The organism is Chryseobacterium sp. CS2K3 (genome assembly GCF_059515185.1).
Genome location: NZ_JCAKRW010000005.1, coordinates 1 through 115,343 on the forward strand (window position 1 = coordinate 1; position 115,343 = coordinate 115,343).

Genomic DNA, 115,343 nt, shown 5'->3' on the forward strand with positions numbered 1-115,343 from the left:
GGATAACAATGGAAACAGACTCCATTCTTCGAAAGTAGGAACTACTGTAAGAATAAAGATTGTTGCAAAGGAGATGAAAGACAAAAAAGTGAAGGTGAAAATATGGGAGGAAGATAATATCAAGTGGACCAATGATATGATTTTTGAGAAAGATTGTGTCTTAATTGGTGACAATAATTACCTCAATAATGTACAACTTACAAAGAAGATGTTTGATAAAGCGAAAGATAATGACAGCGATAGTGCAAAACAGGATTATTTTATAGAAGTGATTCATAATGATACGTCTGTAACTTCTGCGGTGATGCCAGTGAGTGCAGATGCTGAGCCAACAGAGGTAGAAAATGGGAATAGTGCAGCGATGGTGAAAGAACCGAAGCAAGGGAAAACTCTTTCTAGTTGTATTTGTAAAGAACAATACAAAGACTTGATTTGGGGAGGAAAAGTCAGCTGTGAATTTAGAAAAAAAGTAGTTGAGATTGCAAAAGAATTATGGCTAAATGATTATAAAAATATGTCTAATAATTTAATGGCAATAATTGCTTTAGAAACAAATAAAACATTTGATCCAAAAACTTCAAATAAAAATGGGTATTTTGGATTAATAGGTTTTGGTGCACCAGTCATTGAGGATTTTCAAAGAACTTTGGATAAATCAATCACAAAACAAAAAATACTAGCCTGTACAGCTGTTGAACAACTTTATTATGTAAAGGAAAGATTTAAATTTGTTCAAAAACATCTTATGAATAATGGAAAAGGAGGTATACTCACTGATTTTACAGATCTCTATCTTGCCGTTTTGTATCCTGCAAAATCAGGTTTGTTACGCGGAGAAGATGTTAAATATAAAGTAATTTTCGATGCATCAAAAGGGAAAAAGTATGAATTAGAATACAGACAAAATCCTTCTTTTATGAAAGAGGAAAATGAATTTGAAACAAAACAAAAAGTAACTTTTACTAGAAATGGGAAGGAGGTAACAGAAGTACTTAGAGGATTTAGTGATTTAAGTAAAGCCAAGACGTACCGTTGGGAAGTTACTGAACAGATTGAAAAGTTTAAAAAGGAGGGAGATTCATATAAAGTAACTACTTTTTCTTGTAATAAGGAAAATAGTGATAATAAAGAAATTGAAAAAAAATCTGACTGGCATAATCCTGTTGATGACCCTCAATTATGTTTGTATACACAAAACGGAAATTATCGTCCTAGATATAATGTATTTGGTAAAGTAAGAAAGGAAAGAACAAAGTTGAATCATCAGGGGATTGACTTTTTAGCATTACCAGGTTCAAATGCTTATGCCTGTGTAGATGCTTATGTTGAATTTATTGAAGAACAAACAGGCTATGGAAATGTCATTTGTTTAAAAGTTAAAGACAAAGAAGCTTTTTTAAAAAGGAAAAGAAATTTTAATTTAGTATATTCATCTGAAGGAGAGATGTTGGAAGGACCTGGATTTAAATATAATGGTGATTTTTATTTATTTTATGCACATCTTCAAAAAATAAATATTCCTAGAGATACTAAAGAGGTAAAATGTGGTATTGTAATTGGCCTCATTGGAACTAGTGGTTATGGGTCAACACATGACCCCCATCTACATTTTGAAATAAGGAGTGAAGCTAGAGCATCAGGTTTGAATAGTCGATGCCATCCAGGAATATTTGTATACTATAAAGGAGAAAATGATATGTCACAAAGTGAAAAAGATTATCATAAAACAATTGCGAAAAAAGCTTGGGATTAAAAAATATTAATATGGTGAATAAGTGTTTATTATTAGTAGTCGCTTTTTTTCTTGTTATTGCATGTAAGAAAAATATAAGTAAAAGTGAGACATCAGAACAGAAGACAAGAATCGAAAAGAGTGACGATGTCTACACTTCATTAAAATTAAACTGTATAGACAATGATGGTATAATAGAGTCATGCCAATATAACAATGAATTAAAAGTAAAAATAGATTATAACTCAAATCCTAATAAAATAAATTTTGAAATCAATAAGCAGAATTTTATTTATAACACAGGATTTATTTTTGAGGGAGTGGGCTCTAATATGTTTCTATATCAAAAGAACTCAGAAAAAATATTGATAGTAGACTATGGATATGAATATTCGTCTAAATTATTAGTATTTCAAATAGAAAATAATAATGTTTTTTTTGTTGAAGAACTAGAGTTTGAGACTCCGGACAGTAAATATTATTATCAGATTGAAACGGACTCTCAATATATGTATATAACTCTAAATAGTGAGAAAAAAGAAATAAAAAGAATAAACATTAACTATATCAATAAAAAAGTACTTGAAAAGATAGACAAACAAAACATAGAATTTATATCTGAATGGAAAGGAGTTTATAATTATTGCGTTCCAAATGTAAGAACCGACACAATTAAATCTGTGACTTGCCATGAAATTATTGTAATGGATGATAAAGCTACTGTAGATGCAAATGATGCTTATTGCACTGGTACATATAAAATGTCAGGAAATAAACATGAATTAGAATTAAAATATGATGGGAATGAGAATGAATGCAAAGATCATTTTTTTAAAATGAAAAAAGTAAATGGTAAAATTCTAGTTTATGATACTGCCAATCCAAATATTGCGAATGAAACTACTAAAGAATAGTATCATAAACAACCGTCAAGTATGAAATATTTAATTTGTTTATTAATCATTACTTTTTCAATATTTAGTTGTCAAAAAAATAGTCAGAAAGAAGGTCTTCAATCAACTGAAATAATCTCAAACACTAATGAAAAATTAATAGATGGTATTACTATTGATAATACAATTTTTCAAAAAAATGAAATCGACCTCAAAAAATATCAATACAATAATCAGTATATTGAAGATATAAAAATTAAAGATTTATTAGACAAAAATTATAGGACTGAGTTTATAAAATTTTTAAAAGAGACAAAAACTGAAGATGATGAATTTAAATCAACATTAGTCTCTCAATTATTGATTATCAGAATGATTCAATTGTCAGATGTAAATGCATTTTACATCTTATCTGAACTTTCTAAAGATAATGATGTAGCCTATAATGGCGTTGAATTATATGGTGAGAAACTTACAAAATTTTTTATAGAGAACCCATTATTTTTTATACAACAGGGAGCCAAATATCATGAAACGACCTTATTAAATTCAATTTTTCCACAATTAGACGAATTTCTTGTAAAACAGTCTTTTTTTAAGGATAATTTGGGTGATATTGATTTAAAGAATGGGCAATTATTTCTCTTCCCAGATAAAGAAAAAGAATTTAGCGAGTCTTTTAAAAGAAAAATATCTAAATTTAGTACTGAAGAGTGTATTTTTTCGCCAAGTTTATACACTGCATGGCAAAACAAAACAATAAATTTCATAGATATCAGTCCACTTTTTGGTGAAGAACTACTGATAAAGCTTAATGTATTTGAAAGAAATTATTTTAACCAAAATATTCAAAACACATTAAAAGGATATATAATTAATTCCGAAAAAACAGCCATCCAGTCTTCATACATCATAATTGACCCAGATGGCTATACCAATTTAAGAAAAGATAAAAATACTTCATCAGAGGTTCTACAAAAAGTAATATCGGGAGAACATATTGAGGTTTTGGATAATACCGGAGATTGGTTTTTTGTAAAAACTAAGGAAGGAAAAGAAGGATATATTCATAAAAGCAGGATAAAATCAAAGTAATGTATTAGTAAGAAACTATCAGTTATTAAATATTCAGTCAGCTTATTAATTGTTTTTTTTCAATATTTAGCTGCCAAAAAAATAATCAGAAAGAAATTAATCAATCATCGGAAAAACTCCCTTTGGGCTACTGATTGCAAATCAGAAAAGTATTAGTATTGAATTTAATATTAATAATGCTCAGTTTTCCATACCTAATCGATTTGCTGAATATTAAAAATGAAAAATATTATAATTCTATATTTATTATTTTCTGTTATCTTATCCTGTAAGGGACAAGATAAAAATGAAGATAGGAACATCAGCGTAACAACCTATCTTGCAAAATGTGAAGGACAATACTCTACTGGGAAAAAATTAAATAAAAAAGATAAAGCATGGTCTCTCAATAGAGATGATGTGGATAAAATTATGAGTCTAGCTACATCTATTACTGTAGATGAATGGCACTTTTCATACCCAATTACACCCTGTAATATTGCTGTAAACAATTATTTATATAAAGGAAAAAAATATGACTTACAAATTAATGGGGGATCATATATATCCCTCTTTGATGGTAAAACAACAATACTTTTAGGTTGTGACTTACCAGAATGTAAAAAATATTTTTTAAAGCCAAAAGAAATTATGGAAGAAGATAAAACATCTCTTTCAAATAATGGTTCAAAGGAGCTTGGACAAACTAAAAGTTATAAAGTAACCTTTAATAAAAATAATTATCAGGATATCATTATTGTAGAAAAAATAGCTGAAGGCTATAATATTGAAGCAAAATCTAATAATAAATCTTTTTTTTACAAAAACTTTGTTTGTGATTCTGTAGAAATAGAAACGAAAACTAAAAATAAGCAAGCCTTCAATTTAATCTTAAGTTTTACTGATCAATATCAAAATGTATTCAGAAAAGTTGTCATTCCAATTTTTTTCAAAAATAATGATCTTTATCTTGAAAAAATATTTATTGCAACCTTGGGAACGAGTGCAAAAACTGGGGAGGAAGAATGGATGAAAAAAGAAATTTCTAAAAAAATCCCTCTTAAACAGTTTGATTTAAATGAAATTATATCAGAATAATAAAACAGATGTGATTAATTCAAAAAATGCAAACAAATAGAATCATTTTCTTAAACATCTTTATAGTGCTATTGATAGGATGTAAAAGAGAAACAAATGCACAAAATAGGGATATCCTAGATACAGCCAAAACTAAAAAAATTGAGGTATCTAAAACGAATTATTTAGAAAGTCTTCAATACAAATCGTTTGTCGTGAGTTGTGGTGGAGGTTGTTTTTATTAAAAGTAAACGCTTTATTAATCAGAATTGGTTAGAGCTTATAAGAGAATAAAATTGGGTTAACAATACAGCATTAAAATAAAGTAATAAAATCTTTAATCAGTTTATTAATTTGTGTCTTTTCAATATTTAGTTGTCAAAATAAAAAAGCAATCTTCTAATAATTAGAAGATTGCTTGTACTCAATGTAGACCCACAGGGATTCGAACCCCAGATGACTGAACCAAAATCAGTAGTGTTACCGCTACACCATGGGTCTGTTTTGATGCTGCAAAACTAGAAAAATTATTTGAACTACAAAAATCAAAATTAAAAAATTATTAACATTATTGCCTATAAATAGCCTTATGTATTGATATACAAATAATTATTTTTTATGAAAAATTTTTCAAAATAGAGGAGATTTTTAAAACTAAATAATAAAACCCTATCTTTGCAAAAAATTGGGCTCCAAAAGTTGGAGTAACCCATTAATAACTTATCCTGAGCAAAGCAAAAGGATTATTAAACATTTTTTATGTCAAATATTGTCGCAATCGTTGGACGTCCCAACGTAGGAAAATCTACGCTTTTTAACCGTTTATTAGAAAGAAGAGAGGCTATTGTAGATTCTACAGCCGGTGTTACCAGAGACCGTCACTACGGAAAATCTGATTGGAATGGAGTAGACTTTACGGTAATTGATACCGGAGGATATGATGTAGGTACAGATGATATCTTTGAAGAAGAGATTCGTAAGCAGGTACAATTAGCAGTGGATGAAGCAACTTCCATTATCTTTATGATGAATGTGGAGGAAGGACTTACAGATACTGACCACGAAATTTACAGACTTCTTAGAAGATCAAACAAACCAATCTATATTGTAATTAATAAAGTAGATTCGTCTAAGGAAGAGCTTCCTGCAACAGAGTTCTACCAATTGGGAATCGATAAATATTATACTCTTTCTTCTGCAACAGGTTCAGGAACAGGAGATTTATTAGATGATATCGTTAAAGATTTCCCAACAACAGAATATAAAGATCCTTTCGAAGGATTACCTAAAATTACCATTGCTGGTCGTCCAAACGTAGGAAAGTCTACAATGACCAATGCCTTATTGGATGTTGAAAGAAACATTGTAACAGATATTGCCGGAACAACAAGAGATAGTATCCAAACCTTATATAACAAATTCGGACATGAATTTGTATTGGTAGATACAGCCGGAATGAGAAGAAAGTCTAAAGTAAATGAAGACCTTGAATTCTATTCCGTAATGAGATCTATCCGTTCTATTGAATATTCTGACGTTGTCATCATCATGGTAGATGCTACTCAGGGATGGGAATCTCAGGATATGAATATCTTCGGTTTAGCGCAGAAAAACAGAAAAGGGATTGTTATCCTTGTAAACAAATGGGATTTGATCGAAGATAAAGAAACCAATACAATGCGTGACTTTGAAAAATCGATTAAAGACAAAATTGGTCAGTTCCAGGATATTCCAATTCTATTCGTTTCAGCTTTAACGAAGCAAAGAATTCTGAAAGCTGTAGAAATGGCAATGAAAGTGTATGAAGATCGTAAAAAGAAGATCAAAACTTCAAAACTTAATGAAGTAATGCTTCCTATTTTTGAAAATACACCGCCGCCTGCATTAAAAGGAAAATATATCAAAATTAAATATTGTGTTCAGCTTCCTACACCTTCACCGCAGTTTGTATTCTTCTGCAATCTACCGCAGTATGTGAAAGAACCTTATAAGAGATTTACTGAAAACCAATTGAGAAAACAATTCGGGTTTACCGGAGTTCCTATCGAAGTATATTTCAGACAAAAATAAAAACAACTTTTAAGAAAATCTGGTGAGGTAAATTCCTTACCAGATTTTTTATAGACCTACCTTATTCCCCGGACATGAATCTGCAAATTCATTTTTTAGTTGTAATTTTGTAGAATCAACGTCGATTAACTGTAATTAAAAACCTAAAATTTTCATGCTTACTATTTTATCGCAAAATTTTTCCCTAGTTAACGAATGGATTAATGAACTTCGAAATGTTCAGGTTCAGCATGATCGGATGAGATTCCGACGAAATATGGAGAGAATCGGAGAAATTGCTGCCTTTGAGATCAGTAAAGGATTGGAAGTAAGAGAAGTTGAAATTCAGACTCCTTTAGATACCATTAAAAGCACGGAAATAGCAGTACAGCCCGTTATTACAACCATTTTAAGAGCTGGAGTTCCTTTATTTGAAGGGATTCTGAATTATCTTGACAGAGCAGATTGTGGGTTTGTAGCAGCATACAGAAAACATGATGCCAACGATTATTTTTCCATCAAACAAGACTATCTGACTTGTCCCAATATCGAAGGAAGACCTTTAATCGTTGCAGATCCAATGCTTGCCACAGGAGCTTCCCTGATTGAAGCGATCAAAGATCTTTTAACAAACGGAAATCCTACCCAGCTTCATATTGTAGCAGCAATTGCTTCAAGACAAGGAGTTGAAACTGTTCAGAATGCATATCCGGACGCTCACATTTGGGTAGGAGCTATTGATGAAGACCTAACTTCAAAAGGATATATTACTCCAGGATTAGGTGACGCAGGAGATCTGAGCTACGGAGAAAAACTTCAGAGATAATATGCTAGGAAAGGTTCCAGAAATCTTTTATTAAGCTAAACAATAAATTAGGTCGTACTTTATCCATGGCATGTTTGGTGTCCGGAAGTACGACCAATTTTGCATTCGGAAGTGTCCTGTAAACATCAGTGCTTTCCTCAATAGTTACCATATGATCCCGATCTCCCACCATAATCTGAACGGGAATATTAATCGTTGCAAGATTGTTTCTCAAAGGTGGATTTTTTCCCAGATTAACCATTAAATCCGCAATAGCAGGAAGGAGTTGTTTCCATTTTGTGCCATGCTGTTTCTCTAAAAGTTGAGCATATTGTGGGATTTTTTCAAGAATCGTATCAGGATTAAGCATTTTACTTTCTTTAATAGCCTGTTCTTCTGTCCACTCAAATTTTGTTCCTAAAGTTATAATTGAGTTGACATTTTCAGAATGCTTCATGGCGTAGCAAAGTGCAACATAACCACCCATGCTGTGTCCCAAAATATATACATCTTTAAGATCATTCTCCGCACAATATTCTGCCAATTCCTGAGTGTATTTTTCTATACTGAGTCCATCCAAAGGAATTTCCACTTGTCCATGCCCTGAAAATAACGGTGTATGAATGGTGAAATAAGATGAAAGCATTTCCAGATAAGGTTTGAATATATCTGAATGACCCAAAGCTCCATGTAATAAGATCAGATTGAGCATAGTTTATTTGTTTTTCGGAAAATTAAACAAAAGAATTGAAACAAGAAAGAAAATAAGTCACTTAAAATTGATAATTTACTGTCATCTTACACCTTGGATTCCCTAAACGTCCACCGCCATCACTAATACACTCACTTTATTATCTCCGGCATTCAGGATTTCCCAGGCAATAGAAGAAACCGTGTTTCCTGTCGTGAAAACATCGTCAATCAGAAGAATGTGCTTTCCGGTAACAGGCTTGGTTAGTGAAAAAGTATTGACTGTATCTATACGATGTTGTTTATCCTTTAAAGCCTGTGCCTTGGAATAATTATTCCGTTGAATTATCTGATGATCAAAAGGTGTTTCATAAAACTTTGACAAAGTTTCTGTATACATATGAAGTTGATTGTAACCCCTTTCTCGCAGTTTTTTAGGATGAAGGGGAACACTTACCATAAGATCTGGTTTCTGATCTTTGAAATCAAGTCTTTCTGTTGTCCATTCTGCCAGAATTTTACCAGTTATTTCTCTGTTTCTGTACTTTAATTCGTGGATGATTTTCCGACTTAAACTTTCTTCTTCAAACTGAATTAATGCATAAGCGTTCTCCACAGGAAAAAGAAGTTTACATTTCTCCTTCATCGGATTATTTTCAGAATAATCATAATGCATAAAATTGATTTGAGTGAAACATACATTACAAACCAAAAGCTCAGCCTCAATAATTCTGTTGCATTGAAGGCATCGGTTGGGAAAAAGAAGATCCAATATCATGAATGTGTTTTTACTAAGATATAAAATTGTTTCATATTATTGTCACTCAGTAATTCAATAACCCATTCATTCAGATATTCATACTTAAAATTCTTTCCTGATTTTCTCTATAGCACTCTTCATGCTAAGATTAAAATGTTCCTTTTCCAATCGTACCGGAGGAGCCTGTCTTACTTCACAATCTGGGATGCTGCAGGATTCACAGGTTACGCCTACATTGATGGTTTTTAATGTAGGTGATTTTATAAATCCAATCTTTTTAATGGTTTGAGGGTTCAAAAGAATCCCCAGGCAGTAACTTCTGTTACTTCCGTCAGAAAAAGGATTTCTTTGTGAGGTAGAAATGACCAGGTAACTTATTCCCTGATCTTTATAATGCGAGATTTGAGCATCGGTAAGCGTTTCATTCTCCTTTAAATAATGCAGGTTTTTCACAGCTATCCATCTGCGGCAATAATGTTCATTAGTAGCATTTGCATGCGGTGCCTGTTGATGGTTCAGATGAAGTTCCTTTAAAATTTGGATTTTATCAGAATCTTTCTTTTTAACAAGGCATAGATAGAATAGATCTTTAATGCCCATTTCTGCAGAAAGAATATTTGTCAGACGATAATAAAATGTTTCCGGTGAATTGGTAAAACTGTTGATTAGCTGTTCAAAACTTTTAGGCTCCCAGGTGTTTTCCTGGAAGAACTCTAAAGCTTTCTCAATTGCAGTATCTTTTGAGATTAATAAAGCACCGGCAAAATAAGACGCATAAAAATTATTCAGGATTTCTTCAAAGCTTCCGAAATCAAGCCATGAATAGGTTGTGGGACGGTTTTTTAATTCCAGAACTTTGAATCCTATTTCTTTTGCGAGAATAAATGTTTTCTGATCTTTTTCAAGCTTCTTATTCAGTAATAATAATTTTTTCTCAGGAATAAATAAAGAACGCAGATTATCCAGTGTTCCGTACTTTTCAAAATCTTCAGATTGAATCCTGTAACCGAACTTCTCCGTAAGAATGCTTTCAAGAATATCAGATTTTAAGTTCTTGTCAATTTGTAAATGATTTTCTTCAATAAATTGCTTAACCTTTTCCTCAATTTCCGGGAAATAATTATCATATAATTCCTGAAATGATCTTAATACAGCAAAGTAAAACCTCTCCTTTCCCAGGTTGTAATTCTGCGAAATTTCTATCAATGCATTGATAAAAGCAGTTACCTTTTTGGGAGCATCACTAATGATACTAATAAGATTATTTTTATTGATTCCGAATAATTCCAACGGAACTTCCTTAAAGAAATCAGACTGAAGTATTTCATTAAAAGGAGCAAGGCTTTTATCCAGTTTTGTAGAAACCAGATCATCAAAAGTACAATTCAGTGCCTCAGAAAGCTGAATGATTTTATCATGTTTCGGATATTTTTTGCCGTTTTCAATTTCATTGAGATAAGATTTTGATAATCCAGTCTTTACAGCAAGGTCTTGTAGAGACCAGTTTTTCTTTTGTCTCTGTTGTTTCAATTTTAGCCCGAAAACCGTTTTGATAAAGTCGCTTTCTGAATTCATTACTCAAATATAAATATTTAGATGCGATTATACGCATAATAATTTTTAAATAAATTTAGCGAACGTTCGCTATTTGTGAAAATTTTTATTTATGTTTGTAATATCAAATCTCAAAATCAGTATGTTATGGAAACTAAGACTCAATTAAGAATTACGACTCAAAAGCAGTTTGAAGAAATTTTTACTTCCGATTTGATAGATTTTCTGATTGCCCTTCACCAGAATTTCAATCAGAAAAGAACAGAACTTTTAGAAGAAAGGAAAAAGATTCAGAAAGAGTTTGATCATGGAATTCTTCCGGCATTTTTAAAAGAAACCGAAGAAATCAGAAAAGGAAATTGGGTGTGTGCTCCATTACCGGAAGATTTGTTAGACAGAAGAGTAGAAATTACAGGTCCCGTAGACAGAAAAATGATTATTAATGCGCTTAATTCCGGTGCGTTAACCTTCATGGCAGATTTTGAAGACAGTACAGCGCCTACCTGGGAAAATTGTATGGAAGGGCAGATTAATCTTACCGATGCCATTAACAGGGCGATAGATTTTGTAAACGAACAGGGAAAAGCTTATAAGCTGAATGAGAAAACAGCTGTTCTGCTTGTTCGTCCCAGAGGATTACATCTTCCTGAAAAACATATTAAGATTAATGATGAAGAGACATCAGGTTCATTAATCGATTTCGGAATTTACTTTTTCAGAAACGCAAAAAAACTATTGGAAAAAGGAAGCGGACCGTATTTTTATCTTCCAAAACTTGAACATTATAAAGAAGCCGCTTGGTGGAATGAAGTATTTGTTTTTGCTCAGGATTACCTTGAAATTCCCCAGGGAACCATTAAAGCAACTGTTTTGATAGAAACTATTACAGCGTCATTTCAGATCGATGAAATTTTATACCAATTGAAAGAACACAGCGCAGGCTTGAATTGCGGAAGATGGGATTATATTTTCTCATACATTAAAAAATTCAGAAATCTGCCGGAATTTATAGTTCCCGATAGAGATCAGGTGACCATGACTTCACCTTTCATGAGTGCATATTCCAAAAGGGTAATCGAAGGCTGTCATAAAAGAAATGTACACGCCATGGGTGGAATGGCTGCACAAATTCCGGTAAAGAATGATGATGAAGCTAATAATATCGCTTTTGAAAAAGTAAGAAGTGATAAGGAAAGAGAAGTGAAAAACGGTCATGACGGAACTTGGGTGGCACATCCGGCATTAGTTTCGGTGGCTAAAGATATTTTTGATCAATATATGCCTTCAAAAAATCAGATCGATAAAAAATTTGAATATCATATCGAGGAAAAAGACCTGCTGGAAATTCCAAAAGGAGAGATTACAGAAAAAGGAGTCCGTAAAAATATCAATGTTGGAATTTTATATCTTGAAAGCTGGCTGATGGGAGTAGGGGCAGCAGCCATTTATAATCTGATGGAAGATGCCGCCACCGCAGAAATATCAAGAACCCAGATCTGGCAATGGCTTAAAAATGAAGCGGTACTAAGTGATGACAGAACATTGTCCAGAAGCATGATTCTGCAATGGGAAAGTGAGGAAATGGACAATATTGAAAAATATATAGGTGAAGCCCGTTTCAAAAGCGGAAAGTTCAACCTTGCCAAAGAGCTTTTCAATGAATTGATATTCTCAGAAAATTTTGAAGAATTTCTCACTCTTAAGGCATATCCTTTTATTTAGAGAGAGTATAGAATAAAGAAACTCACAATATCAAAAACGATTTTTTTTAACCTAAACATTGAAGTTTATTATCAATGGTGATCTGTCATGCAGTATTAGAATTGACAATGATCCCGAATACTAATCAAACAAAATCCAAATATTATGAAAACAAGACAAGAACAAATCCAGGCTGTAGAGCAAGATTGGCTGACAAATCCACGTTGGAATGGCGTAAAAAGACCTTACACCGCGGAAGAAGTTTTGAAACTTCGCGGATCTTATAAAATAGATTATACGATTGCCACGGAAATGGCTAAAAAATTCTGGGATAAATTAAATAACCAGGATTTTGTAGCAGGGCTTGGAGCATTAACGGGTAATCAGGCTGTACAGGAAGTAGATGCAGGTTTAGAAGCCATCTATCTTTCCGGCTGGCAGGTAGCAGCTGATGCTAACCTTTCAGGGGAAATGTATCCTGATCAATCATTATATCCGGCGAACTCTGTTCCTTCTGTGGTAAAAAAAATCAATAATGCTTTACTAAGAGCAGATCAGGTACAATCTGTAAGCGGAGGTGGTAATAAAGAATATCTGGTTCCTATCATTGCGGATGCTGAAGCAGGTTTTGGAGGAAACCTCAATGCTTTTGAACTGATGAAACAGATGATTGAAGCAGGAGCTGCAGGGGTACATTTTGAAGATCAGCTTTCTTCAGCAAAGAAATGTGGTCATTTAGGTGGAAAAGTATTGGTTCCTACACAAGAAGCTGTTAATAAGTTAATTGCAGCCCGACTTGCAGCTGACGTTTTGGGCGTTCCAACGCTTATTATAGCAAGAACCGATGCCGATGCAGCAGATTTATTGACTTCAGATATTGATGACAGAGATAAAAAGTTCGTAACTGGAGAAAGAACTTCCGAAGGGTTTTATGTAGTGAAAAACGGGGTAGAACAAGGGATCGACAGAGGTTTGTCTTATGCACCTTACGCAGATCTGATCTGGATGGAAACGTCAAATCCGGACTTAGAGCAGGCAAGAAAATTTGCAGAAGGAATTCATGCTAAGTTTCCGGGCAAGATGCTTGCATACAATTGTTCACCATCGTTCAACTGGGCAGCAAAGCTGAGCGTTGAAGAAATGTCTACTTTCCGGGAAGAACTGGCAAAAATGGGGTACAAATTCCAATTTATTACATTGGCAGGATTCCATGCTTTGAATACGGCAATGTTTGAATTGGCATTAGCTTATAAAGAAAGAGGAATGGCTGGATATTCTGAACTTCAGGAAAGAGAGTTTGCGTTACAACAGAAAGGATTCAGAGCCGTAAAACACCAGTCTTTTGTAGGAACAGGATATTTTGATGAGGTACAAAATGTTGTTACCAATGGTTCTTCAGCTACCGTAGCAATGAAAGATTCTACAGAAACAGCTCAGTTTCATTAATCATTTTCTATATTTTTTGATGTAAACCTTCTCATTTCGGGAAGGTTTTTATTTGAAATCGATAAAATCGTTATTATTTTTAATGATTTATAACTATTTTTTAAGTGATAATAATTAAATCAAAAATTACATTTATATTTGGAACCGGAAAAAACAAAAGTTTTTTGAATAAAAGAGATAACAATGAAATTAATTAAATTATTTTTTATTGCAGCAGGATTGACACTAACGGCAAATGTTGCAAACGCTCAGCAGAAGATTGGAAATGTAAATACAGAAGACATTTTTGCAAGTTTAAATGAAGTGAAAACAGCAGGTGCTACTATTGATAATCTGACTAAAACAAAACAGGGTGAAATTGAAAAGCTGATCACTGAATATCAGACTAAACTTAAGGCTGCTCAGGATAAAGAAAAAACATTAACTGAAGCGAATAAAGAAGCGGTAACTAAAGAACTTATGGCAGCTCAGACTGAACTGCAAACACTTGGGAAGAAAATTGAAGACGCCAGAGCTCTAGCAGCAAAAGAAATTTCTACGAAACAAGGTGAATTAATTACTCCAATTCAGGAGAAAGTAAAAGCTGCGATTTCAGCGGTGGCTAAAGAAAGAAACTTAAGTTATGTATTTGATGTTTCAGCACAGGAAGCAAACAACCTTGTATATACAGATGGAAGTGAAGATATTACAGCTCAGGTAAAAACAAAATTAGGAGCTTCTGCGGCAGCTACTAAACCAGCAGCTAAGAAATAATAAGCGAAATATAATAAACAATATACACGGAATCAGATCAATATCTGGTTCCGTTTTTTTATTATTTTATGCTTAAATGACTCATTTTATTTGTATTTAAGTCATAAATTTGAGTAAACATTTACGCGAGATGAATTTAATGCATGAAAAGCAAATCAGAGTTACAGAAGAACATATTGATCAAAATAACCATGTCAATAACGTGCAGTATGTGCATTGGGTGGAGGAAGTTGCCGCTGAACATTGGGATCTTTTAAAGCAAAATACAGAGTATGTAAATGATGCATGGATGCTTTTGGATCATCATATTCAATATAAAAAACAGGTGTATCTCGATGATGTTATTACGGTGAAAACGTATCCGCAAATTCCAGAAGGGGCAAAACAGCCAAGAAAAGTCGAATTTTATTGTAATAATGAACTTGTAGTGGACTCAAGTACACTGTGGGTTTTATTTAATACTGAAACAAAAAAATTAAAACGGTTGGAAAGAAACTGGTTGGACAAATTAGGATTGACACTCTGATAATAAGTATTTTTAAAGATATCCAATACAGATTATTAAAAGTAGATCCGTTAAAAACTATACATGAAAAAAACACTTCTTTTATTTCTATTTCCGCTTTTACTGTTATCCTGTAAAACAAAAAATCTGAATAATGAATTTTCGGTAGTTGATTTGGCAACTACACAAATTTCCAATTTCTCCGATATCAAAAAAAAGTATTAAAAAGCATAAAGTTTTAATAAAAATAAGTCATAGCTCTTACAATCAAGAATTATGACTTATTTTTATTTCCTCATTAACCATAAAAAATTAATAAAAACGATCCATGAAAAAAGCACTTTTTATACTTATTCCTTTATCCTTTATAGGATGTAATTCTACAAGAAAAATATCAGACTCCGAACGGCAAAAAATTATTTCAGACCTTGATTATATTGCAAAAATAGATCAGGAATACGCAGGAATTCCTTCTGAAGAAATGACCAGAAAATATGGAAAAGATAAAGTATGGAAAATCTTCGAAGCCAAAAGAGATAGTGTAGGAAAAGAGAATCAGAGCAAAATAAAAAAAATGTATGCTCAATATGGATTTCTAGGATTTAAGCAGGTAGGAAAAGAAAATACAACCAAGTTCTGGATCTCTGTTCAGCATGCTGACGACGATGTAGCGTTTCAAAAAGAAATTCTCAAGGTCCTGAAAAAAGAAATAGAAAAAAATAATGCTCACAAAAATGAATATGCATTATTGGAAGACAGAGTGGCAATTAATTCTAACCAAAAACAAAGATTTGGTACACAAGTAACATATAATGAAACAGGACAGGCTGTTCCCAAAAATGGATTGACCGACAGCTTGCATATTGAACAACTGAGAGCAGAATATGGTTTACCCACTTTTAAAGAATATTATAATTTCATGACGACTGCACATTTTGAAATGAATAAAGAACTGTTTCTAAAAAAAGGAATTACTGAACCAAAACTCTATCAATAAAAATAGAATATCTAAACTTTTGTTTTTCAATGACATTTATAAATGTTTAAAACCTTATGTAATATAATAAGGAAAACAGCTGTCTTATTAGAAGATAGTAACTAACGCACCATGAAAAAATCAGTTTTCGTAGCATTTTTTGTAAATGTTTCATTCTTGGGCTACAGCCAGACCGCCGAACAGTTAAAAACAATCGATCAATATGTAAAAAAGGTCATTCAAATCAATGAGATTCCGGGAATGGCGGTAGGAATTGTAAAAAATAATCAAGTGACATTCCAACAATATTATGGAAGAGAAAATATGGAAAGCAACAAGAAAGTTGATGCTAATTCTATGTTCAGAGTATATTCCAATACAAAACTGATGTCAAATGTTGGACTTTTTAAACTCATTGAAGACGGAAAGCTTTCATTAGAGGACAAAGTTTCAAAATATGTTGATAATTTACCGAAAGACTGGCAAAATCTTCAGGTAAAACATCTTCTGTCACATTCTTCAGGAGTTCCGGATGTTGTAGATTTTAAGGATATTCAGGTAAATGCTTCCAATTCAGAAGTTCTGGATAGGTTAGGAAAAGAGAAAATGGAATTTGAAACCGGAGATCATTACAGGTATAATCAGACCAACTATCTGCTGATCACCATGATCATTGAAAAAATAACGGGAAAACCTTATGAAGATTATATCATTGAAAACCAGTTTCCGGATTCTAAAAATCAGGTAATGTTTTCTTCCAATTCTGTAGAGAAAATTCCAAACAGGGTACAGAAGTATAATTATAATGAAAAAACAAAGCAATACGAAAAATCAACTGCTGTTGATGGGGTGAGAGCGCATTCTTCTAACGGACTGGCAATTACTCTTCCCGCTTTTTTGCAATGGAGTATTCATTTCTGTAAAAATGATTTCCTGAAACCGGAAACCAAAACAATGATGTGGAAACCGTTTGAGTATAAAAATAACGGTTGGGAATTCGGGCATGGTTGGGAAATTACAGACTCCAACAAGATAAGATCCTATGGTTTTTCTGGTGGAAATGTAAGTGCATACAGCATTTTTCCTACCAATGATATGTCTATTGTCATCATGTATAACGGGAATAAGGGGTTTCCCGTCATGTACCAGATGATGAATCATATTGCCGGAATTATGGATAAAAAACTCATGGATCCATATATGCTTACAGAAGAGATTACCATTGCGGAACCATTTACCAATCCCAATCTTAAAAAACAGATCTACGGATACAGAACTGAAAATGATAAGATAATTTTTTCTTATCAATATCCTAAAGATCAAAGTACAGAATTTGTTAAAAGCATTTCAGTAGCAGGATCATTTAATAATTGGAATATGAATGACCCTTCTTACCAGATGGCTCTCCAAAAAAACAATATTTTTGAAGTTGCTGTTCCAAAATCTACTTTTGAAAAAGGAAAAAATTACAGCTTTAAATTTGTTATGAATAATACCGGATGGTTAACAATACCTTACAATGCAGCGAATACAGACGGAACCTCAGATAATAATCTCACCTTGAAAATTGATTAAGACTTTACTTGAAAATCATTGTAATAGAAACAGTCTTTTCTTTGTTAAGCGGTTTTATCATATCTTTGCAATATGATACGAATTACAAAAATTTTTACATTCGAAACAGCCCACGTACTTTACAATTATGATGGGAAATGTAAAAATATGCATGGACATTCCTATAAGCTGTTCGTAACAGTGAAAGGAAAACCGATTAATGATATTGAAAACCCTAAAAATGGGATGGTAGTTGATTTCGGAGATATCAAAAGTATCGTAAAATCTGAAATTGTAGACGTTTGGGATCATGCCGTTCTGGTAAATGCCCTGTCGCCACATAAAGAATTAGGAGATGATCTTGAGCAGAAAGGTCATAAAGTAATTTATTGCAGCTTCCAGCCTACCTGCGAAAATATGTTGTATGCCATTGCCGCAAAAATAAAAGCAAAACTTCCTGAAGGAATTTCCCTTGCTTATCTTAAACTTCATGAGACAGAAAATTCTTATGGAGAATGGTTTGCAGAAGACAATCAATAATTTTTATCCCATAAAATTCTCAAGGTGTTAAAAACAACAATTAATTTAGAACCTGGAAAAAAAGTGTATTTTGCTTCAGATCAACATTTTGGCGCTCCTACACCAAAGGAAAGCCGTGTGCGTGAAGAACGATTTATACGCTGGATGGATGAGATTAAAGAAGATGCGCAGGTTTTGTTTTTAATGGGTGATCTTTTTGACTTCTGGCATGAATGGAAGCATGTAATTCCCAAAGGATATGTACGTGTTTTAGGGAAAATCGCAGAGCTGAAAGATCGTGGAATACATATTTATTTCTTTGTGGGAAACCATGATCTCTGGATGAAAGATTATCTTGAGGATGAGATAGGCTGTACCGTTTTTTATCAGAAGCAATATTTTGAAATGGGCGGAAAACAGTTTTTACTCGCTCATGGAGACGGGCTTGGACCAGGTGATAAAGGATATAAAAGAATGAAAAAAGTATTCACCAATCCAATAGCACAATGGTTCTTTAAATGGCTTCACCCCGATATTGCAATGAAAATTGCATTGTACATGTCTCAGAAAAACAAAATGATTTCAGGAGAAGAAGACAAAGCATTTTTAGGAGAAGATAAAGAATTTCTTATTATTTATTCAAAAGAAAAGCTGAAGACTCAGAAAATTGATTATTTCGTCTATGGACACAGACATTTACCCATGGTTCTGGATTTAGGACAAAATTCAAAGTATATTAATCTGGGAGACTGGATCTCCTATTTCACATACGGCGTTTTTGAAAAAGATTTTGAGCTGAAAGTTTTTGAAAAATAAACAAAAAAATTACCCCTAAAGAGAGGTAATTTGCGAACAGGTCGAAACCCATTCTTGTTTTTAATCCATATTCCAAATAAATAGTTGCAAGAATTTTACCAAAGTATCATTTTGGTATTAAAAAATTATTAAATAAAATATTTTTATTCATAACCGCTTTGTATTAAAGCAGCAGAACATCATTATGGAACTTAAGAATATATTCAACATACAGACAGAGCAGGATTTCCTGAATGCATCATTGAAAACATTTCGTTATCAGTATGAAAATGTTGAGATATACAGGAAGTTCGTTGACTTTTTAAATATCAATCCTGATGAGGTTGATAGCTTGGTGAAAATTCCTTTTTTACCCATAGAAATGTTTAAAAATCATCAGATGCTGGATAAAAATGTGACGACAGATCTTTTCTTTCAGAGTTCAGGAACTACACAGATGAATCTGTCAAAGCATTTCATAGCAGATCCCGCCTTATATGAGGAAAGTATTTATAAAAGCTTTGAACAGTTTATCGGGAAACCTGAAGACTTTATTTTTCTGGGTCTACTGCCAAGCTATCTGGAAAGACAAAATTCATCTCTGATTTACATGGTAGATTACCTGATGAAAAAATCAGCAAAGCAGGAAAACGGATATTTCCTTTATAACCATGGTGAACTGTTTGATCTTCTGAATACATTACAGGATAAAAAAGTAATTCTATTCGGAGTTTCTTTTGCCTTATTAGATTTCCTGGATTATTGTCAGGCGGAACGTGGAGAAGAACCTCTAAGCCTTCTGAAAAATATGATTGTGATCGAAACCGGAGGAATGAAAGGAAGAAAAGAAGAAATGACAAAGGATGAGCTTCTGAAAATTTTGCAGGAAGGTTTTAAAACTGAAAAAATTTACTCAGAATATTCAATGACAGAACTTCTTTCACAGGCATATTCGCTTGGAAATAATGAGTATAGCTGTCCCGGTTGGATGAGAATCATGATCAGAAATGCAGAAGATCCCTTTTCCTATGAAAAAGAGGGCAGAACCGGTGCTATTAATATCATAGACCTTGCCAATACCCACTCATGTTCTTTTATTGCCACTCAGGATCTGGGAAAAATACTTGGAGAAAAATTTCAGGTGTTGGGAAGAATAGATCATTCTGATATCAGAGGATGCAGTCTTTTGGTGAGCTAAATAAAACATGAGAATTTCTAATCAGTAAAGGTCAATTTTATCTTTACTGAATGAAATGGCTTTCGAACAAATATCTGAGAATTAATAAAAAAAATTAGCGACCATTAGCGTTTAAATCTTGATGTCAGGTTATTGATATCCATTAACATCATTACAAAAATGATCAAAATAGAAGAACTTGTACACGCTTATATTCATACCCATTGCGATTTTGAAAAAGAACTCGTACTGACTAACTATTTTCAGGCAGATTGGGAAGCTGATATACTTATTATTGATGCAGAAGGTGTAAGTCATGAAATTGAAATTAAATTTTCAAAAAGTGATTTTAAAAATGATTTCAAAAAATCCTACCTTAATAAAGATACAGGAGAAAAGTTTCTGAAGCATGACAAGATTTCATGTGGAGATTATGTGTGTAACAACTTCAGTTTTCTACTCCCAATGGGAATGATAGATCAAAATACGATTCCGGAACATTGTGGAATCATTGAATTTTATCATAATGCGGATACCTGGGAAACAGAATTCTATCTTATCCGTAAACCCCGCAAGCTTCATGAAGATTCTTATTGGAAGCTAAATGATAAAGATCTTTTCATCAGAAAAATGGCTCTGAACTTACTTCAGCGTAAAATGGAGATTAAAGGAAAGCATGAAGAACTGATTTTCAAAAATCCTTTTGATCTTAAAAATAAAAAGTAGGAAGTATTTCTTCAGTACATTTACATAGCTAAACCTAACAGGTTTTAAAAACCTGTTAGGTTTATAATTAGATATTAAACAAAAAATCCCGTCATCAGACAGGATTTCTTTATTTAATATTATCAATTGATTAATCAGTTACTTCAGCCGTATCTCTCTGAAGTAAGAATTTGTAGATCAGTCCGCCTACAATTCCCCCTAAGATCGGAGCTACCCAGAACAACCAAAGCTGCGACATTGCAAGTCCGCCAGCGAAAACAGCCTGAGATAAAGATCTAGCCGGGTTTACTGAGGTATTGGTAATAGGAATAGAGATTAAGTGGATCAAAGTAAGTGCAAGACCGATAGCGATCCCGGCAAACTTACCATTAGCCCATTTATCTGTAGCACCCATAATCACAATCAGGAAGAAAGCTGTTAATAAAAACTCGGCAAGGAACGCTGCTCCCATACTGAATGCTTTTCCGTTATAGACTGCTTCGCCATAGAAGTTGGTGGCAAAAGCGCCCGGCTGGGAAAAATCTACGACTCCGGCTCCGTTAAGAATTGTGTAAAGACATCCTGCAGCAACCATTGCACCCAGACACTGTGCTACAATGTAAGGAATAAGGTCCTTTGCAGAAAATCTTCCTCCTGCCAAAAGTCCAAAAGAAACAGCCGGATTAAAATGCCCTCCGGAGATATGTCCTACAGCGTAAGCCATAGTAAGAACAGTAAGTCCAAAAGCCAAAGCAACCCCTAAAAGTCCGATACCGATGTCGGGAACACCAGCTGCAAAAACAGCACTTCCACAACCACCGAAAACAAGCCAAAATGTGCCGAAAAATTCAGCAAAAAGTTTTTTTATCATGTTGTTATTTTTAAAATGTAACTCAAATGTAGAATTTATATCTTAAAATAAAAAGTTAAAACTGAAAAAATATTTCAAAATCAGGGGTGTAAAAATTGCAAATTCTACAATTTGGTTTAATGTTTGTTTGGGATTTATTTGAATACTCTTGTGGTCATAGTTGGAGGATATAACATAAATGATTTATCCTTCATAAGTAATTTAAAGTGGTGGTTAATGAAAAAGTTTCTTTGTGTGGTCTTTGTACCTTTTATTTATAATTTACATTATTCGCAGGCAGCAAAAAAAAATCTTCCCTGCTATGATCTTTCGACTGTTTTGAAAGTTGAGCCTACCGCACTTTATAAACCGCATCTGGATGCTTCAAAAAGTTTTGGAGTAAAATTGCTTAAAGATGCTAAGACGGTACAAAAGTATATCGGTAGCGGAAAATTCCATAAAATAAAAAAATCAGGAAAAGGTTTTCAGGTTCAGAAGCTGGATTACAGCAGAGCTTATATGGTTTCTAAGGCAAAAACAACACTGGAAAATATAGGCTCTAAATTCAGTAAAGCTACTAAAGGAGGAACTTTTACCGTTTCATCCATTACAAGAACTTTGGAAGACCAGTGCCGTTTAAGAAGAGTAAATTCAAATGCTTCATTGGGAATCAGTTCTCACAACTATGGTAATTCTTTTGATATTTCCTATATAAGATTTAATAATGTGCTGAAGTATAATCCGAAAATGGAAATAGCGTTGGAGAAAGTTTTAAAGCATTATGCGGACGCTGGTAGAATTTATTACATTAAAGAAAAGCAACAAAGCTGTTATCATATTACAGTGAGAAATTATTAAGTTAAATTCCTACTTGCACAGCATGTTTAGTTTGTATAATTTTATACAGCTAAAAACCATGCTTATGACAACATTAAACATTCTAGATTATATGCTTCCCGTAAAGGAATGTGGAGAAGCTACAAGCGAGTGGAATCTTTGCCGTTCTGATTATTCACGGTTGAAAGATATGATTCCTACCAACTATGTTTTTGATATTTCTGAAAATCATCTTAACTGGATGAGAGGTTACAGAGAATATCCTGAGTTCTGTGCAGCAGTAGGAGTGTATAATAGGCGTTTGATTCTTATTTTTTACCCAATGGATTCTGAAGGTAAGAGAATTGAGGAAAAAGAATATCCATACACTTATCTTACTGAAATGGTTTCTGATCTTAAACTTCAGGAAGTTCAGGAGTATACAATCGTTAAAAACACAATTCTTTCCAAAGATTTTGAAAAAATAGAAAAAAATGCGGATTTAGCTTTTCCTATTTCTAATAAACCCGTTTTGGAACAGGACAAAGCTGTAGAAGCTATAGAAAAGTGGAGGGAATCCGGTATGGACTGGTTTTACAAAGAATATAGAGAAACAGAAGGATTAGGAATTTTCAGAAAGTTTTACGTTCCTACAGAAGATTTGTGTCTGGATCAATATTTAACAGGGATTACCTGCTCTTTTGGACTTAAATACAATGATATTTATGGGAAAATGCTTGTGACACTGATCTTTATCTCTTTCCGTAAAAATCTTCTGGGTGCTGAACGTTCTCAGATGATTTCCAATACTTATGACTGGGCAAAACCATGTCCTCCTATCTGCCGTATACCAGACGTAGATGTAGGAAATGAATTTTAAAATATAAAATAAGGAATGGCAGATCTTTATAAGACGATTTTATTCCTGAACTATGGATTGCTTCTGGCTGTTATACTGTTGGGAGCTAATAAATACCGCATATTAAATCATAAGGAAAAGCAATATTTTCACTGTATTGCTTTTCTTTTTTTTATTGAATTTCTGAATCTTATTCTGCCTTATCTTTTTAAGCTGGATGATACTTCATTTCTCTATCCGTTTTATATTGCCGGAGAATTTTTTTTACTCACAGGTTTATTCATCAGAAAACTGAACCTGTCAAAATATCTTTTGGGAGTAAGCGGTACATTGGCAATAGCATTTATGATTTCAAAATATGGATTTAATTATCCCGAAAATGCCGATATTGCCAAAGTAGTTTCAAATATCATCATTATCTGTCTTTCAGGGTTTACTTTGATCCGCGAGATAAAAGATACATCTGCTGATAATCGTTTCCTTTTTGTGGATGCGAGTATATTTTTCTATTATTCCGTCTCAGTATTTATCTTTATTGTTCAGCATCAGATTGCTAATCTTTCGGAAAACAGCTATTATATTCTTTTCAGTGCCAATAATATTCTTTCCAGTATTTTATACTGTTCACTTTTATATACCTTCATCAAATTAAAGAAGTAACCTTAAATATCAACCTGCTGATTCTTATAATTGTTACCATAGCAATTATAGTTTCCTTTATTATGCTCGCTTACAGAACCTTTATAAGAAGAATTATCAAAGAAAAAAATGTACAGCATGAAGCAGAAGTTCTTCACCAGAAAAAATTAGTCCTTGAAAATATTAAAGCTCAGGAAGAAGAAAGAAAAAGGATAGCCGTCATGATTCACGATGATATTGGAAACCGGCTTAATATCCTTTCTTTATGGTTGAATAACCTTGATACACAGGGAGATGAAGTAATTAAAAATAATATTTCCAGTCAGATGTCATCACTCATTGATGCGGCAAGAAGTATTTCACACTCATTATATCCTGTTAACCTAGAATCTGTAGGATTAGTACTCTATGTAGAAGAACTGATCGCCAATCTTTCTCATAAAATCAATATTTCCCTAAAGGTAATGCCGGGATACAAAAAGAAGGATATTTTCGTGGAAGTACAGTTATACAGGATTATTCAGGAATTTACAACCAACGTGATCAAGCATTCAGATGCTACAGATCTATGGATTTATATTAAAGATTATCCCCAAAATATGGCAGTTGTTATTTCGGATAACGGGCAGGGATTTGAATATGAAGAAGTAAAAAAAGGAATGGGAATCAAAAATATTGAATCCAGAATCAAATCGATGAATGCCATCCATAAATGGAAAAAAACTTTTTTAAATAAAGGAAGTCGTTTAATTATTAAAATTCCAAAACAACATGAGTTCCCAAATCAAAATAGCACTGATTGATGATGAACAGCTGATCCTTGAAGGAGTGAAAATGCTGCTGTCTAATGAAAAGAACATTTCCGTCTGTCTTACTTCGGATAACGGTCCCGATTTTATTGAATCTCTGGAAAAAATTACCCCTTCAGAATTTCCGGATATTGCGCTGGTGGATGTCCAGATGAAGCCCATGAATGGTTTCGAATTGGTAGAAGTGCTTAAAGAAAAATATCCCGATCTGAAAATCATTATTTTGTCTTCCCATTATAAAACCTCTATTCTCGGATATATGGTTAAGCTGGGAGTTTCTGCTTTTCTTCCCAAAAACTCAAACAAAAAGACATTTATAGAGGCGATCACTATGGTGGATAAAAACGGAGTATTCTTTACTGCTGAAGATCATCAGATGCTGTTTACCTACATGAACAGCTCCGCCAAGAAAAATTCTCTTTTTGAAATAGCAGACGAGCTTTCAGAAAGAGAAAAAGATGTCGTGAAACTGATCTGTCAGGAATTTACCAACAACGAAATCGGAGAAAAGCTCTTCATCAGCCCCAGAACGGTTGAGAGCCACAGACAACGTATCCTTGAAAAAATTGGAGCCAAAAATACAGTGGGAATCGTTATTTACGCCATTGTGAACAACATATACTCTTTAGAAAAAATATAACCTGATTCCGTAGAAATACGGAATTTTTTATTTGGTACTTTCCACTCTAGCTTTAGTCTTCTTTCTTCCGTTATTTTGAAATGTCTCAGATAGGGATTTTGAATAAAAACATAAATGAGCAGGCAACCCTGTAATAAAAATGAATAAAAACTATGGATGACAGCAGAGTGATTTCCGTCGGAATATTTTTTGACGGTACGGGAAATAATGGGATCAATGCCCTTTCTTCAGATAAACCCCTGAATAATAATGAAAGTTACCACGGAGCTTTTACCAATATTTTTAAACTATATCAATCATTTAACGGAAACGAAAAAATATATATAGAAGGAATAGGAACAATCGTAGGAAGTGAAGATAACAATTTTGCAATGGCTACATGTGCCAATCCGCCCTATGGAAACGGATATTCCTCAGATGATAAACTTCAGAAAGCCCATGAATTTGTAGAAAATATTATCGGTAATGAAGATTTTGAATATCATTTCTATCTCTATGGTTTCGGAAGAGGAGGAATGCTGGCAAGAACATTGTGTAACCAGATTTTATCCTACTATTTTCCTAAAAAAATAAAGATAAAGTTTTTGGGAGTTTTCGATACAGTAGAATCCAAACCTTTCAACACCTATGATCTAAGTCTTTCCCATCATGTGGAAAATGCGTTTCATATCTGTGCCATAAACGAATCCAGGTTTTTCTTTCCATTGACAGGCTTTTTTGAAGGTTCAAAAGCTATGCAGGATCAGAAATCAGAAAGCCATTCTGCTGTTTGGAAAGAAATTTTTGTACCCGGAGCACATGCTGACATCGGTGGCGGATATCTCGAAGGACCTCAGTCGGTTTATATTTCTACAGACTTTGTAAACCATGATGATCTTGAAGATTATGTGAAGGATATAAGAAATGCGAAAAAAGACGCGGCAGGAAATAAAATTTGGGATGCTTTACTTTCAGGATATGAAATTGAAAAAGAAGAAGTTTTTTTGCAGGCATATGTTTGCAGAGATAAAGTATATAACGAGCTTTCAAAAGTATATGGAAAATTAATGCTGGACGAAACCAATGCAATAAATCCTGTTTTTGATGTCAATAATTCTTTTAAAACAAATTACAGCAGACATCCATTTCTTGAAGCATTGTCTGAGGAATTAAAAAATTATGTAAAAAATATTTCAAACGATAAAAAGCCAAGCTATAATTATAATCAACTCGCAGATTATATCCATATTTCAGCAAATTTTGGTTTATGCAGTAAAGGTTTACTGAAAGGAACCGAATACGAGATCAATGTAGAACTTCTAAATATCGGATTGAATGTTTCCAGCAGTACTACGGTAGATCAGGAGAGCGGGGCAAGACTTTCCGTAGAGCTCCATTTGCCGGAAGATAGCTTCGTGGCAGATTTTTTATATGGAACCAATGTTCCCAATAATGATATTTGGATTCGTTCAATCATGAAAACTCCTGTAAAAAAAAAATTAAATGAAGTGAATTATGAGTGTTAGTACTTCTCAGTTTTAAATTTAGGTTATTGAGGGCATCAGATTCGGTGCCCTTTTTCTATCCTTAATCATTCATACATTGAGCTCAGATTCTGCTATTCATTTCTTTTTCCGTACTTTTGCCCCGAAAATTCATTATTCATTATAATTATTAATTACAAAAATGCTTTCGGTTCAAGGTTTAGGATTACACCATTCGGGAAATTATTTATTTCAAAATGTCAATTTCACCATTAAAAAGGATGATAAAGTAGGTCTCGTAGGAAAAAATGGAGCGGGAAAATCCACTTTATTGAAAATGTTATCAGGGGAAATTAATTTCTTCGAAGGAGAGGTCGTGACTGAGGGAAGCGTTACCATCGGTTTCCTGAAGCAGGATCTTGACTTTGTAAAGGGAAGAACTGTTTGGGATGAAACAATGCAGGCTTTCGAGCAAATCAATGCTTGGAAAAATGAGCTTGAAGAAGTTAATCATCAGATGACAACCAGAACCGATTACGAAAGTGATTCTTATACGGATCTGATTAATAAAATGACCGAGCTGAATGACCTTTTAATGAACCATGATGCCTACAATCTGGAAGGTGACATGGAAAAAGTATTGTTCGGGTTAGGATTTAAAGCAGATGATTTCCAAAAGATTACTGATGAATTTTCCGGAGGTTGGAGAATGAGAATCGAATTGGCAAAATTACTTCTTCAAAAGAATGATATTATGCTTCTCGATGAGCCTACCAACCACCTTGATATGGAATCCATCATCTGGCTGGAGAACTTCCTGAAAGATTATCCGGGAGCTATTGTTCTGGTAAGTCACGATAAGCAGTTCATGACAGCTGTTTGTAACAGAACATTCGATATCAATAATAAAAAAGTTGACGACTATAAAGCCAACTACACCAAATATCTTGTGATGCGCGAAGATCGCCGTGAAAAACTGATTCAGGCTAAAAAGAATCAGGATGCGGAGATCAAGCAGATGGAAGATAACATCAATAAGTTCCGTGCAAGTGCTACCAAAGCATCCTTTGCACAGTCTTTGATTAAAAAATTAGACAAGATCGAGCGTATCGAAGTTGATAACGAAGACGTTTCAAAATTCAATATCCGTTTCGTACAATCTATGGTTCCCGGGAAAATTATTTTTGAAGCAGACCATTTAGGAAAAGCTTACGGGAAAAAGCAGATTTTTGATGATGTAGACTTCATCGTTCAGAGAGGAGACAGAATTGCTCTTTTAGGACAGAACGGACAAGGGAAAACTACTTTAGCCAAAATTCTTGCCGGAGATATTAAAGATTATTCAGGAACCTGGAATCTTGGACATAACGTAAACATCGGGTACTTTGCTCAGAATCAGGAAGAGGTTTTAACACCTAATAAAACGGTTCTGGAAGAAGCAGAAGATGCCGCAACAGAAGAAACAAGACCTAGAGTAAGAGATTTATTAGGATCTTTCCTTTTCCAGGGCGATGCCGTTTCTAAAAAAACAAAAGTACTTTCAGGAGGAGAAAGAAACCGTCTGGCTCTTTGTAAACTATTACTTCGTCCTTTTAATACGTTGATTATGGACGAACCTACCAACCACTTGGACATTCAGTCTAAGGAAATTATTAAGTTGGCATTACAGAACTTTGAAGGTACATTAATTGTAATTTCTCACGACAGAGAATTCCTTCAGGGGCTTTGTGATAAAATTTACGAATTCCGTGATGGGAAAATGAAAGAATTCCTTGGAGATATCAATGAATATCTTGAATACCGACAAAAAGAAAGCATTAGGGAAATTTCTGCAGAAAAAGCTAAACTTCACAAAGAAGAAGTGAAAGCAGAGCCTAAGAAAGTGGAGGAAAAACCTGTTGTTAGTAACAATCAGACATCCAATATTATTACTAAGGAGCAGAAAAACATTCAGAATAAGATCAAGAAAGTAGAAGAGAAAATTTCCGAACTGGAATTGAAAGTAGAGGAAATGGAAGCTTCTTTTGCCAAGGAAAACCCTTCCGATGAAACTTTAGAAAAATATAATAAAGCTAAAGAAGAGCTTGATAACGCTCTACAGGAATGGGAATATTTAGGAACCCAACTTGATTAATATACAATACTAAAGTTCGGGACTCGGCATACGGGTCCCGAATTTTTTATCTGAGGTTTGGATCACTGATTCACATCTTAACACAGAGTCTTGCAAAGACATTTTTAAATGTAAAATTTTTCGTTAACAAAGGCGTTAACACATTCAGCAAATGAAAGTCAGTAATGTACATCGCTGAATGAAATGTTTCGGCAAACGAAATATCCAACGATTTTCCGCCATCCTTTGCGACTCTTACCGTTAAAAAATGTTCTTAACGGGGATTTTAATTAAATAATATTAACACACTCACTAAAATTAATACAAAGTATTAAATTATTTTCCTAATTTTGAAAAATGATTAAAGAAAGCAGAAACTTAAAAAGGTTTATCTCCAGGCTATTGTTTGGAGTGTATTTCCTCGCGCTGCTTTCTCAAAGCTTTCACCATCACGAATCAGCAGACTTTTTTAAAACATTCAATATTAAAAAAGTCGAAAATTCAATGACGAAAGCTACACCTAAAGAGAAAGCTGGCGACTGTCTGGCTTGTCATTTCTTGGCTACCGGGCATACATTGGCTCCTGAAGAGTTCAGCCTTAGCTTTGAGCATTACACGCACGAAGTTGAGCAAATTATCGCCATTCAGGAGAAAATCTGGTCTCAGACCAAATTCACCTTTCAGCTTCGCGGACCGCCCGCAATTTCTTAATCGATACTTCTTATTGGGTTTAAAGCTCTTATACATAGAGTTTGATTCATGTTTATCAAAGTTTGAAGTTTAATGCTTAAAGTTGTTGAAAAACAGCTGTCATTTTGTAATAGATAAGTATTCATTTACTTATACTCTAATATTACTTTTTAGCTTCTTATTCTTTTGATACATTTTACATGGTATATTATACTTTGTATCATACATCTAAACCCATTCAATAAATTTTAACGAAAAAATGTATTCTTGAATAAAAGGGTACACCATCAATCTATTTACAATGAAATTGATATATTGCCTGTTGCTGATCTTTTGTGGATCAGTAATTACAAGTGCACAGAAAACTTACACGGTACAGGGAACCGTTCAGGATTTTCATGATAAAACCATGCTGGAAAATGCAGTGGTTAAAATCGGGGACTTTACAGCGAAAACAGATAAAAAAGGAACCTTTTCCTTCAACAAGATCCCTGCAGGAAAGTATACACTCATTGCCAAACATCCTGATTGCAATGATTATACTGAAAATATAGGAGTTGATAAGGATGTTCACATCAGTATTACCCTGGAACATCATGCAGGTGATATTGAAACCATCACCTTACATGGAAGCCATAAAAATAAAGGCTCCGTATTGATGAAAACATTGGATAAAACGGATATTGAAAGGAATTCCACAGAAAACCTCGGAAATATCCTTGCCAAAATTTCTGGGGTTGCCGTATTGAAAACAGGGAATAATATTACCAAACCTGTTATTCACGGTTTGTATGGAAGCCGTATATCCATCATGAATAACGGTGTGAAGCTGGCAGAACAGGAATGGGGAGCAGAGCACGCCCCTAATGTGGATGTCAATGACTTTGAACATATTGATGTGATCAAAGGAGCGTCCGCACTGAAATATGGAAACGATGGGGTAGCGGGAGTTGTACTTCTGGAACCGGCGATTCCCCCTAAAAAAGATACTTTGATGGGGAATATTAAATTGTCAGGGATTTCTAACGGAAGAGGAGGTGAAATTTCAGCCAATGCATTAAAATCCTGGGAAAATGAATGGTTTGTAAAAGCAGGTGGAAGCTATAAAAAGCTCGGAGATATCTATATTCCACACCATACCCTACAGAATACAGGAGCAGAGGTGAATTCATTCAACTTTTCATTCGGAAATCATGGGTTTATACAAGGCTTTGATGTTTCTTACAGCGGAATCAATCAGGAATTTGGTATCTATAGAGGAGCTCACCTTGGAAGCGGGGCGGATATTTATCGTGCAATGAATCTTGGACAACCTTATTTCCTTGATGACTTCAGCTACGACATCGGATATCCGAAGCAGAAAGTAGAACATCATATTGCAAAAATTTCAGCCTATAAACGCTTTGCTGATTTCGGGAAAATTACTTTTCAATACAGCTTCCAATTGAACAAACGTAAGGAATATGACATCAGAAAAGGAAATTTGAAAGATACTCCTTCTATGGATTTAAGGCTGATTAGTCACTCAGCAAGTCTTACCCATCTTATCGAACGTTCAAAATGGAGCCTTGAAAGCGGAATTTCTGCAGGTTTTCAGGATAATTATCCCAACCCGGCAACAGAAGTCAGACGTTTGATTCCGGATTATTACCGTTATGATGCAGGAGCTTTTTCTGTATTTAAATACCGTTTTACTCCAAAATTGAATGCTGAAGCCGGCGTAAGATATGATTTCAGCAGATATGACTCCTATAAATATTATGATTCTAAGGAATGGAATGATAAATATGCAGATGTTTTCCCTCAGTTTTATATCGCTGAGAGCGGAAGCAGAACTTTATCACGTCCTATTTTTGATTATCATAATTTTTCAGCAAATGTTGGCTTAAATTATAATCCCTCCAAAGATTTTGATATCAAGTTTAATTTTTCAAGAATGAGCAGAACACCGAATCCTGCAGAATTATTTGCTGACGGGCTTCACCATTCTGCCGCTATCATTGAAAAAGGAGACCTAAGAATCAAAAAAGAAGAGATTTATAATGCTAATCTTTCATTGACGGGGCGTTTCAATGTTTTGAAAGGGCTACAGATAGAAGCCAATCCGTATGTGATATTTTCTGATAGCTTTATCAATCAAATGCCTACGGAAATTCAGAATACCAGCAGAGGAACTTTTGCTGTTTGGACCTATCAGCAGGTGAAAGCCAGAATGTACGGAATAGATGCCGACGCGCAGCTTGGTATTTCAGACAATTTGAAATGGACAACCGGGTTCAGTGCATTGAGAGGAGACGATTTAACCCATAATGAACCTCTTATTCTGATGATGCCGATGAGCCTTAGAAACTCATTGGAATTTAAGCTGAATAAACCTTCGAATTTCTATATCAGACTGGAAAATGAAAATTCCTTTAAACAAAATCGATTCCCAATCAGGGATCAGTCGGTACAGTTGATAGAAGATGGCGAATGGGTAACTAAAATAATAGATTACAGCACACCTCCTGCCGGATTTTCAATCTTTCACGCTGCTATCGGAGCAGATCTGTTCAAAAACATGAATCTGAATTTCAGAATCAACAATATTTTCAACAAAGAGTACAAGGAATATCTTAACAGACTTAGATATTATATGCCGGAACCGGGAAGAAACTTTGTGGTTACTCTTAAATACAATTTTTAACTCTTATTATTTAAAATTTAAATTAAAATGAAAAAATTATTCAACATATCACTTTTATTATTTGCAGCTGTATTACTATTTTCTTGTCGTGACGGGAATGATATTCCTGAAGATATTCATGAGCACGAAGAAGTAGGACAGGTAGTAGTAACTTTAACGAATAAAGCTGATGGGTCCTCACAGAAAGTAATGGTTACTAATGGGCAAACTTTGGATCATTTGCATTTAACTCAGGGAGCTACCTACGCTGTTGATGTTAAATTTCAGATTAAGCATGATGACCATTATCACGATGCCGAGGAAATTATTGAAGAAAAAGATATGCATTTTGTTACCTATAAATTTACAGGAGCAGACGTAAAAGTAAAAAGAACAGCTGATGATGTAATAAGAACCGATGGCAAAAAGCTAGGGCTAAAAACAGAATGGACGGTAGCAACAGCTGCTGCCGGTAAAGTTCAGATTGTTCTTGTACATGGCGCAAGTGCTGTGAATGATAACTCTCCTTCACCGGATAACCAGCTTGGAAGCACTGTAGGAGGAGAAAGTGATGTAGATATCGCTATAGATTTTCATTAATTGAAAAAGAAAGTCCTTTCGGGAAAAGGACCTACATATCATCATATTAAATTTGGTAAACCACTGATTTTTTCAGTGGTTTTTTTATTTAACAATATTTAGCTGTTTTAGTTGATTTTAAATGGGTGATTTTCATAAAAAATTCATATTTTTGCAACCTAAAATTTTAATCAATAATGAAGGTTACCGCACAAAACCATGATGATGTAAGTGCATTACTTACTGTAACATTGGAGAAATCTGACTACAAAGAAAAAGTAGAAAAGCAATTGATTAATTATGCTAAAAATGCGCAAGTTCCTGGATTCAGAAAAGGGAAAGTGCCTTTGAGTATGGTTAAAAAACAATATGAAGCAGGAATTGCATTTGAAGAAATCAACAGACAGGTTTCTGATGCTTTGAACAACTATGTTAACGAAAACAAGTTAAGATTAGTTGGTCAGCCAATTCCTCAGCCAGTAAACGAATTAGATTACAACGCTGATCAGGTAACAGTTGCTTTCGAAGTAGGATATGAGCCTGCATTCACTATAGATTTAGCTAAATATGAAGCACCTCACTACAAAGTAGAAGCTTCTGACAAAGAAATCAGCAAGAGCATTGAAAACATGCAGAAGCGTTTCGCTGAGCAAGTTCCTCAAGATAAAATCACTAAAGATTCTTACATCTCTTTAGAAGTTTCTCAGGTAGTAGAAGAAGATGCTGAAGGAGAGCACCACCACCACCCAAAGAACGTTACTGTTACAGCTGAAAACAAAGAAGCTTTCAAATTGGTAAAGTCTTTGAAAATGGACGGTTCTGTAAAAGTAACTAAAGAAACTCTTGCAGGTGATGAAGAATTAGCTAAAGAATTAGGATTCAGCAAAGAAGAAGTTGAACACCTACACCACAATGAAGTAGAAGTAAAAGTAAAAGACTTCTATTCATTAAACCTTGCTGAGCTTAACCAGGATTTATTCGACAAAGTATACGGAGAAGGAAACATTAAGTCTGAAGAAGAGCTTAAAGATAAAGTAAAAGCTGAATTAGACGAGTATTTCCAACAAAATGCTGATGTTCACTTTGTAAATAAAGTATTGGAGCAAGTTACTGAAAAAGAAGAAGTATCACTTCCTGAAACTTTCTTAGTGAAATGGTTAATGTTCTCTAACCAGAACATCCAGTCTGAAGATCAGGCTAAAGAAATCCTTGAAGCTGAGAAAAACCAATTAAGATACCAGATCATCGAAGGTAAATTGATGACTGATAACGAAATCAACCTTGACTATGCTGACGTATTGGCACAAGCTGAGCAGTTAGTGAAAAATCAATTAGCGATCTACGGAATCCACCACTTAGGTGATGAGGAAATCCAGAAATATGCTGTTGAAATGTTGAAAGATCAGGAGCAAGTAAGACAGATCTCTTCTGAAGTTGCTATGGCTAAATTAAAAGATGTTATTCTTGAAAAAGCTAGCAAAAAAGAAACTAAAATTTCTCACGACGAATTTTTAGAAGAACTTAAGAAATAATTATATACAGATATAAATATTTGAAAACCGTCAATTTTTGGCGGTTTTTTTATTTCAAAATTCTCTTGATTTTGCAGCTATTCATTATCCACTATTCATAATTTAGCTATGTCCGTCAATATTCCTATATTTACTGCCTAAACTTTATATATATGAAAAAGATCATCATTCCATTTTTCTGTGCCGTACTTTTCTCTGTTCCGGCAGCCGCTCAGAAGAAAGATGCCGCTTCTGTAAAAACGGAAACTGCGAAGTCAAAGCTAACAGCAAACGAAGTATTGGATAAATATTTCAAAGCATTAGGGGGTAAAGATAAATTAGAAGGTGTAAAATCTATGATTACTGAAAACACGATGAGTGCTCAGAAAATGGAAATTACTATGTCAACTAAAAGATTAGGAAATAAATTTAAGTCTGTGCAGTCTTTGATGGGGCAGCAGATGGTTCAGCTTTTTGATGGTGAGAAAGGATATTTCGATCAGATGGGAACCAAAATAGATATTCCTGCAGATAAAATTGCTGAAATGAAAAAGGGAAAACCTGTGGATGCACTAGCGTTTGATGGAACAAGCTTTGACAATGTAAGTGTGGAAAAACTGGATGGTAAAGACTATAATGTTCTTTCTTCAGGGAAAGGGAAATTCTATTTTGATGCATCTACCGGGCTTTTATATAAAACCATTGCAGGAGAAGGAACAGTAATTATAAAAAGCTATATGACTGTGGATGGAATGCAATTTCCGTCTGACGTAGAAGCTGAAGGAGGAGGACAGAAAGTAAATATCAAAACAACTAAAATTGTAATCAATTCCGGAGTTTCGGATGCTGATTTTAAATAATTAAGTAAGGAAGCCTAAAGCTGTAAACTATGGAGAGAAAAGGTAGAATCTCCGTATTATAATTCTATAAATTATATGCTGCTGCTTAATAGGAGTTTCTTACTTCACTAAAAAAGCCGGAAATTAATGTTCCGGCTTTACTTTTTTATTCAGGTTCTTTATGAACCGTACTCTCTCTTCCATTCTTCAGCTACCTCGCTTAAAACAGCGTAAAACTCTTCACCGTACTTTCTCGTTAGTGGTGTTTTTAAGAACTTATAAACAGGAACCTGAAGCTCTTTTCCAAGCGTACAGGCATCACTGCATACATTCCACTCATGATAATTCAAAGCTGTGAATGATGAGTATTCTGTGGCACGAATAGGATAAAGGTGGCATGAGATAGGTTTCTGCCAGTCTACAGCACCATCTTCATAAGCTTTTTCAATACCACATTTTGTAATTCCTTTATCGTCAAAGGTTACATAAGCACATTCGCGGTTCTCCACCATAGGAGTTACATACATTCCGTCGTGTGGATCGGTAGTCCATGTTCCTTGCTCTTCCAGGGCTTTAATGCCTTCCTGAGTAAGATAAGGTTTAATTTTATCAAAAATACCGTCCAGTATTTCAAGCTCATTTTTATCCAAAGGAGCTCCTACATCTCCTTCCACACAACATGCACCCTTACACTTGGTAAGGTTACAAACAAATTCTTCGGAAAAGATTTCCTCAGAAATCAATTTATCGTCTATCTGAATCATAATTTTTTAAAATAAATCAAAAACTGTACCCGCCTTAAAGGTAAGTAAACTGATAATAATAAGCCACAAACTGGCTTCCTGCATCCAATATTTCGGTAAAAATCTCATCATTCTGCTTAAAATAATACTGGAAGGAAATGCTAAGAGAAGCAAATATTCGTAGCTTTTATTCATATAAAGAATGATGGTAATAAGCTGGGCTAAAGAAAATACCAGCAGGAAAGTATACTTATATCTGCTGATAGGACTTTTCTTATTATAATTTTGAAAATGGTCATATACTGCATAGATCAGCATAAGAACAACAGGGATTAAAGGTAACATTTCCGTATAATCTGTTACCGGTTTCATTTTTCCGAACGGAAAATAATCGATATTCCACGAAGTGAACTGAACGAAATACATGACAGAGAAATAACTGAATGCAATCAAAATAATCCCCAATAAAAACCTGAAAAGATTTAAACCTATCTTAGCTGAAGTAGCAATCACGTGAATAATTACAAAAACAGCCATAGGCCAGGTTGTGGGAAGGAAAATAAAGTTCAGCGCCACAATAGCCCCTACCAATACATACGATTTTTTCCTGATATCTTCATCCGCACTGGTAAGAAGAAGGATAAGAAAGGAATTTGTAAGCAGTGAAACGGCAATTCCTATATCCAGATTTCCAGGATATAACCCAAAAATAAACAGCGTATATAAAAATAATGGTAAATGCGTCTGATAATTAAGGGCAATACTGTGAAAACAAAAATATCCCAAAGCAATTCCCAGAAATGTAATTCCAGCAACAATTGCTTCGTAAGTATTGAAATTCAGTATGTTAAATATAATTACTACTAAAAGAAGAAAACCAATATAAACAGGAATTGAAAAAATATTGCTTTCTTTTGAAAGTAATTTAAACATTTTTTATAAATTTGTACAAAGTTAATTTAAAAAAGGAAAATAATGACGTCTTTCTTTCTATTCTTAAGCAAAGTTTTCAAATCGAGTTTCGGGTTCTTTGATACTTTTGGTAATGTTTTAAACTGGATTCTATTTTTAGTTTGCTGTGTACTATTCACTTACTGGTGCTATGTACTGGTAGTAACTTTAGGTGGTGATAAAGATAAAGACTATTATTCTCCAACGGAAGGTAAGCATCCTTACTACGATCCGAATATCTACAAAAAAGAAGGTTAATTAATTGGTTATATAGTAAAAATCCGATCAAATATTTATTTGATCGGATTTTTTATTACTAACGATTAAAATTTTCTTTTACTTAGTCGTGAATTGGAAGTACCAAAACCGGAACATGTGAGCTTTTCGTAAGCCCTTTGGTAAGACTTCCTACGAATACATCATAAATTCCGCTTCTACCATGTGATCCCATTACGATATAATCAGCATTTTTGGCTTTAGCGAATTCGAGGATGGTTTCTTTAGCAAGTCCTTGCTTTAAAAGATGTTCGCAATCCACATCATGGCTGATGATTCTTTGCTCAATCTTATTAAGCTGTACCAACTCTTCTCTAATTTCATTCGCTTCCACTTCCGGAAAATATTGAAATCCCATATCCCCAATAGCAAAGCCGATATCTGATGGCGCAACGTGGATCAGGTAAATTCTACCATTAAGTTGTTTTGCAAATTTTATGGCACCGTCTACCAACTGGTCTGTTTTGTCCCCAAAATCTACGGGTAATACAATATTTATCATAACCTTTCATTTTGTTACCTAAAGATATGAAAAATTTGCCAGACTTTTATGTTAAATACTTATAATATTCGTATATCAAGGATTTTTTCGTCTTCAAGGTACGCTTCAAGAACATCATTTTCCTCTACTTTTCCAACCCCTTTTGGAGTTCCGGTATAAATAAGATCGCCTACCCTTAATGTGAAGTACTGAGAGGCGAACGCAATAATGTCATCAATATTGAACAACATATCTTTCGTATTGCCATCCTGAACCTTTTCCTTATTTTTTAATAATGAAAAAGAAAGATGATCTAGGTTGTATTTATCCTTTTTAAAGAAGTTTCCTACCACAGCAGAACCATCAAATCCCTTTGAAAGCTCCCAAGGAAGTCCTTTTGATTTTAATTCGCTTTGAAGATCTCTTGCTGTAAAATCAATTCCTAAACTAAGCTCTTCATAATGTTTGTGAGCTGTTTCCTTCTGAATATATTTTCCTCCTTTAGATACTTTTATTACTACTTCCAGTTCATAATGAATATCATTGGAGAATTCAGGAATATAAAAATCACTTCCCTTTAAAACCGCAGTATCCGGTTTGATGAAAATAACAGGGTTCTCTGGAATTTCGTTTCCTAATTCTTTAGCGTGTTCGCTGTAATTTCTTCCTATGCAGATGATTTTCATAATTCTTTATTTTTTAATTTACTATACTTTAAAATGTCCTTTCCTGCTGCTGTTTTGCTATTCCTTTTTAATGTTATAGCTGGCTTTAATGTGTAAATTCGTTGCCACAGTAATAGCATATAAACTTATCACTGGTTAAAAATGAGATCCCAAAGAAACTTGTTGCTTTATCGTCTCTGTAAATATGATTTGAACCACATTTAGGACATACAAAATCAAAATCAGGATTTTCAATGGTATGTTCTACCTCTAAAGAATATTGTTCATTATCTTTATAATCCTGAAGAACCTGCATTGCTTTTTCAATATCTTCTTCAAAAACCTGAAGCTGAATTCCACCTACAGCCTGGGAAAGCAGCCAATCCGACTGAATAAGCTGTTCATTCGCAATGAAACTGTTGATTCCGTTTTCAGCTAGAATCTGTTTATCCCTGTTAGCTTCCAGGGCTGTTTCATAAAATTTAAAGCGAACCAGATCCGACATATTTAAAATCTGCTTGACAATTGAATTTTGGTAAAGACTTTCTTAGTATACAAAGGAAAATCAGCATTCTGAAGCCATCCGAAATAGCCAAGATCCTTTTGGAAAACAGCTTTTACGCCTTGTCCCTTATACTTTCCGAAGTTGAAAATTTCTTCCTGCTTATCATTATATCCAATAAATCCGGCCAGGTCTGCATTTTTATTATGGAATGTAAATTCACTCAAAAGAGCTATTTCATTCGGAATATCGTCATATTTACCTACCTGAGCATCCAATACCTCAAATGTTGCCAATACATCAGCTTCCGCAGAATGTGCATTTTCTAATGTTTTTCCACAGTAAAACTGATAAGCTGCTCCAAGATTTCTAGGTTCTTTTTTATGGAAAATAGTCTGGGCATCTACCAATCTGAACTTGCTAAGATCAAAATCCATTTCCACTCTTAATAATTCTTCTGCTAAAAGAGGAACATCGAATCTATTGGAATTAAAGCCTCCCAAATCTGCACCGGTGATCATTTCCATAATCTTAGGCGCAATTTCCCTGAAAGTAGGAGCGTCTTTTACATCTTCATCATAGATCCCGTGAATTTCACTGCTTTCTTTTGGAATAGACATTTCCGGATTAACGCGCCATGTTTTGCTTTCTCTGGATGCATCAGGATTTACTTTTAGAATACATATTTCAACGATTCTGTCTTTTCCGATGTTGGTTCCTGTTGTTTCCAGATCAAAAATACAAAGTGGTTTATGGAGTTTTAAGTTCATGTTGAATTAATAATTTAAAAATGTGTTACATAGGAAGTCCGTTGACTTCTATTTGAGTTGTCTCTGAAAAATAAGAGATATTAATATATAATAAATAACGAGCATCGGAATTCCTACAATCTGGAAGATCGCAAGAATAGCAATACCTCCTACAAGTAAGACTATTTTGGGATAGTTATCTTTTAATGCTTTTGATTTAAACTTCATAGCCATCATCTTTATAGGGCTTATCAATAGCCATGAGGTAAGAAGACTAAGAATAATCAGCAGTAACCCGTTTTCAAACAAACAGCTGAAACTTCCGGTTTCTTTAAATGCATAATACAATCCAAAGAGTAAAACAGTGTTGGTAGGAGTATTCAGTCCTTTAAAATAATACCTCTGTTCTTCATCAAGATTAAAGATAGCAAGTCTCAGACAGGAAAAAGTAGTAACCACTAATCCTATGTACTTAATCTCGAAAGGAAAATGAATGCCAAGAAGCTCTGCACCGAATGGCTCAAGTGCTTTATACATCGTAAGCCCGGGGATTAATCCAAAACTTACCATATCCGCAAGGGAATCCAGCTGAAGCCCCAGATTGGAGTTTGATTTTACGGCTCTGGCAACAAACCCGTCAAAAAAGTCGAAGATAGAGGAGAGGATAAGGCATATCGCCGTAGTTTGATAGTCTCCTAAAATAAGATGTATTGCACCTATACATCCAGCAAATAAATTAGCCAGAGTCAAGGCATTGGCAAGATTATTCTTTATAAAATCCATAAGGACAAAATTAATGTTTTTAAAAATTCTAACTCAAAATAATATGAACTAAAAAATGCAATAAAGTGATTTTGGTGTAAATTTGTGCCATGAAATTTTTAAAAGGATTTAGAAAACAGGAAGTTCTGGTATTGCTGTACAGGATTTTTTTAGCTTATGTTTTTTATCAGATCGCACGACTTTTATTTTGGTATTTTAATAAGGACCTGATCAAGGTAGATTCTGTTTCAGATTACCTGAAGCTTGCTTATCATGGGACGGCTTTCGATACAACGGCAATTTTGTACGTCAATGCATTGTTTATTCTGCTCAGTCTTCTTCCGTTGGTTATCAATACAAAGAAAGGCTTTCAGAAAGTTCTTTTCTGGATTTATTTCATCACTAATGGTTTGACGTACGGCATGAATTTCGGGGATTTTATCTATTATAAATTTTCTCAGGCAAGGCTTACTTCTGCAGTATTTCAGGTGGCAGAACATGAATCTAACGTTTCTCAGACGCTGATGATCTCTATTGGCGAGCATCCTTTTGTCCTGATCTGGTTTATTGTTTTAATGGGATTGTGGGTTTTCCTTTATAAAAAAGTAAAGGTAGAAGAATCAAAACCTGCCAAACTGCTTCCTTACTTTCTTTCATCTATTGTTACCTTATGTATTACGGCTGTTTTAGTTGTAGGAGGAATCAGAGGAGATTTCAAACACAGTACAAGACCTATCAATATGGTGGATGCAACACGTTTTGTGACGAATCCACTACAAGGAAATATAGTTCTTAATAGTACATTTTCTTTTTTTAGAACATTAAATACAAATAATTTTAAAGAAGTTCATTTTGTAGATGAAAAATATATTGAAGAGAATGTGCAGCCTTATAAAATCTATGAGCGAAAAGTAGAAAACCGTCCCAATATTGTTATTTTTATTGTTGAATCTTTTGGAAGAGAATATTCCGGAGCTTTTAATAAAGATAAAAATATCAAAGATTACGTTTCCTATACTCCATTTATAGACAGTTTAGCAACTCAAAGTCTTATTTTTCCTAACACGTTTGCGAATGGAAGGCAGTCTATTCACGGAATGAGCAGTGTACTGGCAGGAATTCCGAGTCTTACGGATGCTTTTACAGGATCACCTTATTCCAACCAGAAAATTCAATCTATTGTTTCTGTCTGTAATGATTTGGGATACGACACTTCTTTTTATCATGGTGCGCCTAACGGTTCCATGGGATTCCTTGGTTTTGGAAATATTTTAGGATTTAAACATTATTTTGGAAAAACAGAATACAATCACGATGAAGATTTTGATGGAATGTGGGCAATCTGGGACGAACCATTCTTACAGTATTTTGCTAAAAATGTTGGGAAAACACAGCCATTTATGACAACTGTCTTCACCGCATCTTCTCACCATCCGTTTAAAATTCCTGAAAAATATAAAGGTAAATTCAAGAAAGGACCGCTGGAAATACATGAACCCATGCAGTATACAGATTATGCTATTAAAGAATATTTTGAAACGGCAAAAAAGCAACCGTGGTTTAAGAATACAATTTTCGTATTCACAGGAGATCATACCAATCAGATTTATTATCCTGAATATGAAAAAGGCATGAACCGTTTTGCGGTACCGTTAATTTTTTATTCACCAAATCCGGAATATAATCTTAAAGGAGAAAATCCTGAAATTGCACAGCAGATAGATATTTATCCTACATTAGCAGATCTTATCGGTTATAATAAACCTATCAGAAGCTGGGGAAGAAGTTTGGTGAGTGATAAAAAATATTCGCAGATTATGGTGAATTCCGATGGTAATACAGAGCAGTTCATTATCGGGAACTATATGTATCGTTTTGATGGCAAGGAAATTGTGGGAGTTTATGATAAAGCAGATATAGGTTTTGAAAAAAATCTTATTGAAAAGATAAAAACTCCAGAAGTGGAAAAGGGTAAACAAACTGCTAAAGCTTGGTATCAGGATTATATGAGCAGAGTGATTAATAGAAAGCTGAATTAATTTGCTCAATATTCCGGCTTTATAGCCTTTATGCTTTGTATAATAAAAGTTTTTGTTCGTTGAAAATTAATTTATATTTTTATCAATACATAGATAAGATTACTATATTAAAATTAAAACTATAAGAAATATGAAAAAGTTAATGTTAACATTTGCACTTTCTCTATTCAGTGTGCTTACTTTTGCACAGATTGAAGGGAAGTGGAAAACGATAGATGATGAAACAAAACAAGCTAAATCTATTGTAGAGATTTTTAAAAAATCAGACGGGAAATATTATGGGAAAGTATCTCAATTGTTGATAAAACCTACTGACCCGAACTGTACAGCATGTAAAGATGATAGAAAAGGAAAGCCAATTGTAGGATTGGAAATCATCAGAGGATTGAAAAAAGAAGGTGATGAATTCACCGGAGGAAATATTACAGATCCTAAAACAGGTAAAACTTATAAATGTACCATTACAAAAAGCGGTGATAAGCTGAATGTAAGAGGTTACTTAGGATTATCATTATTAGGAAGAACCCAGGTTTGGGAGAAAGCCAACTAATATAAGCTTAAATAGAATTTTGAATGACATTTCGTTACGAAATGTCATTTTTTTTGTGAAAATATGTAACGAAAATAAAATCTCCCCACTTATAGAATATGAGCACCGAACAGGAGAAAACATTTATCGAATTTTTTAAGCCGAATCAAAAGCTTATCCATAAGATATGCAGGATATATACGGACAATATGGATGATCATCAGGATCTTTTCCAGGAAATCACCATACAACTGTGGAAATCCTTTCCCGGATTCAAAGGAGATTCAAAATTTTCTACCTGGATGTATCGGGTAGCGTTGAATACGGCGATCACCTTATTCCGAAAACCAAAAAAGAAAGATGCACAAGCTGTAGATATTGATATTTCCACTCTTAAAATGGAATATGAAGATGATGAAGACGATGAACATAAATTACAGAAGATGTATAAGGCAATCTATGAACTGTCTGATGTAGAAAAAGCTTTAATCATGATGTATCTGGAAGATAAACCCTACAAAGAAATAGGAGAGATCCTCGGGATCACAGAAGGAAATGCAAGAGTGAAGATGAACAGAGCCAAAAATAATTTGAGAACCAAAATAAACACAAAATAATATGGACGAATTAGAATTACTGAAAAAAGACTGGAATAAAGAATCAGATGACTTTAAAGAATATTCTGAAAACGAAATTTATGACATGATAAAGAATAAATCAGTTTCTATCACCAAAACATTATTGCTGATTGGTGCCATTGAAGTTGTGCTATGGACTTTATACGGATATCTTGATAAACAGTTCCCTTATATCAGAATAACAATGTTTGTCGTTTTTACAGGATTAATTGTTTTTCTGTTCCGTAAAATGAAAACCGGGCAAAACAGTATTGCGTTAATGAAAAGTATTTTAAATCTGAGAATCCTTATTTTAGGATATGCGTGTATGTCATTACTGCTGGTAATTGTGGATAGTATCCTTCACTTTGATCATAATACAAGAGAGTTTATGGCAGGATCCAGAGAGGGTTGGAATAGTTCTCATCATACAACAGCTTTACCCACCAATCCTGATAATATGATACCCGGAACAGCGAATTATATCATTTTTGGAATTGTTGTGATTATTGGTTTCTATATTCTGTATAAAATATATAAAAGAACCTACGGGAAAATTCTACAGGACCTTAGGAAAAACTATAAGGAATTGAGTCTTCAGGAGGAAAAATAATTTAAGAAATGAAGCTGGAAGTTAATGTTAGCCGTTTTTGAAAATAATTTCGGATAATGGTAACGGTTTGAATTTTAAAAGTAATTGAAAGGACGTTAATTTATTCTTTCAACCTGTAATAAAATTCCCTCTTTCAGCTTTCAGTTCACTTTTTCACCAAACATCCTTTCTTGAATTATCATTAATATTAAAGTACCTCGCTCAAATGAAACGCCTTTTTATTATGTGTATAATAAAAAAACACTATTTTTGTAGTCTAAATTTTTCAAGAGAATATGGCAGAATATACTTTTCGTGAGGTAATTGCACAGGCAATGAGCGAGGAAATGCGTAAAGACGAATCTATCTACCTGATGGGGGAGGAAGTTGCAGAATATAATGGTGCATATAAAGCTTCAAAAGGAATGCTGGATGAATTTGGTCCAAAAAGAGTGATCGATACACCGATTGCAGAACTTGGGTTTACAGGGATTTCTGTAGGAGCTGCAATGAACGGGAACAGACCAATCGTAGAATTTATGACATTCAATTTCTCATTAGTAGGGATTGACCAGATTATCAATAATGCGGCGAAGATCCGTCAGATGAGTGGTGGACAGTGGAACTGCCCAATCGTTTTCCGTGGACCTACTGCTTCTGCAGGTCAATTAGGAGCTACACACTCTCAGGCATTTGAAAACTGGTTCGCTAACTGTCCGGGATTGAAAGTAGTAGTACCTTCAAACCCTTATGACGCAAAAGGATTGTTGAAAACAGCTATTCAGGATAATGACCCGGTTATCTTCATGGAATCTGAGCAGATGTATGGTGATAAAATGGAAATTCCTGAAGAAGAGTACTACTTACCAATCGGAAAAGCAGATATCAAGAGAGAAGGTAAAGATGTTACTTTAGTTTCTTTTGGTAAAATCATGAAATTGGCGATGCAGGCTGCTGAAGATATGGAGAAAGAAGGAATCTCTGTAGAAGTTATTGACCTTAGAACAGTTCGTCCTTTAGATTTCGATACTATTTTAGAGTCTGTAAAGAAAACAAACAGATTAGTGATCTTAGAAGAAGCTTGGCCATTTGGATCTGTATCTTCTGAAATTACATACATGGTTCAGCAAAAAGCATTCGATTATTTAGATGCTCCAATCAAGAGAATTACCACTCCTGATGCACCTGCACCATACTCAGCTGCATTATTTGCAGAGTGGTTCCCTAAACTTGAAAAAGTAAAAGAGGAAATTAAAAAAGCGATGTACGTAAAATAATTATAGAGAAAAACTTCCGAAAGGAAGTTTTTTCATTTATTATATTCATGAAGAAAAATTCTTGGGGTCATAAAATTGATATAAATTTGCGCTTTTAAAAAAATAAATTGGCTGATATGGCAGAAGTTACAGAAGGCGGTCATCACTTTGACTTAAAGAAGCTTTCATTTGTAGGCGTTATTGTTTCGCTTGGAATCGTTTTCGGGGATATTGGAACCTCTCCGCTCTACGTAATGAAGGCGATTGTAAACGCAAGAAAAGACGGTGCTACCATGCCGTTTGATGAATACATTGAGGGAGCATTATCCTGTATCATCTGGACATTGACGCTTCAGACCACTCTTAAATATGTGATCATTGCTCTTAGAGCAGACAACAAGGGTGAAGGTGGAATTCTGGCGTTATATTCATTAGTAAAAAAGCTCAAGAAAAAATGGCTGTATGTAGTCGCCATCATAGGAGCATCCACGCTGGTGGCAGACAGTGTTATTACCCCTTCATTAACCGTGATGTCGGCGATCGAAGGATTAAAGATTTATAACCCCGAAACTCCGGTTGTCCTCATCACCTTGGTCATTTTATTCATAGTCTTTGTCGTACAACAGTTCGGTACAGCTTCTATTGGTAAATTCTTTGGACCCGTCATGGTGACCTGGTTCCTGGTTTTAGGAATTTCAGGATCAATGCATATTTTTGATCATATCGAAATTATCAGGGCTTTCAATCCTATGTATGCCTATAACCTGATTACCCACTCATCAAGTGCCATCGTGATTATGGGAGCTGTTTTCCTTTGTACAACAGGGGCAGAAGCTTTATACTCAGATTTAGGACACTGTGGAGCAAAAAATATCAGAATCAGCTGGATCTTCGTTAAACTAATGCTTATCCTGAACTATTTAGGACAAGGATCATGGTTGTTGGATAACTATCACCAAGTACACAACGGTGTAAACCCTTTCTTTGGAATTATGCCTGAGTGGGCAGTTTTACCAAGTGTAATTTTGGCAACAGCAGCTGCTATTATTGCCAGTCAGGCTGTAATTACAGGATCATTCACTATGTTCTCGGAGGCAATGTCAATCTCTTTCTGGCCCAACCAGCATATTGAATATCCTTCAGGGATTAAAGGACAGATGTATATTCCTAGAATCAACTGGGGATTAATGGCATTCTGTTTTGTAGTGGTAATATTTTTCCAGAAATCAGAACGTATGGAAGCAGCTTATGGTCTTACGATTACGATTACCATGCTAATGACTACCATTCTTCTTTTATTCTGGTTAAGCCGCACTAGAGTTAATAAAATCTTTATCATTGGTTTTGCAATCGTTTACCTGTTCCTGGAATCTGGTTTCTTCTATGCGAATGTAATTAAGTTTGTTGATGGAGGCTGGTTAACAATGGTATTAGGCGGATTCATTGCAGTATGTATGTATGCTTGGTATAATGGTAGATTGATTAAAGCCAACTTTATCCAGTATGTAAAGATTGATAAATACATTTCAATCCTTAAAGACATGAAACTGGATGAAACCATTCCAAAATATGCGACTAACCTTGCTTATCTGAGCAGAGCCAAAAGAAATGATGAAGTAGAATCAAAAATTATCTATTCCATCATCAAAAAACAACCTAAAAGAGCAGATCATTACTTTATTTTAAGTATTGTAAACCAGGAAGATCCATATACATTCAAGTATACAGTGGATGAAATTCTTCCGGGAACTGTTTATAAGATCAATTTCCTTTTAGGATTTAAAGTAGACCGAAGAATCAACGATTATTTCAACATGGTATTGAGAGACCTTATGGCAGACGGAACCATTCCTTCAAGAAGCAGCCACCCGTCTTTAAGAGCTCATGATATACCGCCGGATCTGAAGTATGTGATTATAGATAATACTTATATCAACGATATACTTTTAACTGTTAAACAAAAGATTACCCTTAATATTTACAACTTCGTGAAGTATATCGGAAGTGATGATTTTAAGGCTTGGGGAGTATCTTCTCACAACGTTGAGGTAGAATCTGCCCCTATTACAGAGCTTACGGTTTATGACAATAAAATCGAACAGTCCGGGTACTTCCGTCACAACTCTTAAATGTTAGGGTATTTAACCATACTATCTATTTAAATAAAAATCAATAAATTTGTAGATAATTTTTTTAATGGATACAGTACAAAAAGAAAAAAATATAGCCTTAATCAAGGACGTTTTAAGAAATTACCTATTAGAAAAAGGGTTCAGAAACACTCCTGAAAGGTATACGATACTAGAAGAGATTTATAATATGGATCATCACTTTAATGTTGATGATCTGTATCTTCTCATGATGCAGAAGAAATATCATGTTTCTAAGGCTACTATTTACAATACTATTGAAATTTTCCTTGATGCAGGATTAATCCGTAAGCATCAGTTTGGAGAAAAGACCCTGACCTCTTCATCTTATGAGAAGTCTTATTTTGACAAACAACATGACCACTTGGTGATCTACAAAAAAGACTCTGATAAAGAAATTGAAGAAATTATTGAATTCTGTGACCCAAGAATCCAAGGAATCAAAGAAGCCATTGAAGAAGCATTTGGCGTAAAAATTGATTCTCATTCGCTATATTTCTATGGCACTAAGAATGATTAATTAATGAGAATAATCCTTTTTCTGTTTATCTTTATTTCTACGCTCAGCATGGCGCAGGATAAAACCCCTGTGAAGAGAGATCCGTACTTACAGAATACTTCACCGGCAAAACCGCAACCGCTGAAACCTGAAGAGAAAATAAAGCTTATCAACGCAGATAAAATTATCAAAGACCCGGCAAAATATGAAGGCAATCAGTACTTTATCGGTAATGTTCAGATTGAACAAAAAGGGTCTATCCTTACAGCAGATGAAGTAGTTCTTTACAGTGAAGAGAACTTTGCCAAAGCAATCGGCAATGTAAGACTTCAAAATGCTGATGGTTCTGTCATTACAGCAGGAGAAATGGAATACGACGGTAATACTCAAAAAGGTGTTGCCCGAAAAAACGTTGTCCTTACAGATCCTAAACAAACCATTAAAACAGAAATTCTTTATTATGATAAGCTTGCAAGCCAAGCATACTTTAATACAGGCGGAACCATTTCTGATACTCAGGGAAATGTGATGTATACCAAATCTGCTACCTATTTTCTGGATACTAAAATGATTGATTTCGTTGGAAATGTGAAAATAGATAATGCACAATACATCATTGAAGGAGCCAATATAAAACAAAACCAGAATACAAAGGTGGCTGAGTTTTTTGGTCCTACAACCATTACCAACAGAGCAAATCCTAAAAACAGGGTCTATACAGAAAGAGGAACTTACAGAATGGAAACCAAAGAAGCTTTCCTGAATAAGAATTCCAAGATCTTTTATAATGATAAAATCTTGACTGGTGATGATATGTACTTCAATCAAATTACAGGTTTTGGTAAAGCAACCGGCAATGTAACGCTGGATGATCCGAAAGAAAGACGATATATAAAAGGCGGATACGGTGAGATCTTTGAGAAAAAAGACTCTTCCATGATGACCAAAAGTCCGTATGCTGTTAAGATCATGGAGAAAGACACTGCCTATTTTGCCGCAGAAAAAATTATCTCCTATCAAAAACCGGATTCTTTAGATATCACTGTAAAGAAAAGTTTTTTAAGAGCTTATAAAAAGGCAAGAATATATAAATCCAATGCACAGGGTAGAGCAGATTCTATTGCTTTTAACGAAACAGATGGAGTAATGCATATGTTTACAAACCCTATTCTTTGGAGCGGAGAAAAGCAGGTAACCGGAGATAAGGTAGAAGCTTACTTTAATACAAAGAATGAAAATATAGACTCCTTGAAAGTTATAGGAAATGCTTTTGCGATCAGTAAGGTAGATTCTTTAACACTGAAAGATGAATTCAATCAGGTAAAAGGGAAATTCATGACGGTCTATTATCAGGGAAATGACATTAAAGAGGCAAGAGTGGTAGGTAACGCACAAGCTATTGCCTATGTAGATGATGTAGACCAGGAAACTAAAAAACCTGAAAGAATAGGAATTACTCTTTCAGCATGCGGGATCATAGGTGCTTTATTTGAAGAAAGAGCTTTACAGATCATTTCATGTAGTATAGGAGCTGTATCAGATACCTATCCGATGAGTAAAATAGAACCCTCACGAAGGAAGTTTCCGGATTTCAACTGGAATACCAAAGACCGGATCAGGAAATGGCAGGATATATTGGTAGACAGTCCTAACAATGAAGAAATAAAGTATACTGCAGATAACGAACTCTTCGATAAAGCTCAGAAAACAATTGATGACGAAAAAGCCAAAGAAGAAGCCAAGAAACCAAAAAGAGTAAGAAAATAATATATGAACCGCTTCAATGAAGCGGTTTTTTATTTATTAAGTTAATAGAGATCAAATTTTCTTTACACTCATTATTCAGAAGAGCTTTTATTCCCAGTCAATTATTTCGGCATTTGCTGAATCTTTTATAGCTTTGCTGAAATTTTTTGAGACAATGGAAATGCACAAAGATTTTTTTATATATCAGGCACAGACTACGAAATTTGCCGCAGGTTTTGAAGTAGAAAAAGCAGAAGGAAACTATATTTATGGTACCGATGGAAGAAGATATCTTGATTTTGTAGCAGGAGTTTCTGCCAATACATTAGGACATTCACATCCAAAAGTGGTCAACGCTATTAAAGAACAGGCGGATAAATATCTTCATGTAATGGTATATGGAGAATATGCACAGGAAAAACCTATTGCTCTTTGTAAATTGCTGGCAGAAGCTACTCCGGAACCTTTGGAAGTTACCTATTTGGTAAACAGTGGTGCAGAGGCAATTGACGGAAGTTTAAAGCTGGCAAAAAGATATACAGGAAGAGAAGAAATTGTTTCTTTCAAAAATTCTTACCATGGGAATACTCACGGGGCATTAAGTGTTTCAGGAAATGAAAATCATAAACGAGAATTTCGTCCGCTATTGCCAATGGTCACTTTCATTGAATTCAATAATGAAAATGATTTCGATAAAATTACTGAGAAGACAGCCGGTGTTATTCTGGAAACCATTCAGGGGGCAGCAGGGTTCTTAGTTCCGGATCAGGACTATCTAATTAAATTGAAAAAAAGATGTGAAGAAGTAGGAGCGCTTTTAATCTTAGACGAAATCCAGCCGGGGTTTGGAAGAACAGGGAAGCTATTCTCTTTTGAACATTTTGGAATCGTTCCCGACATCCTTGTTATGGGAAAAGGAATGGGTGGCGGAGTTCCTGTAGGAGCATTCATGAGTTCCAGAAAAATTATGGAAACATTATCTCATTCACCAAAGCTGGGACACGTTACTACTTTTGGAGGGAATCCTTTGATTGCTGCAGCTAGTTATGCTACCTTAAAAGAAGTGCTGGAAAGTGGTTTGATGAACGAAGTGGAAGAAAAAGAAAAATTATTCAGAGAACTTCTGGTTCATCCGAAGATTAAAAATATTAACGGTAAAGGATTAATGCTTGCTGTAAACCTTGGAGAACCGGAATATACACTGGAAGTAGCCAAAAAATGTATGGAAAAAGGACTTATTGTTTTCTGGCAGCTCTACAGAAATGAATACCTGAGAATCTCCCCACCAATGACTATTTCAAAAGATGAAATAAGAAAAGGATGTGAGATTATTTTAGAGATTTTAGATAACAAATAAGCATTTTAAGTTAAACGTTTTGAATAAATAAAAAAAATATATACTTTCGCACCGTAAAAAAATAACCATGAAAAAATTTATTTTATTCGCAGGAATGGGACTAGCGACCATTCTTGGATTTCAAGCGTGTGGAAGTTCTTCCGATGACGTTGTAGCAGAGAATCGTACAACCTCAGTAGCACAAGACAAAGAAAACATTAAGAAAACCATTAATGGGTTTTATGACAAGCTGAATACATTGGATGATGGAGATCTGTCCAAGTATATCTTGTACACTATGTTCAATAACACTGCACAAGAGTATGATGACAGCTACCTAAATAACGTTGTAGAAAGCTTTGAAAATCAATACGGTGATGTTTTGATTGATAATAAACTACAATTTGCAAGTAAACTGGGGACGTATACTTATAACAATGCTACAGGTTCATGGACTAAAACAGCAAATGCTTCAGCTGTTGTCCTGAAATTTCCGTCTGTACAAAACCAGGCTGCTATTGATGGTGAGTTAACGCTTACATCTTATACAGATACACAAACAAGCTACAATTCTGAAACAATCTGGCTTCCAAAAACGTTTAATCTTACATTAAAAAGAAGCAACAATACGATTTTTAGTATGAACTTATCGAATGTTACTTTTGATAACAGTACTAACTTTAGTATGCCAATCAGCGCGAATATTCAGATCTATGCATCTCCAATGACGCAGAATATCGTATGGCAAAGAAATTCAAGTAAAGATTTCCAGCTTAAATATGCTGCGGCAACTCCTCAGGGACCTAGTAGCGAAGTAGTAGCTAATGTTACTTTAAAACACGCTGACTATGCAAACATTTCCTCTAAGGATGATTTTAAAGCTGTTTCAGGGTATGTAAGTGAAGGAAATCTAAGAATCACTTACAGTATGAATGTTGAGGCATTAGCTCCAATTAATGACCCTACAGACAGTCAGATCAATGCGAATTCTAAGGCTGAAGTGTTCTATTCGGGACAAAAGATCGGTGATATCGTGTATAAAACTGTAAATGGAAAAGGAGAATTCTTCATTGTTTATTTTGATGGATCAACGGAGAATACTGACGTATATATCGGTGATTTTGAAGAAAAGATCAAAGCTATATTTGCCAACTACATAAAATAAATATAACAATCCAAATACACATCTCAAAGACAAAATCAGTTTTTGAGATGTTTTTATTATGAAACGTATTACTACAGCTTTTTTCTTTATTTTCTGCTCAATATTTTGTTTGGCGCAGGCTCAAAAAGATACCTTGTTTACTATTCCGCAGCATCAGATCGGAATTGGGATCAATAAATTTATTAAATCCATTTTTGCATCAGATGATAATGCAATGATTATCAATTACAGATATTCACCGCAGGGGAAATGGTCTTACAGAACCGGATTCGACTTCAAAAAAGACGATAGCGAAGGCGGATTTACCCAATTTGCCATCAAATTAGGAGTAGATAGAAACTTGAAAAGATACCGGAACTGGAACTTCTATTACGGTGCAGATTATTTTATGAGGTATTCTAATTATAAAAATATTAATAAACCTCAATATGATAACGGAATAGGAGCTTTTATAGGAGTACAGTATTTTATTTCTCCACATTTCTCTATTTCTACAGAACCGATGTTTTATTATAAATACATCTATATTATAGATAAAGATACCTTCCAGAAAGATAAGAAAAAAGGATGGAGCGAAACAGGATTTGGAAAAATAGGATTTGTAGAGCTTAATTTCCATTTTTAATTTATAAAACCTGACTCCAGGGTTCAATACAAATCTCTCTATTAAAGAGAGATTTTTTTATGCAATACATCATGGTTTTAAGGGTTAATACTTAACATAATACGGATTTTTGATCTCTGATAAATATCATGCATATTCTTTAAAAAAGTAACTGCAATTTTGTGTAATAAAAAAATTAATTTATATATTGCGGGACGATAAAAACAAAGATATATGGCGAAACATAAAGTCCATTACGAATTTCCAATGCACTGTTTATCAGAGATTTTATATGAATATCTGGCGACTGCAGAGGGATTGTCTGAATGGTTTGCGGATGAGGTTACAGAGAAAGGCGATGATTTCTTTTTTAGCTGGGGTGGAGGTCCTGCTGAAAAGGCCACTTTGATCAGATATAAGCCTGAAGGTTTCGTGCGTTTCAGATGGGAAGAAGACGAAGGAACTAAGAATTTCTTTGAAATGACTATCACAATAGACGATATTACAGAAGATTTAGCGCTGAATATTACAGATTTCTGTGAAGAAGGAGATGAAGAAGAAAACGCAATGTATTGGGAGAATCTTATTGAGAACCTTAGAATAAAATTAGGTGCTGCATAACACAGGACCGTATTAATTGATAAAACTGATGAACGATTTATCGTTCATTATTTTTTTATAAATAAATCACATCAAAAATTGGAAAATCAATATTTTACATCAGACGCATTAAATGTGAAAAATAGAGCCTTTCTTTGGGGCGATGCAGTGAAGGTTTCTTTCTTTGTAAGAAACAGCGGATTAATCATGGACGAAGAATCTTATTTCTTCCTGATGGCTTCCATGAGAAAGATGAGAATGAATATTCCTTTAACCTATACCCTGGAGTTTTTTCAGACATTATTCCAAAATGAAATAATAGAGGCTAAAGGCATAAACAACGGAATTATTAATTTTCAGGTTTTCAGAAACCAGGATGAGCTCACATTGGCAAAATCTTCAGTTTCCTATTTTTATGAAGTCGTGGAAATGGATGATGTTCTGACTGTTCATAGCAAACCTCTGGAGTTGGATTTGATTAAAGAAATTAATGTTAATAACAACCTGTTAAGCAATATTCGCGTACATTGTCCGGAAAATATTTACGGAAGTATTTATGCACAGGAAAACGACCTTGATGATGTCATTCTTTTAAACCCAAATAAGAGAATTGCGCGTACCACTTCAGGAAATCTTTTATTCCTGGAAGGAGATGTGATTAAAGTTCCAAAACAAACCGAAGGAGCTTATATTTCTCCTTTAATGGAAAATCTTGTTACTTTTTTACATAAAAATAAACTCGCAGATATCCAGGAACACGAGATTATTGCATTTGAATCTCAGAAAGCCGAAGAAATTTTAATGATTTCAGATGAGAAAGGCATATTTTCTGTAGGTAAAATAAGAAATAAAACCTTTCAAACGTCCCGATTCACCGAATTGGTAGATAGTTGGAGAAAGAGTTTTAATCAATAAAATTGACAAACCCGGTAAACAACAAAGTTCCAAAAGTCCTTTACCGGGTTTTATTCTGATTAAATCAGAAATTGTATTGTATTTTAATTTCCGTTGATGATTTCAACGAATTTTTGTGCGATTTCTTTCTGACCACTTTCGCTGGTCATATAATTTCTATCAGCAGAATTATTAATAAAACCTAATTCTACCAATACAGCCGGAGCTTTGGATTCTCTTAAAATATGAAGATTACGTTCTTCAATTTTTTTAGCATTAAACTTTTTTGAAATTCTGTCAGCTAACTTCTTTGAACTTTCAGTGTTCTGAACAAAAACTTCAGCTCCCTGATTAGTGGTTTCATCCTGTTTTGACGTATTTACATGAAGAGAAATAACCATTTCCGGATTAAGACTATTGATTTGTTCTGTTCGTTCAAAAAGAGTTGGAAAAGTATCTGCATTTCTTGTCAAAACCACTTCATACTCACTTTGATCTCCATTCAGTTTTTGTATTTCCTTTGCGATACTAAGAGTAATATCCTTCTCAGTGAAATTGCCATAAGTAGCCCCTTTGTCATTTCCTCCATGGCTGGCATCAATGACAATATACTTTTTGTTAAAAGGTGCAAATGATAAAAAAGAGATCGAAAAGATTGATAAAGCAAATAATGTAATACCTTTCATTTCAGTGATTTTGGTTTTTCAAAGAACGGAAAAACTTTCTTTAAAATTGGTTAACAGAATCTTAAAATTTGTTAATTATTTTATTTGAATGAAAAACGTTCAGTTAATTCAATGAAATGTCTTCAGGAGAATTTGCCCAGAGTAAAAATTCACCACCAAGATTTTGCATAATTGATTTCCAAAGAGTTTGATCATTAGGTAAAGTATAATCAAGATTGTAAACATCTACAACCGTCCACATCTTTCTCTGAACTTCAGTATCCAATTGATTTGAGGACCATCCGGAATATCCCGAAAAAATCTTTACATTATGAATATCCAGCTCATTATTCAATACAGCATGAATGATACGTTCAATATCTTCAGTAAGATAATATTCATCGGTAATTTCAGAATAGATTTCAGTTACTTTCTTCCCTTTTACAATGAAAAATACCTTATCGTTTTCTACAGGACCTCCGTCATAGACCTCAATCTTAAAATCGAAAAAATCCCTGAATTTACTACTCATCTGGCTATTCTTTTTATTTAATATCAAACCAAATGCACCACTTTCGTTGTGTTCAATTACCAATACCACCGATCTTGAAAAAATATCGCCGGAAATGTCAGGTGTCGAGATTAATATTTTACCTTTGTATGAGTGATTCATACTCAAATTTAATAAAAAATATTTATGGAAAACCTGCACGACAAAAGAAAAGTGTACGAGAAATCCCAACTTATTGAAAGTGAGATAAAACAAAATCCAATTGAGCAATTCAGAAACTGGTTTTTGGATGCCAGCGAAAGTCCGGAGGTCTCAGAAGCTAATGCTATGGCGGTTTCTACAGTAGAAGAAGATGGTTGTCCCCGTACAAGAATGGTTTTGTTAAAAGCTTATACTCATGAAGGGTTTATCTTCTATACCAATTACAACAGTAAAAAAGGAAAAGCCATAGAAAACAATCATAAAGCATGTCTGCATTTTTTCTGGCCTAATCTCGAGAGACAGATTATTATTAAAGCAAATCTTGAAAAAGTAGCAGAAAACCTGAGTGATGGTTATTTTCATTCAAGACCGAAAGGAAGCCAGTTGGGAGCAGTAGTTTCTCCACAAAGCCAGGAAATTCCAAATAGAGAATTTCTTGAAGAGCAATTAAAAGATCTGGAAAAACAATATGAAAATACCGAAGTTCCAAGACCTGCTCACTGGGGAGGGTATCTTGCAAGACCTTATGAAATTGAGTTTTGGCAAGGACGCCCCAATCGCCTTCATGACAGGATTATTTACAAGTTAGAAGATCTGGACTGGAAAATTTCACGATTGGCGCCATAGGATAAAATAATATACGGTATCTATAAAAATAGTATCAAGATTCAAAATAAGCGAGCTTTAGCTCGCTTATTTATTTTGTAAATATCCGGGTTTAGCCAAACTTAATAACCTTAATATCTTCATTTGTCTTAATGGCTTTTATTTTAACAATTTCGTTTGTCATCCTGTAAGGATCTAAGTAAGTATATATTGAAATTAGAAATACATGATTTTATATTATTCTGATCCGGGTTTAGATGCTGAAATTGGATTAAGCGAAAAAGTTGTGTGGCTTAGAATATTTAGATCAGTTTAATTTTAAAATTTAACGCAAAGGATTTCTATTATCTGGTGTTGTATTTTAGGAAGCAAAGCTTGAATTGTATTGATTCTTTCTAAGCGTACGCGTATCTACATTGCTTCATCAGCGACTTTTGTCGCTTTCTTAGCTCCCTTATCAATAATCAATTCCATCATGTCTTTGCGTTTTAATAAAATTTAAGTATAAAGCTTAGAGGAGTAAAAACATAATTTATTTTTTTCTTCAAATTAACGAAACTTTTTGCGTAGCCCCCAACTTTTGCTTCTGATCCCTGAAATTTAAGAATTCATACCAAAGCCTATATGATAATAAAAGAGCACAAAAAAGGCTGTCTCTAAGAAACAGCCCTTGAATTTTCGTAATCTGAATGATTATTTTTTCTTAGCACCAGAAACTGCATTTGATAAATCAGCTCCAGCCTTAAATTTAGCAACTTTTTTAGCAGCAATTTTGATTGGTTTTTTAGTCGCAGGATTAATACCTTGTCTAGCCGCTCTCTCAGCTACTGAGAAAGTACCGAAACCTACTAAAGAAACTTTTCCGTCTTTTTTCTTTAATGTAGAAGTTACGTTAGAAATGAAAGATTCTAAAGCAGCCTTTGCTGCAACTTTAGTGATACCTGCATCTTTTGCGATTGCGTCGATTAATTCAGACTTGTTCATAATTTTTAATATTAAAGTTAGTTCGTAATTATAGCAAATATAATACTATTTTCTAATTGTGCAATTTTTTTATTAAAACTTATACAATTTTTTTACTTTTCAGTGAAAATGGTTAAAATATGATAATTCGGTTTTTCACGAAAAATCTACGTTACAGGTTACTAAAATCATGCCAAATGCTTATGTTTATTGACTTTAGCAAAAAGTTAATATTATTTCCTGTATTTATTAAATCCTAAATTGACTATAAACTATTGATGTTTTTAAGAATATAATTAATAAATCTATATCTAAAATTCATTTTTTTTATCTTTAATAAAATTAAATACGTCTGTTGATGGGAGTTTTTTAATGATACTAAAGGTCTGATTTATTAATTTTTATTAATAAATTTGCAGCATGTTAATAGAAGTTTTCAAGTCCAAGATCCATAGGGTAAGAGTAACAGCCTCTGACCTTAATTATATAGGAAGTATAACAATAGATGAAGATCTTATAGAAGCTGCCGGATTGGTAGTGGGAGAAAGAGTCTATATCGTGAATGTGAATAACGGGGAACGTTTTGATACCTATGTTATCAAAGGAAAAAGAAAGTCCGGAGAAGTATGCCTGAACGGTCCTGCTGCAAGAAAGGTACAGAAAGATGATATCATTATCATTATTGCCTATGCACAGATGACACCGGAAGAAGCAAAAGACTTCCAGCCAAAAATCGTTTTCCCGGATGAAAAAACAAATCTGCTTACATAATTCATGGAGAAAACATCAAAAAATCCATTAAAATCCATACTTACAATAGTAATATCGCTTGCTTTTGCAGGCTTTTTTTTATGGCTTGCCTTACGGGGGCTTGATTTTAAAGTGATTAAGCAGTCATTGGCTAAGGCTAATTATCTGTGGGTATTATTTGCGTCTGCATTTGGTCTTTTGGCTTACTGGTTCAGAGCAATCCGATGGAACCTGATGCTGGAACCAATGGGGCACAGTATTTCTAATTCTAATTCGCTTTGGTCTATCTCGTTTGGATATCTTATGAATCTTACCATCCCGAGAAGTGGAGAACTGGCAAGAGCTACAGCTTTATATGGAGTGGAAAAAGTACCGGTAGACAAATCTTTCGGAACAATTATTCTGGAAAGAGTAGTGGACCTGATATGTATGCTTGTTTTCCTTGGATTGACATTATTATTTAAATATGAAGCTATTTTGTCATTCTATGAAAATTCGGGAGTTAATATTAATCCTAATAAAATCTTACTTGTTCTTTCAGTATTGATTGGAGGTACAGTCTTGTTTTTCGCCTTTAAAAATAAATTAGCCAATGTTCCGTTTCTGGGGAAAGTTGTTAATTTTATAGACGGAATTTTCCAGGGATTAACAACCATTTTTAAATTAAAACAAAAGGGGAAATTTATATTGTATACATTAGGAATCTGGATTTCCTATTATTTTGCTGCATATCTTGTATGCTTTGCTCTTCCTGAAACCTCAGCATTTACTTTTGCGGATGGGTTCTTTATTATTGTGGTAGGAACATTAGGAATGATTATTCCTGCAAGTGGAGGAATCGGGGCTTATAATCTTGCGATGAAGTACGGTTTTATGGCTCTTTTTATCTCCGTGGGGAAAAGTGCTGATCTTGGTGGTGAAATGGGGCTTACCTATTCTTTTATCTCTTTACCGCTTCAGATTGTTATTATGCTGGTGATGGGACTTATTTCTATTCCAATGTTGGCAAAAGCACGAAATGCTGCCGTTTCAGATAAGGATATTAAATAATCAAACATATTTATTATAGAGAAAGGTTCAATTTTTTAATTGGACCTTTTTTTGGCTTTTATTGAATCTAAAAATTAGACTTAATTGCTTTATATCCATTATTTGTAATAAATAAATTTGGTCAATTCGTAAATCAAATCTATCTTAATGCAAAAAATAATTCATAACATAAAATACTATGGCAATTAATCTACAGAAAGGACAGAAAATCGAGATCGGATTGACAAAAATGACGATAGGGCTTGGTTGGGATCCTAATGAAGGGACAGGCTACGATTTTGATTTGGATGCATCTGCAATCATGATTGATTCTGATAGAAAATTAGTAAGCGAAGAATATTTTGTTTTTTATAATAACCTGAATTCTCCGGATGGAGCCCTTACCCATACAGGAGATGATCCAAGTGGTAAGAATAGCGACGGAGATGATGATGAAGCTATCATTATTGATCTTGATAAAGTAGACTCAAGAGTGGAAGAAATTCTTTTTGTGGTAACCATAGAGGATTTTGAGAGAAGAAGACAGAATTTCGGACAGGTAAGAAATTCTTATATCAGAGTTGTGGATAACAGTACGAACCAAGAGATTGCAAAGTATGAACTGGATGAAGACTTCTCTATTGAAACCGGTGTTGAATTTGGAAGACTGTATAAGAGAAATGGAAGCTGGAAATTTGAAGCTTCAGGAATAGGTTACAGAGCAGATTTAGGATTCTTCCTTGAAAAATATTATAAGGGACAAATCATCAAATAATTATCAAATACACAAAACTATAGCTATGGCAATTAATTTACAGAAAGGTCAAACGATAGATCTGAGAAAAAATGACCGCGGAGAAAGTGTTTATGACCTTTCGAAGGTAACAATCGGCTTAGGATGGGATATAAGAAAGCAGAGTGGTGGCGGCTTCTTTGGAAAACTTTTTAGTAAAGAAGCTGAATATGACCTAGATGCAGTGGCATTTCTTTTAGATGGTAACGGAAAGGTTGCCAACCTTGGAAGAACAGTTCAGACTAATGATGGCAGACAAATGGGATTGTATCAGGGAGATGTGGTTTTCTTTAATTCTATGCAGCATCCAAGCGGAAATGTATGGTTAACAGGAGACAACAGAACCGGAGCAGGTGATGGAGATGACGAACAGATCATTGTAAGGCTGGATCAATTGGATGAAAGCTACCAGAAAATAGTGTTTCTTGTAACAATTTATCAGGGAAGAAGCAACAATCAACACTTCGGAATGATTGAAAATGCATTTATCCGTGCAGTAGATGCTACAGGAAAAGAAATTACAAAATATAGCCTTTCCGGAGATTCAAGTATGAACGGAATGTGTGCTATGGTTTTTGCTGAGGCATACCGTCATAACGGAGACTGGAAGTTCCGTGCATTGGGAGAGCCTTCTCCTACGGATAATTTCATAGATATTCTGAGACAGCAATATTCTTATTCAAACTAGACTTTAAATTTCTATCTAACATAAAATCCTGCTGACAAGTCTTGGGCTTCCTCAGCAGGATTCAGAATTAATATTGTCTTATGACCAGAAGATTATTAGCCTATTTTTTATTGGATACTTCCGGTTCTATGAACGGAGAACCTATCCAGGCATTGAATAATGGTTTCAATGGATTGATCAGCATGCTTCGGGCAGATCCGCAGGCAATGGACAGCCTTCATCTAAGTGTAATTACTTTCGATAGAGAAGTTGAAAATATCATTCCTTTAATTGCACTGCAGGACTTCTATCCGATGGAAATTACATGTCCGGATAGCGGTCCCACACATACGGGAGCTGCTTTAGAAATGGTTTCAGAACTTGTGCAGAAAGATCTTGTAAAAGGTTCCGCAGAAGATAAAGGAGACTGGCAGCCGCTACTCTTCATATTCACGGATGGAAAACCCTCTGATATTCAGAAATACAGACAGATGATTCCGGTGCTTAAAGGTTTAGAATTTGGAGCCATTGTAGGGTGTGCTGCTGGACCAAAAGCGGACGAACAGTTTCTTAAAGAGCTGACAGATCACGTGGTAAAGCTTGATACCACTGATGCTATAACACTTTCTTCCTTTTTCAGATGGGTGAGTTCTTCCATTACACAGGGAGGACAATCTCAGAATACAGGAGAAAATATCACACTGCCTCCGCCACCATCGGAGCTTAATATTATTATTTAAAAAATTGTCTTTACAGCTATGAGAAGACTGCCGATTTACTTTTTGATTGATGTCTCCGAATCTATGATAGGAGAGCCTATTGAGCAGGTACAGGAAGGTATTTCCAATATCATCAGGGAACTGAAAAAAGATCCGTATTCATTAGAAACGGTTTATATTTCTGTTGTAGGCTTTGCCGGAGAAGCAGAAGTTATTACACCCCTTCAGGATATCATCAGTTTTTATCCTCCGAAGATTCCGATTGGAAGTGGAACATCCTTATCTCAGGGGCTTATTAAAATTATGGACTGCATAGATCGGGATGTTATAAAAACTACCTATGACAGAAAAGGAGACTGGAAACCTATTGTATTCCTTTTTACGGACGGAGTTCCTACTGATGATGCTACCAAAGCTATTGAAAGATGGAATAGTAAATATAACGGGAAAGCAAATACCATTGCTGTATCCATAGGAGAAAATACAAATTATAAGCTTCTGGGATTGTTGGCAGATAATGTATTGCTGTTCAATAATACCGATGAAAACTCATATAAAGAATTCTTCAAATGGGTGACAGATTCCATTAAAACAACCAGTCAGAGTGTAACGGAAGCACATAAAGAAGGAATAAACTTATCCAAAATAGATTCCATTATCCTTGAAAAAGTTGATCCCCAGATGGAGCAGCGTTTTCCGGATAATAATTTTGTCGTTCTGAATGGTAAATGTTCAGAAACGAATAAGCTTTATCTCATGAAATTTAAAAAAACTTTCGGGGAATCTAGTATTCCAGGAATGTCTACCCGATATTATAAAATGGAAGGAGCTTATAAAATTGATGAAAAGGCGTATTACAGACTTTCTTCACCTCACAGAAGCCATCTGAAAATTTCAGTGGAAGAATTGCAGGGCGGAGCTTCATGTCCTCATTGTGCCAATTATATTGCATTAGCTACCTGCTCATGTGGCGGAATTCACTGTTTGCAGGGCGAAGGATATAATAAATGTCCCTGGTGTGGTACTTCCGATTATTATGGATATTCGGGAGGCGGGTACGATATCAACAGAACATTGGGATAATCCTATCAGCTTATGAAAATACCGTTGTTTTATTTTGGCGGAGATAAAGATCCTATGAAAAAATCTATTATTCATCAGGAAAAAGAAGATTTTAAAGAAGTTCATTGGGTATTGAAAAATGCTGTTTCAGGGAAGTTCTATGAATTCAGTGTTGAGATGGAAGAATTTCCGAATATCAGAATCAAAAATATCAGAAACCTCTGTGATTCAGGATTAATATTTGAAAATAATAAGATTTCAGGAACTCCAACAACGAATACTGTTCATGATCTTGACATTGAATTTTTTCATATAAAAGATAAAGACAATATTGACGTTAAAAAAGTTCAGCTGTTTATCAATACCGATCCGAAAGATTTGTGGAAAACTATTCCAACGGATAAAAACGCTGATTTTTATAAAGATGATATAGCTTCTTTTCATGGACCGTTTTCAGATAAGAAAATAGTTGTGGCTTCCAAAAGAGGTCGTGCACATGCTCATGAAGGAAAATTCAGAGAAGATGATTTTGCAGTGAATATACTTTCTGGAGAATGGAGTATTATTTCCGTTTCTGATGGAGCAGGATCTTCAGTAATGGCAAGAGCAGGATCCCAATTGGCAACAGCTTCCATAAACAGTTTTTTCAGTTCCGAAGAAACTTTACACGATCTCGAAAGTAATATTCATCTTATTTACTCTAAGAAACATTCTACACAAGAGAAGAATGAGGCTCATCAGAATATTATAAGATATTTGTATGAAGGCGTTTTACATGTGCATCATGTTTTAGAAAAAACTGCTCTAGAAAATAATCTTTCCATTAATGATTTTCATGCTACCCTTATTTTTTCATTGATTAAAAAATTCAGTTTTGGGTATGTGATCCTTAGTTTTGGTGTGGGAGATTGCCCGATTAACCTTATTAATACAGATTTCTCCGAAGTAAAGCTTCTTAATTCAATGGATGTAGGAGAATTCAGCGGTGGAACCCGCTTTATAACGATGAAGGAAATTTTCAATGACCAGATTGTTTCCCGTTTTACAATTACCTGCGTAGAAGATTTTTCTTATCTCGTATTGATGACAGATGGTATTTATGACCCGAAATTTCTTACCGAAAATAAGTTGGAAGATATACAAAGCTGGAAGACTTTTTTTAAAGATCTGAACGGAGATAATGACGACCAGGCTCAGGTAAATTTTACCAATGATACGGAAATAGATCAACAGCTATTAGAATGGACGGACTTCTGGAGCAGAGGAAATCATGATGACCGTACATTGGCAATAATTTATTAATGACTATGAAAAACACAATTAAGGTTGTTTCTGTTCTGGATTCATCCAAATCCTACGAATACGTTGACGAAACCCCCATTCAGGGCGGTGTGAAAGATGTTTATTTTTCGCCCGAGAGAGATTATGTTGTAGCATTTTACCGAAACCCTTTAGACGACGGACAAAAAGAAAGGATTATGAGAATCGTTTCCACGTATCTTCAAAGTCTTCAAAATGGAAATGCTTCAGAATATTTTCTCAACGAGATTTTTCGTTGGCCTTATGATATTGTTGAAAAAAACAGATTGACAGGAATTGTAGTTCCTGTTTATCATCAGAAGTTTTTCTTTGCCAAAGGATACATCGGTTCAGATACCATTCAGGGAGAGGATAAAGTGGGAAAGTGGTTTACCGCTCCAATGTTCAGAAACCCGCAATATCCGTTGAGACTTGACCGTTCTGAGCTTGGAGACTGGCTGAGTTATTTTCAGATAGCGGTAAACATTAGCAGAGGGGTGAAAAAGTTGCATCAGATGGGATTGGCGCATTCAGATTTATCTTACAATAATATTCTGGTGGATCCGGTAACAAAGTCGGCATGTATCATAGATATTGACGGTCTTGTTGTTCCCAAACTATTTCCGCCTGAAGTTATTGGAACCGCCGATTTTATTGCTCCTGAAGTATTAAAAACCAAACATTTGAAACTTCAGGATCCTCAAAGACATCTTCCGGATCAAAAAACAGATTTACATGCGCTTGGCGTATTGATCTATATGTATCTGCTAAGACGTCATCCTCTTCGTGGCGGAAAAATATGGGATCTCGATGCAGAAAAGGATGAAATTTTATCCATGGGAGAAAAAGCTCTATTTGTAGAACATCCTACAGATTCTTCAAACCATGTAAAAGCCGATCATCTCAGAAAATGGGATGCCTTTTGGGGAGACCCCGTGAGAATTCCTTATACCATAACAGGACCCTATATTTCAGATTTATTCAGAAAAGCTTTTATTGAAGGATTACATGATCCCATCAGACGCCCGACGGCAAATGAATGGGAAACGGCTCTACTGAAAACTGTAGATCTTATACAGCCCTGCCAAAACTCTGAGTGTACCGAAAAATGGTACGTTTTTGACAATACCAGTAATCCAAAATGTCCTTTTTGCGGGACTCCACATACAGGAACACTGCCGGTTCTTGATCTTTATTTTAAATTCGATGATGAGGTCTGGAAACCGGAGAATCATAGATTGATGGTGTATCACAATCAGTATTTATTCAAGTGGCATGTTTCAAGAAAGGTAATAAGAAATGAAAATCTGACAATGCAGGATAAAATGCCTGTCGGTTACTTTACGTTCCATCAGGGAAAATGGGTATTGGTTAATCAAAGTTTATCAGCAATGAAAGACATTACAGAACAAAAAGAAGTTCCTCCCGGATCTATGGTAGAACTTACGGATGGAAAGAAAATTTTACTGTCTGCGGAAGAGGGTGGAAGGCTGATCTATGTGACAATGACAAATCAATAATTGGAATTGAAATGGAATCTTGAGGAGTGGAGAGTGAAGATTTAATAGTTACCAAAAATAAAAGTATCAGAATTCAATAGAAACGGGTTTTATCCTAGGGATAGCAGGATATTCTTCCGACCATCCCTAGGCTTTAGCCCATTAATTATTTCCATATCCAATGGCTTTAGCCGAAACTTATACCCAAATCAGATTATGTTTATTCCTTAAGATTTGTATTGCCGGTAGAAGAAAACTCCATGAAATAAGAATGCTCATCCTCACGTACCGTTTTGAAACCAATGCTCATATAAAGATGCTGAGCTTTATTCACCTTTAAAACACTTAATGTCGCAATTTTACCCGTTGCAGAAGCTTCTTTCAGAATATCAGTAAGAATCATTTTACCAAGCCCTTTACCTTGTTGGCTCGGATCAATCTGAAGTTGTAAAATATCTATATGAGTATCTGTTCTGCTGACTTTCAAATAGCCTATAGGTTCATCATCAAGTAAGATAATATTTCCTTTTTCGAATTGATAAAGAATTCTTTTAAGAGTATTTTCCCTGTCAGTAGGAAGATTTGCCTTCGCATAATGTGGAATCATAGTCTTCATTCTGAGATCAAAAAGGTAGTCGATGTCATTTTCTGAAGCTGTTTTATAGGTAACGGAAGTATTCATAGCTTTTAAATTCAAATTTTTAGACTTGGTCAAATGTAATATTTCTTTGTCTGAGATAGTTTTCATCAATCAATTCTTTCTCAATATAATCCGGATGCATCGTGATTTTTATGAAATCTTCATCACTGTAAAGTCCAGCCAAAAACAATTCATTATCAATGATTTTTACCTGAATAGTAAGTGCATTCAGAATAATTTCCTCATCTTTTAACGTTTTGATATTAAAAATAAATAACCTCTGATAATGCCTGTCTTTATACTTAATGATCAGGTAATTCTCATGAAAATATAAAAGACCGTCCCGGAATATAGGTTGTATTAATGTATTAACAGGAGGTTTCCATGTAATAATATTTCTTTCCTTCAATCTTATATGTACATGTTCTTTTCCTGCTTCATTACATTGCCACCATGCAAAAACCCCTTCATTATTGATTGCTGTCTGATGAGGTAATACTGAGTTTTCTGTACCTGAATGATCTTTCCAAATTATTTTTTGATCACGCAATTCAGTTTTAATATTATCAAGAAACAGTTCGTCATCAATCAGGGTAAGGATTTCAGCCTGCGTCATTACATTTTATTTATAAACGAAGATATTGATTTAATCGGACTAAGGGAAATATAATAAGGAGGTAAAAATGAAATTATAAAACAACAATGGTAGCTGGAATTTATATTTGATCAGAATATTTCCAGCTTTTTTTTCATATTTCAGCCTTTATAGTAATTCAAAGAATCCTCTTTTCCCAATCTTTATTTTAATATTTTTGGTAAGCTCAATTTCCTCATCAGGCTCCGTTATTTTAACTGAATTGATCTGAACCCCTCCGCTTTGGATAAGTCGTTTTACAGCAGATTTGCTTATATCATTTTTTAGCTGATGGCAGAGTTCCGTCACTGTAGTCTTATTGTCAATATAATTCAGCGTATTGATAGCAATAGGCTCAAAGTTTTTCTCCTCAAAATTCTTATTTTGAAATTGATTATTAAAAAACTGTTCAGCGTCGTCAGCAACATCGTCGTCGTGATATTGACGGATAATATTTTTTGCAATCAGTTTCTTAATATTCATTGGATTTTCACCATTTTTTATCTCTGACTTTAAACGGTTTCTCTCATTCATTGAAAAATCTGTGGTAAGATCGATAAACTCGTCAATCAAAGCATCCGGAATAGACATCGTTTTTCCAAACATTTCATTAGGCTCATCAGTAAGCCCGATAATATTATTTAATGATTTGCTCATTTTTTCCTTTCCGTCAAGTCCTTTTAAAAGAGGCATGCACATAACAATTTGAGGCGGCATCTGGTGTACCTCATGTAGCTGTCTTCCCATGGTACAATTGAAAAGTTGATCGGTGCCCCCCATTTCAATATCACATTGAATTTTTACTGAATCAAATCCCTGGAGAATCGGGTATACCAATTCATGCATTGCAATAGGAGTATTTTCCGTGAATCTCTTGTTGAAGTCATTTCTATGCATCAGTTGTGCAACCGTTACCTTTGATAACAGTTGAATAACGTCTGAAAATTCTAACGCGTCCAGCCAGTCAGAATTAAAAACAATCGTTGTTTTTTCAACATCAATAATTTTAGATAGCTGTTTGATATAAGTCTCGGCATTATGTTGCACATCCTCTGTACTTAATGGCTTTCTTGCCTTATTTTTACCTGTTGGATCACCGATTCTTGCCGTAAAGCTTCCCACGACTATAATGATCTGATGCCCAAGATCCTGAAACTGCTTAAGTTTTTTAAGTACAACAGCGTGTCCCAGATGTAAATCCGGAGCAGTAGGATCGAATCCCAGTTTGATACTCAGCTTTCTGCATTCGCGTTCAGCCTGTTTTAATTTCTCTTCCAACCCGTTTTCAGGCAGAATAATTGCTACGTTTTCTTGTAAAATAGAAGTCATTTTGAAATGTTTTAAACGAAAAAGCCCGGACAAATACTGTCCGGGCTTTATATAGGTTTGATTATATAATTAGTTTACAGATATAAAAAGTCTTCCCGAACAATAACTCGGGGTATAATATTCACTGAAGAATGGAAGACGTAATATGCTGTTTAAATGTTTCATTGAGGTAAATATTGCAGGATTTTTCCTGTAGATCCAATATTTAAACCATTAAGAAATTTTGTAGTGGTTATAACAAGATTTGTTTTTAAAAAAAACTTAACCATTTACCAATCTTAATGGTTTAAAATAAAGGTTCAAAACAATTTTACTTATCGTTCTTTAAGCTAATTCTGTGCCATAAACCTGTTAAAATCGCCTTATATGTTTTTTATCATGTGAGCCAGATCCTTTCGCATTTTATAATTGATAAGATCAATCCCTTTTACTGGAACGATTTGCTCAGAAACGATCCGAAAACCCATTCGTTCAAAAAATGGTTTTGCTGTTTTGCTGACATCAGCCGTGAGAGGAAAATTACCCTGTTTTAACGCTTCTTTTTCAATCTGGTTGTAAAGCATAGACGCTATTCCCAGCTGTTGATGGTCTTTGTGAACAAATAATAAATCAATGTAATTTATCTTATCAAGCGTACAGAAACCTACAATTTTATGATCAATTTCAGCGATTATAACGACCTGTTCTTTCATGACCTTCAGCCATCTTTCCTGATTATCAGCTCCTGACTTCCATGCCTCAAGCTGATCCGTATTATAATCTTTTTTACAAATAGAAATGATGGTTTCCTTAAATAGGATAAGCATTTCCGGAAGATCCTTCAGATTCCCTTGCCTTAATTTTATCAATGGTTTATCGGATATATTGCTGTTCATAAAGCTTTTGCTGTTTTTCATTCAGAAAAGGATAGAAAAGATTCATTTGCAGAAGCGTATAATGATGGATTGCTTTTTCCTTATCAAACTTTGAAATCAGTCTGTTATGCGTAAGCCAATTATCCGCAATAATGAAAATCTGTTCTGTAAGGCAGTCTGTAATAAATTCAGGAACATTTTTTCTGAAGATATTATTTTTCTGAAGATCCGAAAAAATAAGATGAAACTCTTCTTTTCTGCTGAAATTAATTCCTTCATATTGAGATTCTATTTCCGGAATATTATTTAAAATGTCTACGAAGTTTACAAAAATAAAACGGTAAGAATAAAATATTTCACAGGTGGAAAAAGTGAAGGCATAAAGATCTTTCAGTATTTTATTTTCCTTTTTTTTCATTTCGTTCAGCAATTCATCCATTTTCACAATTAATTCAGAAAAAAGGATTTTGATGATGTCTTCAGAATGTTTGAAATGATAATGGAGATTTCCCGGGCTGATTGAAAGTTCAGCAGCAATATGTCTTGTCGTAATCGTGTTGTAGCCCTTTTCGTTATACAGCTCCAGAGCCTTTGCCAAAATTTTTTCCTTTGTGCCCATGCCTCAAAGATAAGAATATAAGATAGGATTTAAATCATGTTTTTTAAATTAGAACAATTGTTCTAATTTACTATCTTTGTTGAATCAAATCTTATTACAATGGAAGGAAAACAAAAGTTTGATTATGAGAACGCTCAAAGAGCTTCTGAAAAGAATGAAACTGATATTCAGGACATCGTAGCAAAAGTTCTGCAAGTTCTTCTCGGATTTATCATGGCTGTACTGCATATGTGATGGGAAAGAGAATTTCATATTGGTTTTTGCTGGGATTGGTCGCATGGTTATTGATCATTCAATTGCGAGAAAGAGGAATTTTTATTCCTGTGATCAACGATTATTTTACAGACTTTATTACTGTTCCGATGTATTGTTACTTCATAGAATATATCATGAATGTGTGGCTGAAACTTCGGTGGAAACCTGATTTTAAGTTTGTCATGACTTCTGTATTGTACCTTTCTCTCTTATTTGAAGTAATATGTCCGAAGCTATCGAAGCTTTTTATAGGGGATATTTTTGATGTACTGATGTATTTTTTGGGCGGAATGCTTTACTACTTTTTCAAAATTCAATCCATTTATAAGATAAATAAAGGATGAAGTAAACTTTTATAATAAAAAATCGACAGTCTTTTATTGAAAAAAAACTGTCGACTTGGGTTATAGTTTCTATCCTGTTTTTTAAATCTAATTGCTGCTTCCTCCAGCTTGTTGGATTCTTCAACTTTTACCTGTTTAGCCGCCTTTACTATGAAAAGAATTCTCCGGTTCATATTTAGCTTCTTATACAAGACATTCTTTACAGGACAAATATTACATCAAACAGTGAAATTTTTTATTTGATTTTAAAATATGAGCATCTGAAAGGCTTGGTATACGTTCATATTCTTGATTTACAGGAGGGTAATTTGAAAAATGTAAGCTGAGAGAAAAAGAAATGAGAAAAAATAAAACAGAGGTATAAAGTATGAACTTTAATAATTTACTGCTCTGTTTCTTTATAATTTATAACTGGATAATTGAACCTTTGTAAAATCTTGTCAGATCATACAGATCATTGAAGTAGCGTTGGAGATCAGCACTGTTTTTCTGATCGAAATTTTTTAATTCCGGATGATTTTCTGCTGAAGAATAAAGAGCCTGGTAATCCTGCTTTAGATAATCGGAAAGAATATTTTCATTACCATATTCTTTGTTAATGATTTCCATAACGAAGATTCCATAGATCAGAAACTCACTGAAATTCTTAGAATCCACAATATAATTCATATTTTGCTGAAACAGTTTTTCATAATTTGAAAGAATCTGCAGATAATTTTCTGTATGCTGAACAGAAGGGATTTCATAAAAAAGATCAATTCCGTTAATGAAAAGCTGGGTTTTTATTTCTTCATGATCAGAATGATATACTTTATTGAACCATGAAAATATCTTCGAAAGTTCTTCTTTGGAGAGTTCTTCCACAGAATCTTTTACTTTTTCTTTGATCACTTCAAGGTTTGCCACCCCATTAGGCTGAAGAAAGCTTAGGATATTTTCTTCTTCACGACAAAGTCTATTGTACAAATTAATTTTGGCAATATTTGGGTTGGTTTTGAGGAAATAAAGTTCTTCTGTCATAACGAATTACCAAATATTTTTATGAAAATGGTAATTAAAGATACAAAATATGTTGAAACCTCATCATAAAAATATTATGTAGTGAATGGAATCATCAAGTCTGAAAATGAGCGGTATAGAAAGGAGGTGTTTTTAAATGTATTTTGTTTGTCAATCTCAAAAACCTCAGATTGTTTCATGCAAAGCAATTCTATTTCCTTCCGAATCTTCAAATTCCGCTACCGCAAAGCCATACTTTTTATCAATTTTTTTAGGATAAAGAATTTTTCCGCCTTGTTGAAGTACTTTTTTAAGTGTAGCATCAATATTTTCTGTTTTAAAATAGATGATAACTCCGTTTTTTGAAGGTTTATAAACATCGCCTTTTGCGAGTGCTCCGGTAATTCCACTGTTCTTTTCTTCAAAAGGGAAAAGTGCCATTTCATAATGATCAATGATTTCCTTTTCGAAATGGAAGTTGAAAACAATAGTATAAAATTTCTCTGCACGCTCCAGATCGTTCACAGGAATTTCAAAATAGACAACAGGATTGGTTTTACTCATATTTTTATTATTGTTTATTTTCTGCGGCTGGTTACAAGATGAGAACCCAAATATTAAAATAAGGAATGATAATAATGGTAGTTTCATACGCTTTTTCTATAATTTAAATATCGATCTTATTACTGTTTTTAAAATACCGGATTATGTTCATCCCAAGCCCCTTAAAGTGAATTCGGGAATTACTGAATCGTCCATTGAATAAAGGTATTCATTACTTCTTTCCAGTGCGGTTTATCGTGATTTGGGCTGCTATTTTCCACTTCAAAAAAATTATGATCAGTATTCAGGTATCTCTTATAGGTCAGGTTATTTTTATGAGCCCTGATAAAATAAAGGGGAACCAGATCACAAAGGTCACTGGCAATATCATGGGTTCCATAGGCGAGATAAAGTGGTTTATTAATAGCCATCCAATCTTCGATTAATGGAGTTGAAAATGATTTCCAGGCAAGTAAAGACGGTTTCTTTTTTACCATTTCAGCATCATTGGCATCACGATACATTTTGTATTCTTCTTCAATGCCTTTTTCAGCATCTGTCCATGTTATGACATTTTTCTCAGCATCTTTGCGGTATTCACGGATATTCTGATCTATTCTCCCGAAAGGATTGGCTCCGAAAACACCAAGTTTTGAAACAGGTTTGTATTGTGCTGCAATCTTTGTTGCAACTTTAGATCCTTGAGAATGCCCGGCAACAATTAATTTTGAAGAATCTACCCAATCCTGTTTTTTAAGGAATTTCAATACTTTTATAGCACGATTTACATAGTTTTCAAGATAATCAGCGCTTACAAATTCTTCTGAAGGTTCATTTTTATCTTTAGAATTTCCGAAATACCAATAAGAGTCATTAATTTGATTTTCTTCAGCAATAACTGGCGTTTTCGGCATAGAAATAATGACAAGATGATAATATTTCTTGATGTTTTTAATATCGAAATTCGTAATTCCGCCGCCTATCATCCATATTCCGTCCTTTGAATTTACGTATAGAGGATAGGGGAGTGAGCCCTGGCACCAGAGTAATATCGGCTTTTTAGTATCAAGTTTGGGGTCTACAACAATGAAATCAATATTTTCCGACGGATCATGAATTTGAAAATGGCTGGATTCACTATTGATTATTTTTCTGTTTTGTGAAAAATAAAGTTGAAAAGAAAATACAGATAATAAGAAAAAGGATTTAATGAAAAACTTCACGGATAATAATTTGAATGTAATGGTTACAGTTAAAAATGTGGTTGAATTATTTTTCTACAGAGATCAACAGCATCATTGGTCTGCGGAGTTCTTCTTTCATTTCAGAGATTTCTTTTAACATTTCCTGACTTGGTTCCGGTTCAATGATTTCTTTAATTTTAAAACCATGCTTCAACAGGGTATTCAGATAAGAAGTTAAAGTTCTGTGATATTTAATAACGTTTTCTCCCAAGAATGTGGTATTTCTTTTTCCTTCCATGAAATATTTGTCGACGGGCCAGCAGCTTTTTTCTCCGGATTGATCATAAACCCAGTCCTGGCTTCCTTCCGCTGTAAAAACAGGATGTTCTACAGAAAAGACAAAACAACCACCGGAATCTAACCATTGATAAATATTCTTGGCAATAGCATCAAACGATTCTATATAATGAAGGGTGAGTGAGCTTAAGATAATATCAAACTGTCCGGAAGGATAGTTTACATCTTCCAAAGCTTTTCTTTCATATTGAATTCCTTCCAGATTATTAATTTCCTGAGCTTTTGCCAGCATCTTTTCTGAGAGATCAATTCCTATTACCGATTTTGCTCCATTTTCTATGGCGTACCGACAATGCCACCCGAAGCCACAGCCCAGATCAAGCACATTTTTACCTTTGAAATCAGGTAACATACTTTTCAGAGCATACCATTCCCCGGCACCTTCTAGTCCTAATTGGGATCGTAACATTTTCTCGTACTGATCAAAAAATGATGGGTTGTCGTATTTATTTTCTTTCATGGGATGTAGGATTTGCTATTGTTGTATAAAATTACAATTATTAGCCGAGTTGTTTTTAAGTTTAAAAACAAAAATCCTTTAAAGAATAAAGGATTATAAGTTATAGATGTAAGATCGTTTTATTTTTGACTTTCGCGTAATGCACGAATTAATTCCTGGTTTCGCTCATTAGCTCTTTCATTATTCAGAGACATTACTGCCCAGATTGCAGCAGGAAGCCACCCAATCAATGTGATCTGAAGAATAAAGCAGATAATTCCGGTTAAGACTTTTCCACGCACAATAAATGATAAAAAGGGAAGTACAATAGCTAAAAACATGATGTATATTTTTGAGGTTATATGAGTTAAACAAATATATTGATTTTCAGTGTAATGAAGATAATTGACAGATGATTAATTCTGAATGTGCTTATTCCATAATTCTTCTGCATATTTCCTAAAAGTTTCAGGACCTTCTTTAAAGGCTTTGTCAAAAGTAAAGGTTCCTCCTTCAAACATAGGCTCATTATTGTCATTGATTCCATACTGAATTCTAGATTCTCCACGCATGGCAAACTTTTTATTGCCTTCATACATAATGATTTTCATGTCAGAAGGGCTTACATCACCATGACAAACGGTTTTATACATCATCCAGACTTCGGCAATTCCGTTGTGGTCCAGATCGGTTACGCTTAAAGTATTTTTCACAAACTCAGCCACAATATCCACGGGACAATCTTTAATGTAATCATAAACTTTCCATACCTGTTGACTGTTCTGTAATGAATAGCAATGAGCAAAAACCTCTGCATCACTGCTGTCATCAAATTCATGCGGAAGATTTTCATTTCTATAAATTCCCGTCTCAGAAGTAATGACAATATATTCACCTGTTTTATCTTTCCATCGGAACCCATCTCTGAAATTTCCTTTATATTCTATTGTTGATGGAATTTTTGCAGAATCAATTCTTGTAGCAATTAGGGAATCTGTTTGTTGGGTTTGGGTGATTTCGGGAGAATTGTTTTGTTCAGGAGAATCTTTCTTTTCCTTTTTACAACTCAGCAGAAACATGAAGGGAATAGAGTAAAGAAAAGCTTTTTTCATGTGTTATTTTGTTTGTTGGTCTGATAACAGGGCTCGAACCTGTGTCCTCCCGGTCCAAGAGCCAGGCGCTCTGCCACTGAGCTATATCAGATATTAGGATAGATGCAGGGCTCGAACCTACGTCCTCCCGGATGAAGAGCCGGGTGCTCTGCCACTGAGCTAATCTATCCTTTATTTCTTTTTCAGAGTTTCCCTGAAAAATATTTATTCTGTCTTAAAATCTTTGCCAGAAAAGGATTTGAAACGGTTACCCCATGCACGAGTTCCGGAGTTGGTTTAAACTGGCTTACTCCATGAGTACGCGGTGCAATCCAACCTGATTTTTCTGGATCAAGATCGACTTCCTTACAGGCTTTAACGATCATTTCCCTGTTACAGAAAGCTTTTTCCAGAAAAACTTCCCAAGGCAACGGTACTATATTCCAAACTTCTGTGTTCGGATCTATTTTACCTCCTGAAGATAGATGCCATGCAATGACATCGGCAGCCATCAGGCGCATTACTTTCCCGAAGCAAATATCATCAAGGACAAAATCCATATCTAAAGCATAGATCAGATTCATCCAATTATCTCTTGCTTTATTCCATGCACCGGCTGTATTATTCCATGTCGTAGAATCGTTGCCTTTTTTTACAGCCATGGTTTTTCTGTAGATATCATTTTCATTCCAAAGCTGTTCAAGGAAATCCGAAAGTTCATTAAGAATGGTGGTCCATTTTCCTAAAAGCTTACCTTTCTGCTCATCACTGAGATGCTGTAAAACCTTACTGTCAGAATAAATATAGGAAATTGCTTCCCAATTGGCAATATCCGGGTTCTTCAGACATCTGCTGAACAACATTTCACATATTTCATCAAATGGTCTTTCCTGACTTTGATTGGTAAATGTACTTCTTGCATTACTTCTGGCATTAAAATAAGCAATAAAACATGCTGAATTAAGGTCTTTACTGAAATTCTCAAAATTGATAGTATGGGAAAGTCCATGTTTGGCGATCTTTTGAAGTTCAATTTTTTTTGATTCGTGAATGAATTTCTGAAGACGGATCTCAATTCGTTTTAAAAGTCTCCATTTCTTGTTGTAATTTCTTTTCGAAATATCCAACCCTGCAAGTTTCCTGAGATCTTTATTGAGACGGTCATCTTTAAAATTATTTTCTCCGACTTCTTTATGAATTAATGGGGAAACTTCTTTTAAAAATGCTTCAATTCCTTCCGCATGATGATAACCGAAATTTTCTTTTTCATCAAGTTTAAAGATCTCAACAGCTTTTTTAATTTGTTTTTCAGCACCAATTGCCTGTCCAAAAGTTTCAAGCATAGAGGTATAACCATAGACACTGTTTTTCAGAGAACGATTGGCAGCCTTACTTAAAGTAGCAATTTCATGAATGGCTAAGTGACCTTTCATTAAATCAACGATCATATGCGCAACATCCTCAGGACGGTAGCGTTGATCTAAAGTTTTGTGAAGCTGTTCAATGGTACTCATGTCTTGCTGTTTTCAATTTTATTTGCTGACAACCAGTTCTTTGATCGTTTTATCCGTTTTCAACAAATCTTCCTGTGGAATCTGATGATTAAGATACGTGAAAAGTAAATTGGAAACCCAATTGTTTTCAATATTGTGAATATCATAAGAGCTGATCAGTCCAAAGTCATCAGAAATATAAGCTGCAAGTTCAGATGATCCAGTGGCTTTAAAAATAGATACAAAAATTTCTTTTCGGATTTGAGTTATTACATCCTCTGTTTCTTCATCCGCCACTTTTTCTTCTACTGCATGGTAAGCTTTCATCCATGCATCAGAAAATGCTGAAGAATCTCTATTGTCCAGGATTTCGTCAATCTTTTCCGAGTCAATAGTATGGAGAATAGTTTTTAGTGATTCATTAAAAGCTGCTTCCAGTTTATTTATTTTTTCTTTCATTATTTAAACAGATCTTATTCAAAAAGTCTTAACGGGATTGCGGTTCGAAATACGCTTTAAAGGTAAGAGGGTTCTCTACTTTTTCTTCAACATCTTCAAGATATTCTAAATATTCTGACTGATGTTTTTCCATATAAATCATCACAATAGCCAGATTTACAAAAAGATTTTTATCTTCAGAACCTAAATTTAAAGCCATTGTCAGATATTCCAGAGCTTTTTCATTTTCACCTATATCAGAATAGATTGCACCGATATTAATTAAGGCTGAAGTATTTTCAGGTTCAATCAGAAGAATCTCATCCAGTTCTTTTATTAAAAGTTCATTGAGCTCATCCCAATGGTCTTCATTTTCCCATCTTTTAGCTTGGAGTTTTTTTATATTTTCTAACCTTTTTGTTATCGTATTCATAATTTAAAATTAGTGAATTATTTTTCTTCCCTATAATCGTCTTTGTCCTTTATGATGAGTGAGTCAAATCAGAATATCTGATGAAAATTTTATCTGAAACTGAAATATCATTAAAGGTGTTTTTAATTCTGTATTGTAGACAAAATTCCATTATTGAAATACAGATAGGTTCCAAATCCATAAACCCATTGCTCATGAGCATATCCTTTCATGGTGATTCTGTTGATATCCAAAGGTTCACCCCAAGCAAGTCTGCACATTTCCATATTCATTCCTATGGCAACTTTATTGTCGGCAATTAAATTTCCTATTTTTGCGCCATATGTATTGATATACAATTGTCTGGATTTTTTATCTTCCTCAATACGTTTTTGCTCATCTGCCTTTTGCTGCTTTATCTTTTCAGCTTCTGCTAATTTCTTTTCCTCCTGAATTTTATCGTATTGTGCTTCAGTAATGAAAGAGCTGCGGAGTTGATCGATATCTAAGACAATGGTATTATTTTGATTTGTAAGGTAATAAAGTGGTTTTAAATATTTAGCTTTATTGGTATCGGTTAAACTTAAGTCTTCACAAAACCATTTTTGATTCTGTTCGATATTTACTATGTCACCAGTTTTGCTATTCACCAAATTGGAAATACTTTTTGTAGCAACTAAATTTTGACCAACAAAATCCTTTTTTGCTTTTTCAAAGTAGGGAACCAGAATGAAAGGATAGTCTCCAAAGTTTCTAGCTTCATTTACATTCCAGTAAAGAGTGTCATTCGTTTGTTCTTTTTTCAGCTTGATTCTTAATTCGGCAGTTTGGAGAGATAAATCCGATGGAAGATCTTCCAGCTTTTTGAATTTCTTATCCTGGGAATATTTGTCCCTTCCTTCTATTTCGAGTATCGTAAAATACTTTGATTCTACAGCAGATGGTTTTGTAGCTGCATATCCATAGATTACTCCATCCGTATGATCTGTTTTTACAGAAGTAAATTCCGGCAAATAAATATTGGTATTTAATTTGTCAAGATCTTCATATTGTTTGAGAGCCCTCTCATACTGATCTTTTGCGGCTCCCGAAAGCCCTTTTCCTCCATTAAAAGCTTTATATATGATAATATCATTGAAAGGAATTTTCCCAGGCTTTTTCAATGAAGTTTCTTTATCAGTTGTTAAATAATCAATAAAATTTTTATCGCTTTGAGACGGTGTGAATTTAGTAGATTTTGGTTTTAAGTAGACTTTGTATCCTAAGTATTGTTTATAATCAATAAATCTTTTTTGTTGCTGAATATTTGATAAGCTGTCAAAAGATTTTGGCTTATAATACGGTTTTTCAACTAAGCTTTCGTTTCTGATTGTAATTTGTGAATAGACGAAATTCGAAATAAAAAGTAATAGAAATAGTATCGTTTTCATAATTGTTTTTATGAGGCGAAACTATAAAAAATAGATAATAAATAAAATTAATATTGGTACTTTGTTTTAAAGTCCAGCCCATTTTCATACTTAGCCGGATTATAAAATGTCATAATTCCGATATCAGAATTTAATTTTTGTTTTAAATCATTTAAATAAGCTTCAGCTAAAGCAATGGTGCCATTAACTGTTAAATTAAATATGGTTTTATTATCGTCAGTTATATCTACACCAAACAAAATTTTATCAGGATTATCAACATATTGATTCCAATAAAATGTTTGAGCAATATCATTTGTATTGACAAAATATACTATCATTTCTTCTTCACTTCCAAAGTCTTTTTCATCATCATCATTTCTGAAAGCATACTCCAAATTCAATACTTTGTACTCAGGCAAATAAAAACTTCAAAAGCTTAAAAATTTTTTCAAATGATTTTTCATCATAATAAACCTAGCAGACAATATCTCTGATAATTTCCATTGATTCTATATTAAATTAAAAACCATTAAGCTTTAATAAGTCTTAATGGTTTTCAATATTATTTTTTATCCAAATGCTCTTTTCAATAAACTTTCCACCTTCGGCTCACTACCTCTGAAGGCTTTATACAGCTCCATAGGATCTTTTGTACCACCGGAAGACAGAAGTACTTTGTATTTTGAGGCAATTTCCGGATTGAAAATTCCGTTTTCTTTAAAATACTGGAACGCATCAGCATCCAATACTTCTGCCCATTTGTAAGAATAATATCCTGCAGAATATCCGCCCTGGAAAATATGTGAAAAGCTAGGACTCATCGCTGTTTCAGGGTTGGTAGGATATAGCGCTATGGCTTTGGTGTATTTATCTTCAAATTCTTTTACACTTTCATGTTCAAGTTCGTTGACCTTCGTATGATAATTCATATCCAGTAATCCGAAACCTAGCTGTCTTAAAGTCTGATAGGCTTCCATGAAGTTTTTAGACTGTTCTATTTTTTCAATTTTCTCATCCGGAAGAACTTCTCCTGTTTTATAATGTTTTGCAAACGTTTTCAGGAACTCAGGCTCATAACAGAAATTTTCCAAAAATTGTGACGGAAGTTCCACGAAGTCCCATTTCACAGAAGTTCCTGAAAGAGTAGGATACTGGGTGTTTGCCATCATTCCGTGAAGTGCGTGACCAAATTCATGGAATAAAGTCGTTACCTCCTGAAATGTTAATAAGCTAGGCGTATCTTTTGTTGGCTTACTGAAGTTACAAACGATAGAAATATGCGGACGTGAGTTTTCTCCATTCTGCTGATACTGGTTTTTATAGCTGGTCATCCATGCACCCGCTCTTTTTCCTTTTCTTGGAAAATAGTCTACATAGAGAAGTGATTTATAATCTCCATTTTCTTTTACTTCATACACTTTTACATCTTCATGGTATTTCGGAATATCATTTCTCTCTTCAAAAGTTAACCCGAATAACTTTCCAGCCAATCCAAAAACAGCATCCTGCACCTGGTTCAATGGGAAATAAGGTTTTAATTCCTCATCATTAAAATCATACTTTTCTTTACGGAGTTTTTCAGCATAAAAAGAGTGGTCGTAGCCCTGCATTTCGTCAATACCATCAGCTTTAGCCAAAGATTTCAATTCTTCAATTTCTTTATCAGCGTATGGTTTTGCTTTGGTTAAAAGTTCATTTAAAAAGTCAAAAACCTTTACCGGAGATTTTGCCATTCTCTCTTCCAATACAAAATCTGCGTAATTTTTATATCCTAAAAGTTCAGCTTTCTGTTGTTTTAAAGTAAGAAGTTCTTTGATCAGGTTTTGATTATCATATTCTCCGCCATCAAAAGACTTTTTACCGTTTGCCAGCGCAAGTTCTTTTCTAAGCTCACGATTTTCTGCGTACGTCATGAAAGGAATATAGCTTGGATATTGTAATGTAACTACCCAGCCTTCAAGATTTCTTTCTTTTGCTTCCTCTGCATACTGATCAATAATGGCTTCCGGAATTCCTGCCAATTGTTCCTTATCCGTAATATGTTTGAAATAAGAATTCGTAGAAGCCAGTACATTTTGTCCGAACTGTAAAGATTTTACAGAAAGATCCATACTGATTTTCTTTAATTTTTCCTTGTCCTCTTCATTTAATAAAGCACCGCTTCTTACAAAGCCTTTGTAGGTTTCATTCAAAAGCATTTCCTGCTCTTCATTAAGATTATATTTTTCCTTTTCATCATATACCTTTTTGATTTTGTTGAAAAGAGCTTCGTTTTGAGATATTTTTGAAGAATATTCCGTTAAAATAGGAGAAACTTCCTGAGCAATTTGTTGAAGCTCATCACTGGTTTCTGCAGAATTTAAATTGAAAAAAATATTGGAAACCACGTCTAATTGCTCACCGGAATAGGCAAGAGCTTCGATAACATTTTCAAAAGTAGGAGCATCAGGATTGTCAACAATAGCATTTATTTCTGCTTCTGACTTCTGAATCAATTCCTTAAATGCCGGAATATAATCTTCATTTTTAATGTCACCGAATGGTGCCGAGTGATATGGAGTATTAAATTTTTCTGTTAAAATATTCATTTTTCGATTTTTAGTTAAACGTAAATGTAAGAATTCATCGGGGAATCCCTGTTCAAATGCACAAAAATAATGCCCGGAAACCGAATTATGACAAAAATGCCTTACCTTTAAATAATCTTGTCATATGGAAAGAGGGAGTGATGTGGGAATATTTAATTTTGAAAAACAAATCTTAGATTCATTTAAAATAAATAACCTTAAATAAATAGACTATGAAAACACTCTTAAAATTTATCGGCATCATCATTCTGCTGGTTATTGTATATGCTGTCATTGCCATGTTGGCTTTCAGTAAAGATTATCATTATGAAAAATCTATTGTCATCAATGCTCCTAAAGAAAAAGTATGGAAATATATAGGTTCCAATAAAGGAATAAATGCATGGAATCCTTTTGCTAAAGGAGACCCTAATATTCAGATTACATATTCTGGAACAAGCGGGCAGGTAGGTGATACTTACAAGTGGAAAGGAAATGAAAAAGTAGGTGAAGGTGAGCAGACGGTTACGGATATCATTCCGAATGAAAAACTTGGTGCAAAACTTCATTTTATCAAACCATTTGAAGGAGACGCAAAAATCGCTTTCGTATTAACCCCTGAAGGAAATGGAACCAAAGTAACCTGGATATTTGATAATGAAATGAATACAATCATGAAGCCCATGAAACCGATGATGGATATGAATATGAATAAAATGTTCAATCAGGGACTTGAAGACCTGAAGAAACTATCAGAAAAATAAACAAAAAGCCTTGTAGAACTCTACAGGGCTTTTTTATGGCGAATTTTATCTTCTGTGGTTACAATTACAGGAATGATGTTTACAATGATTGCAATGATGACTATGCATTAGATTACTGACTAAAGCGTTCTTAAAATCATCTGTAGTCGTATTCATGCTATCATTGCCCTGACCTTTTGGATTCGGACCATATGTATTGATCCCATAATCACTATCTCCTAAGATCATCAAGAAAAAATACCCGGGAATAAACTGATATAAACCGCTGTTACCTCTGTCATGACACCTTCTTGCACCTCTCAATAGAATAAACGCAAATAACGGAAGGGATAATAACTTAAGCGGTTCTTTGATTCCTACCGGTAAATTATAGTTTTTATCAATCCACGATAAAGGATAGCAGATTGCTGCAAATATCATTAATGAAATAATATATTCTCCTCTGGTGATTCTGCCTTTGCGGGAAAATTGGTTTAGAATTCTATGGATCATTAATTAGTTTTTACAGAAGCACGAAAGTATAAATTATTATTTTAAAAAATATTATCTTTATATAAAGAATCGATTTATGGAGAAGATTGTATTTGAAAAAAGTGATATCAGAGACTTTGTGAAAACTACCATTGCAGAGAAAATTGAGAAGCTTAAAAATTTTATCGAATTTACTCAGGAAGCCAGTCGGGATATTAAAAAGACACCAAAGTACGACAGCATGAGGGAAGAAATGCAGGAGGAAATCTATCAGATGCAACGGCAGCTTGGCGCTTTGAATGATCTGAAAAGAAATATGGCAAAAGTACTGAATAACGCTACAGAAAGAATTCAGCTGGGATCTTTGGTAATTACCAATAAAGCCCGTTTTTATATTTCCGTTTCATTAGGTGAATTTTTCTTTGAAGGGGATCGCTTTTATGCCATTTCCCCGGAAAGTCCTATGGCAAAAAAAATGATGGGAATGAAATCCGGAGATGAATTTACTTTGAATAAAATTCACCAGAAAATAGTGGAGGTGTTATAATTTTTTATCGTCAATAATGAATTTTGCTTCGCAAGTGAATTGTGAATGATTTGACTGACAGAATTGATAAGTGAAGCAACTGACTATTCATCACTAATATTTACCAGTCATAAAACTTTTATTCAAAAATCCCTTACGTAACAGCTCGTACCCCGAACCCCATATCAAAATCTTATCTTATCCTCCTGAAAATTAACTTACATGTTGTATTTTTGTCTCTATGAATAAAGCAGAAGTTTTAAAAGAAATTATAGAACAAAGAAGAAGTATTTTCCCAAAAGATTATACAGATGCGGAAATCTCTCAGGAGATTATTGATGAAATTTTACATTCAGCGACACTTGCTCCTAATCATAAGCGTACGAAACCTTGGCGTTTTAAAATATTCAAAGGAGAGGAAAAAGCACAACTGGCTTCAGAAATGCAGGCTATCTATAAGGCTACTCAGCCTGAACAACTTTTTTTGGAGAAAAAGTATAATGATATCGGCTTTAAAATCAATAAAGCAAATGTTATCGTTTCCATAGTTGTTAATTTCAGTGGAATGGTTCCTGAATGGGAAGAGATTGCGGCAACATCTATGGCGGTTCAGAATATGTATTTAAGCTGTACTGCTAATAATATAGGTTGCTACTGGAGTTCCCCTAAAATTGTTGATTATCTTAAAGAATCCTTGACAATAGAAGAAAACCAGAAATGTCTGGGGCTTTTCTACATGGGAGAAGTATAATGAATGTACCAATATAATAATGTAATAATAAAGTTCCTGAAAAGTAGGTTTAAAATATTGTTACACTGTTAGATTGATAAATTGTTACATTTATTAATTGTTCAATTAGAATTTTTGTTTATCTTTGCACTCTTAAATATTTAACTGGGACGAGCTCCCGTAAAATTCAAACATTATGTCAGTAAAAATCAGATTACAAAGACACGGTAAAAAAGGAAAACCTTTCTTCCACATCGTGGTTGCAGATTCTAGAGCTAGAAGAGATGGTAGATTCATCGAGAAACTAGGAACTTACAACCCAATTACTAACCCAGCAACTATCGAGTTGAACGTTGATTCTGCTGTACAGTGGTTAAACAACGGTGCTCAGCCTACTGATACTGCTAGAGCTATTTTATCTTACAAAGGTGCTCTTTACAAAAAACACTTACAAGGTGGTGTTGCTAAAGGTGCTTTTGATCAAGCTGAAGCTGAAAAAAGATTTAACGCTTGGTTAGAAGCTAAAGAATCTAAAGTACAAGGTAAAGTTGAAGGTTTAGCTACTGCTAAAGCTGATGCTAAGAAAGCTGCTTTAGACGCTGAAGTAAAAGTAAACGAAGCTAGAATCGCTGCTGCTGCACAAGCTGAAGCTGATGCTAAAGCTGCTGAAGAAGCTGCAAACGCACCTGCTGAAGAAGTTGCTACAGAAGGAGAAGCTGCTGCTGAAACTGAAGAAAACACTGAAGCTTAAGAACATTTCCTGTTATGCGTAAAGAAGATTGTTATTTGTTGGGGAAAATTACACGCAGACACGGACTTGCGGGCAACGTTATTCTTAAATTGGATACCGATCAGCCCGAGCTTCCGTTGGCTACATTACCTAAACTTTCAGGAAAACAATTTTATTATCACGAAATCATCGGATTTGAAATCTTTGATGAAAATGATAATAACTGTGGAGTGATCAGATCTGTAAACGATCAGACGGCACAGGTCTATTTCATTACCAATCTGGATGGAAAAGAAGTGGTAATTCCTATGATCAAAGACTGGATTCTTGAAGTAGACAGAGAAGAAAGAACCATTAAAATGGTGCTTCCTGAAGGTCTTATTGATGTTTTTCTGGTTCCTTCTAAGAAAGACGAGTAATTTCTTTTTAATGATGGTCGATTTCTTTGTTGCTCATCCATTTATTCATAAATAATTTTCATCATTTAAAAACTGATTTCAATTGTGTGTTGATTTTCAGGAATATTTCTATTGAGAACATTTAAAATATAATTAAATGTTTAAATCTTTTGTGATGACTTTTCAGAGTAAAGAATTTTTATAAAACCTGCTGTAAGAATACAACCTAAAGTAGTCATCATTACATCATAAATATCCATAGGAGAACCCATAAAAAACTGAATAACTTCCCAAAGTATTAATCCAAAAAAAGTAAATAATATTGAAAAGATTAATTTTTTTGAAAAGGAAGAATCTGTACGAAAAAGAAGTTTGTAGAATACAAATATTGATGCGCAAATTCCAGTAGCTGCGAAAAAATTAGGTAATGTTATAATCATGATAAAGAGTTGATCAGATATTATAATTTTTGATTTAAATTTTCAATCTGTTCATACATTTTATTAAAGAATATCTTTCTTTCCCTGTTTCCGGATTCATTCAATGATCTTGAATTTTTGATCTGATGTTCAAAATAGCTTAAAGAATCTTCACAGGTAATTTTATCATTGGTCATCATGTATCCAAACATACTGAAAGGGATAAAGAAAGAACACTGCTGTTCATTTTTAAACAAAATACTGTTGTTCAAAATCACAAGATCATTGATGTAAATCTGAAAATTAGATTTTTCCAAAGTTTTATTTTCTAAATCCATTAGTAATTTCTTCAGGTCTTCAAGAATCAGCTCAATATCATTTTTTCTTAGCAGACCCATTTCAGAGTAAAAAGTAATCTGTCTTAAAGCACTCAGGATAGTAGTGTCATTCCAAATTTCTGTAACATTTTGCTTGTCATATAGGTCTTTAAGCATGTCATTTTTAATAGAATGATATTGCATATTAAACTCATGAAAAGGACTTAAAAACTTATCCTGATTCAAAAGATTCATCCAGACATAAAATTTGAAACGGGACAAGACAGAATCTGAAATGGTATAGAAAAAAGGAATGTCTTTAGCTGAATAGTATACTTTTGAATTGGTAATATCCTGAAATGCATCCAGAATTTTAAGTGAATTTTCAAAGTAATTTAAAAGATCCTCGGTAGTTTTTACAGGTTGTGTTCTCTTAACAACCAATTGATTTTCCGTACCTAAAAACTGATCCAGAGAAATTTGATAATATTTTGCAAGTTCCAGTGCTTCTTCAAAACTGAATTTTGCTTTTTGTGAAGTCCTCCTGTGAGCAGCATCATAGCTGATATTAAGAATATTGGCAATCTCGTCGTTTAGTGATCGGTCTCCAATTTTTCTCCGGATTTCTTTTAATAAAGCTTCCTGGTGCATAGTTTTGTGATTTTCACAAATGTAGTATTTTTTTTAATGTGTTTTCACATTCAGAAATCTGTATTGGGCGGATAATTTTGAGCTATAATTTTTAAAGTTAGAAGTTATGAAGACACAATTTTTTTTAATACCAATACTTTTATTCAGTAGCATGATCTATGCATCAGACGTTCTAAAAGTAGATTCTTTAAGACCCAAAGTTTTTGGATTTTCGCCGTCAAAAAATGTGAAAAATATAAATGGTGTTTTATTCAAATACTTTGAAGAGGATGATGGTCTCATTCCCAAGAAAGTAAACGGACTGGTTATGGGAGCAAATATAGTAGGCATTTTTTATCCTTTTTTACTGGCTTTTAATTTACCGGATGCATTAAGCAAAGGAAGTCTAAACGATGACTATGAAATTGTTTCTGAAAATAAAATGAATAAAATCAACGGGCTTCAGTTATCTCTTATTAATATGGAGCCTACAATAACTAATGGTTTGGAGATCAATGTTTCAAGTAATATTAATTCATATGCCATCACCAATGGAATGGCTGTTTCTCCACTTTATAATTTACATCATGAAATAAAAGGTGTATCTGTAGCTCCTTTTGCGAACGTCGGGCAGAAATGCAGAGGACTTCAAATATCATTGTATAACAGTTGTGAGGATTTTCGGGGAATACAGATCGGAGCGTGGAATGAGAACGGAAAAAGAAAATTACCCTTTATCAATTGGAATTTTAGAAAACAAAAAACTCAAAAGCCATGAAAAAGTTTGCTTTAATAATAGTATCAGTGATAATGATTTTTAGCCTGAATTCTTGTGTGAGTTTTAGAAAATCAATGATTAAGGATGATTTGCTGGAAATAAAAACGGAAAACGTTCACATGATTGACGGAGAATATGAGTACAATGGATACGAATATGTAAGGAATGATAATGTAAAGTCAGGTACAGCAGGGAATGTTGGGGATATACTTGATGTGCAAAGTCCATTGATTAATACTTGTGATCGGTTGAGAATAAAATCTGTTCCGTTGATGAAAGACAAAATGTATGAAATTCAATTTATCTTTTTAAAGGAAAATGAGGTCAAATATCTTTTTAAATATGATGCTGAGCTTAAAAAAGGACTGCTTTTACTTAAAAACTACACTTCAAAATGCCATGGAGTTCCCTATTTATTAGGAGGCTGTCAGGTTTCTCAGTCAAGAATGGGATTGACAAAAAATAAAAATCTTCTTATTCAGAAATATAAGGATAATAGTGGTGCTTTACTGCTTTTCTTCTGGTCCGGATACACAATTAATTATGCAGAAAAATATAAAAGAATTAACCAATGAAAACAATATTTTTAATAATAGGTCTTTTTCTAGTTCAAGGAATGGCATATGCACAAGATTCTCTTGTTGCTACAAAAAGCAAGGTTATTTCAATAACACCTTTGAGTGGAAAAATAAAAGAAGTAAATGGGCTTGCTGTAGGGTTGGGCGGAAGCCTTATGGATAATAGTAGATACAGCCAGAAAATTAATGGTTTTAATCTGGAAATTAATCCTTTAGGGCTTGTTATCTGGATGTTTTATGATCCATCAAAACCGAGAGATGATAGTAGTTTGCTTACTGTAAACGGATTTAATATTTCAAGTGCAGGATATGGCAGAGAAGTAACTCATCACGGACTTTCTGTTTCCCTTTATAATTATAGCAAGAAGGTAAGTGGCGTTTCAGCTTCAGGACTTATGAATTATATGGATAAAGGAAATGGTGTATTCATTTCAATGATAGGGAATAATGTAGATGTATTAAAAGGTGTGAGCATATCTGCTTTTAATTCATCAGGTAAGATGGAAGGGGTACAAATAGGTGGTTTCAATGGGGCAGATGAAATAAAAGGAGTTCAGATAGGGGTGATTAATAAGTCTAAAAAAGGGAAGGGACTTCAGATAGGGCTATGGAACAAAAATGCCAAAAGAAGCTTTCCTATCATTAATTTTTAAAAACATAAAAGATTAAAAAGTAGGTTTTAATCTCTTCTTCCTAAGCTGCAGGAAAGAGTAAAAAATAAACAGTTTTATTCATTGAATACATTAAATAATTGATAAATGATTTTTAAAGACGGCGCAATCATCAAGTTGCGCCGTTTTTTTGTAACTTTGCAACCATTAATTTTTATACAAAAATTTATTATCAACAAATGAAAAAGCAAACGATCAAAGAAATCCTAAAGGATTACAAGAAAGTATTACATCATGACATTACAGTTTACGGATGGGTAAGATCATTCCGTGCTAATCGCTTTATTGCACTTAATGATGGTTCTACGATTAATAATTTGCAGATAGTTGTTGATTTCGAAAATTTTGATGAAGAACTTATCAAGAATATTAGCACAGCTTCTTCTCTTAAAGTGGTAGGTGAAGTAGTGGAAAGCCAGGGAGCAGGACAATCTGTAGAAATTGTTGCTAAAAAGATCATTATTTTAGGAGATAACTTTACAGAAGAGCTTCAAAGCACCATTCTTCAACCTAAAAAACACAGTTTAGAGAAACTTCGTGAGCAGGCACACTTAAGATTCAGAACCAATTTGTTTGGGGCTGTTTTCAGAGTACGTCACGCAGTAAGCTTTGCCGTTCATTCATTCTTCAACCAAAACCAGTTCTTCTATATCAACACTCCGGTTATTACAGGAGCTGATGCTGAAGGAGCGGGAGAAATGTTCGGAGTTACCAACTTCGATCTGAATAATATGCCAAGAACAGAAGAGGGAGAAATTGATTTCGCTCAGGATTTCTTTGGTAAGAAAACCAACCTTACGGTTTCAGGACAGCTTGAAGGAGAAACTGCTGCTATGGGATTAGGAAGAATTTATACATTCGGACCTACTTTCCGTGCTGAAAATTCAAATACAACAAGACACCTTGCAGAATTCTGGATGATTGAGCCGGAAGTAGCATTCAACAACCTTGAAGATAACATCGACCTTGCGGAAGATTTCTTAAAATATGTGATCCAGTATGTATTGGATAACTGTAAAGACGATCTGGAATTCTTAGATAACCGTTTTGCAGAAGAGCAAAAGACAAAACCGGAAAAGGAAAGAGCAAAAGAAGGTCTTATCGAAAAACTTCAGAATGTAGTAGCAAAGCGTTTCAAACGTGTAAGCTATACAGAAGCTATCGAGATCTTATTGAACTCAAAAGAAAACAAGAAGGGGAAATTTGCTTATCCTGTTGAGAAATGGGGAGCTGATCTTCAGTCTGAGCATGAAAGATATCTTGTAGAAAAACATTTCGAATGCCCGGTTGTATTGTTTGATTATCCAAAAGAAATCAAAGCTTTCTATATGAAGCTGAACGAAGACAACAAAACAGTTGCTGCAATGGACGTTCTTTTCCCAGGTATCGGTGAAATCATCGGTGGATCAGAAAGAGAAGCAAGATTAGATGTATTAAAACAGAAAATGGCAGATATGCATGTAGATGAGCACGAACTTTGGTGGTACCTTGATACCCGAAAATTCGGTTCTGTGCCGCATGCAGGCTTCGGTTTAGGATTGGAAAGACTGGTTCTTTTCGTAACAGGAATGACAAATATCAGAGACGTAATTCCTTTCCCAAGAACGCCGAAAAGCGCTGAATTCTAGAAGAATAAAAAAAAGCCTTAACATTTTGTTTAAGGCTTTTTTTATTTATTAATAGTTTATTATATTAGATGTATGAAGCAAAAATCATGCTAAATGTACTTTTTGTCAAATAAATTTATTAAATTCGTAGAATATGTTATGTTAAAACGCCAATATTAATATGCTTAAACAACACTTACAACTCAAATTAGGACAGAAGCTGGCACCTCAGCAGATCCAGTTAATGAAGCTTATTCAGCTTCATACTCTTGAATTTGAAGAGGAGTTGGAGAGGGAGTTAGAAGAAAACCCTGCTTTGGAAATTGCAAAGGATGATTCTAAGGAAGATGATTATTCTTCATTAGAAGACGCTTATCAGGATGAGGGTACAGAAAGCATTGAAACAGACTTCGACGTTAATGAGTACATCTATGACGACGAACCAAGCTATAAAACCGCGTCCAGCAACTACTCTCCGGATGATGAGGAATTTGATAATGAAAGTCTTTTAACAGAAGGACAGTCATTATATGATTACCTGATGGAACAGATTCATCTGGTAAATATCAGTGATGAAGATCTTAAAATTGCAGAATATTTGATCGGAAACTTAGATACTGACGGGTATCTGAGAAGAGAGATCAAATCTATTGTTGATGATCTGGCTTTTTCCCAAGGAATCTACACTACCAAAGAAAGGATAGAGGATATATTAGAAAATTATGTTCAGAAGCTTGATCCGCCTGGTGTGGGAGCGAGAGGACTGCAGGAATGTTTGCTATTGCAGATTGAAAAGAAAGTAAGTTCAGACAAAGCTGTTTCTTTAGCTGCCAATATTCTGAGATATCAGTTTGATGCTTTGACAAATAAGCATTACAATAAGATTATCCAGAAATATGATATTGAAGAAGATGATCTGAAGGATGCGCTGGATGAAATTTCAAAACTGTCACCAAAAGTGGGAGGAAATTTCGATACCCAAACGATTACCATTAACCAGGAAATTATCCCGGATTTTGTGATCCAGGTGAAAGATGGACAGGTAATTCCTATGCTTAACAGTAAAAATGCTCCTACTTTAAGAGTTTCGGAGGAATATAAAGACATTCTTACTACCTATTCTCACGATAAAAACTCTTCTGAGCATAAACAGGCAGCTTTGTTTATCAAGCAGAAACTGGATGCTGCAAAATGGTATATTGATGCAATTAATCAGCGTCAGAATACATTATTGCAGACGATTACAGCTATCGTTAAGTTTCAGAAAGATTACTTTATTACGGGGGATGAGAAATCTTTAAAACCAATGATCTTGAAAGATGTTGCAGATATTACAGGTTTTGATATTTCTACGATCTCAAGAGTTGTGAAAAGTAAATATGCTGATACTCCAAACGGTATTGTTTATCTTAAAGATCTGTTCTCGGACAGCTTAACGAATGATGATGGGGAAGAAGTTTCTACAAAAGAGATTAAAACACATCTTCAGGAAGTGATCAGCAAAGAGAATAAGAGAAAACCATTAACGGATGATGCCTTAGTGGTAATTTTAAAAGAACAGGGTTATAATATTGCAAGAAGAACGATTGCTAAATATCGTGAACAGCTCAATATTCCTGTAGCAAGATTAAGAAAAGAACTTTAAAGAATAGAAAAAGCATTTCAATTTGAAATGCTTTTTTGTTTGTATTGGGTATCATTGAAAGTGGGGTTGTTTATTAATGATTGTTTTCATGAAACCACCCCGTCAAAAATTCTTTGAATTTTTGCCACCCCTCCAGAGGAGGGGAATATACGGTCCTTCAACTGTAATATTCATTATAATATCAATAAAATAAGAGATTTTCAATAACTTAAGTGCCCTTCTCAAACAGTTAGTAGTACCTTAAAATAACTAAAGTGTTCAAAAACTTTTGTGACTTTGTGGTTAAACCTTCCAGTTAAGCTTTATAACTTTCCAGACCAAGTTCTTTCATAGAGATCTCCCTCATTTCCACTTTTCTTATTTTGCCGGAAATTGTCATCGGAAATTCATCCACAAACTTCCAATACTTCGGAACTTTATAATGAGCAATTCTTCCCTTGCAGTACTCTAATAATTCTTCTTCAGTAATATTAAATCCTTTTCTCACCTTTACCCAAGCCATTACTTCTTCGCCAAATTTCTCACTGGGAACTCCAATGATCTGTACATCCAGAATGTGGGTATAAGTGTATAAAAAATCTTCAATTTCTTTAGGAGAGATATTTTCTCCGCCACGAATAATTAGGTCTTTAATTCTTCCGGAAATGGTAATATATCCGTCTTTGTCCATTACAGCCATGTCACCGGTATGCATCCATCGGGCGTCGTCCAGCACTTTTTTTGTGTTCTCAGGATCATTCCAATACTTTAGCATGACAGAATATCCTCTTGTACAAAGTTCACCGTGTTCGCCGCGTTTCAGAATTCTTCCATTTTCATCTATAATCTTTATTTCAAGATGATCTTGAACAGTTCCTACAGTGCTTACCTGTTTTTCCAATGGTGTTCCAATTAAAGTCTGTGTGGATACGGGAGAAGTTTCCGTCATTCCATAGCAGATGCTCATTTCTTTAATGTTCATGAGGTTTTCTACCTTTTTCATAATTTCCGGGGGGCATACGGAACCAGCCATGACACCAGTTCTTAAGCTTGAAAAATTATAGGTATCAAAATCTTTTACTGCCAGTTCTGCAATGAACATGGTTGGAACACCGTATAAAGAGGTGCATTTTTCATCCGAAACTGTTTTTAATGTAATATCGGGATCAAAGCTGTCATTAGGAATAACCATGCAGGCTCCGTGAGCTGTACAGCACATATTTCCAATGACCATTCCGAAGCAGTGATAAAATGGGACAGGAATGCAGACACGGTCTTTTTCAGTGTATTTTAATCGTATTCCAATAAAATAACCGTTGTTCAGAATATTATGGTGTGAAAGAGTTACTCCTTTAGGAAAACCTGTGGTACCGGATGTATATTGGATATTTACCGGATCATCAAACTGTACGTGTTCCTCAAAACTGTGAAGAACTTCATCCGATATCTCCTGTCCGTTATTTACAAATGTTTCCCAATTATCATCAAAGAAAATCTCATGTTCAAGAGTAGGACATACCTCTTTGGCATATTCTACCATTTCTTTGTAATTGCTGGATTTAAAGTTTAAAGAAGAAAAAATAAAACGAACTTCAGATTGATTAAGAACATAGGTTAGCTCATGAGTTCTGTATGCGGGATTAATATTGACTAAAATAGTCCCGATTCTTGCCGTTGCATACTGTAATAATACCCATTCATAGCGGTTGGAAGACCATATTCCTACTCGGTCACCGGTTTTAGCACCTAAAAATATCAATGCTTTGGCAACAGCTGTTGTTTGATTGTAAAATTCCTGATAAGTAGCTCTGTAATCCTGATGAACGCAGACTAATGCTTCCTGATTGGGATATTTTTCGACAGTACTTTTAAGATTGGCTCCGATAGTCTGTCCTAATAATGGAACCCCTGAGGCACCATAAACATAAGATAAAGGCATAGTAAAAAGATTTGGTGAAATAAAATTAACAATAATATCTTGAACTATAGCCTATGGATATTAATTTTCCTGTGAGTTTATTTCTTTAAGCTGTTTCAGGTTTTTATCAAGTTTTTTAATAATACTGCCATATACCAGTCTGTAGTAAACCCAAATCATGGATATAGCGAGTAAGGTACTGACTATAATTCCAACAATAAAAATAGTAAGGTTAGAGCTGGTAGGCTGTATATTCTGAGAATTTAAAGTATAAAAAATAAACGATGTTAATACAAGCATAAATGCAATCAATAATACAATACTGATAAGGATAAATGCATTGACTGTTTTTTTGAAATTAATAATTCGGGTAATAAGCCCTTTAAGATTTTCTTCAATCTTGATTCTACGATAATTTTGATAGAATTTCAGAACGAAATACGCAGTGATGAGTAAGCTGAGAATTTTTATGGCAAGATAAGCGTGTCCGAAATTATTTTCCACCTCCGGAGCTTCCTGTGCCCCAAGTCTTTCAAGCATTTTACGGAAGCTGTCTGATTCTTCCTCCTGAAAGAAGTAAAACAATCCCGCAACGGAGAAGAACAGAAATTCTACAACGCTGATCCAGAAAATATATTTAATATAATTACGTGACTTCCTGTTCAACATCTGAAGAATCTCAAGGTTGTCATATTTTGGCTGAACAGGTTGTTCCTGCCATGTTTTCTTAAAGCTATCTAAATCAAATTCAGGCATATTTTTCCATCTGTTCTTTAAGGGTTTTCTTTAATCTGTTCATTTTCACGCGTGCATTTACTTCGGTGATCCCGAGGTTTTCTGCAATATCCTTGTAAGGCAGATCATCAAGATACATCATGACAATGGCTCTTTCTATATTAGGAAGAGTCTTGATTACAGTATACAAAAGCGATATCTGTTGTTGTTTTTCATCATCATCTTCCACAAAATCTTTATGGTTGATGTCCAGTTCATTGGTTGGAAGGCTTTTGCTTTTTTTTCTAAAGAGGGTAATGGCTGTATTAAGCGCTACACGGTACATCCATGTGGAAATTTTAGAATTTCCTTTAAAAGAATCATAACTTCTCCAAAGTTGTAAAACAATCTCCTGAAAAAGATCTTCTTCATCTTCCAGAGAATTGGTATACAGACGCGATACCTTAATAATCAAACCCTGATTATCTTTGATAAGCTGTGCAAATTCTTTCTCTCTGGAATCCATAGATGTATAACGCTACGAAGATAATAATAATGTGGAAACTGGGGAAGAATAATTATGATGAAGTCATGAAAGATAATTTTGATGATGCCGGGAAACCGAAAAGTAGTATCAGACAAGTTAGCCTTGAAAAAATAATATGAAATGTCTTATAGCTCAGTCTTCATACCTCAATAACTTCCAGTCTCTCGCTTCCAGCTTCCAGCCTCTTATATTTTTACCGTAAAATTTGCGTATCTTTGTCCCACGAGAAAATCGGCTTGTTGATTTCCCGTTTTACGGGAGGTAGGAAAGTCCGGACACCATAGAGCAGCAAAGCGGATAACATCCGTCACCCGTGAGGGTAGGACAAGTGCAACAGAAAGCAGGTACAGTTCGGCTGTAGTGAAACCAGGTAAACTCTTTGCGGTGCAATGGTAAGTATATCGGTTCTTTTCAGCAATGGAAATAGGGGCGGCTCGTCCTGAAAACCGAGGGGTAATCAGCTCAAGTCTTGCAGCAATGTAAGACGTAGATAAATAACAGGCACTTCTTCGGAAGGACAAAATCCGGCTTATAGATTTTCTCGTAATTTTTTAATGAATATCAATAGCAATAAAAAATCCTCAGACAGTTCTGAGGATTTTTATTTATTCGTTTTCAAGTATCTTTTTGGATTCTAAAAGTCCCTGCTTATCTTTTTCAGACAGTTGGGGATATTTAAGCTTCATCTTTTCAAGAGTATCTATGATAATCTGGATGGCAGCCATTCTTGCAAACCATTTATTGTCAGCCGGAAGTATATACCATGGTGCATGATCCTTTGAGGTTTCATTAATAGCCGTTTCGTATGCCTCCATATACTGATCAAACAAAGCTCTTTCCGGAAGATCTCCAGAAGAGAATTTCCAGTTTTTATCCGGTTCATTTATTCTGTCCAGAAGCCTTTTCTTTTGTTCATCTTTGGATACATGTAAGAAAATTTTGATGATGGTTGTTCCGTTCTGAGCAAGATGTTTTTCAAAATTTCGAATACTTTCGTAACGGTTTTCCCAGAATTTGTTGTCAAAATCCTTTACTGATGACCAGGTTTTTTCACTTAAATTATATTCAGGATGAACCTTACATACCAAGACACTTTCATAATGAGAACGGTTAAAAATTCCGATCATTCCTTTTTGAGGTAAAGCAAGGTAATGTCTCCATAAAAAATCATGTGAATATTCTTTAGAACTGGGAGTTTTGAAACTTGTCACATTGCAACCCTGTGGATTTACCCCGCCAAAAACATGCTCAATCATACTGTCTTTCCCCGCTGCATCCATAGCCTGAAGCACAACCAGTAAAGATTGGCTTCCATCAGCATAAAGCTTCTCCTGAAGTTCACGAAGCTTTTCTTTTTCCTGAATTAATAATTGTGTACCTTCTTCTTTTGTAAGTTTACCCTTATAAGATGTAGCCGCTTTTTTTATTGAAAATTTTCCGTTTACTTTAAAATCATCTGAGAAATTGGTGTCCATATGTTTTTTGATTAAAAGATTAAAAGATTAAAAGATTAAAAGATTAAAAGATTAAAAGATTAAAAGATTTTATTGATAAATTTTAAATGAATATCAGATTTCATCAATAGAGGTAGGCTTTAGCCCAAACCTAACAGCCATATTAAGTTGCAATAATTAATCCAAATAATTCACCTCTTCTAATACTACACCTAAATGTAATAAAAAAACCGCCTCCATGGAGACGGTTTCTTTATTTTTTAAGTAGAGCTTACTTCGCAGCAGTTTTTTTAGCTAGTTTAGCAGCTTTTTTCTCAGCTTTAGCAGCTTCTTTCTGTTCAGCAGGAGTCAATACTTTTGCTTCTGGAGCATTAGGATCTACATTACCTTTGATATAGATTACACTTCTGCTGTTTGCAGGGTCATTAGAAAATACTTCGATCATTTTGTTGAATCCTCCTGTAAGAGCAGTGTTGTATCCAACTTTGATTTTAGCAGATTTTCCTGGCATAATTGGATCTTGGCTAAATTCAGGAGTTGTACATCCACAAGAAGGTTTTACGTTTGAAAGGATCAAAGGCTTATCACCTGTGTTCGTTACTGTAAAGAATCTTGTACCTTCAGAATTTGGCTTAATAGTACCATAGTCAAAAGTAGTTTTATCAAACGTAATAGTTTGTGCAGATGCTAAAGCAAATGTTCCGAATAATGCAATTCCTGCGATTAATTTCTTCATATTCTTGAATGTTAATATGTTTGTTAGATAAATTTTGTGAAACAAAGTTAAAAATTATTTTAATTCATGCTTAAAAATTTTTTTCTTTAGACTATTTTTGCAAATTGCAAGCCAAAGAAATAGAATTTATGCAGATTTCAGAAAAGTACAATCCACAGGAAACAGAACAAAAATGGTACAATTACTGGTTGGAAAACAAATATTTCCACTCAGAGCCTAATGATAAACCACCATATACCATTGTTATTCCGCCACCAAACGTGACGGGTATATTACACATGGGGCATATGCTGAACAATACCATTCAAGATGTTCTGGTCCGTCGTGCAAGAATGCGCGGATTTAATGCTTGTTGGATTCCGGGAACAGATCACGCTTCCATTGCTACCGAAGCTAAAGTTGTTGCTAAATTGAAGTCTGAAGGAGTCAATAAGTCGGATATTACCCGTGAACAATTCCTTGAGCACGCTTGGGAATGGACTAATAAATACGGAGGAACAATCCTTGAACAGCTTAAAAAATTAGGATGTTCTTGTGACTGGGACAGAACCCGTTTCACGATGGAAGACAAGCTTTCACAGCAGGTTATCAAAAGTTTTGTAGATCTTTACAATAAAGGATTGATCTATAGAGGTTACAGAATGGTAAACTGGGATCCGGAAGCAAAGACCAATATTTCAGATGAAGAGGTAATATTTAAAGAGCAGAACGGAAAACTATATTTCCTTAAATATAAGATTGAAGGTTCAGAAGAGTTCCTTTCAGTAGCTACCACACGTCCTGAAACAATTTTTGGGGATACGGCGGTGTGCATTAACCCTAATGATGAGAGATATGCTCATTTAAAAGGTAAAAATGTAATCGTTCCAATTGTTAACAGAGTAATTCCTATCATTGAAGATGAATATGTAGACATTGAGTTCGGAACAGGTGCTTTGAAAATTACTCCTGCACACGATATTAATGACTACGAAATCGGACAAAAACATCAGTTAAAGATGATTGATGCTTTAGATGATGACGGAAATCTTAATGAGCACGGTTTACATTATGCAGGGAAAAACAGATTTGATGTAAGAAAGCAAATCGCAAAAGAATTAGAAGAAAAAGATCTTTTATTAAAGGCAGAAGACTATGTAAATAAAGTAGGAACTTCAGAAAGAACAGGTGCTGTTATTGAACCGAAAGTTTCAGTACAGTGGTTCCTTAAAATGTCTGAAATTGCTAAACCTGCTTTAGATGTAGTGATGGATGATGAGGTAAAATTCTATCCTGAGAAGTTCAAGAATACTTATAAGCACTGGATGGAAAACATCCGCGACTGGAATATTTCACGTCAGCTTTGGTGGGGACAGCAAATTCCTGCATATTACTATGGAGCGGGAGATGAAGACTTTGTAGTAGCTGAAACAAAAGAAGGAGCTTTAGAATTAGCAAAACAAAAAACTGGAAACCAGGAGTTAACAATAGCAGAACTTAGACAGGATGATGATGCATTAGATACATGGTTCTCTTCATGGCTATGGCCAATGTCTGTATTCGATGGATTACTTGATCCTGAAAATAAAGATATCAATTATTATTATCCAACTTCTGACCTGGTAACAGGACCGGATATCATTTTCTTCTGGGTAGCAAGAATGATCATGGCTGGATTGGAATATAGAAAAGAAGTTCCTTTCAAAAATGTTTATTTCACAGGAATTGTAAGAGACAAGCAGAGAAGAAAGATGTCAAAATCGTTAGGAAACTCTCCGGATCCTCTTGAATTAATGGATAAATATGGTGCTGACGGGGTTCGTGTAGGAATTCTATTAAGCTCGGCAGCAGGAAACGACCTTCTTTTTGATGAAGATCTGATGCTTCAGGGAAGAAACTTCATGACGAAAATCTGGAATGCATTCCGTCTGATCAACATGTGGAATCATGAAGATAAGCCAGCAATAGCTACAGATAACCAGGCAATAGAATGGTTTGAAAATAAATTAAATAAAACCATCGCTGAAATTAATGATCAGTTTGAGAAATTCAGAATCTCTGATGCCCTTCACTTGATCTATAAATTAATTTGGGATGATTTTTGTGGTTGGTATCTTGAAGCAATTAAACCTAACTACGGAGAAGGTATTTCTAAAGAAGTGTATGATAAAACAATTTACTTCTTTGAAGAATTGATGAAATTACTTCATCCTTTCATGCCTTTCTTAACAGAAGAGCTATGGCAGACAATCTCAGAAAGAAGCATCGAGGAAGCTTTAATGATTGCTCAGCAGAAAGAAGCAGGAGCATTTGATGAAGCAATTATTAAAAACTTTGAAACAGCAGCCGAACTGATCTCCGGAGTTAGAAATTACCGTCAGACCAAAGGTATTTCACCAAGAGAAGCCGCTGAAATATATACCAATGCCTCTGAATTTGCTAATGAAGCAGTAATAAGAAAACTTGCTAACGTTTCGGAAATTCATTTCGGACAGAAAACAGATAAGCCAAGCTTTACATTCCTGGTTGGAGCAACGGAAGTTTCAATTCCTCTAAGTGAAAACCTAGATTTAGGAGAAGAAAAAACTAAAACTGAAGAAGAATTAAAATATCTGAAAGGATTTTTAATTTCAGTAGATAAAAAGCTTTCCAACGAAAAATTTGTAGCGAATGCTAAGCCTGAAATTGTAGAGGTAGAGCGTAAGAAACAAAAAGATGCTCTTGATAAGATTGCAATCTTGGAAGAGAAGCTGAAAAGTCTATAAATAAATATAAACCCAATTGGGTAGAGTAGTTGTTGGAATGTCAGGCTGAGCGGAGTCGAAGCCTTGGAATAAAATGAAACAGTATTTTGTATATATTTTAAAATGTTCTGACAACTCTTATTATACAGGAGTTACAAATGATATTGAAGTTAGGTTATCTCAACATCAGTCAGGTAAATTTCCTGAAAGTTATACATATAAAAGAAGACCGGTTGAACTAGTCTTCTTTTATGTATTTAATGACATAATTCAAGCAATTGCGTTTGAAAAACAAGTAAAAGGTTGGAGTAGAAAGAAAAAAGAAGCCATTATCAATGATAATTGGGATAAATTAAAAGAATTATCTGTTTGCCAAAATAAAAGTCATTCAGATAATTTTGAAAATAAAAACCCAAAAGGCTTCGACTCCGCTCAGCCTGACACTCATATTAAGTAATAGAATAAAATGAAACACATAGAAAACATAAAAAAACTATTCTCGAGAGACTTTGTAGAAAGCCCTTTATTAGAAAGTTTTGAAGTAGGCAAAATCTATCTTTCCAGCGGAAAATTAGTTGCCTGCGATCCTTTGATCACCAATGATATGCTTCCTTTTTCTACAGAATTTCCTAAAGGAGAATTCCCAGTTACTCTACATAAAGAAAGAGAAAGCAATTGCGTAGCATATGCAGAAATTGTTTTCAATACCAAAGAAATTGTAGACTGGAAGTTAGCAACTACTGCAGGACAGAATATCAAAGAACTTGCTGAAGAAGAAGTTTTTGGGTACCCTGTAGAAAGCGGAATGGGATGTTTTATGGATGTAGACACTCAAAACAGCCTTAACGAACTGGAGCAGAAACTGTATCATAACAAAGGAGGAGATTTTATGGGAATCTATGAAGAATTTTTCCATGAATATTTCTTTGATGAAAACGGAGCGATAGACCAATATGCGTTTTTAAAACCGTCAGAATCACATCCCGGAACTATATTTGCGTTTGAGACCGGATATGGAGAAGGTTTTTATGCAAGTTATATAGCTTATGATAAAGATAAATCTCCGGTAAAGATAATTACTGAATTTATTGAAATTAGTTAAGTAAAATTAGTTATTTTTGAAAGTAGAATTTTTGTCTGTTATTAATTTTAAAACTAACATAAAACACAATGAATTTCTCATCAGAACAACCCAAAATTATTGTTGTAGGCAGTTCTTCAATAGATCTGGTTTTAGAAACTGAAAAGCTTCCTTTGCCTAATGAAACCGTATTAGCGGTAAATTCAGATAGCTATTTTGGCGGAAAAGGAGCTAATCAGGCAGTGGGTACAGCAAGACTTGGAGCAAGTGTTTACTTCGTAGGTTGTGTAGGAATGGACCCTCTTGGACAGCAGATTATGAGGAATCTTGTGGGAGAAAATGTGAATGTGGGTTTTGTTCATGAAACAGATAAAGAATCTACAGGTACAGCCTATGTGACGACCTGTGAAGGAAATGCTGCCATTGTAGTAGTTCCTGCCGCTAATAAATATCTTAGCAAATCTCATATTGATGAAGCAGACCGTTATTTCCATACGGCAGATCTTATACTGGTGCAGCTTGAAGTTTCTATGGAAGTAGTAGAGTATACGGTGAAAAAAGCCAAGAAGTATGGTAAAAAAGTAGGATTGTATGCCTCCCCTGCAATAAGAATCAGTGATGAAATTATTGAAAACGTAGATTTCATAGTGGCAAAAAGCAGCGAACTGTATATTATTTTTGGAGAAGAGCAAAGAGAAGAAGTACTTAAAAAATATTTTAATAAAGTTTTCGTGAGAGATGATGCGAATTCCACCATTTATTTTGATGGTACAGAAATGAAATATTACAGAAATAATAATGAAAAGGCTGTCTATAAAATGGGAATGGGAGATGCATTTACTTCCGGATTTGCCATTGCGCTTTGTCATGAAAACTCCATTGAAGAATGTGTGAAATTTGGAAATGAAGTATCATCAAGAGTTTCTCAAGGTAAAGGATCGCAGACGGGGCTGCCAAGAATATCAGATTTCTTGTCTTAAAGCTATTTACGGCATATCAAAAGTTTAAAACTTAACATAAAAAGATCTTGAAAATGTCCACTTTTATAGTGGATTTTTTCTTTTTATTCTATGGAAAAACTAATACTCACTACAGAAGACCATGTTTCACTTGCCGTTCATCTTTTTCGTCCCGAAAAAAATAATGGAAAACTATTGCTGATTAATTCTGCCACTGGTGTAAAGCAACAGGTATATTTTTCCTTTGCCAAATATTTTTCCGAACAAGGGTTTACTGTTATCACTTATGATTATAGAGGAATAGGACTTTCCAAGCCTAAAAAAATGAAAGGATTTCATGGGTCTATGAGAATTTGGGGCTCACAGGATTTTAAAACTTTAACTCAATATATAAAAACTCACTTTTCAGAATACAGAAAATATTGCCTGGGACATTCCGTAGGTGCTTTGATCCTTGGAATGAATAAAGATTCATCAATGTTTGAAGAATTTGTATTCGTAGGAACACAAAATGCATTTGTTGGCAATCTGAGATTAAAAACGAAAATAGAAGCTTATCTGGGATTCGGAATTGTTCAGCCTTTAACTACTTCTTTATTAGGGTATTTTCCGGCAAATTGGTTTGGGCTTGGAGAAAGTCTTCCAAAAAATTGTGCATATGACTGGAGAACCTTAATTTTAAACAAGAAATCAACCAACCGGTTGTTGGAGAAAATTGATGATTATTCTAAAAATTTAACACAAAAAGTCTTTGTGATTCGGGCTGAAGATGATGTATGGCTTACAGAAAAAGGAGTATTAAGCTTACTGAATAATACATATCCCAACCTTAAACCTACCTACAGACTTGTAAAAACTTCCGAATCTGAGAAAAAAGAAATTGGACATGTTAATTTTTTTAGAAGCTACAATCATAAACTCTGGGATATTATTTTAAATGAATTGATAGATAAATGAAAAGTACCATTGAAAACACCGTAGAATTTGTAAAAGAAAAATTAGAAGGAGCAGAAGCAGGACACGATTGGTTCCATATTGAAAGAGTCTGGAAGCTGGCAAAAAAAATAGGAGAAACAGAAAATTGTGATCAGGATGTGGTAGAATTATCTGCATTATTACATGATATTGCTGATCCTAAATTTCACAACGGAGATGAGACGATAGCTCCAAGAATATCAAGAGAGTTTTTAGAATCACAAAATGTTCCCAACGAAACTATTGAAAAAGTTTTATTTGTTATCGAAAACATATCATTTAAAAATAGAGGAAATGCTCCGGTAAATCCATCTCTGGAATTGCAGATTGTACAGGATGCAGACCGTATTGATGCCATTGGAGCCATAGGAATTGCAAGAACATTTAACTTCGGAGGATTCAAGAATAATCCAATGTATGATCCTGCAGTGCAGCCGAGTTTAAATATGTCAAAAGAAGAATATAAAAAATCAAACGGAACGACGATCAATCATTTCTATGAGAAATTATTACTTCTGAAAGATCTGATGAATACTGAAAAAGGAAAAAAAATGGCCGAAGAAAGACATCAATATATGCTGAATTTCCTCGACCAGTTTTATAAAGAATGGGATGTAGATTAAAAAATATTATATCCAAAAATTAAAGAAAAAGATTTAATATCTGCATGTGGTAGATCTTTATCCAATATATTACTGCGGTTATTAAATCTTGCTTCTAAACTATACTTATTGTTATACGTATATCCAACTCCTAAAGATGAGTTTCTGAAGCTTTGAGTAGATGCCAATTCTAATTTGTCAAATACATGTCCATCATAATCTAACTCTATAGCAGATGGAGAACTCGTTCTTATGTTAAAAACATTAATGCTGGCATTGATGAAAATCTTTGATTTGTCACTCAGGAACATATAGTGTCTCACCCCTATTGGTATACTTATATATGAATACTTATCCATTGTAATGTTGTAAAGATTGTCATTTGTACGGATGGTTGTCTTCTTATTAGAATACTGAGAGAAAGTAGGTTCCAAAATAACAGACCATTTATTTCTGTTAAAAGGAAGAATGAGCTCTGCTTCCACACCAATCCTAAAATTAGTTTTTGATGATGCAAGTTCAGGGGAAGGAAAAGACTCTTCTAGCTTTAAAGGAGCGTAAAAGTTAACACCAGGTCTTATATTAAGATTGAACTTCAATTCCTTTTTCTTTGAGAAAACTACAGTATCAGATTGGATGCCCGAATTTCCGGCTATTTTACTATTATAATCATTGAAGATTCTTGTTAAACTAGATATTGTATATTGGGTTCTGTTTACTTTAGACACGGTAGTTGGATCATCTGCAAAAAGAGTTTTCAATTGATTCAGATACCCATCGTTGGTTGCAATTAACGATTTATTGCTATCTAAAAAGTATTTTTTATAGATCAAAGGTTGTATAACCGAATCAGAATCAGAGTAGAAATATCTGGTGATATAACCTTTATAGGCGTATAATTTTTTATTTCCAAAAGTAACCTCTTTTAGAAATACTGAGCTTTTAACAAGTTTAGGTTCTTTACTGTTTGTCAGATTGGCAATATCATCAGAAGAGTAATCTATGTCCCCATTATAGGTTACATACTTTGCGTCATTATAAATACCGAATTCTTTAACATCAGATGTAGTTCCGGTAGATTCCTGAGAGGCATCCTCTTTTTTATAGCTGAATTTATCAGGATTACTTACCCATCCTTTATTTTTGATGAGTACTTCTGTTTTTACATTATCATTGTTAATAACGTAACCTTTTTCATATTTTACTTGAGCGTATATAGAAGTTATACTCAAAAAAGCAAATACTGAAAATACATTTTTCATGGTTATAAAAATTTGACTGCAAATATAAATAAAATATAGATTAAGTATCTTTGTAAAATATGACACTGATTATTTTTATAATATTTCTCGCTTCAGTTTTGTCTTTAATGCTATTTAAGGTCAAATCAGGAAGGATGGCAAAATGGGCAAGGCTGTTTCGCATTGTAACAGTGGTTTCCTCAATCTCTGTTTTTACGTATTGGTTTATCAAAAAAAGTGCAGTAGCATTTGTAGATAATTCCGTAGGATTACAAGTCATCAATAAGCTTCCACAAGCTTTGGATTTCTATCTTATTAATGTAAATAAAATTGACAATAATACAGTACTTGAGCCTAAGCATATTGGAAAAGTACGTCCGGAATATTACAGAATAGAATACCTGAAAATGGATAAGTCTGATGAATATTGGATTGTAGGTTATCTTGGAAAAAAGAATCTGGTATACTTTTCCCAACATTCTGTTCCTAATAAGAATATAGATCAGATTGTGGAAGTGCAGAACTATATTAATCAGAGTATGAAACTTTCCGAAGCAGCGAAGAAACAGGTAGACGCCTATAATTATGAAAATACGAAATTAGGAATCTGGATAACATTAGATTTTCTCCTTTTATTCCTGAATTTGGTATTGCTTCTAAAGAGAAATAAACAATAAAACTATAGAGTGCTCTCGCAGATTTTGCCGGTTGTAGATGATTGTCATTCTACTTTAATCGGTAAAATCTGCGAGAGCTTTTTTATTAAGGATAATCAAGGATCTGCATGATTCGTTCCTTGAATTCTTCCGGACAATTCTTTATGATCTTGTCTTTACTTTGATTGCTGATTTGTTGAGGTTCCAGCCATTCAGTTTTGTTTGAATTTAAACTGTGATTATCATATACTCTTTTTATGCTTCGGTTCTCATAAAAAATATATTCATCACCAAGCCAATTGCTCGCAACACTGATTTTACAAATTTCCTTTTCCATGTTATAAATTTTTTTAAGTATATCACATTCATCAAAATATGATATACTCTAATGTATATATTTTTACAATAAGAAAAAGAGGTTATTGCCAGCTAGGAGTTAAATTAAAATGAATCTATTTAATTTTTTTATTATTGAAGAATTACTGTTTTTAAGCAATATTCGTCAATTTTTTCTAGAAAAGTGTTCCCGTACTCTCAGTTGCCATTTGAGGAATATGAATGTCGGTTTTCCATTCCTCGTTCATTTTTTTGATGAAATAAGCAGAAAGTAATGGTGACGCTTTTTCAACATTTTGATGCACGAAAAAATATAGATTTTGAAGACCATCCTTTTTCCATTGAGTAAGATGTTTCATCCAGTCATCCAATCTGTCGTAATCACTTTCTGCATTGGCTCCTACATAGCGGATAAATGCATTAGGAGTTGTAAGGCGCATGTGAAGCATATCTCTTCTTCCGGCAGTATCTACGATGATATTGGTAATATTATTCGCTTCAAAAAGCTCGCATGTTGTATTCAGAATATTTTCGTCAGTAAACCATTCCGTATTTCTAAGCTCTATGGCAAGAGGAACTTCTTTGGGCCATTCTTTTACAAACTTTTCCAGTCTATCGTAATCTTTCGGTTTAAAATTATCATGAAGCTGAAGAAAAGCCATTCCCAGTTTTTCATCAAAATTCATTACCGCAGACGCAAAATGAGTGACAGGATCTGTAACGTCAATTAATCTTCTGAAGTGAGATACGGTATTGGTGATTTTAGGGAAGAATTTAAAATCGGCAGGCGTTTTTTCTTTCCAGGTTTTTACCTGATCAGGAGTTGGCATTCCATAGAAGGTGGCATTCAGCTCAATAGAATTAAACTGAGTGGCATAATATGTCAGTTCGTCCTTAGTCCCTTTAGGGTAAAATCCCTTAAGATCCGTTTTATTCCATTTGGCACATCCGATAGAGATATTTTCCAATCCTTTTTTATTGAGACTTAAAATTTCTTTGGTTTTTGAATGATCCTTTGGAAGTGTAAAATCTATTTTTGAAGGATCTTCTACTTGTCCGAATTTCATATCTGTAATTTTGTAGTGTTAAACAATAAACACAAATATAAACCAAAAAAATCATAGAAAGTTCTATGATTTTTGGTGAAAAGAGTTGTATTGAAAAGGATTATTTTTTGATGATTTTCTCCGTCGTTTCAGATTTTTCTGTTGTTATTTTGATGAAATAAACAGCAATTGGATAGCTTGAAAGATCAATTTTAACAACTTCCTGATTGAAATTCTGATTGAAAATAACTCTTTGCTGATTATCAATAAGCTTAATATTTTTTACAGGATATACTGAGTTAATCTGCAAGAAGTCTTTTACAGGATTAGGAAAAACTTTCACTTGAGGTTTACTAATCTTTTTATAGGCTGTCGATAACGTTGTCCCACAATTCGTTGTAAATGTGATATCGGGATATGCGGTTTGAAAATCATTTAATTGAGCATCATCTACACAAACTGATAAGTTGGAATTATAGTTCATAAATTCCCAGAAGTTTTCTAAAGATCCGTTTCTCAGGTTTATAGAGTTTAATTTGGGCATGTTTACAAAAGCTATTGTTTCAAGATGAGATGAAGTGGAAAAATCAAGTTGAGTAATCTGTGGGCAAATATTGAAATATACATTCTTTACATTAACATTACCGGAAGTATTGACCTGCGGAAGTAAAAGTAAAGAAGATAGTGATAACGATTCTAAGTTTGTATTATTCGAAATATTAAGTGAAGTAAGAAGATGATTGTATGATAAAGTTAAGGATTGTAAAGCCGAGCAATCATTCGTATCCAGCGTTGAAATTTTTGTTGAGTTTACAGAAATCTCTTTGAATCCGGTACATTGCGTAAGATTAATTTCTTGTAGATTAGAGAACTTATCCGCTAAAGAAATTCCAATTGTTAAATTTTCCAGCCCCGGGCAGTTTTCCAAGTCAAGCTTTCTTAAATCACTATTATAATCAAATTGAAAATTAGTTAATGCTGTACAGTTTTTAGTGATAATATTCTGAAGATTATCAGCACCTGATGTACCATCGGTATAATGACGGTTGGCTCTTAAGGTATGCAGATGAGGAAGGTTACTTACATTTACAGTATTCATATAGCCACAGCTGTTCGTAAGATCAATATTCTCCAATGCCTGTGCCGCGCTGAAATTCACATTATTGGATATTTTTTGATTAAAAGCTTTTAGTGTTTTAAGTTTTGGAAGACCTGCAAGATGTAATGCAGTCACATTACCAAAATAAATACCGGATGTAGTATTATACCCATATCTATTATAATATGAACAATCCAATTCCTCGAGGTTAATTAATCCTGCCGTGCTGAAATCAATGGAAGAAGCATTTAAACCCATTATTTTCTTTAAAGCTGAGCAGCCATTAAGATTTACAGAAGAAAAATAGGCGCCATTTGTTTCATAATGATCTGTATTGGCAATGATTTCCTCTAAATTTGTACAATTATTAGCTATAAGTTCGATGTTCTGTTCATTGGTGGCACTATTTCCCAATACTGAAATCTTTGTTAATGTATTGAGATTGGGAACCGATATTTTAGACAAAAACTTACAGGAATTAAACGTTAAAGTATTCACATTGGTGTTTTGAATATACAATTCTTGAAGTTCAGTATTCTCAATAACAATATTACCATTGGTAAGCTGGCTATTTTTGATACTTAAACTATTCTCAGGCGAATACCATGGATTTCCTGAAGCCTGATAAGCAATTACGTCGTTGATATCCTGAATTCCCGGACAGTTATCAAACGAAAGATTTATGGGAGCAGCAGTATATTGTCCTGCTTGAGAAAAATCATAATAGAAAGGTCTTCCTTGTACCTTCTTTATTTTTCCATGATTTGCGAAGCTGATATTGGCTGTTTTTGTATTCCAGAAATAAAGTTCCTCAAGATTGGAAAAAAGTACAGCATCAGAAATACCATCGGGAAGGTGGCTGTCATAGTAAGCAGTATTGATATTATCAGGATCATATCTATTTCCATTGGGATCAATATACGTTTGATCACCGATTTTGATATTCAATATTTTTACCTGCTGAGCCTCTGAAATTTGAATTTCACCATCTCCATTTTGATCTATAGCAATAGAATTTCCGTTAATGTCTTTTCCAATCTCGTTCGTTGAATTTGAACTTAAAAGTAACGCTTTGAATTTTAAATCTGTAAAATTTAGATTCTGTGAGTAAGCTAGGGAAGCGCAGCTTACTGATAAGGTAAGTAGAATTTTTTTCATGATTTTTAGTTTTTAATTTTCGGATTTACATTATAATTTTGAGATTACTTTCCGATACGGCTAAGATAGTGATTTTTTAATTTTTCGAATATTTTAAATGAATTTTCTTTATTTCTTGTGTGAAATAGGGCAATAAATTTATTTTTTGTATAAAAAATATTGAAATGACTTTGTTATCCGTATTAAGTTTTTTTTAAGGAAATCTTAAACATTGTGTTACATAATGTTAATTTTATGTTACCATACTTCATATTTAGTAGATATACATTTACACCAAGTTTTTAGAAGAAAAAATATGAAGAAAAAAATAATCTGTGCTTTTGCTTTATTGTCTTTCGGTTTTGCATTTTCACAGGAAACCAGTTCTAAAATTTTTGGGAGATTAAAAGGAGTTTCTTCCGAAGTTACAGTAAAGGTAATACACATTCCTACGAACAGTAACTTTGAAACGAAAACGAACAGCAAAGGACAGTACAGTTTGGATAATCTTCAGCCGGGAGGACCTTATAAAATTGAAATTTCTGACGGATCACAGATTATTTATGAAAACCCTGCCCTCCAGCTTTCCTTAGGAAATAATGATTTGCCGGTAGTAGAAATTGGGAACAAGGAAAAGACCATTGATGAGGTTAAAATTACCTCAAAAAGAACTACCGTAAAAAACGGAGTAGGAATCAGCCAGGCACAAATTTCAGGATTGCCTAATATCAACCGTGGTATTCAGGATGTTACAAAACTAGTTCCTCAAAGTGCTAACAATTCATTCAATGGTACTAATTTCCGTTACAATAACGTTACCATTGATGGTTCTATCAATAACGATGCTATTGGTTTCAGCCCTTCATTAGGAGGTCAGACGGGAACTTCAGGAATGCCGGGGAGTAGCACACGCTCCAATTCCATCAGTTTGGATGCTATTCAGGATGTGCAGGTGTATATTGCTCCTTACGATGTGAAACTTGGGAATTTTCTTGGCGGAAGTATCAATGCCGTTACCCGAAGTGGAAGTAATGATGTTACCGGATCTCTTTATACTTACGGAAGAAATGCAGCAATTACCGGAAACAACAGAGTGGGAGATAATTCAAAAATGCCAAAGGATTTCTCAGATTTTATCTATGGAGGTAGAGTAGGATTACCTGTAGTGAGAGATAAAGTATTCTTATTCACGAATCTGGAATATACTAAAAGAACAGATCCTATTTTTTATAATGCCGGTGATCCAAATACCTTGATTGATCAGACGGTTGCCCAGCAGATATCCAATTTTGTACAGAATAAATATGGATTTAATGTCGGAAGTTTTAATCAGTACAACAACTTTTCCGAAAGTTCTAAGCTTTTCAATAAGTTAGATTGGAAAATTAATGATAAACATACATTATCGATTAAAAACAATACAGTATTTTCTCAGGCATCCAATTTAGAGAGAGATGGTGCTAATTTCAGGTTCTCAAGCATGGATTTTGTTCAAAAGAATACCGCTTCTACCACCACCCTTGAATTGAAGAGCCGTTTTAACGATAAATGGAATAATAACCTGGTTGTAGGATATTCCTCAATTCATGACTACAGAGATCCCACTTCTTCAAATGCAATGTTCCCACAGGTTGAGATTACCCATAATGGAGGAACAATTTTATTAGGTAATGACAGAGAGGCGACTGTTTTCAATATGAAGCAGAAGACATTTGAAATTACTGATAACCTTACCTATAAAACAGGAAATCACACCTTTTTATTAGGGACACACAATGAGCTATACAATATCAATTATGGGTTTGTAAATGCTTTGAACGGAAGAATATCTTATAAAAGCTTAAATGATTTTTATAACGGAACTCCGGCAAGAATAAGAGGTACCTATCCGTTTAACGGGGAAAGCAGACAAACGCTCTTCGACAATCCTTATGCTCAGTATAAAGTGAATCTTCTTTCATTATATCTTCAGGATGAAATTAACTTGGGAAGAGTAAGACTGTCACCGGGAGTCAGAGTAGATTATACAGATTTACCTAATAAACCACAACTAAGCCCATTGGTGAACAGCTCACCTCAGGATCCTAATTATGGAAATACCTATAATTATACCCCATTGAGCCAGCTTACCAACAGTTACCTTAATAAACCTACATTATCTCCAAGACTTGGATTTACTATTGATGTTACAGAAGACAGATCCATGGTATTAAGAGGTGGGTCAGGGATCTTTGTAGGAAGAATTCCGTTTGCATGGCTGGGATATGCTTATTATAATGATGGAGTAGGTTTCGGAAGTTATGATTATAACGCACCAACTGCAGCGCAACTTGCAGCTAATGGAGATCCTTTGATTGGTTCTAATTTCTCTAAATGGCAAAATTCATCTAAAGTACAGGTAGACCTTATTGACAATAATTTTAAAATGCCGAGAGTTTGGAGAAGTTCCCTGGCGTTCGATTATACACTTGCAGGCTATAAGCTGACATTAGAAGGGATTTATACTAAAGTTCTGTATGATCTTAAATTCCAACAGGTCAATAAAACGGATAATGTAACCTATTACAGCTATGATGTGAATCATGAAATGCCGATTTATACAACCAATATCAATAGTAAATTTTCCAATGCATATCTTTTATCCAATACAAAAGAAGGATACCGTTACAACCTGACCGCTCAGATTTCAAAATCATACAGCTTTGGATTTAATTTCTTTGCCGCCTATACTTATGGAGACGCAAAAGATATTACAAACGGAATCAGAAATTCTATGGAAAGTAACTGGCAGATGAACCAATCTCTTACGCCGAATGATCCTAAGTTAACGACTTCTAATTTTGCTATTAAAAACAGAATTGTTGCCAATCTTGGATATGCTTTCAATATTTCAAATTCAAATAAACTATATACCAATGTGTACTTTAATGCTCAGTCAGGAAATCCATTCTCCTGGGGATTTGTAAACAGTACCATTGCTAATACCGGACAGGCAGCAGGTCTTGCTTATGTCTTTAAAGATGCTGCTGAAGCTGCAAAATATATTGTACCTATTAAAGACGGAACAGGAAATATTTTAGTAACTGCTCAGCAACAGATTGCAGATTATGAAAACTTTGTCAATAATAATGATTATCTGAAGTCAAGAAGAGGAAAATTCACCGAAAGAAATGGAGATACAACTCCTTGGAATGTTCAGGCTGATATCAGAATTATGGACGAAATCAGATTGAGCGAAAAATCAAAGAGCAACATCCAGATTTCTTTGAGCATCATCAATTTTACCAATTTACTGAACAAAAACTGGGGTAAAGTCTATTTTGTACCGAATACCTTTAACTCTACAGCAAGTGTAGGGCTAACGAAAGTAGGAAATGTAGCTACCGGACAACCAGCTGCAGGTGACCCGACTTATAACTTTAAAACACCGGGATTACCTTATACAATTGATCAGTTTGCATCAAGATTTCAAGCACAGTTAGGAGTTAGATATAATTTTTAATTACTGCTTTATTTTACTTTTATACAATTCTTTCATAGGTTCGGATTTTCTTTCCGGACCTTTTTTATGAATAATAAGTAAAGAGGATATAAATGGGATCAGGAGTAAAAGTTGGGGGCTACGCAAAAAGTTTCGTTAATCTGAAGAAAAAATAAATTATCTTTTTACTCCTCTAAGCTTTATACTTAAATTTTCTATAAACGCAAAGACATGATGGAATTGATTATTGATAAGGGAGCTAAGAAAGCGACAAAAGTAGCTAATGAAGCGATGTAGATACGCGTACGCTTAGAAAGAATCAATACAATTGATTCAAGCTTTGCTTTCTAAAATACAACAGATAATAGAAATCCTTTGCGTTAAATTTTAAAATTAAACTGATCTAAATATTCTAAGCCCCACAACTTTTGCGCTTGATCCTATAAATGACGAAATATCTATTCTTTTTGGTAAATAAATGATTTTTGACATTGAGCAATCTATTGGTTGTGAGTAGTTTTTCAATTCAATATAACGGGCTTTAGCCCGTTTTATAATCAAATGATATTTCCAATGGCTTTAGCCAAAACATATCAATAGCTAATAACGACAAAAGCACACCTTTCGGTATGCTTTTGTAAATATAGAGTGTTTATTACTTGATCCTATGCTTCACAGCTTGAGCATGATACAAAGTTCACCATCATTTCTTTTGAAACGGAAGAACTTCTTTGGTAGTAAAGCGTTTTTACACCTTTCTTCCAAGCCTCAATGTATAGATAGTTTACATCTTTTACAGGCATTGTAGAAGGAATCTGAAGATTCAGAGACTGTGCCTGGTCAATGTATTGTTGTCTTTGTGCTGCCTGAGAAATGATTTCCATTGGAGAAATCTCTTTGAATGTTTTGAAGACTGCTTTCTCATCATCAGTAAGCTCGTTCAGATGCTGTACAGAACCATGGTTCAACATGATAGTTCTCCATGTTTCCTCATTATCCAATCCTTTTTCTTTCAATAATTTTGCAAGGTATTTGTTCTTACGCATAAAGTTTCCTTTAGCAAGACCCGCTTTATAATAGTTGGAAGAGAAAGGCTCGATTCCAGGAGAAGTCTGTCCTAAGATGGCAGAACTTGAAGTGGTAGGAGCAATAGCCATTGTAGTGGTATTTCTTAATCCATATCCTTTCAGTACGTCCGGTTCTCCGTAGATATTGGCAAGTTCTCTTGAAGCCTGCTCAGCTTGCTCTTTAATGTGTCTGAAAGCTCTCGCATTGAATTGAGTTGCCTCAAAGCTTTCAAATGGAATCATATTTTTCTGTAGGTAAGAATGGTATCCTAAAACTCCTAATCCAAGCGCTCTGTGACGCATTGCGAAGTTTCTTGCTCCCTGTAAGTAATAGTTACCTTCAGTTTTATCAATAAATTCTGATAATACCGCATCAAGGAAGTATACCGCTAATTTCACAGCATCTGTATCTTTCCACTCGTCATACAATTCAAGGTTCATGGAAGACAGACAGCAGATGAATGATTCTTCCATTGTAGAAGGAAGCATGATCTCAGAACAAAGGTTACTTGCGTTTACCGTCATTCCAAGGTCTTTGTATACCTGTGGTTTGTTTCTGTTTACGTTATCCGTGAAGAAAATATAAGGAAGACCTTTCTGCTGGCGGCTTTCCAATACTCTTGCCCAGATTTTACGTTTATCCATATCACCATCAATCATATCCTGCATCCAATAATCCGGAACACATACTCCGGTGAACAGGTTTTGAATGGGGCTACCGATATCTTTAATAGATAAAAATTCTTCAATATCTCCGTGGTCAATATCCAGATAAGCAGCAAATGCACCTCTTCTTACACCTCCCTGAGAAACAACATCCATTGCCGTATCAAAAAGCTTCATGAATGAAACTGCTCCGGAAGATTTTCCGTTATCCGTTACAGCTGTACCTCTGTTTCTAAGCTCTCCAAAATAACCTGAAGTACCCCCTCCGATTTTAGTCTGCATGATGACTTCACCCATTTTATGAGTAATTCCTTCAATGCTGTCCGGAATGTGAGCGTTAAAACAAGAGATAGGAAGACCTCTTTCAGTTCCCATATTAGCCCATACAGGAGAAGAGAAACTGATCCATCCTTTTGTGATCATTTCCTTGAAAGCCGGCTGAAGTTCAGGTTTGTATAACCTTTTTGCAGCAGCTGTGGTAATTCTGTCGATAGCTCCGTCTACCGTTTCACCTTTCAACAGATATCCTCTGTTCAGCATTTGCTCAGACTCTTCGTTGAGCCACCATATATTTGAATTTTGCTCTTCCATAGATGTTATATTTTCGAATTCCGGGATGAGATGATCACCCCGGAATTTTGTTTTTTTTATATTATTGGTTGTAAAATTTCTACTTTATGAGAACCATTCAGTCTGCTTTCATCTCTCAATCTTTGAAACTCCTTAAAAGACGGAACATTCAAAACTTCATGCTGAACTTCTTCATTGATATAGTTTGAATAATGTACAAAAGTAACACCGTCTTCCTTTACATAGACCTTATATTCAAATGTTGTCTGATCCAGATTTTTGAAATCATTCAAAAACGTTTGAATATGAGTCTTATTGGCAGGAACAAACTCAGGTTTTACGGTATAGCTTACAATTACATTAATCATGTTTTATCTTTGTGTTTATTTAAAGCTTGGTATTCTTCTGAAAAAATAATCAACTTTCATTCAGAGTAACGAAACGCTAATATGATCTGCTTTGACGCTCGCTTCACTCGCGCTTTTACAATTGATATTAGAACAAATCGTTCGCTGTAATACTCTTATCGTGTTTCGTGTAATCTACAGGTCTTTTTGCAAAGAAATCATCCAGAGAATTCGCGAAAACTTCCTCTTCGAACCATACCATTGGTCTGTATTGTTCCGGAGTGATGTTGTATCTTGTTTTCATATTGATTTTCTTCAAACTGTCGTCTACACGATACTTCATGAAGTTCAATAAATCTTCTTTAGATACATTGTCGATTTCTCCTAATTCAAAGATCCAGCTAAGGATATCACCTTCTCTTGCGATAGATTCATCAACAAGTGTGTAGATATCTTCAATATCGCTGTCTGTTAATAGATCAGGTTGCTCCTCACGGATTTTGTTGATTAAGTAGATTCCGGCATTAGCGTGAATTTGCTCATCTACAGAAGTCCATGCGATAATGTTAGAAACATTTTTCATGAATCCTTTGAATCTTGTGAAAGAAAGGATGATGGCAAACTGAGAGAAAAGAGAAACGTTTTCTACTAAGATACTGAATAGTAATAATGCAGAAACATATTCTTTAGGTGTAGCAGAGTTAGCATGCTTTAAAGCATTTCCTAGAAATTCAATTCTACCTTTTACAGCTGGAATTTCAATGACGTTCAGGAACTCGTCGTTATATCCTAATACCTCCAATAAACGGGAATATGCTTCAGAATGACGGAACTCACATTCTGCAAAAGTAGATCCTAATCCATTGAATTCCGGTTTCGGAAGGTGGTTGTATAAATTCCCCCAGAATGTCTTTACAGACACCTCGATCTGTGCAATGGCTAAAAGCGCATTTTTCACAGCATGTTTTTCATGTGGT

General features: G+C 34.3%; 117 protein-coding genes, 3 tRNA genes and 1 other RNA gene (1 of these 121 running past the window's edge). 72 read left to right on the forward strand and 49 right to left on the reverse strand.

Annotation, left to right across the window (positions count from 1 at the left end):
- The 4 genes from AC5YGG_RS09485 to AC5YGG_RS09500 form a co-directional block, all read left to right on the forward strand.
- On the forward strand, positions 1-1,753 hold a 1,753-nt coding region (locus AC5YGG_RS09485; RefSeq protein ID WP_496144274.1), incomplete at its 5' end, for a M23 family metallopeptidase.
- Positions 1,754-1,764: 11 nt separating this feature from the next.
- Entirely contained in the window at positions 1,765-2,646 is an 882-nt protein-coding gene (locus AC5YGG_RS09490; RefSeq protein ID WP_496144275.1) for a hypothetical protein, read from the forward strand.
- Between the two features lie 21 nt (positions 2,647-2,667).
- Positions 2,668-3,720: an SH3 domain-containing protein gene (locus AC5YGG_RS09495; RefSeq protein ID WP_496144276.1), complete on the forward strand. Its 1,053-nt coding sequence runs from the start codon at positions 2,668-2,670 to the stop codon at positions 3,718-3,720.
- A 219-nt stretch (positions 3,721-3,939) separates the two neighbouring features.
- Positions 3,940-4,797, forward strand: a complete 858-nt coding sequence (locus tag AC5YGG_RS09500) for a hypothetical protein (protein ID WP_496144277.1) — start codon at positions 3,940-3,942, stop codon at positions 4,795-4,797.
- Between the two features lie 409 nt (positions 4,798-5,206).
- On the opposite strand, the gene AC5YGG_RS09505 is transcribed toward AC5YGG_RS09500, so the two are convergent.
- Positions 5,207-5,277 (reverse strand) — tRNA-Gln (locus tag AC5YGG_RS09505).
- A 258-nt stretch (positions 5,278-5,535) separates the two neighbouring features.
- On the opposite strand from AC5YGG_RS09505, the gene der reads away from it, so the two are divergent.
- Together der and upp are read left to right on the forward strand one after the other, a co-directional pair.
- Entirely contained in the window at positions 5,536-6,846 is a 1,311-nt protein-coding gene (der, locus tag AC5YGG_RS09510; RefSeq protein WP_496144278.1) for a ribosome biogenesis GTPase Der, read from the forward strand.
- Between the two features lie 154 nt (positions 6,847-7,000).
- The gene (gene upp / locus AC5YGG_RS09515) at positions 7,001-7,651 is read left to right on the forward strand and encodes a uracil phosphoribosyltransferase (protein ID WP_065395019.1); all 651 of its coding nucleotides are present in this window, start codon (positions 7,001-7,003) and stop codon (positions 7,649-7,651) included.
- 4 nt (positions 7,652-7,655) lie between these two features.
- On the opposite strand, the gene AC5YGG_RS09520 is transcribed toward upp, so the two are convergent.
- The 3 genes from AC5YGG_RS09520 to AC5YGG_RS09530 all read right to left on the reverse strand — a co-directional run bounded on the left by AC5YGG_RS09520 (position 7,656) and on the right by AC5YGG_RS09530 (position 10,655).
- Positions 7,656-8,342 carry an alpha/beta fold hydrolase gene (locus AC5YGG_RS09520; protein ID WP_496144279.1) on the reverse strand — a complete coding sequence of 229 codons (687 nt, stop codon included), beginning with the start codon at positions 8,340-8,342 and terminating at the stop codon, positions 7,656-7,658.
- Positions 8,343-8,444: 102 nt separating this feature from the next.
- A complete protein-coding gene (locus AC5YGG_RS09525; protein WP_496144280.1) occupies positions 8,445-9,098 on the reverse strand; it encodes a ComF family protein in 654 nt (217 codons plus the stop codon).
- An 84-nt stretch (positions 9,099-9,182) separates the two neighbouring features.
- On the reverse strand, positions 9,183-10,655 hold the full coding sequence (locus tag AC5YGG_RS09530; protein WP_496144281.1) for a helix-turn-helix domain-containing protein: 1,473 nt from the start codon (positions 10,653-10,655) through the stop codon (positions 9,183-9,185).
- Positions 10,656-10,781: 126 nt separating this feature from the next.
- On the opposite strand from AC5YGG_RS09530, the gene aceB reads away from it, so the two are divergent.
- The 10 genes from aceB to AC5YGG_RS09580 all read left to right on the forward strand — a co-directional run bounded on the left by aceB (position 10,782) and on the right by AC5YGG_RS09580 (position 20,786).
- Positions 10,782-12,356 carry a malate synthase A gene (gene aceB / locus AC5YGG_RS09535; RefSeq protein ID WP_496144282.1) on the forward strand — a complete coding sequence of 525 codons (1,575 nt, stop codon included), beginning with the start codon at positions 10,782-10,784 and terminating at the stop codon, positions 12,354-12,356.
- 144 nt (positions 12,357-12,500) lie between these two features.
- Complete coding sequence (gene aceA, locus AC5YGG_RS09540) at positions 12,501-13,781, forward strand: isocitrate lyase (RefSeq protein WP_496144283.1); 1,281 nt, start codon at positions 12,501-12,503, stop codon at positions 13,779-13,781.
- Between the two features lie 183 nt (positions 13,782-13,964).
- On the forward strand, positions 13,965-14,534 hold the full coding sequence (locus tag AC5YGG_RS09545; protein ID WP_496144284.1) for an OmpH/Skp family outer membrane protein: 570 nt from the start codon (positions 13,965-13,967) through the stop codon (positions 14,532-14,534).
- 130 nt (positions 14,535-14,664) lie between these two features.
- Positions 14,665-15,060, forward strand: a complete 396-nt coding sequence (locus tag AC5YGG_RS09550; RefSeq protein ID WP_496144285.1) for an acyl-CoA thioesterase — start codon at positions 14,665-14,667, stop codon at positions 15,058-15,060.
- A 307-nt stretch (positions 15,061-15,367) separates the two neighbouring features.
- Positions 15,368-16,036 (forward strand): DUF6624 domain-containing protein, encoded by a 669-nt coding sequence (locus AC5YGG_RS09555; protein ID WP_496144286.1) that lies wholly within the window; start codon positions 15,368-15,370, stop codon positions 16,034-16,036.
- A 111-nt stretch (positions 16,037-16,147) separates the two neighbouring features.
- A complete protein-coding gene (locus tag AC5YGG_RS09560; protein ID WP_496144287.1) occupies positions 16,148-17,590 on the forward strand; it encodes a serine hydrolase in 1,443 nt (480 codons plus the stop codon).
- 72 nt (positions 17,591-17,662) lie between these two features.
- Entirely contained in the window at positions 17,663-18,109 is a 447-nt protein-coding gene (locus tag AC5YGG_RS09565; RefSeq protein ID WP_496144288.1) for a 6-pyruvoyl trahydropterin synthase family protein, read from the forward strand.
- A 24-nt stretch (positions 18,110-18,133) separates the two neighbouring features.
- Positions 18,134-18,904: a UDP-2,3-diacylglucosamine diphosphatase gene (locus AC5YGG_RS09570; protein WP_496144289.1), complete on the forward strand. Its 771-nt coding sequence runs from the start codon at positions 18,134-18,136 to the stop codon at positions 18,902-18,904.
- A 184-nt stretch (positions 18,905-19,088) separates the two neighbouring features.
- Positions 19,089-20,081: a long-chain-fatty-acid--protein ligase gene (locus AC5YGG_RS09575; RefSeq protein WP_496144290.1), complete on the forward strand. Its 993-nt coding sequence runs from the start codon at positions 19,089-19,091 to the stop codon at positions 20,079-20,081.
- Between the two features lie 159 nt (positions 20,082-20,240).
- Positions 20,241-20,786 carry a hypothetical protein gene (locus tag AC5YGG_RS09580; RefSeq protein WP_496144291.1) on the forward strand — a complete coding sequence of 182 codons (546 nt, stop codon included), beginning with the start codon at positions 20,241-20,243 and terminating at the stop codon, positions 20,784-20,786.
- A gap of 130 nt (positions 20,787-20,916) precedes the next feature.
- Here AC5YGG_RS09580 and aqpZ read toward each other — a convergent pair whose 3' ends face one another.
- Entirely contained in the window at positions 20,917-21,636 is a 720-nt protein-coding gene (aqpZ, locus tag AC5YGG_RS09585; RefSeq protein WP_496144292.1) for an aquaporin Z, read from the reverse strand.
- Positions 21,637-21,852: 216 nt separating this feature from the next.
- Between aqpZ and AC5YGG_RS09590 the strand changes: the two genes are divergently transcribed.
- From AC5YGG_RS09590 to AC5YGG_RS09645, 12 genes are all read left to right on the forward strand, one after another.
- Entirely contained in the window at positions 21,853-22,473 is a 621-nt protein-coding gene (locus AC5YGG_RS09590; RefSeq protein ID WP_496144293.1) for a DUF5715 family protein, read from the forward strand.
- Positions 22,474-22,537: 64 nt separating this feature from the next.
- On the forward strand, positions 22,538-23,311 hold the full coding sequence (locus AC5YGG_RS09595) for a hypothetical protein (protein WP_496144294.1): 774 nt from the start codon (positions 22,538-22,540) through the stop codon (positions 23,309-23,311).
- Between the two features lie 15 nt (positions 23,312-23,326).
- A complete protein-coding gene (locus tag AC5YGG_RS09600; protein WP_496144295.1) occupies positions 23,327-23,950 on the forward strand; it encodes a hypothetical protein in 624 nt (207 codons plus the stop codon).
- A 62-nt stretch (positions 23,951-24,012) separates the two neighbouring features.
- Complete coding sequence (locus tag AC5YGG_RS09605) at positions 24,013-24,732, forward strand: sensor histidine kinase (protein WP_496144296.1); 720 nt, start codon at positions 24,013-24,015, stop codon at positions 24,730-24,732.
- The gene (locus tag AC5YGG_RS09610) at positions 24,701-25,378 is read left to right on the forward strand and encodes a response regulator transcription factor (RefSeq protein WP_496144297.1); all 678 of its coding nucleotides are present in this window, start codon (positions 24,701-24,703) and stop codon (positions 25,376-25,378) included. Before AC5YGG_RS09605 ends, AC5YGG_RS09610 begins: the two co-directional genes overlap by 32 nt.
- A gap of 152 nt (positions 25,379-25,530) precedes the next feature.
- On the forward strand, positions 25,531-26,883 hold the full coding sequence (locus tag AC5YGG_RS09615; protein ID WP_496144298.1) for a phospholipase effector Tle1 domain-containing protein: 1,353 nt from the start codon (positions 25,531-25,533) through the stop codon (positions 26,881-26,883).
- Positions 26,884-27,043: 160 nt separating this feature from the next.
- On the forward strand, positions 27,044-28,975 hold the full coding sequence (locus AC5YGG_RS09620; protein ID WP_496144299.1) for an ABC-F family ATP-binding cassette domain-containing protein: 1,932 nt from the start codon (positions 27,044-27,046) through the stop codon (positions 28,973-28,975).
- A gap of 336 nt (positions 28,976-29,311) precedes the next feature.
- The gene (locus tag AC5YGG_RS09625; protein WP_496144300.1) at positions 29,312-29,665 is read left to right on the forward strand and encodes a hypothetical protein; all 354 of its coding nucleotides are present in this window, start codon (positions 29,312-29,314) and stop codon (positions 29,663-29,665) included.
- A gap of 280 nt (positions 29,666-29,945) precedes the next feature.
- Complete coding sequence (locus tag AC5YGG_RS09630) at positions 29,946-32,330, forward strand: TonB-dependent receptor (protein WP_496144301.1); 2,385 nt, start codon at positions 29,946-29,948, stop codon at positions 32,328-32,330.
- A gap of 27 nt (positions 32,331-32,357) precedes the next feature.
- The gene (locus tag AC5YGG_RS09635; RefSeq protein WP_496144302.1) at positions 32,358-32,909 is read left to right on the forward strand and encodes a hypothetical protein; all 552 of its coding nucleotides are present in this window, start codon (positions 32,358-32,360) and stop codon (positions 32,907-32,909) included.
- Positions 32,910-33,085: 176 nt separating this feature from the next.
- The gene (locus AC5YGG_RS09640) at positions 33,086-34,420 is read left to right on the forward strand and encodes a trigger factor (protein ID WP_496144303.1); all 1,335 of its coding nucleotides are present in this window, start codon (positions 33,086-33,088) and stop codon (positions 34,418-34,420) included.
- Between the two features lie 152 nt (positions 34,421-34,572).
- Positions 34,573-35,259 (forward strand): hypothetical protein, encoded by a 687-nt coding sequence (locus tag AC5YGG_RS09645; protein WP_496144304.1) that lies wholly within the window; start codon positions 34,573-34,575, stop codon positions 35,257-35,259.
- Between the two features lie 158 nt (positions 35,260-35,417).
- Here the strand turns inward: AC5YGG_RS09645 and AC5YGG_RS09650 are convergent, their stop codons facing one another.
- Together AC5YGG_RS09650 and AC5YGG_RS09655 are read right to left on the reverse strand one after the other, a co-directional pair.
- Positions 35,418-36,002, reverse strand: coding sequence for a DUF3109 family protein (locus tag AC5YGG_RS09650; protein WP_496144305.1), 585 nt, complete (start codon positions 36,000-36,002; stop codon positions 35,418-35,420).
- Positions 36,003-36,008: 6 nt separating this feature from the next.
- The gene (locus AC5YGG_RS09655) at positions 36,009-36,914 is read right to left on the reverse strand and encodes a DUF6427 family protein (RefSeq protein WP_496144306.1); all 906 of its coding nucleotides are present in this window, start codon (positions 36,912-36,914) and stop codon (positions 36,009-36,011) included.
- A gap of 42 nt (positions 36,915-36,956) precedes the next feature.
- Between AC5YGG_RS09655 and AC5YGG_RS09660 the strand changes: the two genes are divergently transcribed.
- Positions 36,957-37,190, forward strand: a complete 234-nt coding sequence (locus tag AC5YGG_RS09660) for a DUF6341 family protein (protein WP_496144307.1) — start codon at positions 36,957-36,959, stop codon at positions 37,188-37,190.
- A gap of 82 nt (positions 37,191-37,272) precedes the next feature.
- Here AC5YGG_RS09660 and AC5YGG_RS09665 read toward each other — a convergent pair whose 3' ends face one another.
- From AC5YGG_RS09665 to AC5YGG_RS09685, 5 genes are all read right to left on the reverse strand, one after another.
- Positions 37,273-37,710, reverse strand: a complete 438-nt coding sequence (locus AC5YGG_RS09665) for a universal stress protein (protein ID WP_496144308.1) — start codon at positions 37,708-37,710, stop codon at positions 37,273-37,275.
- A gap of 59 nt (positions 37,711-37,769) precedes the next feature.
- Complete coding sequence (locus tag AC5YGG_RS09670) at positions 37,770-38,375, reverse strand: fumarylacetoacetate hydrolase family protein (protein WP_496144309.1); 606 nt, start codon at positions 38,373-38,375, stop codon at positions 37,770-37,772.
- 85 nt (positions 38,376-38,460) lie between these two features.
- A complete protein-coding gene (locus tag AC5YGG_RS09675; protein WP_496144310.1) occupies positions 38,461-38,859 on the reverse strand; it encodes a putative signal transducing protein in 399 nt (132 codons plus the stop codon).
- 2 nt (positions 38,860-38,861) lie between these two features.
- Entirely contained in the window at positions 38,862-39,626 is a 765-nt protein-coding gene (locus tag AC5YGG_RS09680; RefSeq protein WP_496144311.1) for an exonuclease domain-containing protein, read from the reverse strand.
- 48 nt (positions 39,627-39,674) lie between these two features.
- Complete coding sequence (locus AC5YGG_RS09685) at positions 39,675-40,388, reverse strand: CDP-alcohol phosphatidyltransferase family protein (protein ID WP_496144312.1); 714 nt, start codon at positions 40,386-40,388, stop codon at positions 39,675-39,677.
- Between the two features lie 89 nt (positions 40,389-40,477).
- Here AC5YGG_RS09685 and AC5YGG_RS09690 point away from each other — a divergent pair, with 89 nt between their 5' ends.
- The 13 genes from AC5YGG_RS09690 (at position 40,478) to AC5YGG_RS09750 (ending at position 54,415) form a co-directional block, all read left to right on the forward strand.
- Positions 40,478-42,406, forward strand: a complete 1,929-nt coding sequence (locus AC5YGG_RS09690) for an LTA synthase family protein (protein WP_496144313.1) — start codon at positions 40,478-40,480, stop codon at positions 42,404-42,406.
- A gap of 130 nt (positions 42,407-42,536) precedes the next feature.
- On the forward strand, positions 42,537-42,956 hold the full coding sequence (locus tag AC5YGG_RS09695) for a DUF2147 domain-containing protein (protein WP_496144314.1): 420 nt from the start codon (positions 42,537-42,539) through the stop codon (positions 42,954-42,956).
- Between the two features lie 98 nt (positions 42,957-43,054).
- Positions 43,055-43,552, forward strand: a complete 498-nt coding sequence (locus tag AC5YGG_RS09700; protein WP_496144315.1) for an RNA polymerase sigma factor — start codon at positions 43,055-43,057, stop codon at positions 43,550-43,552.
- A gap of 1 nt (position 43,553) precedes the next feature.
- Entirely contained in the window at positions 43,554-44,165 is a 612-nt protein-coding gene (locus tag AC5YGG_RS09705) for a DUF8845 family protein (RefSeq protein ID WP_496144316.1), read from the forward strand.
- 275 nt (positions 44,166-44,440) lie between these two features.
- Complete coding sequence (locus tag AC5YGG_RS09710; RefSeq protein WP_496144317.1) at positions 44,441-45,421, forward strand: pyruvate dehydrogenase complex E1 component subunit beta; 981 nt, start codon at positions 44,441-44,443, stop codon at positions 45,419-45,421.
- A gap of 116 nt (positions 45,422-45,537) precedes the next feature.
- Positions 45,538-47,529 (forward strand): KUP/HAK/KT family potassium transporter, encoded by a 1,992-nt coding sequence (locus AC5YGG_RS09715; RefSeq protein WP_496144318.1) that lies wholly within the window; start codon positions 45,538-45,540, stop codon positions 47,527-47,529.
- A 67-nt stretch (positions 47,530-47,596) separates the two neighbouring features.
- Positions 47,597-48,070 (forward strand): Fur family transcriptional regulator, encoded by a 474-nt coding sequence (locus tag AC5YGG_RS09720; RefSeq protein ID WP_027374694.1) that lies wholly within the window; start codon positions 47,597-47,599, stop codon positions 48,068-48,070.
- 3 nt (positions 48,071-48,073) lie between these two features.
- The gene (locus AC5YGG_RS09725; RefSeq protein ID WP_496144319.1) at positions 48,074-49,816 is read left to right on the forward strand and encodes an OstA-like protein; all 1,743 of its coding nucleotides are present in this window, start codon (positions 48,074-48,076) and stop codon (positions 49,814-49,816) included.
- Positions 49,817-49,976: 160 nt separating this feature from the next.
- A complete protein-coding gene (locus AC5YGG_RS09730; RefSeq protein ID WP_496144646.1) occupies positions 49,977-51,152 on the forward strand; it encodes an aspartate aminotransferase family protein in 1,176 nt (391 codons plus the stop codon).
- Positions 51,153-51,219: 67 nt separating this feature from the next.
- A complete protein-coding gene (locus tag AC5YGG_RS09735) occupies positions 51,220-52,296 on the forward strand; it encodes a hypothetical protein (protein WP_496144320.1) in 1,077 nt (358 codons plus the stop codon).
- Positions 52,297-52,354: 58 nt separating this feature from the next.
- Positions 52,355-52,921: a hypothetical protein gene (locus AC5YGG_RS09740; RefSeq protein WP_496144321.1), complete on the forward strand. Its 567-nt coding sequence runs from the start codon at positions 52,355-52,357 to the stop codon at positions 52,919-52,921.
- 213 nt (positions 52,922-53,134) lie between these two features.
- The gene (locus AC5YGG_RS09745) at positions 53,135-53,521 is read left to right on the forward strand and encodes an START-like domain-containing protein (protein WP_034696870.1); all 387 of its coding nucleotides are present in this window, start codon (positions 53,135-53,137) and stop codon (positions 53,519-53,521) included.
- A gap of 78 nt (positions 53,522-53,599) precedes the next feature.
- The gene (locus tag AC5YGG_RS09750; RefSeq protein WP_496144322.1) at positions 53,600-54,415 is read left to right on the forward strand and encodes an aminotransferase class IV; all 816 of its coding nucleotides are present in this window, start codon (positions 53,600-53,602) and stop codon (positions 54,413-54,415) included.
- Positions 54,416-54,498: 83 nt separating this feature from the next.
- On the opposite strand, the gene AC5YGG_RS09755 is transcribed toward AC5YGG_RS09750, so the two are convergent.
- The gene (locus AC5YGG_RS09755) at positions 54,499-55,080 is read right to left on the reverse strand and encodes an N-acetylmuramoyl-L-alanine amidase family protein (protein WP_496144323.1); all 582 of its coding nucleotides are present in this window, start codon (positions 55,078-55,080) and stop codon (positions 54,499-54,501) included.
- 103 nt (positions 55,081-55,183) lie between these two features.
- On the reverse strand, positions 55,184-55,732 hold the full coding sequence (locus AC5YGG_RS09760; RefSeq protein WP_496144324.1) for a YqgE/AlgH family protein: 549 nt from the start codon (positions 55,730-55,732) through the stop codon (positions 55,184-55,186).
- Positions 55,733-55,756: 24 nt separating this feature from the next.
- On the opposite strand from AC5YGG_RS09760, the gene pdxH reads away from it, so the two are divergent.
- Positions 55,757-56,398 carry a pyridoxamine 5'-phosphate oxidase gene (gene pdxH / locus AC5YGG_RS09765; protein WP_496144325.1) on the forward strand — a complete coding sequence of 214 codons (642 nt, stop codon included), beginning with the start codon at positions 55,757-55,759 and terminating at the stop codon, positions 56,396-56,398.
- 672 nt (positions 56,399-57,070) lie between these two features.
- On the opposite strand, the gene AC5YGG_RS09770 is transcribed toward pdxH, so the two are convergent.
- Positions 57,071-57,361 (reverse strand): HU family DNA-binding protein, encoded by a 291-nt coding sequence (locus AC5YGG_RS09770; protein ID WP_047097388.1) that lies wholly within the window; start codon positions 57,359-57,361, stop codon positions 57,071-57,073.
- Positions 57,362-57,760: 399 nt separating this feature from the next.
- Here AC5YGG_RS09770 and panD point away from each other — a divergent pair, with 399 nt between their 5' ends.
- The 8 genes from panD (at position 57,761) to AC5YGG_RS09810 (ending at position 65,179) form a co-directional block, all read left to right on the forward strand.
- Positions 57,761-58,111 (forward strand): aspartate 1-decarboxylase, encoded by a 351-nt coding sequence (panD, locus tag AC5YGG_RS09775; RefSeq protein ID WP_002976902.1) that lies wholly within the window; start codon positions 57,761-57,763, stop codon positions 58,109-58,111.
- A 3-nt stretch (positions 58,112-58,114) separates the two neighbouring features.
- Positions 58,115-59,140: a lysylphosphatidylglycerol synthase transmembrane domain-containing protein gene (locus AC5YGG_RS09780; RefSeq protein ID WP_496144326.1), complete on the forward strand. Its 1,026-nt coding sequence runs from the start codon at positions 58,115-58,117 to the stop codon at positions 59,138-59,140.
- 178 nt (positions 59,141-59,318) lie between these two features.
- Entirely contained in the window at positions 59,319-59,894 is a 576-nt protein-coding gene (locus AC5YGG_RS09785; RefSeq protein ID WP_496144327.1) for a TerD family protein, read from the forward strand.
- Positions 59,895-59,919: 25 nt separating this feature from the next.
- On the forward strand, positions 59,920-60,600 hold the full coding sequence (locus AC5YGG_RS09790) for a TerD family protein (RefSeq protein WP_496144328.1): 681 nt from the start codon (positions 59,920-59,922) through the stop codon (positions 60,598-60,600).
- A gap of 80 nt (positions 60,601-60,680) precedes the next feature.
- Positions 60,681-61,319, forward strand: coding sequence for a vWA domain-containing protein (locus tag AC5YGG_RS09795; protein ID WP_496144329.1), 639 nt, complete (start codon positions 60,681-60,683; stop codon positions 61,317-61,319).
- 18 nt (positions 61,320-61,337) lie between these two features.
- On the forward strand, positions 61,338-62,381 hold the full coding sequence (locus tag AC5YGG_RS09800) for a TerY-C metal binding domain-containing protein (RefSeq protein WP_496144330.1): 1,044 nt from the start codon (positions 61,338-61,340) through the stop codon (positions 62,379-62,381).
- A 12-nt stretch (positions 62,382-62,393) separates the two neighbouring features.
- Positions 62,394-63,662: a PP2C family serine/threonine-protein phosphatase gene (locus AC5YGG_RS09805; RefSeq protein ID WP_496144331.1), complete on the forward strand. Its 1,269-nt coding sequence runs from the start codon at positions 62,394-62,396 to the stop codon at positions 63,660-63,662.
- 5 nt (positions 63,663-63,667) lie between these two features.
- Positions 63,668-65,179, forward strand: coding sequence for a helix-hairpin-helix domain-containing protein (locus tag AC5YGG_RS09810; RefSeq protein WP_496144332.1), 1,512 nt, complete (start codon positions 63,668-63,670; stop codon positions 65,177-65,179).
- Between the two features lie 199 nt (positions 65,180-65,378).
- Here AC5YGG_RS09810 and AC5YGG_RS09815 read toward each other — a convergent pair whose 3' ends face one another.
- The 5 genes from AC5YGG_RS09815 to AC5YGG_RS09835 form a co-directional block, all read right to left on the reverse strand.
- Positions 65,379-65,906: a GNAT family N-acetyltransferase gene (locus tag AC5YGG_RS09815; protein ID WP_496144333.1), complete on the reverse strand. Its 528-nt coding sequence runs from the start codon at positions 65,904-65,906 to the stop codon at positions 65,379-65,381.
- Complete coding sequence (locus tag AC5YGG_RS09820; RefSeq protein WP_496144334.1) at positions 65,860-66,414, reverse strand: hypothetical protein; 555 nt, start codon at positions 66,412-66,414, stop codon at positions 65,860-65,862. The genes AC5YGG_RS09815 and AC5YGG_RS09820 overlap by 47 nt, the downstream gene beginning before the upstream one ends.
- Positions 66,415-66,561: 147 nt before the next feature.
- Positions 66,562-67,761 (reverse strand): tyrosine--tRNA ligase, encoded by a 1,200-nt coding sequence (tyrS, locus tag AC5YGG_RS09825; RefSeq protein WP_496144335.1) that lies wholly within the window; start codon positions 67,759-67,761, stop codon positions 66,562-66,564.
- 362 nt (positions 67,762-68,123) lie between these two features.
- A complete protein-coding gene (locus tag AC5YGG_RS09830; RefSeq protein ID WP_496144336.1) occupies positions 68,124-68,636 on the reverse strand; it encodes a GNAT family N-acetyltransferase in 513 nt (170 codons plus the stop codon).
- Positions 68,614-69,234: a TetR/AcrR family transcriptional regulator gene (locus tag AC5YGG_RS09835; RefSeq protein ID WP_496144337.1), complete on the reverse strand. Its 621-nt coding sequence runs from the start codon at positions 69,232-69,234 to the stop codon at positions 68,614-68,616. Before AC5YGG_RS09835 ends, AC5YGG_RS09830 begins: the two co-directional genes overlap by 23 nt.
- Before the next feature lie 99 nt (positions 69,235-69,333).
- Between AC5YGG_RS09835 and AC5YGG_RS09840 the strand changes: the two genes are divergently transcribed.
- Positions 69,334-69,468: a hypothetical protein gene (locus AC5YGG_RS09840; RefSeq protein ID WP_496144338.1), complete on the forward strand. Its 135-nt coding sequence runs from the start codon at positions 69,334-69,336 to the stop codon at positions 69,466-69,468.
- Entirely contained in the window at positions 69,468-69,833 is a 366-nt protein-coding gene (locus tag AC5YGG_RS09845) for a hypothetical protein (protein ID WP_496144339.1), read from the forward strand. Before AC5YGG_RS09840 ends, AC5YGG_RS09845 begins: the two co-directional genes overlap by 1 nt.
- A 405-nt stretch (positions 69,834-70,238) precedes the next feature.
- Here the strand turns inward: AC5YGG_RS09845 and AC5YGG_RS09850 are convergent, their stop codons facing one another.
- From AC5YGG_RS09850 to AC5YGG_RS09915, 14 genes are all read right to left on the reverse strand, one after another.
- Positions 70,239-70,853 (reverse strand): hypothetical protein, encoded by a 615-nt coding sequence (locus AC5YGG_RS09850; protein WP_496144340.1) that lies wholly within the window; start codon positions 70,851-70,853, stop codon positions 70,239-70,241.
- 165 nt (positions 70,854-71,018) lie between these two features.
- The gene (locus AC5YGG_RS09855; RefSeq protein WP_496144341.1) at positions 71,019-71,396 is read right to left on the reverse strand and encodes a VOC family protein; all 378 of its coding nucleotides are present in this window, start codon (positions 71,394-71,396) and stop codon (positions 71,019-71,021) included.
- A 179-nt stretch (positions 71,397-71,575) separates the two neighbouring features.
- Positions 71,576-72,598, reverse strand: a complete 1,023-nt coding sequence (locus AC5YGG_RS09860) for an alpha/beta hydrolase family protein (protein WP_496144342.1) — start codon at positions 72,596-72,598, stop codon at positions 71,576-71,578.
- Positions 72,599-72,644: 46 nt separating this feature from the next.
- Entirely contained in the window at positions 72,645-73,376 is a 732-nt protein-coding gene (locus tag AC5YGG_RS09865; RefSeq protein WP_496144343.1) for a methyltransferase domain-containing protein, read from the reverse strand.
- Between the two features lie 119 nt (positions 73,377-73,495).
- Positions 73,496-73,696, reverse strand: a complete 201-nt coding sequence (locus AC5YGG_RS09870; protein ID WP_496144344.1) for a YqaE/Pmp3 family membrane protein — start codon at positions 73,694-73,696, stop codon at positions 73,496-73,498.
- Between the two features lie 75 nt (positions 73,697-73,771).
- Positions 73,772-74,467, reverse strand: a complete 696-nt coding sequence (locus tag AC5YGG_RS09875) for a M949_RS01915 family surface polysaccharide biosynthesis protein (RefSeq protein WP_496144345.1) — start codon at positions 74,465-74,467, stop codon at positions 73,772-73,774.
- Between the two features lie 18 nt (positions 74,468-74,485).
- Positions 74,486-74,558, reverse strand: a tRNA-Lys gene (locus AC5YGG_RS09880).
- Positions 74,559-74,562: 4 nt separating this feature from the next.
- Positions 74,563-74,637: transfer RNA gene (locus tag AC5YGG_RS09885), tRNA-Lys, on the reverse strand.
- Positions 74,638-74,649: 12 nt separating this feature from the next.
- A complete protein-coding gene (locus AC5YGG_RS09890) occupies positions 74,650-75,960 on the reverse strand; it encodes a hypothetical protein (protein WP_496144346.1) in 1,311 nt (436 codons plus the stop codon).
- An 18-nt stretch (positions 75,961-75,978) separates the two neighbouring features.
- Entirely contained in the window at positions 75,979-76,398 is a 420-nt protein-coding gene (locus tag AC5YGG_RS09895) for an immunity protein PIM1 family protein (RefSeq protein ID WP_496144347.1), read from the reverse strand.
- Between the two features lie 28 nt (positions 76,399-76,426).
- A complete protein-coding gene (locus AC5YGG_RS09900; RefSeq protein ID WP_496144348.1) occupies positions 76,427-76,810 on the reverse strand; it encodes a hypothetical protein in 384 nt (127 codons plus the stop codon).
- A 122-nt stretch (positions 76,811-76,932) separates the two neighbouring features.
- Entirely contained in the window at positions 76,933-78,219 is a 1,287-nt protein-coding gene (locus AC5YGG_RS09905) for a hypothetical protein (RefSeq protein ID WP_496144349.1), read from the reverse strand.
- A gap of 47 nt (positions 78,220-78,266) precedes the next feature.
- On the reverse strand, positions 78,267-78,596 hold the full coding sequence (locus tag AC5YGG_RS09910) for a hypothetical protein (protein ID WP_496144350.1): 330 nt from the start codon (positions 78,594-78,596) through the stop codon (positions 78,267-78,269).
- A 174-nt stretch (positions 78,597-78,770) separates the two neighbouring features.
- Complete coding sequence (locus tag AC5YGG_RS09915) at positions 78,771-80,789, reverse strand: M3 family metallopeptidase (protein ID WP_496144351.1); 2,019 nt, start codon at positions 80,787-80,789, stop codon at positions 78,771-78,773.
- Positions 80,790-81,001: 212 nt separating this feature from the next.
- Between AC5YGG_RS09915 and AC5YGG_RS09920 the strand changes: the two genes are divergently transcribed.
- Positions 81,002-81,532, forward strand: a complete 531-nt coding sequence (locus AC5YGG_RS09920) for an SRPBCC family protein (RefSeq protein WP_496144352.1) — start codon at positions 81,002-81,004, stop codon at positions 81,530-81,532.
- A gap of 45 nt (positions 81,533-81,577) precedes the next feature.
- On the opposite strand, the gene AC5YGG_RS09925 is transcribed toward AC5YGG_RS09920, so the two are convergent.
- Positions 81,578-82,024, reverse strand: a complete 447-nt coding sequence (locus AC5YGG_RS09925) for a DUF805 domain-containing protein (RefSeq protein WP_496144353.1) — start codon at positions 82,022-82,024, stop codon at positions 81,578-81,580.
- A 76-nt stretch (positions 82,025-82,100) separates the two neighbouring features.
- Here AC5YGG_RS09925 and AC5YGG_RS09930 point away from each other — a divergent pair, with 76 nt between their 5' ends.
- The 4 genes from AC5YGG_RS09930 (at position 82,101) to AC5YGG_RS09945 (ending at position 84,408) form a co-directional block, all read left to right on the forward strand.
- Positions 82,101-82,550: a hypothetical protein gene (locus AC5YGG_RS09930; protein ID WP_496144354.1), complete on the forward strand. Its 450-nt coding sequence runs from the start codon at positions 82,101-82,103 to the stop codon at positions 82,548-82,550.
- A gap of 220 nt (positions 82,551-82,770) precedes the next feature.
- The gene (locus tag AC5YGG_RS09935; protein WP_496144355.1) at positions 82,771-83,280 is read left to right on the forward strand and encodes a nitroreductase family protein; all 510 of its coding nucleotides are present in this window, start codon (positions 82,771-82,773) and stop codon (positions 83,278-83,280) included.
- 175 nt (positions 83,281-83,455) lie between these two features.
- The gene (locus tag AC5YGG_RS09940) at positions 83,456-84,010 is read left to right on the forward strand and encodes a 30S ribosomal protein S16 (RefSeq protein ID WP_438562902.1); all 555 of its coding nucleotides are present in this window, start codon (positions 83,456-83,458) and stop codon (positions 84,008-84,010) included.
- 14 nt (positions 84,011-84,024) lie between these two features.
- Positions 84,025-84,408, forward strand: a complete 384-nt coding sequence (locus tag AC5YGG_RS09945) for a ribosome maturation factor RimM (RefSeq protein WP_496144356.1) — start codon at positions 84,025-84,027, stop codon at positions 84,406-84,408.
- A gap of 140 nt (positions 84,409-84,548) precedes the next feature.
- On the opposite strand, the gene AC5YGG_RS09950 is transcribed toward AC5YGG_RS09945, so the two are convergent.
- Both AC5YGG_RS09950 and AC5YGG_RS09955 read right to left on the reverse strand, forming a co-directional pair.
- A complete protein-coding gene (locus tag AC5YGG_RS09950; protein WP_496144357.1) occupies positions 84,549-84,827 on the reverse strand; it encodes a hypothetical protein in 279 nt (92 codons plus the stop codon).
- A 20-nt stretch (positions 84,828-84,847) separates the two neighbouring features.
- Positions 84,848-85,774: a helix-turn-helix domain-containing protein gene (locus AC5YGG_RS09955; protein WP_496144358.1), complete on the reverse strand. Its 927-nt coding sequence runs from the start codon at positions 85,772-85,774 to the stop codon at positions 84,848-84,850.
- Positions 85,775-85,880: 106 nt separating this feature from the next.
- Here AC5YGG_RS09955 and AC5YGG_RS09960 point away from each other — a divergent pair, with 106 nt between their 5' ends.
- The 5 genes from AC5YGG_RS09960 to rpoN all read left to right on the forward strand — a co-directional run bounded on the left by AC5YGG_RS09960 (position 85,881) and on the right by rpoN (position 91,032).
- Positions 85,881-86,531, forward strand: a complete 651-nt coding sequence (locus AC5YGG_RS09960; RefSeq protein ID WP_496144359.1) for a hypothetical protein — start codon at positions 85,881-85,883, stop codon at positions 86,529-86,531.
- A gap of 74 nt (positions 86,532-86,605) precedes the next feature.
- Complete coding sequence (locus AC5YGG_RS09965; RefSeq protein WP_496144360.1) at positions 86,606-87,106, forward strand: hypothetical protein; 501 nt, start codon at positions 86,606-86,608, stop codon at positions 87,104-87,106.
- Entirely contained in the window at positions 87,103-87,762 is a 660-nt protein-coding gene (locus AC5YGG_RS09970; RefSeq protein WP_496144361.1) for an LA_2272 family surface repeat-containing protein, read from the forward strand. Before AC5YGG_RS09965 ends, AC5YGG_RS09970 begins: the two co-directional genes overlap by 4 nt.
- 197 nt (positions 87,763-87,959) lie before the next feature.
- The gene (asnS, locus tag AC5YGG_RS09975; RefSeq protein ID WP_496144362.1) at positions 87,960-89,408 is read left to right on the forward strand and encodes an asparagine--tRNA ligase; all 1,449 of its coding nucleotides are present in this window, start codon (positions 87,960-87,962) and stop codon (positions 89,406-89,408) included.
- A 160-nt stretch (positions 89,409-89,568) separates the two neighbouring features.
- On the forward strand, positions 89,569-91,032 hold the full coding sequence (rpoN, locus tag AC5YGG_RS09980) for an RNA polymerase factor sigma-54 (RefSeq protein WP_496144363.1): 1,464 nt from the start codon (positions 89,569-89,571) through the stop codon (positions 91,030-91,032).
- Between the two features lie 295 nt (positions 91,033-91,327).
- Here rpoN and AC5YGG_RS09985 read toward each other — a convergent pair whose 3' ends face one another.
- From AC5YGG_RS09985 to AC5YGG_RS09995, 3 genes are read right to left on the reverse strand one after another with little or no spacing between them, the layout of a single operon-like run.
- Positions 91,328-92,950: an AMP-binding protein gene (locus tag AC5YGG_RS09985; protein WP_496144364.1), complete on the reverse strand. Its 1,623-nt coding sequence runs from the start codon at positions 92,948-92,950 to the stop codon at positions 91,328-91,330.
- Positions 92,951-93,010: 60 nt separating this feature from the next.
- Positions 93,011-93,685, reverse strand: a complete 675-nt coding sequence (locus tag AC5YGG_RS09990) for a DUF8845 family protein (protein ID WP_065394927.1) — start codon at positions 93,683-93,685, stop codon at positions 93,011-93,013.
- Positions 93,678-94,169 carry an RNA polymerase sigma factor gene (locus AC5YGG_RS09995; RefSeq protein WP_045500386.1) on the reverse strand — a complete coding sequence of 164 codons (492 nt, stop codon included), beginning with the start codon at positions 94,167-94,169 and terminating at the stop codon, positions 93,678-93,680. Before AC5YGG_RS09995 ends, AC5YGG_RS09990 begins: the two co-directional genes overlap by 8 nt.
- Before the next feature lie 244 nt (positions 94,170-94,413).
- Here AC5YGG_RS09995 and rnpB point away from each other — a divergent pair.
- Positions 94,414-94,738, forward strand: an RNA gene (gene rnpB, locus AC5YGG_RS10000) — RNase P RNA component class A.
- Between the two features lie 57 nt (positions 94,739-94,795).
- On the opposite strand, the gene AC5YGG_RS10005 is transcribed toward rnpB, so the two are convergent.
- The gene (locus tag AC5YGG_RS10005; RefSeq protein WP_496144365.1) at positions 94,796-95,665 is read right to left on the reverse strand and encodes a polyphosphate kinase 2 family protein; all 870 of its coding nucleotides are present in this window, start codon (positions 95,663-95,665) and stop codon (positions 94,796-94,798) included.
- A gap of 250 nt (positions 95,666-95,915) precedes the next feature.
- Positions 95,916-96,380: a DUF1573 domain-containing protein gene (locus AC5YGG_RS10010; protein WP_496144366.1), complete on the reverse strand. Its 465-nt coding sequence runs from the start codon at positions 96,378-96,380 to the stop codon at positions 95,916-95,918.
- A 128-nt stretch (positions 96,381-96,508) separates the two neighbouring features.
- Between AC5YGG_RS10010 and AC5YGG_RS10015 the strand changes: the two genes are divergently transcribed.
- From AC5YGG_RS10015 to AC5YGG_RS10040, 6 genes are all read left to right on the forward strand, one after another.
- Complete coding sequence (locus tag AC5YGG_RS10015) at positions 96,509-99,124, forward strand: valine--tRNA ligase (protein WP_496144367.1); 2,616 nt, start codon at positions 96,509-96,511, stop codon at positions 99,122-99,124.
- 73 nt (positions 99,125-99,197) lie between these two features.
- On the forward strand, positions 99,198-99,560 hold the full coding sequence (locus tag AC5YGG_RS10020; protein WP_438561134.1) for a GIY-YIG nuclease family protein: 363 nt from the start codon (positions 99,198-99,200) through the stop codon (positions 99,558-99,560).
- 9 nt (positions 99,561-99,569) lie between these two features.
- On the forward strand, positions 99,570-100,205 hold the full coding sequence (locus tag AC5YGG_RS10025; protein WP_496144368.1) for a DUF4241 domain-containing protein: 636 nt from the start codon (positions 99,570-99,572) through the stop codon (positions 100,203-100,205).
- Positions 100,206-100,273: 68 nt separating this feature from the next.
- Complete coding sequence (locus tag AC5YGG_RS10030) at positions 100,274-101,164, forward strand: ribokinase (RefSeq protein ID WP_496144369.1); 891 nt, start codon at positions 100,274-100,276, stop codon at positions 101,162-101,164.
- Positions 101,165-101,254: 90 nt separating this feature from the next.
- Positions 101,255-102,100 carry an alpha/beta hydrolase family protein gene (locus AC5YGG_RS10035; protein WP_496144370.1) on the forward strand — a complete coding sequence of 282 codons (846 nt, stop codon included), beginning with the start codon at positions 101,255-101,257 and terminating at the stop codon, positions 102,098-102,100.
- Entirely contained in the window at positions 102,097-102,741 is a 645-nt protein-coding gene (locus AC5YGG_RS10040; RefSeq protein ID WP_496144371.1) for an HD domain-containing protein, read from the forward strand. Before AC5YGG_RS10035 ends, AC5YGG_RS10040 begins: the two co-directional genes overlap by 4 nt.
- On the opposite strand, the gene AC5YGG_RS10045 is transcribed toward AC5YGG_RS10040, so the two are convergent.
- The gene (locus tag AC5YGG_RS10045; RefSeq protein WP_496144372.1) at positions 102,738-103,982 is read right to left on the reverse strand and encodes a porin family protein; all 1,245 of its coding nucleotides are present in this window, start codon (positions 103,980-103,982) and stop codon (positions 102,738-102,740) included. The genes AC5YGG_RS10040 and AC5YGG_RS10045 overlap by 4 nt on opposite strands.
- Positions 103,983-104,116: 134 nt before the next feature.
- On the opposite strand from AC5YGG_RS10045, the gene AC5YGG_RS10050 reads away from it, so the two are divergent.
- The gene (locus AC5YGG_RS10050) at positions 104,117-104,638 is read left to right on the forward strand and encodes a hypothetical protein (protein ID WP_496144373.1); all 522 of its coding nucleotides are present in this window, start codon (positions 104,117-104,119) and stop codon (positions 104,636-104,638) included.
- Positions 104,639-104,723: 85 nt separating this feature from the next.
- Here the strand turns inward: AC5YGG_RS10050 and AC5YGG_RS10055 are convergent, their stop codons facing one another.
- From AC5YGG_RS10055 to AC5YGG_RS10065, 3 genes are all read right to left on the reverse strand, one after another.
- The gene (locus tag AC5YGG_RS10055) at positions 104,724-104,954 is read right to left on the reverse strand and encodes a hypothetical protein (RefSeq protein ID WP_496144374.1); all 231 of its coding nucleotides are present in this window, start codon (positions 104,952-104,954) and stop codon (positions 104,724-104,726) included.
- 175 nt (positions 104,955-105,129) lie between these two features.
- Complete coding sequence (locus AC5YGG_RS10060; RefSeq protein ID WP_496144375.1) at positions 105,130-106,020, reverse strand: DUF72 domain-containing protein; 891 nt, start codon at positions 106,018-106,020, stop codon at positions 105,130-105,132.
- A 100-nt stretch (positions 106,021-106,120) separates the two neighbouring features.
- Positions 106,121-108,256 (reverse strand): T9SS type A sorting domain-containing protein, encoded by a 2,136-nt coding sequence (locus AC5YGG_RS10065; protein ID WP_496144376.1) that lies wholly within the window; start codon positions 108,254-108,256, stop codon positions 106,121-106,123.
- A 295-nt stretch (positions 108,257-108,551) separates the two neighbouring features.
- On the opposite strand from AC5YGG_RS10065, the gene AC5YGG_RS10070 reads away from it, so the two are divergent.
- On the forward strand, positions 108,552-111,737 hold the full coding sequence (locus AC5YGG_RS10070) for a TonB-dependent receptor (protein WP_496144377.1): 3,186 nt from the start codon (positions 108,552-108,554) through the stop codon (positions 111,735-111,737).
- A 644-nt stretch (positions 111,738-112,381) separates the two neighbouring features.
- Here the strand turns inward: AC5YGG_RS10070 and AC5YGG_RS10075 are convergent.
- From AC5YGG_RS10075 to AC5YGG_RS10085, 3 genes are all read right to left on the reverse strand, one after another.
- Entirely contained in the window at positions 112,382-114,040 is a 1,659-nt protein-coding gene (locus AC5YGG_RS10075) for a ribonucleoside-diphosphate reductase subunit alpha (RefSeq protein ID WP_496144378.1), read from the reverse strand.
- Between the two features lie 56 nt (positions 114,041-114,096).
- Complete coding sequence (locus AC5YGG_RS10080) at positions 114,097-114,387, reverse strand: hypothetical protein (protein WP_496144379.1); 291 nt, start codon at positions 114,385-114,387, stop codon at positions 114,097-114,099.
- Between the two features lie 127 nt (positions 114,388-114,514).
- Positions 114,515-115,343: the 3' portion of a ribonucleotide-diphosphate reductase subunit beta gene (locus tag AC5YGG_RS10085; RefSeq protein WP_041461620.1), read on the reverse strand. 146 nt of this gene lie beyond the right edge of the window; only the last 829 of its 975 coding nucleotides appear in the window; the start codon falls outside the window, past its right edge — the gene reads right to left on this strand; its stop codon occupies positions 114,515-114,517.

What these genes read in the sequence shown, in the direction of transcription:
- AC5YGG_RS09990 (WP_065394927.1), bottom strand. Translation starts at nt 93,685, where the DNA reads ATGCCTGAATTTGATTTAGATAGCTTTAAGAAAACATGGCAGGAACAA.
- AC5YGG_RS09795 (WP_496144329.1), top strand. Translation starts at nt 60,681, where the DNA reads ATGACCAGAAGATTATTAGCCTATTTTTTATTGGATACTTCCGGTTCT.
- AC5YGG_RS09840 (WP_496144338.1), top strand. Translation starts at nt 69,334, where the DNA reads ATGGAAGGAAAACAAAAGTTTGATTATGAGAACGCTCAAAGAGCTTCT.
- AC5YGG_RS09635 (WP_496144302.1), top strand. Translation starts at nt 32,358, where the DNA reads ATGAAAAAATTATTCAACATATCACTTTTATTATTTGCAGCTGTATTA.
- AC5YGG_RS09895 (WP_496144347.1), bottom strand. Translation starts at nt 76,398, where the DNA reads ATGAAAGAAAAAATAAATAAACTGGAAGCAGCTTTTAATGAATCACTA.
- AC5YGG_RS10080 (WP_496144379.1), bottom strand. Translation starts at nt 114,387, where the DNA reads ATGATTAATGTAATTGTAAGCTATACCGTAAAACCTGAGTTTGTTCCT.
- AC5YGG_RS09920 (WP_496144352.1), top strand. Translation starts at nt 81,002, where the DNA reads ATGAAAACACTCTTAAAATTTATCGGCATCATCATTCTGCTGGTTATT.
- AC5YGG_RS09620 (WP_496144299.1), top strand. Translation starts at nt 27,044, where the DNA reads ATGCTTTCGGTTCAAGGTTTAGGATTACACCATTCGGGAAATTATTTA.
- AC5YGG_RS09630 (WP_496144301.1), top strand. Translation starts at nt 29,946, where the DNA reads ATGAAATTGATATATTGCCTGTTGCTGATCTTTTGTGGATCAGTAATT.
- pdxH (WP_496144325.1), top strand. Translation starts at nt 55,757, where the DNA reads ATGGAAAACCTGCACGACAAAAGAAAAGTGTACGAGAAATCCCAACTT.
- AC5YGG_RS09715 (WP_496144318.1), top strand. Translation starts at nt 45,538, where the DNA reads ATGGCAGAAGTTACAGAAGGCGGTCATCACTTTGACTTAAAGAAGCTT.
- AC5YGG_RS09500 (WP_496144277.1), top strand. Translation starts at nt 3,940, where the DNA reads ATGAAAAATATTATAATTCTATATTTATTATTTTCTGTTATCTTATCC.
- AC5YGG_RS09830 (WP_496144336.1), bottom strand. Translation starts at nt 68,636, where the DNA reads ATGAACAGCAATATATCCGATAAACCATTGATAAAATTAAGGCAAGGG.
- AC5YGG_RS09870 (WP_496144344.1), bottom strand. Translation starts at nt 73,696, where the DNA reads ATGTTTTTAGCTATTGTACTTCCCTTTTTATCATTTATTGTGCGTGGA.
- panD (WP_002976902.1), top strand. Translation starts at nt 57,761, where the DNA reads ATGTTAATAGAAGTTTTCAAGTCCAAGATCCATAGGGTAAGAGTAACA.
- AC5YGG_RS09655 (WP_496144306.1), bottom strand. Translation starts at nt 36,914, where the DNA reads ATGTTTAAATTACTTTCAAAAGAAAGCAATATTTTTTCAATTCCTGTT.
- AC5YGG_RS09615 (WP_496144298.1), top strand. Translation starts at nt 25,531, where the DNA reads ATGGATGACAGCAGAGTGATTTCCGTCGGAATATTTTTTGACGGTACG.
- AC5YGG_RS09855 (WP_496144341.1), bottom strand. Translation starts at nt 71,396, where the DNA reads ATGAGTAAAACCAATCCTGTTGTCTATTTTGAAATTCCTGTGAACGAT.
- AC5YGG_RS09845 (WP_496144339.1), top strand. Translation starts at nt 69,468, where the DNA reads ATGGGAAAGAGAATTTCATATTGGTTTTTGCTGGGATTGGTCGCATGG.
- AC5YGG_RS09740 (WP_496144321.1), top strand. Translation starts at nt 52,355, where the DNA reads ATGAAACGTATTACTACAGCTTTTTTCTTTATTTTCTGCTCAATATTT.
- AC5YGG_RS09935 (WP_496144355.1), top strand. Translation starts at nt 82,771, where the DNA reads ATGAATAAAGCAGAAGTTTTAAAAGAAATTATAGAACAAAGAAGAAGT.
- AC5YGG_RS09660 (WP_496144307.1), top strand. Translation starts at nt 36,957, where the DNA reads ATGACGTCTTTCTTTCTATTCTTAAGCAAAGTTTTCAAATCGAGTTTC.
- AC5YGG_RS09945 (WP_496144356.1), top strand. Translation starts at nt 84,025, where the DNA reads ATGCGTAAAGAAGATTGTTATTTGTTGGGGAAAATTACACGCAGACAC.
- AC5YGG_RS09735 (WP_496144320.1), top strand. Translation starts at nt 51,220, where the DNA reads ATGAAAAAATTTATTTTATTCGCAGGAATGGGACTAGCGACCATTCTT.
- AC5YGG_RS09965 (WP_496144360.1), top strand. Translation starts at nt 86,606, where the DNA reads ATGATTAAGGATGATTTGCTGGAAATAAAAACGGAAAACGTTCACATG.
- AC5YGG_RS09780 (WP_496144326.1), top strand. Translation starts at nt 58,115, where the DNA reads ATGGAGAAAACATCAAAAAATCCATTAAAATCCATACTTACAATAGTA.
- AC5YGG_RS09800 (WP_496144330.1), top strand. Translation starts at nt 61,338, where the DNA reads ATGAGAAGACTGCCGATTTACTTTTTGATTGATGTCTCCGAATCTATG.
- AC5YGG_RS10010 (WP_496144366.1), bottom strand. Translation starts at nt 96,380, where the DNA reads ATGAAGAAATTAATCGCAGGAATTGCATTATTCGGAACATTTGCTTTA.
- AC5YGG_RS10050 (WP_496144373.1), top strand. Translation starts at nt 104,117, where the DNA reads ATGGCAAAATGGGCAAGGCTGTTTCGCATTGTAACAGTGGTTTCCTCA.
- AC5YGG_RS09890 (WP_496144346.1), bottom strand. Translation starts at nt 75,960, where the DNA reads ATGAGTACCATTGAACAGCTTCACAAAACTTTAGATCAACGCTACCGT.
- AC5YGG_RS09550 (WP_496144285.1), top strand. Translation starts at nt 14,665, where the DNA reads ATGAATTTAATGCATGAAAAGCAAATCAGAGTTACAGAAGAACATATT.
- aqpZ (WP_496144292.1), bottom strand. Translation starts at nt 21,636, where the DNA reads ATGATAAAAAAACTTTTTGCTGAATTTTTCGGCACATTTTGGCTTGTT.
- AC5YGG_RS09640 (WP_496144303.1), top strand. Translation starts at nt 33,086, where the DNA reads ATGAAGGTTACCGCACAAAACCATGATGATGTAAGTGCATTACTTACT.
- AC5YGG_RS09820 (WP_496144334.1), bottom strand. Translation starts at nt 66,414, where the DNA reads ATGACGCAGGCTGAAATCCTTACCCTGATTGATGACGAACTGTTTCTT.
- AC5YGG_RS09805 (WP_496144331.1), top strand. Translation starts at nt 62,394, where the DNA reads ATGAAAATACCGTTGTTTTATTTTGGCGGAGATAAAGATCCTATGAAA.
- AC5YGG_RS09785 (WP_496144327.1), top strand. Translation starts at nt 59,319, where the DNA reads ATGGCAATTAATCTACAGAAAGGACAGAAAATCGAGATCGGATTGACA.
- AC5YGG_RS09520 (WP_496144279.1), bottom strand. Translation starts at nt 8,342, where the DNA reads ATGCTCAATCTGATCTTATTACATGGAGCTTTGGGTCATTCAGATATA.
- AC5YGG_RS09730 (WP_496144646.1), top strand. Translation starts at nt 49,977, where the DNA reads ATGCACAAAGATTTTTTTATATATCAGGCACAGACTACGAAATTTGCC.
- AC5YGG_RS09645 (WP_496144304.1), top strand. Translation starts at nt 34,573, where the DNA reads ATGAAAAAGATCATCATTCCATTTTTCTGTGCCGTACTTTTCTCTGTT.
- AC5YGG_RS09680 (WP_496144311.1), bottom strand. Translation starts at nt 39,626, where the DNA reads ATGAACTTAAAACTCCATAAACCACTTTGTATTTTTGATCTGGAAACA.
- AC5YGG_RS10025 (WP_496144368.1), top strand. Translation starts at nt 99,570, where the DNA reads ATGAAACACATAGAAAACATAAAAAAACTATTCTCGAGAGACTTTGTA.
- AC5YGG_RS09580 (WP_496144291.1), top strand. Translation starts at nt 20,241, where the DNA reads ATGATCAAAATAGAAGAACTTGTACACGCTTATATTCATACCCATTGC.
- AC5YGG_RS10030 (WP_496144369.1), top strand. Translation starts at nt 100,274, where the DNA reads ATGAATTTCTCATCAGAACAACCCAAAATTATTGTTGTAGGCAGTTCT.
- AC5YGG_RS10045 (WP_496144372.1), bottom strand. Translation starts at nt 103,982, where the DNA reads ATGAAAAATGTATTTTCAGTATTTGCTTTTTTGAGTATAACTTCTATA.
- AC5YGG_RS09755 (WP_496144323.1), bottom strand. Translation starts at nt 55,080, where the DNA reads ATGAAAGGTATTACATTATTTGCTTTATCAATCTTTTCGATCTCTTTT.
- AC5YGG_RS09915 (WP_496144351.1), bottom strand. Translation starts at nt 80,789, where the DNA reads ATGAATATTTTAACAGAAAAATTTAATACTCCATATCACTCGGCACCA.
- AC5YGG_RS09985 (WP_496144364.1), bottom strand. Translation starts at nt 92,950, where the DNA reads ATGCCTTTATCTTATGTTTATGGTGCCTCAGGGGTTCCATTATTAGGA.
- AC5YGG_RS09835 (WP_496144337.1), bottom strand. Translation starts at nt 69,234, where the DNA reads ATGGGCACAAAGGAAAAAATTTTGGCAAAGGCTCTGGAGCTGTATAAC.
- AC5YGG_RS10040 (WP_496144371.1), top strand. Translation starts at nt 102,097, where the DNA reads ATGAAAAGTACCATTGAAAACACCGTAGAATTTGTAAAAGAAAAATTA.
- asnS (WP_496144362.1), top strand. Translation starts at nt 87,960, where the DNA reads ATGAAAAAGCAAACGATCAAAGAAATCCTAAAGGATTACAAGAAAGTA.
- AC5YGG_RS09685 (WP_496144312.1), bottom strand. Translation starts at nt 40,388, where the DNA reads ATGGATTTTATAAAGAATAATCTTGCCAATGCCTTGACTCTGGCTAAT.
- AC5YGG_RS09925 (WP_496144353.1), bottom strand. Translation starts at nt 82,024, where the DNA reads ATGATCCATAGAATTCTAAACCAATTTTCCCGCAAAGGCAGAATCACC.
- AC5YGG_RS09950 (WP_496144357.1), bottom strand. Translation starts at nt 84,827, where the DNA reads ATGATTATAACATTACCTAATTTTTTCGCAGCTACTGGAATTTGCGCA.
- AC5YGG_RS09560 (WP_496144287.1), top strand. Translation starts at nt 16,148, where the DNA reads ATGAAAAAATCAGTTTTCGTAGCATTTTTTGTAAATGTTTCATTCTTG.
- AC5YGG_RS10055 (WP_496144374.1), bottom strand. Translation starts at nt 104,954, where the DNA reads ATGGAAAAGGAAATTTGTAAAATCAGTGTTGCGAGCAATTGGCTTGGT.
- AC5YGG_RS09590 (WP_496144293.1), top strand. Translation starts at nt 21,853, where the DNA reads ATGAAAAAGTTTCTTTGTGTGGTCTTTGTACCTTTTATTTATAATTTA.
- AC5YGG_RS09670 (WP_496144309.1), bottom strand. Translation starts at nt 38,375, where the DNA reads ATGAAAATCATCTGCATAGGAAGAAATTACAGCGAACACGCTAAAGAA.
- AC5YGG_RS09745 (WP_034696870.1), top strand. Translation starts at nt 53,135, where the DNA reads ATGGCGAAACATAAAGTCCATTACGAATTTCCAATGCACTGTTTATCA.
- AC5YGG_RS09605 (WP_496144296.1), top strand. Translation starts at nt 24,013, where the DNA reads ATGCTCGCTTACAGAACCTTTATAAGAAGAATTATCAAAGAAAAAAAT.
- AC5YGG_RS09495 (WP_496144276.1), top strand. Translation starts at nt 2,668, where the DNA reads ATGAAATATTTAATTTGTTTATTAATCATTACTTTTTCAATATTTAGT.
- AC5YGG_RS09725 (WP_496144319.1), top strand. Translation starts at nt 48,074, where the DNA reads ATGAGAATAATCCTTTTTCTGTTTATCTTTATTTCTACGCTCAGCATG.
- AC5YGG_RS09665 (WP_496144308.1), bottom strand. Translation starts at nt 37,710, where the DNA reads ATGATAAATATTGTATTACCCGTAGATTTTGGGGACAAAACAGACCAG.
- AC5YGG_RS09650 (WP_496144305.1), bottom strand. Translation starts at nt 36,002, where the DNA reads ATGATTCAGATAGACGATAAATTGATTTCTGAGGAAATCTTTTCCGAA.
- AC5YGG_RS09610 (WP_496144297.1), top strand. Translation starts at nt 24,701, where the DNA reads ATGAGTTCCCAAATCAAAATAGCACTGATTGATGATGAACAGCTGATC.
- AC5YGG_RS09625 (WP_496144300.1), top strand. Translation starts at nt 29,312, where the DNA reads ATGATTAAAGAAAGCAGAAACTTAAAAAGGTTTATCTCCAGGCTATTG.
- AC5YGG_RS09790 (WP_496144328.1), top strand. Translation starts at nt 59,920, where the DNA reads ATGGCAATTAATTTACAGAAAGGTCAAACGATAGATCTGAGAAAAAAT.
- AC5YGG_RS10035 (WP_496144370.1), top strand. Translation starts at nt 101,255, where the DNA reads ATGGAAAAACTAATACTCACTACAGAAGACCATGTTTCACTTGCCGTT.
- aceA (WP_496144283.1), top strand. Translation starts at nt 12,501, where the DNA reads ATGAAAACAAGACAAGAACAAATCCAGGCTGTAGAGCAAGATTGGCTG.
- AC5YGG_RS09970 (WP_496144361.1), top strand. Translation starts at nt 87,103, where the DNA reads ATGAAAACAATATTTTTAATAATAGGTCTTTTTCTAGTTCAAGGAATG.
- AC5YGG_RS09600 (WP_496144295.1), top strand. Translation starts at nt 23,327, where the DNA reads ATGGCAGATCTTTATAAGACGATTTTATTCCTGAACTATGGATTGCTT.
- AC5YGG_RS09815 (WP_496144333.1), bottom strand. Translation starts at nt 65,906, where the DNA reads ATGAAAACTATCTCAGACAAAGAAATATTACATTTGACCAAGTCTAAA.
- AC5YGG_RS09555 (WP_496144286.1), top strand. Translation starts at nt 15,368, where the DNA reads ATGAAAAAAGCACTTTTTATACTTATTCCTTTATCCTTTATAGGATGT.
- AC5YGG_RS09700 (WP_496144315.1), top strand. Translation starts at nt 43,055, where the DNA reads ATGAGCACCGAACAGGAGAAAACATTTATCGAATTTTTTAAGCCGAAT.
- AC5YGG_RS10020 (WP_438561134.1), top strand. Translation starts at nt 99,198, where the DNA reads ATGAAACAGTATTTTGTATATATTTTAAAATGTTCTGACAACTCTTAT.
- AC5YGG_RS09490 (WP_496144275.1), top strand. Translation starts at nt 1,765, where the DNA reads ATGGTGAATAAGTGTTTATTATTAGTAGTCGCTTTTTTTCTTGTTATT.
- AC5YGG_RS09565 (WP_496144288.1), top strand. Translation starts at nt 17,663, where the DNA reads ATGATACGAATTACAAAAATTTTTACATTCGAAACAGCCCACGTACTT.
- AC5YGG_RS10015 (WP_496144367.1), top strand. Translation starts at nt 96,509, where the DNA reads ATGCAGATTTCAGAAAAGTACAATCCACAGGAAACAGAACAAAAATGG.
- AC5YGG_RS09850 (WP_496144340.1), bottom strand. Translation starts at nt 70,853, where the DNA reads ATGACAGAAGAACTTTATTTCCTCAAAACCAACCCAAATATTGCCAAA.
- AC5YGG_RS09595 (WP_496144294.1), top strand. Translation starts at nt 22,538, where the DNA reads ATGACAACATTAAACATTCTAGATTATATGCTTCCCGTAAAGGAATGT.
- AC5YGG_RS09930 (WP_496144354.1), top strand. Translation starts at nt 82,101, where the DNA reads ATGGAGAAGATTGTATTTGAAAAAAGTGATATCAGAGACTTTGTGAAA.
- upp (WP_065395019.1), top strand. Translation starts at nt 7,001, where the DNA reads ATGCTTACTATTTTATCGCAAAATTTTTCCCTAGTTAACGAATGGATT.
- rpoN (WP_496144363.1), top strand. Translation starts at nt 89,569, where the DNA reads ATGCTTAAACAACACTTACAACTCAAATTAGGACAGAAGCTGGCACCT.
- AC5YGG_RS09960 (WP_496144359.1), top strand. Translation starts at nt 85,881, where the DNA reads ATGAAGACACAATTTTTTTTAATACCAATACTTTTATTCAGTAGCATG.
- tyrS (WP_496144335.1), bottom strand. Translation starts at nt 67,761, where the DNA reads ATGACTTCTATTTTACAAGAAAACGTAGCAATTATTCTGCCTGAAAAC.
- AC5YGG_RS09905 (WP_496144349.1), bottom strand. Translation starts at nt 78,219, where the DNA reads ATGAAAACGATACTATTTCTATTACTTTTTATTTCGAATTTCGTCTAT.
- AC5YGG_RS09760 (WP_496144324.1), bottom strand. Translation starts at nt 55,732, where the DNA reads ATGAATCACTCATACAAAGGTAAAATATTAATCTCGACACCTGACATT.
- AC5YGG_RS09695 (WP_496144314.1), top strand. Translation starts at nt 42,537, where the DNA reads ATGAAAAAGTTAATGTTAACATTTGCACTTTCTCTATTCAGTGTGCTT.
- der (WP_496144278.1), top strand. Translation starts at nt 5,536, where the DNA reads ATGTCAAATATTGTCGCAATCGTTGGACGTCCCAACGTAGGAAAATCT.
- AC5YGG_RS10075 (WP_496144378.1), bottom strand. Translation starts at nt 114,040, where the DNA reads ATGGAAGAGCAAAATTCAAATATATGGTGGCTCAACGAAGAGTCTGAG.
- AC5YGG_RS09525 (WP_496144280.1), bottom strand. Translation starts at nt 9,098, where the DNA reads ATGATATTGGATCTTCTTTTTCCCAACCGATGCCTTCAATGCAACAGA.
- AC5YGG_RS09865 (WP_496144343.1), bottom strand. Translation starts at nt 73,376, where the DNA reads ATGAAAGAAAATAAATACGACAACCCATCATTTTTTGATCAGTACGAG.
- AC5YGG_RS09530 (WP_496144281.1), bottom strand. Translation starts at nt 10,655, where the DNA reads ATGAATTCAGAAAGCGACTTTATCAAAACGGTTTTCGGGCTAAAATTG.
- AC5YGG_RS09770 (WP_047097388.1), bottom strand. Translation starts at nt 57,361, where the DNA reads ATGAACAAGTCTGAATTAATCGACGCAATCGCAAAAGATGCAGGTATC.
- AC5YGG_RS09940 (WP_438562902.1), top strand. Translation starts at nt 83,456, where the DNA reads ATGTCAGTAAAAATCAGATTACAAAGACACGGTAAAAAAGGAAAACCT.
- AC5YGG_RS10065 (WP_496144376.1), bottom strand. Translation starts at nt 108,256, where the DNA reads ATGAAAAAAATTCTACTTACCTTATCAGTAAGCTGCGCTTCCCTAGCT.
- AC5YGG_RS09705 (WP_496144316.1), top strand. Translation starts at nt 43,554, where the DNA reads ATGGACGAATTAGAATTACTGAAAAAAGACTGGAATAAAGAATCAGAT.
- AC5YGG_RS09995 (WP_045500386.1), bottom strand. Translation starts at nt 94,169, where the DNA reads ATGGATTCCAGAGAGAAAGAATTTGCACAGCTTATCAAAGATAATCAG.
- AC5YGG_RS10005 (WP_496144365.1), bottom strand. Translation starts at nt 95,665, where the DNA reads ATGGACACCAATTTCTCAGATGATTTTAAAGTAAACGGAAAATTTTCA.
- AC5YGG_RS09710 (WP_496144317.1), top strand. Translation starts at nt 44,441, where the DNA reads ATGGCAGAATATACTTTTCGTGAGGTAATTGCACAGGCAATGAGCGAG.
- AC5YGG_RS09545 (WP_496144284.1), top strand. Translation starts at nt 13,965, where the DNA reads ATGAAATTAATTAAATTATTTTTTATTGCAGCAGGATTGACACTAACG.
- AC5YGG_RS10060 (WP_496144375.1), bottom strand. Translation starts at nt 106,020, where the DNA reads ATGAAATTCGGACAAGTAGAAGATCCTTCAAAAATAGATTTTACACTT.
- AC5YGG_RS09720 (WP_027374694.1), top strand. Translation starts at nt 47,597, where the DNA reads ATGGATACAGTACAAAAAGAAAAAAATATAGCCTTAATCAAGGACGTT.
- AC5YGG_RS09690 (WP_496144313.1), top strand. Translation starts at nt 40,478, where the DNA reads ATGAAATTTTTAAAAGGATTTAGAAAACAGGAAGTTCTGGTATTGCTG.
- AC5YGG_RS09875 (WP_496144345.1), bottom strand. Translation starts at nt 74,467, where the DNA reads ATGAAAAAAGCTTTTCTTTACTCTATTCCCTTCATGTTTCTGCTGAGT.
- AC5YGG_RS09575 (WP_496144290.1), top strand. Translation starts at nt 19,089, where the DNA reads ATGGAACTTAAGAATATATTCAACATACAGACAGAGCAGGATTTCCTG.
- aceB (WP_496144282.1), top strand. Translation starts at nt 10,782, where the DNA reads ATGGAAACTAAGACTCAATTAAGAATTACGACTCAAAAGCAGTTTGAA.
- AC5YGG_RS10070 (WP_496144377.1), top strand. Translation starts at nt 108,552, where the DNA reads ATGAAGAAAAAAATAATCTGTGCTTTTGCTTTATTGTCTTTCGGTTTT.
- AC5YGG_RS09675 (WP_496144310.1), bottom strand. Translation starts at nt 38,859, where the DNA reads ATGTCGGATCTGGTTCGCTTTAAATTTTATGAAACAGCCCTGGAAGCT.
- AC5YGG_RS09900 (WP_496144348.1), bottom strand. Translation starts at nt 76,810, where the DNA reads ATGAATACGATAACAAAAAGGTTAGAAAATATAAAAAAACTCCAAGCT.
- AC5YGG_RS09810 (WP_496144332.1), top strand. Translation starts at nt 63,668, where the DNA reads ATGAAAAACACAATTAAGGTTGTTTCTGTTCTGGATTCATCCAAATCC.
- AC5YGG_RS09955 (WP_496144358.1), bottom strand. Translation starts at nt 85,774, where the DNA reads ATGCACCAGGAAGCTTTATTAAAAGAAATCCGGAGAAAAATTGGAGAC.